107 protein-coding genes, 1 pseudogene and 1 riboswitch (2 of these 109 only partly in view) are annotated in these 112,798 nt (G+C 61.6%); of the genes and pseudogenes, 57 read left to right on the top strand and 51 right to left on the bottom strand.

Annotated elements, in window-relative coordinates; genetic code table 11:
* Positions 1-387, bottom strand: partial view of a substrate-binding periplasmic protein gene (locus tag ACU688_RS18880; RefSeq protein ID WP_448185916.1) — the 5' portion only. 351 nt of this gene lie to the left of the window's left edge; the window shows 387 of its 738 coding nt (coding positions 1-387); its start codon is at positions 385-387; its stop codon lies off the left edge, out of view.
* Positions 388-564: 177 nt separating this feature from the next.
* Here ACU688_RS18880 and ACU688_RS18875 point away from each other — a divergent pair, with 177 nt between their 5' ends.
* Entirely contained in the window at positions 565-1,017 is a 453-nt protein-coding gene (locus tag ACU688_RS18875) for a GNAT family N-acetyltransferase (RefSeq protein ID WP_448185915.1), read from the top strand.
* A 115-nt stretch (positions 1,018-1,132) separates the two neighbouring features.
* Here the strand turns inward: ACU688_RS18875 and ACU688_RS18870 are convergent, their stop codons facing one another.
* From ACU688_RS18870 to ACU688_RS18860, 3 genes are read right to left on the bottom strand one after another with little or no spacing between them, the layout of a single operon-like run.
* Complete coding sequence (locus tag ACU688_RS18870) at positions 1,133-1,429, bottom strand: winged helix-turn-helix domain-containing protein (RefSeq protein WP_257783891.1); 297 nt, start codon at positions 1,427-1,429, stop codon at positions 1,133-1,135.
* Positions 1,430-1,448: 19 nt separating this feature from the next.
* A complete protein-coding gene (locus ACU688_RS18865; RefSeq protein ID WP_017735682.1) occupies positions 1,449-1,949 on the bottom strand; it encodes a M48 metallopeptidase family protein in 501 nt (166 codons plus the stop codon).
* 42 nt (positions 1,950-1,991) lie between these two features.
* Complete coding sequence (locus ACU688_RS18860) at positions 1,992-4,097, bottom strand: putative bifunctional diguanylate cyclase/phosphodiesterase (protein WP_448185914.1); 2,106 nt, start codon at positions 4,095-4,097, stop codon at positions 1,992-1,994.
* 310 nt (positions 4,098-4,407) lie between these two features.
* On the opposite strand from ACU688_RS18860, the gene ACU688_RS18855 reads away from it, so the two are divergent.
* Positions 4,408-5,073, top strand: coding sequence for a polysaccharide lyase family 7 protein (locus ACU688_RS18855; protein ID WP_448185913.1), 666 nt, complete (start codon positions 4,408-4,410; stop codon positions 5,071-5,073).
* A 231-nt stretch (positions 5,074-5,304) separates the two neighbouring features.
* Here the strand turns inward: ACU688_RS18855 and ACU688_RS18850 are convergent, their stop codons facing one another.
* On the bottom strand, positions 5,305-5,778 hold the full coding sequence (locus tag ACU688_RS18850) for a hypothetical protein (RefSeq protein ID WP_448185912.1): 474 nt from the start codon (positions 5,776-5,778) through the stop codon (positions 5,305-5,307).
* 302 nt (positions 5,779-6,080) lie between these two features.
* On the opposite strand from ACU688_RS18850, the gene ACU688_RS18845 reads away from it, so the two are divergent.
* The 5 genes and pseudogenes from ACU688_RS18845 (at position 6,081) to ACU688_RS18825 (ending at position 9,005) form a co-directional block, all read left to right on the top strand.
* Positions 6,081-6,527, top strand: coding sequence for a hypothetical protein (locus ACU688_RS18845; RefSeq protein WP_448185911.1), 447 nt, complete (start codon positions 6,081-6,083; stop codon positions 6,525-6,527).
* A gap of 121 nt (positions 6,528-6,648) precedes the next feature.
* Positions 6,649-6,777, top strand: a pseudogene (locus ACU688_RS18840) (polysaccharide lyase family 7 protein); the annotation flags it as partial.
* Between the two features lie 492 nt (positions 6,778-7,269).
* Positions 7,270-7,563, top strand: coding sequence for a fructose-bisphosphate aldolase (locus tag ACU688_RS18835; RefSeq protein ID WP_448185910.1), 294 nt, complete (start codon positions 7,270-7,272; stop codon positions 7,561-7,563).
* Between the two features lie 427 nt (positions 7,564-7,990).
* Positions 7,991-8,419, top strand: a complete 429-nt coding sequence (locus tag ACU688_RS18830) for a hypothetical protein (protein WP_448185909.1) — start codon at positions 7,991-7,993, stop codon at positions 8,417-8,419.
* 235 nt (positions 8,420-8,654) lie between these two features.
* Positions 8,655-9,005, top strand: a complete 351-nt coding sequence (locus tag ACU688_RS18825) for a hypothetical protein (protein WP_448185908.1) — start codon at positions 8,655-8,657, stop codon at positions 9,003-9,005.
* A gap of 201 nt (positions 9,006-9,206) precedes the next feature.
* On the opposite strand, the gene fba is transcribed toward ACU688_RS18825, so the two are convergent.
* From fba to tkt, 6 genes are all read right to left on the bottom strand, one after another.
* Entirely contained in the window at positions 9,207-10,271 is a 1,065-nt protein-coding gene (gene fba, locus ACU688_RS18820) for a class II fructose-bisphosphate aldolase (RefSeq protein WP_099585785.1), read from the bottom strand.
* Positions 10,272-10,574: 303 nt separating this feature from the next.
* A complete protein-coding gene (locus ACU688_RS18815) occupies positions 10,575-10,910 on the bottom strand; it encodes an MliC family protein (protein WP_448185907.1) in 336 nt (111 codons plus the stop codon).
* 47 nt (positions 10,911-10,957) lie between these two features.
* Positions 10,958-11,185, bottom strand: a complete 228-nt coding sequence (locus tag ACU688_RS18810) for a hypothetical protein (protein WP_124527234.1) — start codon at positions 11,183-11,185, stop codon at positions 10,958-10,960.
* Positions 11,186-11,214: 29 nt separating this feature from the next.
* On the bottom strand, positions 11,215-12,378 hold the full coding sequence (locus ACU688_RS18805) for a phosphoglycerate kinase (RefSeq protein ID WP_448185906.1): 1,164 nt from the start codon (positions 12,376-12,378) through the stop codon (positions 11,215-11,217).
* Positions 12,379-12,395: 17 nt separating this feature from the next.
* A complete protein-coding gene (gene epd, locus ACU688_RS18800; RefSeq protein ID WP_448185905.1) occupies positions 12,396-13,451 on the bottom strand; it encodes an erythrose-4-phosphate dehydrogenase in 1,056 nt (351 codons plus the stop codon).
* Positions 13,452-13,614: 163 nt separating this feature from the next.
* The gene (gene tkt, locus ACU688_RS18795; protein WP_124527237.1) at positions 13,615-15,612 is read right to left on the bottom strand and encodes a transketolase; all 1,998 of its coding nucleotides are present in this window, start codon (positions 15,610-15,612) and stop codon (positions 13,615-13,617) included.
* Between the two features lie 260 nt (positions 15,613-15,872).
* On the opposite strand from tkt, the gene ACU688_RS18790 reads away from it, so the two are divergent.
* The 5 genes from ACU688_RS18790 (at position 15,873) to ACU688_RS18770 (ending at position 20,846) form a co-directional block, all read left to right on the top strand.
* Positions 15,873-16,868 carry an ArsR/SmtB family transcription factor gene (locus ACU688_RS18790; RefSeq protein ID WP_448185904.1) on the top strand — a complete coding sequence of 332 codons (996 nt, stop codon included), beginning with the start codon at positions 15,873-15,875 and terminating at the stop codon, positions 16,866-16,868.
* A 19-nt stretch (positions 16,869-16,887) separates the two neighbouring features.
* Positions 16,888-18,078: a methionine adenosyltransferase gene (gene metK, locus ACU688_RS18785; RefSeq protein WP_017735693.1), complete on the top strand. Its 1,191-nt coding sequence runs from the start codon at positions 16,888-16,890 to the stop codon at positions 18,076-18,078.
* 219 nt (positions 18,079-18,297) lie between these two features.
* Positions 18,298-18,648 carry a hypothetical protein gene (locus tag ACU688_RS18780; RefSeq protein ID WP_017735694.1) on the top strand — a complete coding sequence of 117 codons (351 nt, stop codon included), beginning with the start codon at positions 18,298-18,300 and terminating at the stop codon, positions 18,646-18,648.
* A gap of 95 nt (positions 18,649-18,743) precedes the next feature.
* Positions 18,744-20,408, top strand: a complete 1,665-nt coding sequence (ligB, locus tag ACU688_RS18775; protein ID WP_448185903.1) for an NAD-dependent DNA ligase LigB — start codon at positions 18,744-18,746, stop codon at positions 20,406-20,408.
* A gap of 42 nt (positions 20,409-20,450) precedes the next feature.
* Entirely contained in the window at positions 20,451-20,846 is a 396-nt protein-coding gene (locus ACU688_RS18770; RefSeq protein WP_207040500.1) for a DUF1090 domain-containing protein, read from the top strand.
* Between the two features lie 6 nt (positions 20,847-20,852).
* Here ACU688_RS18770 and ACU688_RS18765 read toward each other — a convergent pair whose 3' ends face one another.
* Complete coding sequence (locus ACU688_RS18765; RefSeq protein ID WP_207040499.1) at positions 20,853-21,302, bottom strand: c-type cytochrome; 450 nt, start codon at positions 21,300-21,302, stop codon at positions 20,853-20,855.
* 129 nt (positions 21,303-21,431) lie between these two features.
* On the opposite strand from ACU688_RS18765, the gene mltA reads away from it, so the two are divergent.
* Positions 21,432-22,607, top strand: coding sequence for a murein transglycosylase A (mltA, locus tag ACU688_RS18760; protein ID WP_448185902.1), 1,176 nt, complete (start codon positions 21,432-21,434; stop codon positions 22,605-22,607).
* A 77-nt stretch (positions 22,608-22,684) separates the two neighbouring features.
* On the opposite strand, the gene ACU688_RS18755 is transcribed toward mltA, so the two are convergent.
* Positions 22,685-23,071 (bottom strand): MAPEG family protein, encoded by a 387-nt coding sequence (locus tag ACU688_RS18755; RefSeq protein WP_448185901.1) that lies wholly within the window; start codon positions 23,069-23,071, stop codon positions 22,685-22,687.
* 194 nt (positions 23,072-23,265) lie between these two features.
* Between ACU688_RS18755 and ACU688_RS18750 the strand changes: the two genes are divergently transcribed.
* The gene (locus ACU688_RS18750) at positions 23,266-24,525 is read left to right on the top strand and encodes a cation:proton antiporter (RefSeq protein WP_448185900.1); all 1,260 of its coding nucleotides are present in this window, start codon (positions 23,266-23,268) and stop codon (positions 24,523-24,525) included.
* Here the strand turns inward: ACU688_RS18750 and ACU688_RS18745 are convergent.
* The 5 genes from ACU688_RS18745 to ACU688_RS18725 all read right to left on the bottom strand — a co-directional run bounded on the left by ACU688_RS18745 (position 24,519) and on the right by ACU688_RS18725 (position 32,587).
* Positions 24,519-26,564 carry a hypothetical protein gene (locus ACU688_RS18745; RefSeq protein WP_448185899.1) on the bottom strand — a complete coding sequence of 682 codons (2,046 nt, stop codon included), beginning with the start codon at positions 26,562-26,564 and terminating at the stop codon, positions 24,519-24,521. The genes ACU688_RS18750 and ACU688_RS18745 overlap by 7 nt on opposite strands.
* A gap of 159 nt (positions 26,565-26,723) precedes the next feature.
* The gene (locus tag ACU688_RS18740; RefSeq protein WP_448185898.1) at positions 26,724-29,144 is read right to left on the bottom strand and encodes a dermonecrotic toxin domain-containing protein; all 2,421 of its coding nucleotides are present in this window, start codon (positions 29,142-29,144) and stop codon (positions 26,724-26,726) included.
* Between the two features lie 131 nt (positions 29,145-29,275).
* Complete coding sequence (locus ACU688_RS18735; RefSeq protein WP_448185897.1) at positions 29,276-30,124, bottom strand: formate/nitrite transporter family protein; 849 nt, start codon at positions 30,122-30,124, stop codon at positions 29,276-29,278.
* Between the two features lie 59 nt (positions 30,125-30,183).
* Positions 30,184-32,094, bottom strand: a complete 1,911-nt coding sequence (locus tag ACU688_RS18730; protein WP_448185896.1) for a patatin-like phospholipase family protein — start codon at positions 32,092-32,094, stop codon at positions 30,184-30,186.
* Positions 32,095-32,194: 100 nt separating this feature from the next.
* Positions 32,195-32,587, bottom strand: a complete 393-nt coding sequence (locus ACU688_RS18725; RefSeq protein ID WP_016977737.1) for an acyl-CoA thioesterase — start codon at positions 32,585-32,587, stop codon at positions 32,195-32,197.
* Positions 32,588-32,785: 198 nt separating this feature from the next.
* Positions 32,786-32,892, top strand: a riboswitch (S-adenosyl-L-homocysteine riboswitch).
* Between the two features lie 21 nt (positions 32,893-32,913).
* On the opposite strand from ACU688_RS18725, the gene ahcY reads away from it, so the two are divergent.
* The 5 genes from ahcY to rhlE2 all read left to right on the top strand — a co-directional run bounded on the left by ahcY (position 32,914) and on the right by rhlE2 (position 39,509).
* Positions 32,914-34,323, top strand: a complete 1,410-nt coding sequence (ahcY, locus tag ACU688_RS18720) for an adenosylhomocysteinase (RefSeq protein WP_017735703.1) — start codon at positions 32,914-32,916, stop codon at positions 34,321-34,323.
* Between the two features lie 206 nt (positions 34,324-34,529).
* Positions 34,530-35,375 carry a methylenetetrahydrofolate reductase [NAD(P)H] gene (gene metF, locus ACU688_RS18715; RefSeq protein ID WP_124527283.1) on the top strand — a complete coding sequence of 282 codons (846 nt, stop codon included), beginning with the start codon at positions 34,530-34,532 and terminating at the stop codon, positions 35,373-35,375.
* A gap of 84 nt (positions 35,376-35,459) precedes the next feature.
* Entirely contained in the window at positions 35,460-36,542 is a 1,083-nt protein-coding gene (locus ACU688_RS18710; RefSeq protein WP_448185895.1) for a hypothetical protein, read from the top strand.
* A 63-nt stretch (positions 36,543-36,605) separates the two neighbouring features.
* Complete coding sequence (locus ACU688_RS18705; RefSeq protein ID WP_448185894.1) at positions 36,606-37,397, top strand: substrate-binding periplasmic protein; 792 nt, start codon at positions 36,606-36,608, stop codon at positions 37,395-37,397.
* 222 nt (positions 37,398-37,619) lie between these two features.
* Positions 37,620-39,509, top strand: a complete 1,890-nt coding sequence (gene rhlE2 / locus ACU688_RS18700; protein WP_017735707.1) for an RNA helicase RhlE2 — start codon at positions 37,620-37,622, stop codon at positions 39,507-39,509.
* Between the two features lie 250 nt (positions 39,510-39,759).
* Here rhlE2 and ACU688_RS18695 read toward each other — a convergent pair whose 3' ends face one another.
* Both ACU688_RS18695 and ACU688_RS18690 read right to left on the bottom strand, forming a co-directional pair.
* Positions 39,760-40,338 (bottom strand): YceI family protein, encoded by a 579-nt coding sequence (locus tag ACU688_RS18695; RefSeq protein WP_159958029.1) that lies wholly within the window; start codon positions 40,336-40,338, stop codon positions 39,760-39,762.
* A 32-nt stretch (positions 40,339-40,370) separates the two neighbouring features.
* Entirely contained in the window at positions 40,371-40,922 is a 552-nt protein-coding gene (locus ACU688_RS18690) for a cytochrome b (RefSeq protein ID WP_448185893.1), read from the bottom strand.
* Between the two features lie 250 nt (positions 40,923-41,172).
* Here ACU688_RS18690 and ACU688_RS18685 point away from each other — a divergent pair, with 250 nt between their 5' ends.
* Both ACU688_RS18685 and ACU688_RS18680 read left to right on the top strand, forming a co-directional pair.
* A complete protein-coding gene (locus ACU688_RS18685; protein WP_448185892.1) occupies positions 41,173-42,579 on the top strand; it encodes an adenosylmethionine--8-amino-7-oxononanoate transaminase in 1,407 nt (468 codons plus the stop codon).
* 135 nt (positions 42,580-42,714) lie between these two features.
* Positions 42,715-43,434, top strand: coding sequence for a 16S rRNA (uracil(1498)-N(3))-methyltransferase (locus ACU688_RS18680; protein WP_448185891.1), 720 nt, complete (start codon positions 42,715-42,717; stop codon positions 43,432-43,434).
* A 143-nt stretch (positions 43,435-43,577) separates the two neighbouring features.
* Here ACU688_RS18680 and ACU688_RS18675 read toward each other — a convergent pair whose 3' ends face one another.
* From ACU688_RS18675 to ACU688_RS18665, 3 genes are read right to left on the bottom strand one after another with little or no spacing between them, the layout of a single operon-like run.
* Positions 43,578-44,480 carry a transporter substrate-binding domain-containing protein gene (locus ACU688_RS18675; RefSeq protein WP_448185890.1) on the bottom strand — a complete coding sequence of 301 codons (903 nt, stop codon included), beginning with the start codon at positions 44,478-44,480 and terminating at the stop codon, positions 43,578-43,580.
* A gap of 24 nt (positions 44,481-44,504) precedes the next feature.
* Positions 44,505-44,855 carry a RidA family protein gene (locus tag ACU688_RS18670; RefSeq protein ID WP_124527291.1) on the bottom strand — a complete coding sequence of 117 codons (351 nt, stop codon included), beginning with the start codon at positions 44,853-44,855 and terminating at the stop codon, positions 44,505-44,507.
* Positions 44,856-44,865: 10 nt separating this feature from the next.
* Entirely contained in the window at positions 44,866-46,098 is a 1,233-nt protein-coding gene (locus ACU688_RS18665; RefSeq protein WP_448185889.1) for a D-amino acid dehydrogenase, read from the bottom strand.
* A 108-nt stretch (positions 46,099-46,206) separates the two neighbouring features.
* Here ACU688_RS18665 and ACU688_RS18660 point away from each other — a divergent pair, with 108 nt between their 5' ends.
* Positions 46,207-47,109 carry a LysR family transcriptional regulator gene (locus ACU688_RS18660; protein WP_448185888.1) on the top strand — a complete coding sequence of 301 codons (903 nt, stop codon included), beginning with the start codon at positions 46,207-46,209 and terminating at the stop codon, positions 47,107-47,109.
* Between the two features lie 140 nt (positions 47,110-47,249).
* Here the strand turns inward: ACU688_RS18660 and trhA are convergent, their stop codons facing one another.
* Both trhA and ACU688_RS18650 read right to left on the bottom strand, forming a co-directional pair.
* Complete coding sequence (gene trhA / locus ACU688_RS18655) at positions 47,250-47,867, bottom strand: PAQR family membrane homeostasis protein TrhA (protein WP_017736386.1); 618 nt, start codon at positions 47,865-47,867, stop codon at positions 47,250-47,252.
* Between the two features lie 129 nt (positions 47,868-47,996).
* Complete coding sequence (locus ACU688_RS18650) at positions 47,997-48,242, bottom strand: DUF6124 family protein (RefSeq protein WP_448185887.1); 246 nt, start codon at positions 48,240-48,242, stop codon at positions 47,997-47,999.
* Positions 48,243-49,002: 760 nt separating this feature from the next.
* Between ACU688_RS18650 and ACU688_RS18645 the strand changes: the two genes are divergently transcribed.
* Both ACU688_RS18645 and ACU688_RS18640 read left to right on the top strand, forming a co-directional pair.
* Positions 49,003-49,281 (top strand): type II toxin-antitoxin system RelE/ParE family toxin, encoded by a 279-nt coding sequence (locus ACU688_RS18645; RefSeq protein ID WP_448186033.1) that lies wholly within the window; start codon positions 49,003-49,005, stop codon positions 49,279-49,281.
* A gap of 14 nt (positions 49,282-49,295) precedes the next feature.
* Complete coding sequence (locus tag ACU688_RS18640; RefSeq protein ID WP_448185886.1) at positions 49,296-49,583, top strand: HigA family addiction module antitoxin; 288 nt, start codon at positions 49,296-49,298, stop codon at positions 49,581-49,583.
* A gap of 145 nt (positions 49,584-49,728) precedes the next feature.
* Here the strand turns inward: ACU688_RS18640 and ACU688_RS18635 are convergent, their stop codons facing one another.
* The 6 genes from ACU688_RS18635 to pilG all read right to left on the bottom strand — a co-directional run bounded on the left by ACU688_RS18635 (position 49,729) and on the right by pilG (position 59,586).
* Entirely contained in the window at positions 49,729-50,184 is a 456-nt protein-coding gene (locus ACU688_RS18635) for a chemotaxis protein CheW (protein ID WP_124527297.1), read from the bottom strand.
* Complete coding sequence (locus ACU688_RS18630) at positions 50,177-55,996, bottom strand: Hpt domain-containing protein (protein ID WP_448185885.1); 5,820 nt, start codon at positions 55,994-55,996, stop codon at positions 50,177-50,179. The genes ACU688_RS18635 and ACU688_RS18630 overlap by 8 nt, the downstream gene beginning before the upstream one ends.
* 185 nt (positions 55,997-56,181) lie before the next feature.
* Positions 56,182-58,233, bottom strand: coding sequence for a methyl-accepting chemotaxis protein (locus ACU688_RS18625; protein ID WP_124527299.1), 2,052 nt, complete (start codon positions 58,231-58,233; stop codon positions 56,182-56,184).
* Positions 58,230-58,754, bottom strand: a complete 525-nt coding sequence (locus tag ACU688_RS18620; RefSeq protein WP_017739428.1) for a chemotaxis protein CheW — start codon at positions 58,752-58,754, stop codon at positions 58,230-58,232. Before ACU688_RS18620 ends, ACU688_RS18625 begins: the two co-directional genes overlap by 4 nt.
* Before the next feature lie 12 nt (positions 58,755-58,766).
* Entirely contained in the window at positions 58,767-59,132 is a 366-nt protein-coding gene (pilH, locus tag ACU688_RS18615) for a twitching motility response regulator PilH (RefSeq protein WP_124527300.1), read from the bottom strand.
* A gap of 46 nt (positions 59,133-59,178) precedes the next feature.
* On the bottom strand, positions 59,179-59,586 hold the full coding sequence (gene pilG, locus ACU688_RS18610) for a twitching motility response regulator PilG (RefSeq protein ID WP_026137140.1): 408 nt from the start codon (positions 59,584-59,586) through the stop codon (positions 59,179-59,181).
* 239 nt (positions 59,587-59,825) lie between these two features.
* On the opposite strand from pilG, the gene gshB reads away from it, so the two are divergent.
* From gshB to ACU688_RS18575, 7 genes are all read left to right on the top strand, one after another.
* Complete coding sequence (gene gshB, locus ACU688_RS18605; protein ID WP_448185884.1) at positions 59,826-60,779, top strand: glutathione synthase; 954 nt, start codon at positions 59,826-59,828, stop codon at positions 60,777-60,779.
* Between the two features lie 77 nt (positions 60,780-60,856).
* Complete coding sequence (locus tag ACU688_RS18600; RefSeq protein WP_448185883.1) at positions 60,857-61,762, top strand: energy transducer TonB; 906 nt, start codon at positions 60,857-60,859, stop codon at positions 61,760-61,762.
* Between the two features lie 164 nt (positions 61,763-61,926).
* The gene (locus tag ACU688_RS18595) at positions 61,927-62,496 is read left to right on the top strand and encodes a YqgE/AlgH family protein (protein WP_448185882.1); all 570 of its coding nucleotides are present in this window, start codon (positions 61,927-61,929) and stop codon (positions 62,494-62,496) included.
* Complete coding sequence (gene ruvX / locus ACU688_RS18590) at positions 62,496-62,933, top strand: Holliday junction resolvase RuvX (RefSeq protein ID WP_005792259.1); 438 nt, start codon at positions 62,496-62,498, stop codon at positions 62,931-62,933. The genes ACU688_RS18595 and ruvX overlap by 1 nt, the downstream gene beginning before the upstream one ends.
* Positions 62,934-63,006: 73 nt before the next feature.
* Positions 63,007-63,513, top strand: a complete 507-nt coding sequence (gene pyrR / locus ACU688_RS18585; RefSeq protein WP_448185881.1) for a bifunctional pyr operon transcriptional regulator/uracil phosphoribosyltransferase PyrR — start codon at positions 63,007-63,009, stop codon at positions 63,511-63,513.
* Between the two features lie 23 nt (positions 63,514-63,536).
* A complete protein-coding gene (locus ACU688_RS18580; protein ID WP_124527306.1) occupies positions 63,537-64,541 on the top strand; it encodes an aspartate carbamoyltransferase catalytic subunit in 1,005 nt (334 codons plus the stop codon).
* The gene (locus ACU688_RS18575; RefSeq protein WP_448185880.1) at positions 64,538-65,809 is read left to right on the top strand and encodes a dihydroorotase; all 1,272 of its coding nucleotides are present in this window, start codon (positions 64,538-64,540) and stop codon (positions 65,807-65,809) included. The genes ACU688_RS18580 and ACU688_RS18575 overlap by 4 nt, the downstream gene beginning before the upstream one ends.
* A 162-nt stretch (positions 65,810-65,971) precedes the next feature.
* Here ACU688_RS18575 and ACU688_RS18570 read toward each other — a convergent pair whose 3' ends face one another.
* Positions 65,972-66,400 (bottom strand): NINE protein, encoded by a 429-nt coding sequence (locus tag ACU688_RS18570; protein WP_448185879.1) that lies wholly within the window; start codon positions 66,398-66,400, stop codon positions 65,972-65,974.
* Between the two features lie 249 nt (positions 66,401-66,649).
* Here ACU688_RS18570 and ACU688_RS18565 point away from each other — a divergent pair, with 249 nt between their 5' ends.
* Complete coding sequence (locus ACU688_RS18565; protein ID WP_448185878.1) at positions 66,650-67,276, top strand: C40 family peptidase; 627 nt, start codon at positions 66,650-66,652, stop codon at positions 67,274-67,276.
* A gap of 159 nt (positions 67,277-67,435) precedes the next feature.
* Here ACU688_RS18565 and ACU688_RS18560 read toward each other — a convergent pair whose 3' ends face one another.
* Positions 67,436-68,470: a type IV pilus twitching motility protein PilT gene (locus ACU688_RS18560; RefSeq protein ID WP_448185877.1), complete on the bottom strand. Its 1,035-nt coding sequence runs from the start codon at positions 68,468-68,470 to the stop codon at positions 67,436-67,438.
* Between the two features lie 57 nt (positions 68,471-68,527).
* On the opposite strand from ACU688_RS18560, the gene ACU688_RS18555 reads away from it, so the two are divergent.
* The 9 genes from ACU688_RS18555 (at position 68,528) to ACU688_RS18515 (ending at position 75,285) form a co-directional block, all read left to right on the top strand.
* Positions 68,528-69,214, top strand: coding sequence for a YggS family pyridoxal phosphate-dependent enzyme (locus tag ACU688_RS18555; RefSeq protein WP_448185876.1), 687 nt, complete (start codon positions 68,528-68,530; stop codon positions 69,212-69,214).
* A gap of 33 nt (positions 69,215-69,247) precedes the next feature.
* A complete protein-coding gene (gene proC / locus ACU688_RS18550) occupies positions 69,248-70,066 on the top strand; it encodes a pyrroline-5-carboxylate reductase (RefSeq protein WP_448185875.1) in 819 nt (272 codons plus the stop codon).
* A gap of 27 nt (positions 70,067-70,093) precedes the next feature.
* Complete coding sequence (locus ACU688_RS18545) at positions 70,094-70,681, top strand: YggT family protein (protein ID WP_448185874.1); 588 nt, start codon at positions 70,094-70,096, stop codon at positions 70,679-70,681.
* 246 nt (positions 70,682-70,927) lie between these two features.
* Positions 70,928-72,067, top strand: coding sequence for a homoserine O-succinyltransferase MetX (metX, locus tag ACU688_RS18540; protein WP_448185873.1), 1,140 nt, complete (start codon positions 70,928-70,930; stop codon positions 72,065-72,067).
* A 7-nt stretch (positions 72,068-72,074) separates the two neighbouring features.
* Positions 72,075-72,695: a methionine biosynthesis protein MetW gene (metW, locus tag ACU688_RS18535; protein ID WP_017735309.1), complete on the top strand. Its 621-nt coding sequence runs from the start codon at positions 72,075-72,077 to the stop codon at positions 72,693-72,695.
* 21 nt (positions 72,696-72,716) lie between these two features.
* Positions 72,717-73,151 (top strand): DUF4426 domain-containing protein, encoded by a 435-nt coding sequence (locus ACU688_RS18530; RefSeq protein WP_017735310.1) that lies wholly within the window; start codon positions 72,717-72,719, stop codon positions 73,149-73,151.
* Positions 73,148-73,744, top strand: a complete 597-nt coding sequence (gene rdgB / locus ACU688_RS18525) for an RdgB/HAM1 family non-canonical purine NTP pyrophosphatase (protein ID WP_017735311.1) — start codon at positions 73,148-73,150, stop codon at positions 73,742-73,744. Before ACU688_RS18530 ends, rdgB begins: the two co-directional genes overlap by 4 nt.
* Positions 73,741-74,943 (top strand): radical SAM family heme chaperone HemW, encoded by a 1,203-nt coding sequence (gene hemW, locus ACU688_RS18520; RefSeq protein ID WP_448185872.1) that lies wholly within the window; start codon positions 73,741-73,743, stop codon positions 74,941-74,943. Before rdgB ends, hemW begins: the two co-directional genes overlap by 4 nt.
* Before the next feature lie 18 nt (positions 74,944-74,961).
* Positions 74,962-75,285 (top strand): DUF3392 domain-containing protein, encoded by a 324-nt coding sequence (locus ACU688_RS18515; RefSeq protein WP_010207241.1) that lies wholly within the window; start codon positions 74,962-74,964, stop codon positions 75,283-75,285.
* Between the two features lie 128 nt (positions 75,286-75,413).
* Here the strand turns inward: ACU688_RS18515 and trmB are convergent, their stop codons facing one another.
* The 4 genes from trmB to ACU688_RS18495 all read right to left on the bottom strand — a co-directional run bounded on the left by trmB (position 75,414) and on the right by ACU688_RS18495 (position 77,644).
* Complete coding sequence (gene trmB / locus ACU688_RS18510) at positions 75,414-76,139, bottom strand: tRNA (guanosine(46)-N7)-methyltransferase TrmB (protein ID WP_017737956.1); 726 nt, start codon at positions 76,137-76,139, stop codon at positions 75,414-75,416.
* Positions 76,140-76,147: 8 nt separating this feature from the next.
* Positions 76,148-76,942 carry a thiazole synthase gene (locus ACU688_RS18505; protein ID WP_181282511.1) on the bottom strand — a complete coding sequence of 265 codons (795 nt, stop codon included), beginning with the start codon at positions 76,940-76,942 and terminating at the stop codon, positions 76,148-76,150.
* Between the two features lie 52 nt (positions 76,943-76,994).
* Positions 76,995-77,195, bottom strand: a complete 201-nt coding sequence (thiS, locus tag ACU688_RS18500; protein WP_448185871.1) for a sulfur carrier protein ThiS — start codon at positions 77,193-77,195, stop codon at positions 76,995-76,997.
* Positions 77,196-77,266: 71 nt separating this feature from the next.
* On the bottom strand, positions 77,267-77,644 hold the full coding sequence (locus ACU688_RS18495; protein ID WP_207040463.1) for a DUF423 domain-containing protein: 378 nt from the start codon (positions 77,642-77,644) through the stop codon (positions 77,267-77,269).
* Positions 77,645-77,714: 70 nt separating this feature from the next.
* Here ACU688_RS18495 and mtgA point away from each other — a divergent pair, with 70 nt between their 5' ends.
* Positions 77,715-78,437: a monofunctional biosynthetic peptidoglycan transglycosylase gene (mtgA, locus tag ACU688_RS18490; protein WP_305431703.1), complete on the top strand. Its 723-nt coding sequence runs from the start codon at positions 77,715-77,717 to the stop codon at positions 78,435-78,437.
* Between the two features lie 115 nt (positions 78,438-78,552).
* On the opposite strand, the gene rpoH is transcribed toward mtgA, so the two are convergent.
* The 4 genes from rpoH to ftsY all read right to left on the bottom strand — a co-directional run bounded on the left by rpoH (position 78,553) and on the right by ftsY (position 82,597).
* On the bottom strand, positions 78,553-79,407 hold the full coding sequence (gene rpoH, locus ACU688_RS18485) for an RNA polymerase sigma factor RpoH (RefSeq protein WP_016972967.1): 855 nt from the start codon (positions 79,405-79,407) through the stop codon (positions 78,553-78,555).
* A gap of 126 nt (positions 79,408-79,533) precedes the next feature.
* Entirely contained in the window at positions 79,534-80,559 is a 1,026-nt protein-coding gene (gene ftsX / locus ACU688_RS18480; RefSeq protein ID WP_017737951.1) for a permease-like cell division protein FtsX, read from the bottom strand.
* Entirely contained in the window at positions 80,556-81,227 is a 672-nt protein-coding gene (gene ftsE, locus ACU688_RS18475; RefSeq protein WP_017737950.1) for a cell division ATP-binding protein FtsE, read from the bottom strand. The genes ftsX and ftsE overlap by 4 nt, the downstream gene beginning before the upstream one ends.
* Positions 81,224-82,597: a signal recognition particle-docking protein FtsY gene (gene ftsY, locus ACU688_RS18470; protein WP_448185870.1), complete on the bottom strand. Its 1,374-nt coding sequence runs from the start codon at positions 82,595-82,597 to the stop codon at positions 81,224-81,226. Before ftsY ends, ftsE begins: the two co-directional genes overlap by 4 nt.
* A 232-nt stretch (positions 82,598-82,829) precedes the next feature.
* On the opposite strand from ftsY, the gene ACU688_RS18465 reads away from it, so the two are divergent.
* The 4 genes from ACU688_RS18465 to ACU688_RS18450 all read left to right on the top strand — a co-directional run bounded on the left by ACU688_RS18465 (position 82,830) and on the right by ACU688_RS18450 (position 87,430).
* Positions 82,830-84,185 (top strand): M16 family metallopeptidase, encoded by a 1,356-nt coding sequence (locus ACU688_RS18465; protein ID WP_448185869.1) that lies wholly within the window; start codon positions 82,830-82,832, stop codon positions 84,183-84,185.
* A complete protein-coding gene (locus ACU688_RS18460) occupies positions 84,178-85,668 on the top strand; it encodes a M16 family metallopeptidase (RefSeq protein WP_448185868.1) in 1,491 nt (496 codons plus the stop codon). The genes ACU688_RS18465 and ACU688_RS18460 overlap by 8 nt, the downstream gene beginning before the upstream one ends.
* A complete protein-coding gene (gene rsmD / locus ACU688_RS18455; RefSeq protein WP_124526771.1) occupies positions 85,668-86,285 on the top strand; it encodes a 16S rRNA (guanine(966)-N(2))-methyltransferase RsmD in 618 nt (205 codons plus the stop codon). Before ACU688_RS18460 ends, rsmD begins: the two co-directional genes overlap by 1 nt.
* Before the next feature lie 149 nt (positions 86,286-86,434).
* A complete protein-coding gene (locus tag ACU688_RS18450) occupies positions 86,435-87,430 on the top strand; it encodes a hydrolase (protein ID WP_448185867.1) in 996 nt (331 codons plus the stop codon).
* Between the two features lie 120 nt (positions 87,431-87,550).
* Here ACU688_RS18450 and ACU688_RS18445 read toward each other — a convergent pair whose 3' ends face one another.
* Both ACU688_RS18445 and ACU688_RS18440 read right to left on the bottom strand, forming a co-directional pair.
* Complete coding sequence (locus ACU688_RS18445; protein ID WP_448185866.1) at positions 87,551-88,405, bottom strand: sulfurtransferase; 855 nt, start codon at positions 88,403-88,405, stop codon at positions 87,551-87,553.
* Positions 88,406-88,438: 33 nt separating this feature from the next.
* On the bottom strand, positions 88,439-89,110 hold the full coding sequence (locus ACU688_RS18440; protein WP_448185865.1) for a TetR/AcrR family transcriptional regulator: 672 nt from the start codon (positions 89,108-89,110) through the stop codon (positions 88,439-88,441).
* Between the two features lie 147 nt (positions 89,111-89,257).
* On the opposite strand from ACU688_RS18440, the gene ACU688_RS18435 reads away from it, so the two are divergent.
* From ACU688_RS18435 to ACU688_RS18415, 5 genes are all read left to right on the top strand, one after another.
* Positions 89,258-90,685 carry a coniferyl aldehyde dehydrogenase gene (locus tag ACU688_RS18435; protein ID WP_448185864.1) on the top strand — a complete coding sequence of 476 codons (1,428 nt, stop codon included), beginning with the start codon at positions 89,258-89,260 and terminating at the stop codon, positions 90,683-90,685.
* A 28-nt stretch (positions 90,686-90,713) separates the two neighbouring features.
* A complete protein-coding gene (locus tag ACU688_RS18430) occupies positions 90,714-91,259 on the top strand; it encodes a twin-arginine translocation pathway signal protein (protein WP_448185863.1) in 546 nt (181 codons plus the stop codon).
* Between the two features lie 165 nt (positions 91,260-91,424).
* Positions 91,425-93,020, top strand: coding sequence for a GMC family oxidoreductase (locus ACU688_RS18425; protein WP_448185862.1), 1,596 nt, complete (start codon positions 91,425-91,427; stop codon positions 93,018-93,020).
* Positions 93,021-93,123: 103 nt separating this feature from the next.
* Complete coding sequence (gene coaD / locus ACU688_RS18420; RefSeq protein WP_003176711.1) at positions 93,124-93,603, top strand: pantetheine-phosphate adenylyltransferase; 480 nt, start codon at positions 93,124-93,126, stop codon at positions 93,601-93,603.
* A 216-nt stretch (positions 93,604-93,819) separates the two neighbouring features.
* Positions 93,820-94,071 (top strand): YfhL family 4Fe-4S dicluster ferredoxin, encoded by a 252-nt coding sequence (locus ACU688_RS18415; protein WP_003234652.1) that lies wholly within the window; start codon positions 93,820-93,822, stop codon positions 94,069-94,071.
* Positions 94,072-94,191: 120 nt separating this feature from the next.
* Here the strand turns inward: ACU688_RS18415 and mutM are convergent, their stop codons facing one another.
* The gene (gene mutM / locus ACU688_RS18410) at positions 94,192-95,004 is read right to left on the bottom strand and encodes a bifunctional DNA-formamidopyrimidine glycosylase/DNA-(apurinic or apyrimidinic site) lyase (protein WP_448185861.1); all 813 of its coding nucleotides are present in this window, start codon (positions 95,002-95,004) and stop codon (positions 94,192-94,194) included.
* A gap of 22 nt (positions 95,005-95,026) precedes the next feature.
* Positions 95,027-95,839 carry an HDOD domain-containing protein gene (locus ACU688_RS18405; RefSeq protein ID WP_257784091.1) on the bottom strand — a complete coding sequence of 271 codons (813 nt, stop codon included), beginning with the start codon at positions 95,837-95,839 and terminating at the stop codon, positions 95,027-95,029.
* Between the two features lie 279 nt (positions 95,840-96,118).
* Between ACU688_RS18405 and ACU688_RS18400 the strand changes: the two genes are divergently transcribed.
* Positions 96,119-97,315 (top strand): class I SAM-dependent rRNA methyltransferase, encoded by a 1,197-nt coding sequence (locus ACU688_RS18400; protein ID WP_003213799.1) that lies wholly within the window; start codon positions 96,119-96,121, stop codon positions 97,313-97,315.
* Between the two features lie 213 nt (positions 97,316-97,528).
* Positions 97,529-98,704 (top strand): MFS transporter, encoded by a 1,176-nt coding sequence (locus tag ACU688_RS18395; RefSeq protein ID WP_448185860.1) that lies wholly within the window; start codon positions 97,529-97,531, stop codon positions 98,702-98,704.
* Here the strand turns inward: ACU688_RS18395 and ACU688_RS18390 are convergent.
* Positions 98,679-100,412 carry a DUF4153 domain-containing protein gene (locus ACU688_RS18390; RefSeq protein WP_448185859.1) on the bottom strand — a complete coding sequence of 578 codons (1,734 nt, stop codon included), beginning with the start codon at positions 100,410-100,412 and terminating at the stop codon, positions 98,679-98,681. The genes ACU688_RS18395 and ACU688_RS18390 overlap by 26 nt on opposite strands.
* 277 nt (positions 100,413-100,689) lie before the next feature.
* Between ACU688_RS18390 and ilvD the strand changes: the two genes are divergently transcribed.
* Positions 100,690-102,531 carry a dihydroxy-acid dehydratase gene (gene ilvD / locus ACU688_RS18385; protein WP_448185858.1) on the top strand — a complete coding sequence of 614 codons (1,842 nt, stop codon included), beginning with the start codon at positions 100,690-100,692 and terminating at the stop codon, positions 102,529-102,531.
* Positions 102,532-102,737: 206 nt separating this feature from the next.
* On the opposite strand, the gene ACU688_RS18380 is transcribed toward ilvD, so the two are convergent.
* The 4 genes from ACU688_RS18380 to ACU688_RS18365 all read right to left on the bottom strand — a co-directional run bounded on the left by ACU688_RS18380 (position 102,738) and on the right by ACU688_RS18365 (position 108,079).
* Positions 102,738-105,203 carry a TonB-dependent siderophore receptor gene (locus tag ACU688_RS18380; protein WP_448185857.1) on the bottom strand — a complete coding sequence of 822 codons (2,466 nt, stop codon included), beginning with the start codon at positions 105,201-105,203 and terminating at the stop codon, positions 102,738-102,740.
* A 133-nt stretch (positions 105,204-105,336) separates the two neighbouring features.
* Complete coding sequence (locus ACU688_RS18375; RefSeq protein WP_448185856.1) at positions 105,337-106,284, bottom strand: FecR family protein; 948 nt, start codon at positions 106,282-106,284, stop codon at positions 105,337-105,339.
* Positions 106,281-106,814, bottom strand: a complete 534-nt coding sequence (locus tag ACU688_RS18370; protein WP_305431719.1) for an RNA polymerase sigma factor — start codon at positions 106,812-106,814, stop codon at positions 106,281-106,283. Before ACU688_RS18370 ends, ACU688_RS18375 begins: the two co-directional genes overlap by 4 nt.
* Positions 106,815-107,020: 206 nt before the next feature.
* Entirely contained in the window at positions 107,021-108,079 is a 1,059-nt protein-coding gene (locus ACU688_RS18365) for an HAD family hydrolase (RefSeq protein ID WP_448185855.1), read from the bottom strand.
* 239 nt (positions 108,080-108,318) lie between these two features.
* Here ACU688_RS18365 and ACU688_RS18360 point away from each other — a divergent pair, with 239 nt between their 5' ends.
* Complete coding sequence (locus ACU688_RS18360) at positions 108,319-109,710, top strand: L-cystine transporter (protein ID WP_448185854.1); 1,392 nt, start codon at positions 108,319-108,321, stop codon at positions 109,708-109,710.
* A gap of 107 nt (positions 109,711-109,817) precedes the next feature.
* Here the strand turns inward: ACU688_RS18360 and ACU688_RS18355 are convergent, their stop codons facing one another.
* Entirely contained in the window at positions 109,818-110,330 is a 513-nt protein-coding gene (locus ACU688_RS18355) for a dihydrofolate reductase (protein WP_448185853.1), read from the bottom strand.
* A 69-nt stretch (positions 110,331-110,399) separates the two neighbouring features.
* On the opposite strand from ACU688_RS18355, the gene ACU688_RS18350 reads away from it, so the two are divergent.
* Both ACU688_RS18350 and ACU688_RS18345 read left to right on the top strand, forming a co-directional pair.
* Positions 110,400-111,779: a DUF2868 domain-containing protein gene (locus ACU688_RS18350; protein WP_448185852.1), complete on the top strand. Its 1,380-nt coding sequence runs from the start codon at positions 110,400-110,402 to the stop codon at positions 111,777-111,779.
* On the top strand, positions 111,772-112,798 hold the 5' portion of the coding sequence (locus ACU688_RS18345) for a DUF3482 domain-containing protein (protein WP_448185851.1). 341 nt of this gene lie beyond the right edge of the window; only the first 1,027 of its 1,368 coding nucleotides appear in the window; its start codon is at positions 111,772-111,774; the stop codon falls past the right edge of the window. Before ACU688_RS18350 ends, ACU688_RS18345 begins: the two co-directional genes overlap by 8 nt.

The following is a 112,798-nucleotide window of genomic DNA, read 5'->3' as shown; positions in this document are numbered from 1 at the left end:
CGGGTAGTCGTGCAGCTGCGCCAGGTCTTTGAATTCGATGGGATCTTCGCGGCGCTTGATAAAGCGCACGCGGTTGAGCAGGTATTCGCCGGAAAACTGCCCAAGGTGCGTGCGGGCATCGTCGTACCAAGCGTTGATCAGCACGTCATAACGCCCGTCGCCCACGCCCATCAGCGCCCGGGCCCAGGGCACCTGTTCGAAATCGCTGGCATAACCCGCACGGGCCAGGGCGGTGCTGACGATGTCGGTGGCCAGGCCGCCATTGATCAAGGTGGCATCGGTAAAGGGTGGCCAGGCATCCGCCACCAAACGTAAACGCTGGGCAAACGCCGGCTGGGCCAGCAACAACACTCCAATCAAAGCAACGGCACGAAACAATCGCGGCATGCTCAACGTCCTTGGCGGGCCCAGAGGTTCTAACAGTAGCTCAAGATTACACAAAGAAACGGGCGGCGAATGCACTCAATGATGGCAAATTGATTTCACTCACAAAAAATAGCGAATTTAGACACAAACGGCTGCCGCGCTTACTATCCAGAACACCTACTGATAAGAGATTTCGCCATGACAGTCGATTGGGTCTGCAAACATCACACTGACCTGGGCAAGGAGCAGCTGTACGCCATCCTGCGCCTGCGCGGCGAGGTGTTCGTCGTTGAGCAAAAGTGCGTCTACCAAGACATCGACGGGCAGGACCTGGACGGCGACACCCACCACCTGATGGCCTGGCAGGATGACCAGTTGGTGGCCTACCTGCGCCTGCTGGACCCGGAGTCCCAGGGCGGTGACGTGGTGATTGGTCGGGTGATCGTAGCGCCCGAGGCGCGGGGTACCGGGCTGGGGCATCTGATGATGGAAGAGACGCTCAAGCGGATTGCAGATATCTGGCCCGAGACGCCGATTTTTCTCTCGGCCCAGGCGCATTTGCAGGGGTATTACGGGCGGTATGGGTTTGTGGTGGCGGGGGAGGAATATCTGGAGGATGACATTCCACATATAGGTATGCGGCGCTCTTGAGGGCCTCTTCGCGAGCAAGCCCGCTCCCACATTTAACCGCGTACATCAGTTGGAATGCGGTCGAATGTGGGAGCGGGCTTGCTCGCGAAGGCGTCAGACGATTCGCCACCGACCTTCAGGGATACCCCAACACCTGCTTCACCGAAGCCAGATTCCCCTCAATCCACCCCCGATCAATCGCCCCCCAGCTGCGAATCCGATACTGCCCCGCATGGTTGCGCGCGCCATCTTCCTGCTCGAATTCACACACGATGTCCAAGTCCGCCAACGCCGCAATCGTGTCCTGCGCTGTGCGCCGGGGCATGCCCGTCACGTCGGTCAGCGCCGGCACGTTGCTGGCCAGGCCGCTGTCGATCAGGTACGCCACATACAGGCGGCGGTAGAAGCTGCTCTTGGTCTTGCTCACATCCATGGTCAATCGCCTTGTGCGCTCAGGGTTTGCCTTGCAGGTCGCGATACGTGAGGTACACCCGCAGGTCGAATTCCACCTGATGGTAGCCCGGCATCATGTAGTCGCAGAGTTTATAGAATGCCTTGTTGTGGTCCGATTCCTTGAAGTGCGCCAGTTCGTGGACCACGATCATGCGCAGGAACTCCGGCGCGGCGTCCTTGAACAGCGCGGCAATGCGGATCTCTTTCTTCGATTTGAGGTTGCCGCCCTGCACCCGTGAAATCGTGGTGTGCAGGCCGAGGGCGCGGTGGGTCAGGTCGAGGCGGTTATCGAACAGCACTTTGTCGATGGCCGGCGCGTTGCGCAGGTGTTCCTGCTTCAAGGCCAACGCGTAGGCGTACAGGGCCTTGTCACTTTGCACGGCGTGCCGCTCGGGGTAACGCTGCTCCAGGTAGGCGCCCAACTGGTCTTTGGCGATCAATTGGCGCACTTGCTCCTGGAGAGCGGCGGGATAGGCCTGGAGGTATTTCAGCGCGGTCATGGGGTCTGCAACAGGGTTCAAATGGCCGCCAGTGTAGCGAATTCAGCCCAGGCGAGGGGGCGTCCAGGCCACGATCTCTTGCGCCATCAACGGCTGCGCCACCCACGGGCCCTGGATAAACGGGCAACCATTGGCCTTGAGCCACTCGGCTTGGGCCTGGGTGGCCACGCCTTCGGCGACCACCAGCACATCAAAATGCCCGCACAGCTCGATGATGCTGCGCGCCATCGCCGCATCCCGCGGCGAACCCGGCAGGCGCGAGACCAACTGCGGGTCGAGCTTGAGGGTATCGAAATCCAGGTCACGCAGATGGGCCAGGGAACAGTGGCCCATGCCGAAGTCATCCAGGGCGATGCGCACCCCGACCTGGCGCAGCAGCTTGAGCTGCTTGGCGGACTCTTCCAGGTTGCTGGTCAAGCTGTCCTCGCCAATCTCCACCTCCAACTGGCGCCCCTGCAAACCATGTCGCTCCAGCACCTGCTGCAGCTGCGCCGCGAGGTTGGGCATATTGAACTGGTTGCTGCTCAGGCTCACGCTCAGCACCAGTTCAGGATCGAAGACCGATTGCCACGCCTGGCGCTGGGCCGCGACTTGCAGGTAGATCCAGGCGCTCAACTGGCTGATCAACCGCGCCTCTTCCAACAGCGGCAAAAACAGCCCCGGCGGCACATCGCCGACGCTGGGGTGCTGCCAGCGCAACAACGCTTCGACGCCACGCAAGCGCCCATCCTCGACCGAGACCTGGGGCTGATACACCAAGGTGAAGTCCTTGTTCTCGATGGCCGTGCGCACACTGTCTTCGAGCATCAGGCGTGAGCGGGCGCGGCCGTTCATTTCCTGGTCGTAATAACGATATTGCTGACGCCCGGCGCGCTTGGCTTCGTACATGGCGATGTCCGCTGCCCGCAGCAGGCCGCTCAAGTCCGCGCCGCAATCAGGGAAGGTGGCGATGCCGATACTCACCCCGAGCATCACATCCAGGCCCTCGATCTGTTGGCAGATCGACACGCGTTCGATCAATTTTTCCGCAATCTTCGCCGCTTGTTCGGCGAACTCCAGCTCCAGCAACGCGGTGAATTCATCCCCCCCCATGCGCCCCAGGATGTCACCGGAACGCAGGCACGCCTGCATTTGCTCCGACACCCAGCGCAGCACCCGGTCCCCGGCGTCATGCCCCAACGAGTCGTTGACCCGTTTAAAACCGTCGAGGTCCAGGTACAGCAACACCAGCGCGTGGTCGTTACGCTCGCTGCGCAGCAAGGTGCTCTCCACGGCCTGGTGGAAGCCGCGCCGGTTGAGCAAGCCGGTCAACGGGTCGGTGACCGCCTGGAACTCCAGTTGCTGGTGCAGATGGCGCACTTCGGACATGTCCAGCACCGTCACCACCATGGCCTTCTGCTCACTGGGCAACGGCGCGCTGGACAAGGCCACCGGCACTTGCTGGCCGCGACTGGTGCGCAAAATCGCGTCGTGCTGGCGCCAGGTCTCGCCGTTGCAATACGCCTCGTACATCGGAAAGCTCAGCCAGGCGGGCACATGGGGTTTTTGCAGGAAACTCAAGAAACTCTCACCCTGCAACTCGGCCATCGTCGCATTCAGCAGCCGCGAAATCGCCGGATTGGCGTACTGGATCACGCTGCCCTCGCCCACCACCAGGATGCCCTCGGCGGCGTTGTCCAGCACCGACGCATTGAAGGCGCGGGCCGACTCCAGGTCATGGCTCAAGCGCTGCAAGGCCCGGCGGTTGCGCTGGTGCTCCAGCAATGCCTGGACCTTGGGCTTGAGGATATGCGGATCGAAGGGCTTGAACAGGTAGTCGATCGCACCACTGGCATAGCCTTCCAGCACGGCGGCGGGCGATTGGGCGTGAGCGGTGAGGAAGATAATCGGCGTCATGCGTGTGCGTTGGCTGCCGCGCATCAGCCGCGCCACTTCAAACCCGTCCATGCCGGGCATACGTACATCAAGCAAAACCAGGTCGACTTCGTGGGCCAGCAACAATTCCAACGCTTCCAGCCCAGACGCGGCGGTCATTACCCGCCAGTCCTCACGCTGCAAAAGCGCACGCATGCTGATGAGGTTTTCCGGGTAGTCATCGACCACCAGAAGAACCGAACTGCCATCGCCGTTGTGTGGAGCGCAATCCATGCTACGTCTCTTCCTTAAGGAGCCATTCCGGTCATTTTTGAGAGAAAACCCGGACAAACCCTGAGGGCTCACTCTAGACCCGGTTCCTACAAAGCAGAAGTGACGTGGGTGCCATCATTGACTCAAAGCTCAGGAAGCCGACTAACGGTCAACCCCTACAGGCCACGGATCATGGGAAACATGGCTTTTTGGCATTCCTTTGGCGCCAATAAATCGTCAGAAAATGTTTAACAACCGTAGGAGCACCGCCTATAAAGAACCCGTCTGGCCCACGGGCCAAAGCCTTCACCTTCTGTAAAAGGCCTACACCATGATCGATCTTTCCACCTGGAACCTCAGCATCCCGGTCGGCTCGCCCCCCGCCACCATCGACACCCCAAAGCTGCTCAGCGGCTTCAAGGATCAATACTTCCAGGCAGAAGGCAGCAACGTGCAATTCTGGACCCCCGTCACCGGCACCCGCACGGAAAACGCCATTTACCCACGCAGCGAACTGCGTGAGACATACGCCGACGGGCGATTGCGCAACTGGACCTACCCGGACGCGAACAACTTCCTGCGGGCCACGTTGGAGGTCAACCAGGTGCCGTCCTCCGGCAAAGTCGTGATCGGGCAGATTCATGCCTATGACAGCCAGAAACCGCTGATCAAGTTGGAATATCAATTCAAGGAGAAAACCCAGACCGGCAATATCGTCGCCAAGGTGAGGATGCGGCCGGATGATGGTGAAGGGCGGGTGATAACGGTGGCGTCCAATGTGCCGTTGGAGAAAAGCTTTACCTATGTCATTAATTTGAATAAAGCCGGGCTGCTCAGTGTGTATGCCGCTGATGGGCAATGGAATGAGCGCATTGGTGCTGCTTGGGGCGCCAAGCCGCTGTATTTCAAGGCGGGGGTGTATGTGCAGGACAACAGCGGCAACAGCAAGGAAGGCGCAAGGGTGACGTTTGCCAAGCTGGATATTGATCACGACTGAGCATTGCTCACTATCGTGTAGGCCTTGTCCTGACGAGCCAGCGATCAATCACCTTTTTGAACACGCCAATGATCCCTGTGGGAGCCGGGCTTGCCCGCGATGGCGGTGTATCAGGCAACATCTTCGGTGACTGGTCTCTACGCCAGACAGTTTTTAATCTTTACCTTTAGCGAAACCCGCAATAAGTGGGTTTCGCTTATCTGTATTAGGAGGAGTACAACACACACAATGTTAGTGCGGACTAATTACAGAGGTCTCTGATTTACTTATCTCTCCTCCCAAACACCCACACGTGCAAACGCCACCGCTTTTATGCATCCATACCTCCAGAATCTCGCTCCATGCTGGAGGAACCTTCCCTGAGGATACTGGAAGTGCTGGGGGTGCGTGGAGTGCTAAGAGAATATCAGGGTCCCTCTCATCTATAAGACTGTTAAAGTCGATCATACCAAATTCTAATTTACTGAGAGCGCTCTCAAAAGAATCCTCATAAAGAATTGCACGGACTATGCTCGTCCTCGCAACCGCCTCTACTTCATGAGCACCAGGTCCGGCTTTGATAATCACGCTGCCTGCTTCTGTAGCCTCTATTGTTCCAGCAATCCCCTCACCGCTATCGAGCAGTAGACATGTAACATCGCCAGGCCCAAGCCTTATTTCCATATCAAAATCCTCATACGATTGATTGAGCATCCAGCCTGGCATTTATGCCCAGCCGGCTCCATTGTCAGAATTAACAGGCATCAATATCAATTAGAAATACTAATGCCATTTCTTATACCAAGCTTATTAAATAAGCTAAGACCCATTCGCTTTCACTTATACAGCTTCACTGACGGAGGAAAAGCTGGGGCAATGGTTTACTTACGCTCATTCCATATAAACATTCCTCATGCCTTCTCAAGCAAAATATTATAAACACCTGGCAACATTGACAGTAGCTTCGGGCTTACAAGGCAATCAAGCTATACATGGCATGAATACAAACCCTAAAAAGGCGTAAACCGATGGCCAGATCCTTTACACCCTCAAGCCCACAGACGCCCCTGAGCACAGCTACGCCTATCACCTTAACGTCTATAAACGGTGCGCCTGTCAATACCATCAACGTCGGCGGCGCACCTCAGCTGAGGTTTACCAGCACCGTTAACTATTTAGATTATTTCGATTTTACGTACATACTTCATCGAAACACGAGATCAGACGACCAGCTGATAATTTCGGTTAAAGGGATAGGCAACACCCCACCCATCGCCCGTGACCTGATGACTATCACCTTGAACGCGAGTTACTTCACGGGCTGCTTCACCCCTTCAACAGGAATCGCTATTTGGAGAGGGATTGTGTTTCCTGACGACCTTGCCAGCGGCACTTATAAGATTTATTACATACAGAAAAACAAAGCGAATACTTGGGTAGTGTCATCCTTGCCGCTCAACGGCACATTGATATGAAACACAAAAGCAAAAGGGACAGATCTATTTGTTGAATTGCCTGATGCGTATTAGCCAATTTAATCACAGCTGTTTTGCACACCTACTCTATTGAGGAATAAAAAGATCCGCCCCCATGCACGTTAAAGTACGCATGCGGCCACATGATGGTGAAGAACGTGTGATTATGGTGGCGTCCAATGCGCCACTGGAGGAAAGCTTCACCTGCGTGATCAACCTCAACAAGGCCGGGTTGCTCAGTGTGTGTGCCAAGTTGGTTATTGATCACGACTGACCATCGCTCAGTATCGTGTAGGCCTTGTCCTAACGAGCCAGAGATCAATCACCTTTTTGAACACGCCAATAATCCCTGTGGGAGCCGGGCTTGCCCGCGATGGCGGTGTATCAGGCAACATTTTCGGTGACTGGCCCACCGCCATCGCGGGCAAGCCCGGCTCCCACAAGGGTTCTGTGTCCTACAGGGTCGTTGCGGTGAATCAGGGCCACGCTTATAGTTCGCCCCGTCGCCGGCATTGAATGGCGATAGGGTTTCGCAGCCCTAACGATACGTGTGTAACCAAGCATCATGAATACAACGATGAGCGCTTCGGCGCCCGTCGTCTGTTTTATGGTGGCTGTGTGTGGGAGATCTTCGGATCTGCCGGGTTCCTCGTATCCTCGGTCTGCGAACCCGCACACAGCTACCACCCATTCGTTTCGCAGCGAACGGCGGTAGTCCTTCTAGATACGAGGAGTATTTGCCATGACGCAACAGTGTCCACCCCGCCGCTTCTACCCCTGCACCGAAAACGCTACCGACAACCCCGTGCTACTGATCGACAGAGACGCCCCACTGCCGGACCTCCACGCCTGCCTGCGCGAACGCCTCAACGCCGCCCTCGAACACCTCAACCTGATGGCCTGCACCAGCCTGCCGGATTTCGCCGAGCGTGATCTGAACAATGTGACGAACACGGCGCGCATTCTGGTGCAGGACGTCAGTGATGTGTTTCGCGTAATTGAACATCGGGGTTTTGATACGCCTAACGCAGCCTGATCAAACCCAATGCGAAAAGAAGCCCGCATCGCTGCGGGCTCCTGTTCAAACACCTAAGGCTCAATTCACCTTTCAAATACCGCTGATACATCGCTTCCAACGAGATCGACTTGCCGGGTGACGCGCACTTAACTATAAGCTTTTAAAAGCTTCAATACCAATTCGAAATACGCACGTGCCTTCTTATAGCAACACCACAGCCGAGCCCCCATCAAAGCGACAGATCTATTCACTGGCTTGACTGACACGACCCCCAACCTCGCTCACACCAACTTCATTATTACGCAACCAATACAACTACGCCGAAACTTATCCCGATCCAATCTAAATACCTGTTAGAACTCACAGGCCCCTCTGATGCAAACCCCTATTACACTAACTAACTCCAGCGATGGCCCGATCAAAAAAACTCAAGAAGAGATGAATCATGAATACCATAACCCCGACAACTCCAATCATCCCCTTCCCTACAACGCCCTCTGTTTCTCTTTTTCTGCCATACAAAACCCCATATGTCGGCGTCGCCATAGTCGCTCAAAGGCCAAGCATAAAGATAACTGGAGGAAACTGGATCGAGGCCAGTTCATATTTCCCCCGTTGCATCAGAGTGAATGACGACATCCAGTACAGATTTAGAAATATTGTCACCAACCAAACGATATTTCTACCGAAAAAAACAATCACCGATCAAATATTATTCCATATCATGGAATTCGCCAACGGAATATACAAGACAGAGTTTGATTTAACAGCCACCCCAATTCCACCCGCCACATATGACGTCTCGTTTATAGAAACTGATGCGACCGGCGCGACTCGTAGCATCTCATTTTCGCAACGTTATGCAGTGACATGAGAGGGCGTGTGGAGGGATTAAATATCAAACAAAAAATAGAAATATGCATCGTTCGCTCGGCACGAGAACTAGTCAATATCAATGCGCCAAACGCAGCAGCTAAAAACCAACTCAGAAAAATATAAAGACAGAAATTTAAATTGCAAAAAAAAATAATCAACTGTCAATTTTGACAGGTTCCATGCACTCCATTTCGAGCAATAATTAAACCTCATACATTAAAGAGGATTCCACAATGGACGCGATAATATTTTTGGAAGAAGGCGACCACCTACGCTTACAAATGAAAGACAAGCAAGAAACACAAGCTATCTTTTGTGGCTACGACTTTGGCATGAATGCCCTGATGGTATCCATTGATAGCAACATAGAAGCGTTTGAATTCGACGACATAGAGGGCGTCACACTTGAAGAACCAATAAGATCCGCTCAGATGATCAGTCCCAAGCGAGCGATCCCGCAAGCAGTGATCGACAAGTTTCTGAGACCCATTGGCGGTGTAAGCGCCAAGGCTGTTGTAAATCTACCCGTTGGCGATGGGGTATTACTAGCGAGCGTGAAATCCTCTATTGCCGCCGGCAAATAACCTTAATGCACACAGCCGACAGCAGGCGATGGCGGCACTTACTCTTCAATTGAACTGTGCTGTTGCGTATGCCAGAGAGGGAACATCAAATATGACTCATTCGATCAACCCAACATGCGATAATTTCCCTTGAGCATTTTCCCTGAGCTAACTGAAATAAAAAGCCCGCATATCTGCGGGCTTCTTTTCAAACACTGAGGCTCAATTCACCTTAGCGTTCAACTCACCTTTCAAATACCGCTGATACATCGCTTCCAACGAAACCGGCTTGATCTTCGAAGCATTACCGGCAGTACCAAACGCCTCATAACGCGCAATACACACATCCCGCATCGCCGTCACCGTCGCACCAAAGAACTTACGCGGGTCAAACTCGCTCGGATTAGTAGCCATCAGGCGACGCATCGCGCCGGTGGACGCCAAACGCAGGTCGGTGTCGATGTTGACCTTGCGCACGCCGTGCTTGATGCCTTCGACGATTTCTTCAACCGGTACGCCGTAGGTTTCTTTGATGTCGCCGCCGTACTGGTTGATGATCGCCAGCCATTCTTGCGGTACCGAGGAAGAACCGTGCATCACCAGGTGGGTGTTGGGGATGCGCTTGTGGATTTCCTTGATGCGGTCGATGGCCAGCACGTCGCCGGTAGGTGGCTTGGTGAACTTGTAGGCGCCGTGGCTGGTGCCGATGGCGATGGCCAGGGCGTCAACTTGGGTCTTCTTGACGAAGTCGGCGGCTTCTTCCGGGTCGGTCAGCATTTGGCTGTGATCCAGCACGCCTTCGGCGCCGATGCCGTCTTCTTCGCCGGCCATGCCGGTTTCCAGGGAACCCAGGCAGCCCAGCTCGCCTTCAACCGATACGCCGCAGGCGTGGGCCAGGGCGACGGTTTGTTGGGTGACGCGTACGTTGTACTCGTAGTCGGTCGGGGTCTTGCCGTCTTCGCCGAGGGAGCCGTCCATCATCACCGAGCTGAAGCCCAGTTGGATGGAGCGCTGGCACACGTCAGGGCTGGTGCCGTGGTCCTGGTGCATGCACACCGGGATGTGCGGGAATTCTTCGATGGCCGCGAGGATCAGGTGACGCAGGAACGGGGCGCCGGCGTATTTGCGGGCACCGGCCGAAGCCTGGACGATCACGGGGGAGTCAGTCTTGTCAGCGGCTTCCATGATGGCGCGCATCTGCTCAAGGTTGTTGACGTTAAAGGCTGGGACGCCGTAGCCGAACTCGGCTGCGTGGTCCAGCATTTGACGCATGCTGATAAGTGCCATTGTGTTGTCTCTCCCGGTCGAGGGTCGTTAATCGTGCAAGCCTGCCGTAGCGGCGGCTGCTATTCAAGTTATTGCAGGCCAGGGTTTGCATGCCTGGCTTGCTGAATCGTTATTGCTGATTGGATTCAACCCATCTCAATTTGAAACGGGGTCAATGTGGGAGCTGGTTTGCTGTGGCGAGGGAGCTTGCTCCCGCTGGGCTGCGTAGCGGCCCCAAGATCTTGGGAGCGCTTCGCACTCCAGCGGGAGCAAGCTCCCTCGCCACAGCAAACCAGCTCCCACATTTAATCTTCAGTGATCTCACTACTGGGCCTTGCAGCCACGGCCAATCAAATCGTCGGTGGCCACCCAGTAAACCAGGCCTTCCTCACCTTTTGTGTGAAACGCCAATTGGTCGTTGGCGTACAGCACACCCGAGGCGGCCACGTCTTGTTTCAGGCGGTAAACCTGGTCGGAACCGCCGAGGCGAACATCCACCTCGGATTTAGCCGCATTGGCAAAGCGCCAGTTGACCTCGGCCTTGCTGTCGCAGGTCCAGGTGGTCCACTTGTCGGCAGTTTCTGCCTTGCCGTTGAACATGTTCATGCTGCTGCAGCCGGCCAACAGGGCCAGGGCTGCGAGGGCGAAAACGCCTTTCATTGCCAATCCTCGTGAGGCGACCGTCGGCCGCCAGTTGATCAGACCCGTCAAGGACAACCCTGTTCCTGACCGTTGGGCGCGGCGTCATATTTCTCTAGCCGCTCGTTGCCGATGCGCTTGTTGATCACCGGCATGGTCTCGGCTTGCCAGTCAGCCTGGTAGCAGCTTTTTTTCGCCTGCACCCCAGGCGTTCCGGCCTCGGGCGCCGCATTTGGCGTGCTGCCGCAGCCGGCCAACAGGCCCGCTGCAATCACCAGTGCCAACGACTTGATCATGGGAAGGCTCCTTTTCCGCATCACCCGCTTTAGCCTTTGGCCCGGGTTTCCAGCACTTCAACGGCCGGCAGCACTTTGCCTTCGACGAATTCGAGGAACGCGCCGCCACCGGTAGAAATGTAGGAGATCTGCTCAGCAACGCCATATTTATCGATGGCCGCCAGGGTATCGCCGCCACCGGCAATCGAGAACGCCGAGCTTTCAGCAATGGCCTTGGCCAGCACTTTGGTGCCGTTGCCGAACTGGTCGAACTCGAACACGCCGACCGGACCGTTCCACAGGATGGTCTGGGAGGCTTTCAGCAGTTCGGCGAAGTTGGCCGCGGTTTGCGGGCCGATGTCCAGGATCATGTCGTCGTCGGCCACGTCAGCGATCAGCTTGACGGTGGCGGCGGCGCTTTCGGCGAATTCCTTGGCGACGACCACGTCGACCGGCAATGGCACGCTGACTTTAGCGGCGATGGCGCGGGCGGTGTCCAGCAGGTCCGGCTCGTACAGGGACTTGCCCACCGGGTGACCGGCGGCGGCCAGGAAGGTGTTGGCAATGCCGCCGCCAACGATCAGTTGGTTGCAGATCTGGCTCAGGCTGTTGAGCACGTCCAGCTTGGTGGAGACTTTGGAACCGGCAACGATGGCGGCCATCGGTTGTGCCGGCGCGCCCAGGGCCTTGCCCAGTGCATCCAGTTCAGCGGCCAGCAACGGGCCAGCAGCCGCGACCTTGGCAAACTTGGCCACGCCGTGGGTCGAACCCTCGGCGCGGTGCGCGGTGCCGAACGCGTCCATCACAAACACGTCGCACAGCGCCGCGTATTGCTGGGCCAGTTCGTCGCTGTTCTTTTTCTCGCCTTTGTTGAAGCGCACGTTTTCGAACAGCACGATGTCGCCGGCCGCAACGGATACGCCAGCCAGGTAGTCAGCCACCAGCGGCACATCGCGGCCCAGGGCTTTGCTGAGGTAATCGGCTACAGGCTTGAGGCTGTTTTCGGCGGAGAACTCACCTTCGGTCGGACGACCCAAGTGGGAGCAGACCATCACGGCCGCACCTTTTTCCAGGGCCAGCTTGATGGTCGGCAGCGAGGCCAGGATTCGCGCATCGCTGGTGACAACACCGTCCTTGACTGGGACGTTGAGGTCTTCGCGGATCAGTACGCGCTTACCTTGCAGATCGAGGTCGGTCATCTTCAACACGGTCATGGGTCGCAGTTCCTGAATTACTGTTGAGGTTGTTTAGAGGCGATGTGCAGATAATGTTCCGCAACATCCAGCATGCGGTTGGCAAAACCCCATTCGTTGTCGAACCAGGCCAGGATGTTCACCAGCCGTGGGCCGGAAACGCGGGTCTGGCTGGCATCGACAATCGCCGAATGCGGGTCATGGTTGAAATCACAACTGGCGTGGGGCAACTCGGTGTAGGCCAAAAGGCCTTTGAGCGGGCCGCTGGTGGCGGCGGCGCGCAGGATCCGGTTGACCTCCACGGCATCGGTGTCGCTGACGGTCTGCATGGTGATGTCCAGGCAAGACACGTTCACCGTCGGCACCCGTACGGCTTTGGCCTGGATTCGCCCGGCAAGTTCCGGCAGCAGTCGCTCGATGCCACGCGCCAGGCCGGTGGACACCGGAATCACCGACTGGAACGCCGAGCGCGTGCGGCGCAGGTCTTCGTGGTGGTAGGCGTCGATCACCGGCTGGTCGTTCATCGCCGAGTGAATCGTGGTGATCGACACGTAGTCCAGGCCGATCGCCTGATCCAGCAGGCGCAACAGCGGCACGCTGCAATTGGTGGTGCAGGACGCGTTGGACACCAGCAGCTCGGCGCCGGTCAGGCAATCCTGATTGATGCCGTAGACGATGGTGGCGTCGACATCTGCCTCGCTGGCCATCGGCTGGGAAAACAGCACACGCGGCGCGCCGGCGTCGAGAAAACGCTGGCCATCGGCACGGGTGTGATAGACACCGGAACATTCCAGCACCAGGTCCACGCCCAGTGCTTTCCAGTCGATGCCTTCGGGGGTGGCACTGCGCAGGACCTGCACGCAGTTGCCATTAATATGCAGACAATCGCCCTCGACCCGCACTTCGCCGGGGAAGCGGCCGTGGGTGGAGTCAAAGCGTGTCAGGTATTCGATGCTGGCCATGTCGGCCAAATCATTGATCGCGACAATTTCAAACCCGGCTGCCGCCCCTCGCTCGAACAGAGCACGCAAGACGCAACGACCAATGCGGCCGTAGCCGTTGAGTGCAACTTTGTAGGGACGCGGTTGAGGCATGGGGTTCTCGATCAAGGTTAGTTCGGTGTTGCGTGTACTGACGCCATCGCGGGCAAGCCCGCTCCCACACTTGAATGGGTTCACAATTCCAACTGTGTGAACCCGATCCACTGTGGGAGCGGGCTTGCCCGCGATAGCGCCAGTCCAGACAACGCAGACTGACTTAGTCTTCCAGCAGCTCTTCAGCCTGACCCAGGATGTTGTCCAGGGTGAAGCCGAACTCTTCGAACAACGCTGGCGCCGGCGCCGACTCACCGTAGGTGGTCATGCCGATCACGCGGCCTTCCAGGCCCACGTACTTGTACCAGTAGTCGGCGTGAGCCGCTTCGATGGCGATACGCGCGCTGACCTGCAACGGCAGAACCGATTGCTTGTAGCCGGCGTCCTGGGCGTCGAACACGCTGGTGCACGGGATCGACACCACGCGAACCTTGCGGCCTTGCTCGGTCAGCTTGTCGTACGCCTGAACGGTCAGGCCCACTTCGGAACCGGTGGAGATCAGGATCAGCTCCGGCTCGCCAGCGCAGTCTTTCAGCACATAACCGCCACGGGCGATGTCGGCGATCTGCGCGTCGGTACGCACCTGGTGTTGCAGGTTCTGACGGGAGAAGATCAGCGCCGAAGGGCCGTCCTTACGCTCGATGGCGTGCTTCCAGGCCACGGCGGATTCCACCGCGTCGGCTGGGCGCCAGGTGTCCAGGTTCGGCGTGGTACGCAGGCTGGTCAGTTGCTCGACCGGCTGGTGCGTCGGGCCGTCTTCGCCCAGGCCGATGGAGTCGTGGGTGTAGACATGGATCACGCGCTTCTTCATCAGCGCAGCCATACGCACGGCGTTGCGCGCGTATTCCATGAACATCAGGAACGTCGCGCCGTAAGGCACCAGGCCGCCGTGCAGGGACACGCCGTTCATGATGGCGCTCATGCCGAACTCACGTACGCCGTAGTACATGTAGTTGCCGCTGGCGTCTTCAGCCGATACGCCTTTGCAGCCTTTCCACAGGGTCAGGTTGGAACCGGCCAGGTCAGCCGAACCGCCGAGGATCTCAGGCAGCAACGGGCCAAAGGCGTTCAGGGTGTTCTGGCTGGCTTTACGGCTGGCGATGGTCTCGCCCTTGGCCGCGACTTCGGCGATGTAGGCCGAGGCTTTTTCCGAGAAGTCGGCAGGCAGGTCACCGGCAAGGCGGCGCACCAGTTCGTTGGCCAACTCAGGGAATTCGGCGGAGTAGGCAGCAAAACGCTGGTCCCACTCGGCTTCGGTGGCCAGGCCTTTTTCTTTCGCGTCCCATTCGGCGTAGATATCAGCCGGGATTTCGAACGGGCCGTGGTTCCACTTCAGCGCAGCACGGGTCAGGGCGATTTCCGCGTCACCCAATGGGGCGCCGTGGCAGTCTTCTTTACCTTGCTTGTTCGGCGAACCGAAACCGATGGTGGTCTTGCAGCAGATCAGGGTCGGCTGCGCGCTCTTGCGAGCGGTGTCGATGGCGGTCTTGATCTCTTCCGGGTCGTGACCGTCGACGTTGCGGATCACCTGCCAGTTGTAGGCTTCGAAACGCTTCGGGGTGTCATCGGTGAACCAGCCTTCGACTTCGCCGTCGATGGAGATGCCGTTGTCATCGTAGAAGGCAATCAGCTTGCCCAGGCCCAGGGTACCGGCCAGGGAAGCGACTTCGTGGGAAATGCCTTCCATCATGCAGCCATCACCCAGGAACACATAGGTGTGGTGGTCGACGATGTCGTGGCCAGGGCGGTTGAACTGCGCGCCCAGGACTTTTTCTGCCAGCGCGAAACCAACGGCGTTGGCCAGGCCTTGGCCCAGGGGACCGGTGGTGGTCTCGACGCCTGGGGTGTAGCCGAATTCCGGGTGACCCGGGGTGCGGCTGTGCAGCTGGCGGAAGCTTTTCAGATCGTCGATGGTGACGTCGTAGCCGGTCAGGTGCAGCAGCGAATAGATCAACATCGAGCCATGGCCGTTGGACAGCACGAAGCGGTCACGGTCGGCGAACGATGGATTGGTCGGGTTGTGCTTCAGGTAGTCACGCCAAAGTACCTCGGCGATATCCGCCATGCCCATCGGGGCACCGGGATGGCCGCTGTTGGCTTTTTGCACGGCATCCATGCTGAGGGCACGAATGGCGTTGGCACGCTCACGACGGCTGGGCATCGCTGATCTCCTGGGGGCTTGTATAAAAGAAACGGAAAAAAGGACCGGCATTTTCCCTCAGCCACCGCCTGCGGGCAATGACAGATAGTCACTTGAGCGGTTTTTCCTGTGCTTGGGGCGCCATTCCCTTGCAGAAACCGGTCACCCGTTCGTCTAAAGGTTATCGCGGTCGCTTATAACCGCCACTTATCGATCAATATCAAAACTTTTTGATATTGGCCTTGCGAGGATTACCCCCCGTCTCTAGACTGCTGGCCATTATGAATCTACCCGTGCCCTCCCTGCGTCCCGACGACGGCGATGAACTGGCTGCCTTGTGCAAGGCCGCTGGCGACCCGTTGCGTCTGAACGTGCTGCGCGCACTGGCAAACGACTCGTTTGGCGTACTGGAATTGGCGCAGATCTTCGCCATCGGCCAGTCGGGCATGAGCCACCACTTGAAGGTGCTGGCCCAGGCCGACCTGGTGGCCACCCGCCGCGAGGGCAATGCGATTTTCTACCGTCGCGCCCTGCCCCACACCGAACTGCTGGGCGGCAAGCTGCACGCTGCCCTGCTCGACGAAGTGGACGGCCTGGACCTTCCCGGCGATGTGCAAGCCCGCATCGGCCAGGTCCACGGGCAACGCGCGGCGGCCAGCCAGGACTTTTTCTCACGGGTCGCCGAGAAGTTTCGCGCTCAGCAGGATCTGATCGCCGGCCTGGCCCAATACCGCGAAAGCGTACTGGCGCTACTGGACAAGCTGAGCTTCAGTGATGAGGCCACGGCGCTGGAAGTCGGCCCTGGCGATGGCGGCTTTTTGCCGGAGCTGGCGCGACGCTTCCAGCAAGTCACCGCGCTGGACAACAGCCCGGCAATGCTCGAACTGGCGCGCCAGCTGTGCGAGCGCGAAGCGTTGGGCAATGTCACGCTGCAACTGGCGGATGCGCTCAATAGCGTATCGATCAAGGCCGACTGCGTGGTGCTGAACATGGTCTTGCACCATTTCGCCGCCCCCGCCGACGCCCTCAAGCAAATGGCCGGGCTGCTGCACCCCGGCGGTAGCCTGCTGGTTACGGATTTATGCAGCCACAACCAGAATTGGGCCAGGGAGGCCTGCGGTGATCTCTGGTTGGGTTTTGAACAGGACGATCTGGCCCGTTGGGCCACCGCTGCGGGACTCGTTCCCGGGGAAAGCCTCTATGTAGGTTTACGTAATGGTTTCCAGATCCAGGTCCGCCATTTTCAGCGACCGGCTGGCGACACTCACCATCGGTAAATATCAGGAAAACATCGAGATGAGCGAATACTCCCTTTTCACCTCCGAGTCCGTGTCTGAAGGGCATCCGGACAAAATCGCCGACCAGATTTCTGACGCGGTGCTGGACGCCATCATTGCTGAAGACAAGTTCGCCCGTGTGGCGTGCGAGACTCTGGTGAAAACCGGTGTAGCGATCATCGCTGGCGAAGTGACCACCACCGCCTGGGTTGACCTGGAGCAGATCGTCCGTGATGTGATCACCGACATCGGCTACAACAGCTCCGACGTCGGTTTCGACGGTGCCACTTGCGGCGTGATGAACATCATCGGCAAGCAGTCCCCCGACATCAACCAGGGTGTGGACCGCGCCAAGCCTGAAGATCAGGGCGCCGGCGACCAGGGCCTGATGTTCGGCTACGCCAGCAACGAGACCGACGTGCTGATGCCAGCACCGATCACCTTCTCGCACCAGCTGGTACAGCGCCAGGCCGAAGCCCGCAAAAGCGGCCTGCTGCCATGGCTGCGCCCGGACGCCAAGTCCCAGGTGACCTGTCGCTACGAAGGCGGCAAGGTTGTCGGTATCGACGCCGTGGTCCTGTCGACCCAGCACAACCCGGATGTGTCCTACGCCGACCTGCGCGAAGGCGTGATGGAACTGATCGTCAAGCACGTGCTGCCGGCCGAACTGCTGAGCAAGGACACCCAGTTCCACATCAACCCGACTGGCCAGTTCATCATCGGCGGCCCGGTGGGCGACTGCGGCCTGACCGGTCGCAAGATCATCGTCGACAGCTACGGCGGCATGGCCCGTCACGGCGGCGGCGCGTTCTCCGGTAAAGACCCGTCCAAGGTTGACCGTTCGGCCGCCTACGCCGGTCGCTACGTGGCCAAGAACATCGTCGCGGCCGGCCTGGCCGAGCGTTGCGAGATTCAGGTTTCCTACGCTATCGGCGTGGCCCAGCCTACGTCGATCTCGCTGAATACCTTCGGTACCGGCAAGATCAGTGATGACAAGATCGTCAAGCTGGTGCGTGAGATCTTCGACCTGCGCCCGTACGCCATCACCACCATGCTCGACCTGCTGCACCCGATGTACCAGGAAACCGCAGCCTACGGCCACTTCGGTCGCACGCCTGCACAGAAGACCGTCGGCGACGACACCTTCACCACGTTCACCTGGGAAAAAACCGACCGCGCCGACGACCTGCGCGTCGCTGCCGGCCTGTAAGCACTCGCGGCACCCAAAACCCTGCCGGGTTCGCCCGGCAGGGTTTTTTATTGCCGGGTGATTCGCGGCGATTGTCACATTTTTTGGATCCAAACCTTGCAGGCCAAATAATGGCCCTCTAGAATCCGCGCCCTCTCGGGCCCTTCACCTTATTTGGATATTGCCTTGCGCCAGCCCGGGATTCACCAGCGCGCAAGCAATCGAACATTGAGGTTTTTCATGCGCATCTCCACGCTCGCCCCTGCTGCCCTTCTGCTCAGCCTGTTCGCCCTGCCAGCTCACGCCGGCACCGACCTGAGCGCACTGGGCGGTGCCCTCAGCTCCCAACTGAGCGGCAAAACCGGCGACTGCCAGCAACACGCCAAAGACCTGCAAGCCAAGATCGATGCCGCAGAAGCCAAGAACGACACGCTGTCGGTCAAGGCCTATAAAGCTGCGCAGGATCAGGTCAGCAAAGGCTGTGACAAACTCGCCGAAGGCCAAGCCAAGGTCGATGCCAAGCAGCAAACCACCGAAGCCAAGGCCGACAAGAACGACGCCGTGAAAGCCCTGGGCGGTCTGTTCAAGTAAGCAGAAACACCCGGTAAAAAGCCCCGCCTCGTCGGGGCTTTTTTGTGGGTAGGTGGATCATTTAGGCTGGGCACCCCTTCCGAGCAAGGATGCTCATGATGCGACGATTGATGGTTTTTCTACTCAGCGCGCTGGCCTGTTCAGCATGGGCCGAAGACTGCCCTGAAGACGCCCGCACGCAGGCCACGACCCTGGCCGAACAGATACGCCTGTGGGATGACAGCTATCACCGGCTCGGCCAATCCCCCGTCAACGATGAACTCTACGACCAGGCCCGCCAGCGCCTGGCCCACTGGCACAGGTGCTTCCCGCAAACCGTGGCGGCGGCCGGCAAGCCGTTGGCCAGTTCACGGGGCACCCTGCCTCACCCGGTCGCCCACACCGGCCTGGAAAAACTCCCCGATGAACCAGCGGTCAGTGCCTGGCTGGCCACGCGCCAGGACGTATGGATCCAGCCCAAGGTCGATGGCGTTGCCGTGACCCTGGTGTATCGCCAGGGCCGCCTGAACAGAGTGATAAGCCGGGGCGACGGCATGCTGGGCCACGATTGGTCAGCCTCCGCGCGAAAAATCCCCGGCATCGCCCAGCAACTGCCGGAACCCATCGACCTGGTGCTGCAAGGCGAGCTGTATTGGCGCCTCGACGACCATGTGCAGTCACAACACGGCGGTCTGAACGCGCGCAGCAAGGTGGCCGGCTTGATGAACCGCCAACACCTGAGCGATGCGGATGCTGCCGGTATCGGCCTGTTCGTCTGGGCGTGGCCCGACGGCCCGGCGTCGTTCACCGAACGTATCAACGGCCTGGCGCGCCTGGGCTTCACCGACAGCCAACGCTACAGCCACCCGATCCAACACATCAGCGAAGCCGCACACTGGCGCACCTATTGGCATACCCACCCACTGCCCTTTGCCAGCGACGGAGTGGTGTTGCACCAGGCCGTCCGTGCACCGGCCAAGCGCTGGCAGGCCAGCGCACCTTATTGGGCGGTCGCATGGAAGTACCCGGCGGCCAAGGCCCTGGCATTGGTGCGCAAAGTGAAGTTCAAGATCGGCCGCACCGGGCGCATCACCCCGATCCTGGAACTGGAGCCGGTGCAACTGGACGATCGCCGGATCAGCCGCGTCAGCGTCGGCTCATTGCAGCGCTGGCAAACACTGGACATACGTCCCGGCGACCAAGTGTCCATCAGCCTGGCAGGCCAGGTGATCTCCCGGTTGGACCAGGTGATTCTGCGCAACACCACACGGGTCGACCTGCCAGTACCGGATCCCTCGGCCTTTCACGCCCTGAGCTGCTGGCAACTGGACCCAGGCTGCGAAGAGCAACTGCTGGCCCGCCTCACCTGGCTCAGCGGCAACCAGGGCTTGTCGTTGCCCCATTTGGGCAGCGAGACCTGGAACGTATTGATCCAGGCCGGTCTAATCGCAGGCTTTCTTGATTGGTTGACCCTGGATGCGGCAGAGCTTGCTAACATTGATGGCTTCGGTGATCGCAGTCGTGCACGGGTGCTCGACAGCCTCCACAGCGCACGGCAACGGCCCTTTGCACAATGGCTGAAAGCCCTCGGCGTACCGCCTGCGGCACGTAACAACCTGGAAGGCGGCTGGCAAACGCTGGTCGCCAGAGACACCCAGGCCTGGCTGGCCATCGACGGCATCGGCCCGGGTCGCGCGGCGCAATTGAGCGCTTTTTTTAGCGACCCGCAAGTACAGGCCTTGGCTGAAACATTACGCGTGGCGGGAATAGATGGCTTTTGAGCCCTCTGCCCCCGTCATCAGATTGCGACCTTGGAGCCCCACATGAAATTTCTCGCCCCTTTTGCCCTGCTGACCGTCGCAACCTTCATGGCCACGCCGCTGTTGGCGGCCCAGGAAGCGCCACAACTCACCGGCTGCGCCGCCAAGCGCCAGGCCATCAGCGCCCAGATCGAACAGGCCAAGGCCCACGGCAACAGCGCCCAGCAAGCCGGCCTGGAAAAAGCCCTGAGCGAAGTCACCGCCAATTGCACCGACGCGTCCTTGAAGAAAGAGCGTGAAAACAAGGTGCTCGATGCCAAGCACGAAGTCAGCCGCCGTCAGGCCGACCTCGACAAGGCCATGAAAAAAGGCGATGCCGAGAAGATCAACAAGCGTAAGGACAAGCTCGCTCAGTCGCGCAAGGAACTGCAGGACGCAGTGGAAGACCTCGACAAGTAATACCGGTCAGTGGTCCCGGAACTGTTTATGGCAGGCGCTGCAGGCATCTTCGACTTTCTGCACCGCCGGCCCCAGGTTGCTGGCCTTGTAAGGCTGCACTTGGCTGGCGGTCACCAATTCACCGGTGGCCGCTTCAAGGTCACGGGCCAGTTGCTGGAATTGCGCCTGCTTCTGCCAAACATCATCTTTGGCGCTGCTATGGTCTTCTTCGCGCACGCTCGGAAAATGCTTCCATGGTTCATGGGACAACGCATCCAGCTTGACCGCACCCTCGGCGAATTTTGCACCGTCGAAGGGGATGCGCCCACGCAACATGCCGCCCAGGTCTTCGCCGGTCTTGAGCATCTGCTTGAAGATCGCCTTGCGCTGGCCCAAGGGCGAATTCGGATCAACGCCGCCACAGGCGGACAGTGTCAGGCAGGCCAGCAATACAACGGTCAGTCTTTTAAAAGTCATGGTGGCTTCGAGGTCACGGGAAACGGCGGCCAGTATCCTCGCCCCGTCCGTAAAGACCAATAGCCCTATTAATAATAAGGGTTGCTCGCCGAGGTTGTTGCGCGGGCAATCGCTTCAGGAATTGCGTGTATGAATGTCACCTCAAAACGTTGGAGCCGCCAGCTGGCGTGGGCTCTGCCGATGATCGCGCTGCTGGCCGGTTGCGATGCGGGTAAAGAGCCAGCCAAAGATGAAACCTCAAAACCCCACGCCGTCGCCACCTATGTGAGCGCACCGTGGGATGCACTGCCGGCGGTGTCCGACAGCGACTTGCTGGCCGGTTTTGAATCCTGGCGGAGCGCCTGCCAACGCCTCAAGGCCGACCCGATCTGGGGCACCACCTGCGCGGCGGCGGCCAGCGTGCCAGCGAATGCCGTGGCCGTGCGCGGTTTTCTCAAGGAACGCCTGGATGTGTTTGGCCTGCGTTCGGCAGACAACACGCCGAACGGCTTGATCACCGGGTACTACGAACCGGTCTACCCCGGCAGCCTGACCCAGACCGCCACGGCCCATGTGCCGGTATACGGCGTGCCCGATGACCTGATCATCGTCAACCTGGAAAGCATCTACCCCGAACTCAAGGGCAAGCGTCTGCGCGGTCGCCTGGAAGGTCGCGTGCTCAAGCCTTACGACGATGCCAGCGCGATCAACGGCCAAGGCTCGACCGCCAAGCCGATTGCCTGGCTGACCGACCCGATGGACCTGCAATTCCTGCAGATCCAGGGCTCGGGCCGCATCCAACTGGCCGGCGGGCGCCAACTACGTGTGGGCTATGGCGACCAGAACGGCTACCCCTACCGCCCTATCGGTCGCTGGCTGGTAGAACAAGGCGAGCTGAAGAAAGAAGACGTGACCATGGGTGCCATCAGCGCCTGGGCCAAGGCCCATCCGCAGCGCATCCCGGAGCTGTTGGCGAGCAACCCCAGCTACGTGTTCTTCAGCGCCCGCCCCGACAGCAACGAAGGCCCACGCGGCTCGCTCAACGTGCCGCTGACCGCCGGCTACAGCGTGGCGGTGGATCGCAAGGTGATTCCGTTGGGCAGCCTGTTGTGGCTATCGACCACCAAGCCGGATGGCTCGCCCATCGCCAGGCCCGTGGCCGCGCAGGACACGGGCGGTGCCATTACCGGCGAAGTGCGTGCGGACTTGTTCTGGGGCACAGGTGCAGCAGCGGGTGAGCTGGCGGGGAATATGAAGCAGCAGGGGCAGATCTGGATGTTGTGGCCAAAGGGCGCGACGTTGCCGCAGGTGCCGGAAACACTCTAAGCGCGGGCTTGACGTGGCGAGGGAGCTTGCTCCCTCGCCACAGATGATCCCCTTTTACAGAGGAGTTATGTCGGCTGTTAGATCGAGATAAAGAAGAAGCTCGCAATCAACGCCATCCCCACGAACCACACCAGCGACCGCAAGATCGCCCAGTCCGCCACATAACAAATGATGTACAGCAGGCGGCTGGTGATAAACAGCACTGCCAGCACATTGATCGTCACCAACTCCGCCGTACCGGCCAGGTGCGCGATGATCACCGCCGCCGCAAACGCCGGGGTGACTTCAAAGCTGTTGAGCTGAGCGTTATGGGCGCGTTTGGCGAACCCATCGAGGGTTTCCAGGAACGCGCGCGGGTCATGGTTCTGCCGAGGCCCGAACTTGCCGCCGCTGAACTTGGCCACACCCGTGCACAGGTAAGGCAGGAAAATTGCGATCAACACACACCAGAAGGCCACCGTCATCACTGATTCCTTTTTTGTTTTCAAACAGAAATTAGAGTTTTAGCACTAAACATCGCAAGCCGCACTCCCCCGCTATGAACCGCTACGCCATCAAAGGTTCTATCCGCCATTTCGCGTTTGCCTTGCAACATCGCGCCGCTGCTGCGGTCCATCCACCCATTGATTAACCCACACCCAACTTCCAAGGACCCCGGATGCTTGAACTTGTCGCCGCCTTTATTTGCCTCACCACGCTGCTCACCTATGTGAACTTCCGTTTTATCGGCCTGCCGCCCACCATCGGTGTGATGGTCACGGCCCTGCTGTTTTCCCTGATCCTGCAAGGCCTGAGCTTTATCGGTTACCCCGGCCTGGAAGAGCGCATCCAGCAATTGATCGGCCAGATCGACTTCGGCGACCTGCTGATGAACTGGATGCTCTCGTTCCTGCTGTTCGCCGGCGCGTTGCACGTCAACCTGAGCGACCTGCGCAGCTACCGCTGGCCCATCGGCCTGCTGGCGACCTTTGGCGTGTTGATCGCCACCGTGGTGATCGGCAGCCTGGCGTATTACATCTTTGCCCTGTTTGGCTGGCACGTCAGCTTCCTGTACTGCCTGCTGTTTGGCGCGCTGATCTCGCCCACCGACCCGATTGCCGTGCTCGGTGTGTTGCGTACCGCCAACGCCTCGAAACCTTTGAAAACCACGATCGTCGGTGAATCGTTGTTCAACGACGGTACGGCGGTGGTGGTGTTTACCGTGCTACTGGGCATCGCGCAGCTGGGCGAGACGCCAACCGTGGGCGCCACGGCCATGCTGTTCGCCCATGAAGCGCTGGGCGGCGTGGTGTTCGGCGGCCTGATCGGCTACCTGGTGTACCTGATGATCAAGAGCATCGAGCAGCACCAGATCGAAGTGATGCTGACTCTCGCCCTGGTGATCGGCGGCTCGGCAATGGCCACCGAACTGCACGTCTCCGCACCGATTGCGATGGTGGTCGCGGGCCTGATCATCGGCAACCTGGGCCGCAAGCTGGCGATGAACGACATGACGCGCCGCTACCTCGACGGCTTCTGGGAATTGCTCGATGACATGCTCAACGCCCTGCTGTTCGCACTGATCGGTATGGAATTGCTGCTGTTGCCGTTCAATTGGCTGCATGTGTTTGCGGCCAGCTTGCTGGCCGTCGCCATCCTGCTCTCGCGCCTGCTGACGGTGGCCCCGGCGATCCTGCTGCTACGGCGCTGGCGCACGGTACCGCGCGGCACCATCCGCATCCTCACCTGGGGCGGTTTGCGTGGCGGGGTCTCGGTTGCCCTGGCCTTGGCACTGCCGTTGGGGCCGGAGCGTGACCTGCTGCTGAGCATCACTTACATCGTGGTGCTGTCGTCGATCCTGTTGCAGGGGTTGAGCATCGGCAAGCTGGTCAAGCGCGTGACCCGTGATGAGCCCGCGCAGGACAGCCCGGCTCATTGAGCCGGGGTCACCTCGTCGCTGAAGAAGAGCGTTTGCGCAGCCTCTCGTTCGATCGTCGTGCGAGAAATCGACAGTAACCGCTCGTTGTTACCCCCGGCCATCTGCAGTCGCTGCTTAAAGCCAGCAACGGCTGTGGTGCCGGACTTGAGATGAGCGAAGCTGAAATCCAATGGCCCTCCCGTGTGCCCGCTCGGGTAGTGAAAGTGCGCAAACCAAAGCACCTCTGGCGTCTCGTGACTCGCTTTGGCCTTCTGGATATAGAAACTGCGAAACAACGGAGGCGTACCGACGCCCGGCACACGCTTGGTGTCGGGCACTTCCTTGATTTCGACGATGCCTTCGGCCAACAGGTCGGCAATCCCGGTTGTCGTCGGCTCGCGGGCCAGGATCATGCGCTGTTGCGTGCCGCGAGCGGCGCTGATGAGCGTGTTTGCCTTATTCCTCAGGTTCACCTCCAGGGCCGCCATTAACGGATCACTGTGCTCCGCCTCTTTGCGAGCTTCGCTGGAACGCTGCAAATCCTCCAACAGCTCTTGCGCCAGCAACTCCGCATCCGCCCGCACCGCGCGTGGGGCAACCAGGGTATTGCGCTCCAGGCTGGGTAACCGCCCCAACGCGGCATCGGCCCGCTGAATCATTTGCCAGCTGTTGATATAGTTCTGAGGCTTCCACAGGATGACCTGGGCGGCTTCGACAGGCTGGTACACCCAATCGTTTTCGCCATTCACTTGCGCCTTGATAAACCGTGCGAAAGCGACTCGGGTATAGGGATCGATAAACGCCACGACGTCAGCTGAAGACCGCCCGGCAGAGCTTGCGCCAGAGGGCTCCGACTGGGTTGGGAGCAAACTTCCGTAGTGGCGGCTTTGGAGAATCCGCCCCGACACAACGGCCCCGGAGGTTTTGCCCTGCCACAGATCCACATCATGTTGCAGGACGTCTCGCACGACCTCATCACGCAGCCCTCTGAGGTACTCCCGGTAGTCGCTCAGGGCCGCCAGATCGAGAAAGTCGTTGGGAATGCCGGCGGCGCGCTCAAGCTGGATATCCTGCCAAGCCAGTTCATCGACCGTCTCGTTCAGTACCTGGCTGATCTCGGAGGTGCTGTATGCCGGCCCGGCAAACAATTGCCGATAGCTGGAGAGTTTCAGGCGGCACCGCAGGTGGGCGTTTTGCAATATGCTCAGCGCCTCCATCCCCGGCGCAGCGGCCTTTTCCTTCAGGCAACGCAGCAGCATCGGCCGTAACCCCGCTTCCAGCCAGGCCAGGATCGGCGCCTTGCCGCGCCATTCGGGCGCATCCAATGCACTGACCTGTTCATACCCCGGCCGCGCAGAGTCGAGCATTGCCTCATAGGCGGTGCGTTGTTCGCGACAGAGCTGCACCGCTTCGCCATGCAGCCTGGCAATCGCACGCAGACCTTCGCGCATCGAGCTGGAAAGCAGATGCTTGGCCACTTCATGAAACGTCAGCAAGTAGGCGTTCGAGGGGTCGCTCATCTGTTGGTACAGCGCGGTACGCCGTACCTCCATCAAGCGGATATGAAAACGCAGGCACTTCACTTGGGCCGCCAGGAAGCGATGACGCAAGGCCGTATAATCGTGCACGATCTCGGCACGGCGACGTTGCTCCAGGAGATCCGACAACAGCTTGGCGCGCTGGTACAGCAGCACCACGCTGTCGATCTCCCGCGTGATGCTCGCAAGGCGCGTCGGCAGGTTCACCTCGGCGTTCAATTGCACGATCAGTCGCGCTTCAGGCATCTGCACGGTGGAGAACTGCGCATAGTGTGTGTCGTAGCGTTCCTGAAGCGCGCGGACCTGGGCGGCGGCAGCCGACTCCTGACCAGGCGCGCCGCCGAGCAAACGCAAACGCAGGTCCAGGGACCATGCCCCCTTGCCATCCGATTTGAGCCACGGCCCACGGCGGCCATTGCCAGCAACCACCCGCACCCCGTTGCCCTCGACGCTCACATTAAAACAGTAGGCGTCAACTTCGGCGTACCACTGGCCTTCGCGGCTCAACAGGCCCGCTGTCACGCCACCAGCCGCCTGGGTTGCGTCTGCGGGCTTGGGCACACTAAAGGTTTGCAAGTCGGCCAGTTGGGAAGGTGTCAACCGGCTGGACGCCGATATCCAGCCATACTCGATCGAGGTACGCGCAGGGCCGGTGTCTCGCGCTGCGTCCATGGCCGGCAGCTAGACAGCCGGGAGTTGCACGTTCGGCACCGGCGTATCGGGTTCGTCTGGCACTTCAGGGCGCTGCACTTGCGTGTCGTCCTCATCACTGGCGGCGTTGGCTTGCTCTCCGATAGCATCATTTGAGTAATGCATCAGCACCAACGCCATGCTCAGGAAGAAGCCAACCAGGCCACTGTCCTGGTCGCCGCTGTCGCCCTGGTTCACTTCGACAATCTGCTGGTGAACGGTCCAAGCGACCTGCAGCCAGCCGATCACCGCCAGTGGGCCCGTCACCAACGGCATGACACTGTTCAGCCCCAGCGACACCCCTTCCATCCGACGCGCCCACAGGTTTTCGCGGTTGGAGACCGACTGCCGGTCGGCTTGTTCGAGTATGGCCTGCACCTGGCTTTTGTAGAGATGCTGCCCATAGTCCCCTTGCACCTCCTCACTGGCCAATATTGCCGGGGCGCTGGTCAGCGCATCGATCAGTAACGCCAGCCCGTCCAGGGTGTTGAAATGAGGCGCACTGAAACCGTTGCCGCAATAGGTGGCACGCGCATCGGCACTCATCCAGGCCAGCACCTGCTGTTGCAACGCACCGGGCTGGTCGATAGCCTCCAACAAGTCCTGCCGACTGGCAAACTCCATCAGTTTGGGCTGTGCCATCGGCCGATACAGCACCACCGGCCCAGCATCGAGCGCCCGTGGGCCGATGACGAACATGTTCATGACCACGTCAGCCGTGGCAGAGGCCGTGGCCTTGAACGCCAGGGGCCTGAGCACGATGACCTGGCTGCCCTGGTAGCGCTCGGCCGCCTGCACCTGCATCACGGCAGCCACGGTGTCATAACCCTGGCGACTGAACCCCCATTGGCCGCGACTGTAGAACTCCAGCGCCAGCATCGGTAATTCAAGACGCAGCTGCTCGATAAAACTGCGGCTGCGCCACAGCACTTGCGCGGGTGAATCCTTGAGCGCCGCCGCCACCTGCCTGGGGTAGTTTTCGCCAATATCGACTGTGCTCACCAAAGCCTTGACGGCACTTGCCGTAAGCCACTGGGGAGGCGCGGCGCCGTTGCGCAGGGTGACCTCAATGGCGTCCCCCGGCAAACTCGCCAGGTTCTCCAACGCAACATCGAGCAGCGTGCTGATGACCTTGACCGGAAAGCCGCCGGCAGCCGATACCCCTCTGACGGTGTGGACCGTGAGAATCACGTCCTTCGGCTCAAGGGTCGAGGGCCTGGGATACGCGGCCATCAGTTTCTGCCGGGTATAGTCCAGCAACGACGGCACGCCGTCGTCGAAAAACCGCCAGTTGGCTTGTTTGAACAGCATCCCCAAGGCCTGCAAGTGCACGGAAAACAACCCGCGCACTTCGCGGCTGAGCTTTTTTATCCATGCCGGCTGGGCACTGTAAAGCCTGGACAGTTCCGGGTTGGCGTCGAGGCGCATGCTGTCGAAATCCCCGGTGACCAACCAGTGCACGGTGCTCAGCAAGGTGCCGCTCCAGTAGGACGTACGTCGGCCCAACTCAACCTCCCACTGCAAGTCGCTCAGTTGCTTGACCAGGAAGGTCAGGGCAAAAGCGTCGAAAATGTTCGAACGCGGCGCGTACAGCCGCCACTGCATTTTCCGCTCCGGCGCCAGGCCTGTCAGACGCTTGCGCAATGCCTGAGCCAAATCGTTGCTGGACGTAAAGGTTTCGATGCCGTCACTCAGGGTAAAGAGAATGAAGTGTTCACCGGTGCTTGCAGGGCCGGTCAGCACGATGCCGCGCAACAACTCCAGATGCTCGCTGCCGGCCTCACCCCACTGGTCCACCAGATAGGCCCGGGTGGTGCCGGTTCGCAGGTTATTGTCAGGGGTTTGCAGGACATCGTTGAGCATCTGGCGCTGGGCCGCATCCGTCACAAGGGTCGGTACGCTGAGTTTCTTCAAGGTCTTTTTCAACAACTCGGACAACATCTCGAGGCGACTGCGGGCCTCGATGGACAGCTCGGTCCAGTCATCGATCAAGGCCTGCTGGCAACACTCAAGCAGCAGGGGACCACGACGGTTGACGCACGCTTGGGCATCCAGGTTTTTCAGGGGGGAGACAGTGACTGGATCGCCATCCGGCTGCGCCACGAGCAACTGGCCTTGGGTGTAGTCGACCCAAACGCCGTCGACAAAGCGGTTTATCAACGCATCAACCAGCGTAGAGCGCTCGTAGCCTGCGCTGCTGATCGCCCGATCCTGATAGCGATAGCGCGGCGTCAGCAACCCCGGGGACGTGTTCGTGACGGGCAGCGTGGGGTACGTTGCCCGCAGGGCGCGTTGCAGCTCCCGTGCGACGATCACCGGCAGGGACGCGCGGGCAGAAAACAGGCCTTGGATATGCCAGGCGGTGCGCCGCAAGGGCGTCAGGTGGTAAAGCGAGTGAGGCGTCTTGGTCATGAACACGTCCTTGAAAAGACGCGGGCCCTGTACGCCAGGAGGATGAAACAAGGCCAGTCAGCCCGCCCTGGCAGCGTGGCGGGCCGCATAGGCCGCAGGGTGGCAAGCACATACCACCCCTGGATCGGGACTTACCGCTTGCTGACCGGGGGGCGGCTGTCACTGCGAATCTGCGCATGGCTGATCAGCGCAAAGATAAAGCTGCCACCAATGATATTGCCCGCCAACGTGGGCCCGGCGAATACCAGCCAAAAATCCTTCCACGGCAACTCGCCAGCAAACACCAGGTAGGACACCTCCGCCGAGCCCACCACGATGTGGGTAAAGTCGCCCAAGGCCATGAGGTAGGTGATCAGGATGATGATCCACAGCTTGGCGCTTTCCATCGACGGGATCATCCACACCATGGTGGCGATCATCCAGCCGGAAACGATGCCCTTGGCAAACATCTGCCCGGGGGCGTTTTCCATGACCTTGCGCCCGATTTCGAGGAAGGCCAGGTCGGTCTTGGTGTCGAAAATCGGCAGATGCAGCATCACGTAGGCCACCAACAAAGTGCCGCACAGATTCCCCACCAGCACCACGGTCCACAAACGCAACAGGCGCCCGGCGTTGGCCAGGGTGGGTTTGCTCATCACCGGCAGCACGGCGGTCAGGGTGTTTTCGGTAAACAGTTGCTGGCGCGCAAGAATCACCGCGAGGAAGCCGGCGCAGTAGCCGAAGCTGGCGATCACCTTGAATGCTTCACCGTCCGGCAGGCGCGAGTTGAGCAGGCCCATGCCCATCAGCGACAACCCCATGGTCAGGCCGGCGGCCAGCGCCGACCACCACAACGCCGCCACATTGCGCTCCAGCTCCTGGTCGCCCTGGGTGCGGATGATTTCATGCAGAACCGCCGCGCGGGGCGGCTGGTTCTTGTCCACATCCGCCTGTTCTTCCTGCGACAGGTTGGGAGTCTTGCCGTCTGCTTGAGTGGCCATGATCACGTGCGTCCAAGGGGTGCCTGTAGCTACGACACGCCGCGACGGTAGCTGTTCATTTAAAGCGGGATACGCCAGGCCTTGGCCATTTCCACGGCGGTGGATTTAAACGGTTTGCTCCAGGGTTTATTGCGCGCCTGATAGTTCTGGACGATGTCTTCCAGCGCGGCGTTGAACTCGCCCGGCGTGGTGGCCTTGGCCAGCTTGCCGGCCACGCGGTGCAACAGTTCAACGTTGGACGCCGGCTGGCCCGGGCGGTAAAGCGACGGGTAGATGACCTCCCGCGTGAAGTTGTCGGCTTTCACCGCGAGATCGCGTCTTTTCATTTGCGCGACAGCACTGGCCAACACCTTGGACATCGGCGTGCCCGACGCCGCCTTCGCCGCCACCTGCATCAACTGCTGGAAACGGTGCTGGCCCGGCGCATTCAGGCGCTGCGCCAACCACTCGACGTGTTCAGGCCGCTGGGCGAGTGCGTCCAGGTTACGCAGGGCTGCCGCGATTTTCGGTGTGATCGTCAAGACGTCGCTGGCACGATTGGCCTCGTTGATGGCGCTGTCCAAGGCTTGCAACGCCTGCCGTGCATTCTTTCGAAACATCAGCGCTTGCGCAGCGGCCGGGTCATTTTTCAACTGATCCTCCACGCTGGCCAGCACGGCGTCATCCATCGCCAATATTGCGTCCTCCATGGACGCGAACGAATGATGCTCGCGCGCCTTTTCCCGTGTTTCCAGATGAGTCGTTACCACCTGACGGGCCTTTGCCTGCAGATGTTGTTTCTGCTCGGGGGTCATGGTGAAGTTGACGGTGCCGTTGAGCATGCCGCGAAAGTCGCCTTTGTCCGTGTTCAGCGGCAAGATCACCGTCTGGTCGGCATACGCCTTGAGGCGCTCTTTTTGATAAGCCCCGGCAGCGGCGTGTGGCGTGCCGGTAACGGTATCGACAATACTGCCGAAAAAACCGCCGCTTTGTTTCGGCGTGGTCTGCTCGGACTCAAAATTGACGACCAGCGCCTCCGGCTGGTTCAGCGGGCCTTGCGGCTGCGCCTGCCCGAGCACGCCAGGCGCGGGTGTATTGGCGAGCAGCCCACCGTCCTGAAAAGCCGTGACCTCAGCCACTTGCTGGAACCCATGGCCTTGCTCCTGCGGGCTCTTGAACAACCCCGGCAGCGAGCCGGAAATGTGCGCGGCGCGAGCGATATCCATGTCCGGCGTCAGGCTGGCGTTGAACACCACCAATTGCGGGCGGCCGTCGAACATACCGGTGCCGGTGATGTTGAGTTGCTTGATCGCCGGAATATGGCGGCTCAACACCTCAAGGTCACGAAAGGTCGGCGCGCCACCGGCGCTCAGTCTTTCGGCAATTTTCATGACTTCGGCGGGCCGGGTTTCCCTGGGCATGTCAGCGATATGGGCCAGGATCGCTTTGCGCGACTCATTGCGCATCATCTCTTCAAGGGGCGACGCATCGGTTTGCAGGCGCGGCAGCATGGTCAGCAACAATTGGGAAATGTTGCCGGCCGCGCCAGGCAGACGCCCGGCAAGTTGGCCAAGCTTGCTGCCGATCGTTTGCAACCAGGCGGTCACCGGGTCCTTGCTGTTGAGCAGGCTGGGCAGGTCGATGCTGTTCGACAGCGCGCCGAACGCCTTGGCACCCATGCCACTGGCGAGCAATGTGGCGGAAATCGCGCCGGCGGATGATCCGGAAATCACCTTCACCCCTTGCAGCTTCTTGCCGTCCTCCAGCGCCTGCACCATCCCCGGAAAGGCGATGCCCTTGGCGCCGCCGCCACTGAGCACCAGGTGGCTGGGCGGCGGCGGTGACACTGCCACCTCCACTCGCCCATCGCTATGACGATAAAGGCTCAACTTGCGTGGGCCTACGCCTTCGACCAGAGGCGTCTTCACGTCCTGGTCGATTTTTCGAGGTGACGAGGGTTGGATCTGGACAGGCGAACTGGACACTTTCATACACAGGCTCTCTCTTCAGGGTGTAGCCCTGAGTGATGAGAGAGCCTGGGAAAGATCCACGCGGAATGATCTGGTAAAGCAAATCAAGCCGCCGCCGGGATTACTCGTCCTGGAACTGATCCTTCACGTACTTGATCTCGGTACGCCCGTGGGGGGCTGGCAAGCCATCTTCGCCGAGGTTGACGAAGACCATTTTTTCCACGGTGAGGATGCTTTTGCGCGTGATCTTGTTACGCACTTCGCAGGTCAGGGTGATGGAGGTGCGGCCAAACTCGGTGGCGGTGATGCCCAGTTCGATGATGTCGCCCTGGCGCGAGGCGCTGACAAAGTTGATTTCGGAGATGTACTTGGTCACCACGCGCTGGTTGCCCAGTTGGACAATGGCGTAGATGGCCGCTTCTTCGTCGATCCAGCGCAGCAGGCTGCCGCCGAACAGGGTGCCGTTGGGGTTGAGGTCTTCGGGTTTTACCCATTTGCGGGTGTGGAAGTTCATGGTCACTCCAAAGCGTCTTGCCGAATGATGGGCGACATCATGGCAGAGGCCGCGCCAGAGCTCTATGAGGCATTGCCTATCAAGCCCATGAGGGATCTTCATGTGTCCGACAGAAAGGCTTGGGAAGTCTGACGCACACGGCTATAATCGGCGCCGTTTCAAAACGGTCATATCCACTTGTTACCGTTTTCCCGCCACCTGTCCGAGGGGCGCTGCAGCAGGTTCAACCTGTCAGGCTCGGATGGGGCGTTGTCCGGCCTGGTTTATCGGGCCTGATACTAAACGCACAACGGCGCCCATTCGCACACTACGAATGGAGGCTCTCTATGAGCGCTGTCAACACGCCTGCAGATTTCACCGACTACAAAGTCGCCGACATGTCCCTCGCTGCCTGGGGCCGTCGCGAAACCTTCATCGCCGAATCCGAAATGCCAGCCCTGATGGGTCTGCGCCGCAAATACGCCGGCGAGCAACCGCTCAAGGGCGCGAAGATCCTCGGCTGCATCCACATGACCATCCAGACTGCCGTGCTGATCGAAACCCTGGTTGCCCTGGGTGCCGAAGTGCGTTGGTCGTCCTGCAACATTTTCTCGACTCAAGACCAGGCCGCCGCTGCTATCGCTGCTGCCGGTATCGCGGTTTATGCCTGGAAAGGCGAGACCGAAGAAGAGTACGAGTGGTGCCTGGAGCAAACCATCCTGAAAGATGGCGCGCCTTGGGATGCCAACATGATCCTCGACGACGGCGGCGACCTGACCGAGCTGCTGCACAAGAAATACCCGGCCATCCTCGACCGCGTCCACGGCGTGACCGAAGAAACCACCACCGGCGTACACCGCCTGCTGGACATGCTGGCCAAGGGCGAGCTGAAAATCCCGGCCATCAACGTCAACGACTCGGTGACCAAGAGCAAGAACGACAACAAGTACGGCTGCCGTCATAGCCTGAACGATGCCATCAAGCGCGGCACCGACCACCTGCTGTCGGGCAAGCAAGCCCTGGTGATCGGCTACGGTGACGTGGGCAAGGGTTCGTCCCAGTCCCTGCGTCAGGAAGGCATGATCGTCAAGGTCTCCGAAGTTGACCCGATCTGCGCCATGCAAGCCTGCATGGATGGTTTCGAAGTGGTTTCGCCGTTCATCGACGGCCAGAACGACGGCACCGAAGCGAGCATCGACAAAGCCCTGCTGGGCAAGATCGACCTGATCGTGACCACCACCGGCAACGTCAATGTTTGCGACGCGAACATGCTCAAAGCCCTGAAGAAGCGTGCTGTTGTCTGCAACATCGGCCACTTCGACAACGAGATCGACACCGCTTTCATGCGCAAGAACTGGGCATGGGAAGAAGTGAAGCCACAGGTACACAAGGTTCACCGTACCGGCGCCGGCGATTTCGACCCACAGAACGACGACTACCTGATCCTGCTGGCCGAAGGCCGCCTGGTTAACCTGGGCAACGCCACTGGCCACCCAAGCCGCATCATGGATGGCTCGTTCGCCAACCAGGTACTGGCGCAGATCTTCCTGTTCGGCCAGAAATACGCCGACCTGTCGCCAGCCCAGAAAGCCGAGCGCCTGACCGTGGAAGTGTTGCCGAAGAAACTCGACGAAGAAGTGGCCCTGGAAATGGTCCGCGGCTTCGGCGGCGTGGTGACTCAACTGACCAAGACCCAGGCCGACTACATCGGCGTGACCGTTGAAGGTCCGTTCAAGCCGCACGCTTACCGCTACTGATTTGCCTGCGGCCCGCTCCCTTTCAAGGGGAGCGGGCTTTATGTGAGAGCGGGCTTGTTGTGGCGAGGGAGCTTGCTCCCGCTGGGCTGCGAAGCGGCCCCAAGATTTTGGGAGCGCTGCGCGCTCCAGCGGGAGCAAGCTCCCTCGCCACATGCAAGCCCGCTCCCACACAAGCCTTCCAGTTTCGAGTTTCCAAGGATACGACCATGTCCCAAGACCGTCGCTACAGCTTCGAGTTCTTCCCGACCAAGACCGATGCTGGGCATGAAAAACTGATGGCGACTGCCAAGCAGTTGGCCAGCTACAACCCCGACTTCTTTTCCTGCACCTACGGCGCCGGCGGCTCGACCCGTGACCGCACGATCAACACCGTGTTGCAGCTGGAAAGCGAAGTCAAAGTTCCCGCCGCTCCGCACTTGTCGTGCGTGGGCGACAGCAAGGCCGACCTGCGCGGTCTGCTGACCCAATACAAGCAAGCCGGCATCAAGCGCATTGTCGCCCTGCGCGGCGACCTGCCGTCCGGCATGGGCATCGCCAGCGGCGAGCTGCGCTACGCCAATGACCTGGTGAGCTTCATCCGCGAAGAAAGCGGCGATCACTTCCATATCGAAGTGGCGGCTTACCCGGAGATGCACCCCCAGGCGCGCAATTTCGAAGACGATCTGCAGAACTTCGTACGCAAGGCCAACGCCGGCGCCGACAGCGCGATCACCCAGTACTTCTTCAACGCCGACAGCTACTTCTACTTCGTCGAGCGTGTCCGGGCCATGGGTGTGAACATTCCGATCGTGCCGGGCATCATGCCGATCACCAACTACAGCAAGCTCGCGCGCTTCTCCGATGCGTGCGGCGCCGAGATCCCACGCTGGGTCCGCAAGCAACTGGAAGCCTACGGCGACGACGTCAAAAGCATCCAGGCGTTCGGCGAGCAGGTCATCAGCGAAATGTGTGAACGTTTGTTGCAAGGTGGCGCACCCGGCCTGCACTTCTATACCCTCAACCAGGCTGACCCTAGCCTGGCAATCTGGAACAACCTCAAGCTGCCCCGCTAAGGTCTGTTCGCAGTTGCACCCGGGCCCTCGTTACCGCGAGGGCCTTTGTCGTTTAAATACTCCCGGAATGGAAGCCAGCAGTACATGAATACAGCATCCCCGACTCCCCGCCCGCAGCTGGTTTATCTGGTATTCGGCGCCGAGACCTACCATCAGGAAGCGGTATTCAGCATCGCCAGTGCCCTGTCCCACCTGGGCGGCACCCATGATTTGCCCCTGGACATCCAGGTGTTCAGCGACAACCCCGCGCCGTATCGCGACCTGCCGGTGCACGTCCACACCCTGGACGACGCCACCCGCCAACGCTGGTGTGAGCCCCACGGCTACCATTTCCGCACCAAGCACGTGCTGTTGCGCCAGGTCCTCGAGACCGCGGAACGTGCGCTGCTGATCGATACCGATACGTTTTTCCACGACTCGCCCATGGCCCTGTTCGAACGCGTCGCGCCCGGCACCGTGTTGTGCAACGCGTTCCACGCCAAGTACGGCGATAACCGCGAAAGCGTGCTGTACGAAGCCCTGGCCCAGCTGTTGGCCGACAAAGGCCTGGCCGATGACGACATGCCGCTGCTCAATTCCGGCGTGATGGGGCTGGCGCAACAGGACGCGCATTTGCTGGACAGCTCCATCGCCTTGATGGACGAGCTGTTCCCCCTGGCCAACGGCGCCTACACCCTGGAAGAGTTCTGCCTGTCGGTGGTCGCCTATCGCACGGTCAACGTGCGCCAGTGCCCCGACCTGATCCACCACTACTGGAGCCGCAAGCAGCTGTTCCGCGCCAAGGTCAGGGCGTGGATCGCCAAGCACGCCGCCGCCCCCACCAGCGCCCACGCCCTGGCCGACACGCGCAAGGTCTCTGCCCACCTGCCACGTCCACCGCGCCTGCAACGCCTGATGTACAAGCTGATCACCCTGGCCCTGCCCAAGCGCAAGCAGCAGTTCATCCGCGAAATCCTCTACGGCTGCTACGAGCACGAAAACGAGTTCGACCAGGCGTGCGGCCCGGTTTGGTGGGACAAGGCCAAGCAAAACCAGGCCGAGCGGCAGAAGTGCCCGGTGGATGCCCATCAACTGGAGCACTGGTTCGCCAACCCCTTGGTGCGCCTGATTCTGGGCGAGCGCCGCGCGGCGATCTATGAACACCTGATGACCTCGCCGACAAAATAGCGCGGTCCGCAGATGCTTGTGCCAGAGCTTTTCTTTAAGGCTTGGGCGTCGTAACCTCAGGGCATGCCCGTCATTCTGAAGTTGTTGACCGCTGCCCTTTTCACTTGCCTGAGCCTGGCGGCTTATGGCGAGAAACTGCGCATTGTCACCGAACCCTGGGCGCCCTATGTCTACGACGACCAGGGCAGCATGCGCGGGTTGGACTACGAAACCACGGTGATCGTCTTCCAACGTCTGGGGGTCGATGTCGATTGGCAATTCCTACCCTGGAAGCGCTGCCTGGCGATGCTCGACCAAGGCCACGCCGATGGCGCGCTGGATATTTTCCACAGCCACGAGCGCGACACGCAGCTGCTCTACCCCAGTGAACCGCTGTCGGAAGTCGAGTTCGTGCTGTTCTATGCCAACGAACACCCTCACCCCGCCAACAGCCTCGACGACCTGCGCGGCCTGACCGTCGGCACTTCGCCGGGCTATCTGTATGGCGACGCGTTCAGTGGCTCCAGCCTGTTCAACCGCGAACCGGCCCCCAGCCATGAAGCGAACTTCGGCAAATTGCTGCTGGGGCGCATCGATCTGGTGATTACCGACCGCCGCGTCGGCCAGCATGTGATCAAGGCATTGGGCCTGGAAGGCAAGGTCAGCCAGGCGCCGCTGGTGGTCAGCCGCCAGCAGCAATTCCTCGCAGTGCGCCGTGGCGCCGGCATGGACCTGCTGGTGCAACGCTTTGCCGCCGAGCTCAAGCGCTTCAAGCAGGAGCCGGCGTACATCGCCTTGAGCGCCAAATACGGTGGATTCCAAGCCATTACGGCCTCTGAACACGCCGTTGAGCAGCAGGAAAGCAGCGCGCCGTGATTGCTCTGTTATACTCCGGCCTTTCCGCCAGGCTTACGCCCGGCCGCTGAGGTCTTGAAAAAGGCACCCAACCCCGCTACTGCGCAGCTTTCAGCCCCGCGCGAGCCGGTGGAGTGCCCGCCAGACGCAGCAGGACCGGACGGGATTACGCTCCCCTAAGCGTCATTCACGCCCGGCAAGATTATCCCTTTGGGCCAAGCCCTAACTAAAACAGGATTACTCATGTCCTTTGCTTCCCTCGGTCTCTCCGAGGCTTTAGTCCGCGCCATCGAGGCAGCGGGCTATACCGAGCCTACTCCGGTGCAACAGCGGGCCATTCCCGCCGTGTTGCAAGGTCGCGACCTGATGGTTGCGGCTCAGACAGGTACTGGTAAAACCGGCGGCTTCGCCCTCCCGATTCTGGAGCGGTTGTTTCCCAACGGTCACCCGGACAAATCCCAGCGTCACGGCCCGCGCCAACCGCGCGTACTGGTCCTGACCCCAACCCGCGAACTCGCAGCCCAGGTGCACGACAGCTTCAAGCTGTATGCCCGCGACTTGAAGTTCGTCAGTGCCTGCATCTTCGGCGGCGTTGGCATGAACCCACAGGTTCAGGCCATGTCCCGTGGTGTGGACGTACTGGTTGCCTGCCCGGGTCGTTTGCTCGACCTGTGCGGCCAAGGCAGCGTCGATCTGTCCCACGTGGAAATCCTCGTGCTGGACGAAGCCGACCGCATGCTCGACATGGGCTTTGTCCATGACGTGAAAAAGGTCCTCGCCCGCCTGCCGGCCAAACGTCAGAACCTGCTGTTCTCGGCCACGTTCTCCAACGACATCACCGCCCTGGCCGGCAAGCTGCTGCACAACCCGGAACGCATCGAAGTCACGCCACCGAACACCACGGTCGAGCGTATCGAGCAACGCGTGTTCCGCCTGCCTGCCAGCCACAAGCGTGCGCTGCTGGCGCACCTGATCACCGCCGGCGCGTGGGAACAGGTGCTGGTGTTCACCCGCACCAAGCACGGCGCCAACCGCCTGGCCGAGTACCTGGACAAGCACGGCCTCACCGCCGTCGCCATCCACGGCAACAAGAGCCAGAACGCGCGCACCAAAGCCCTGGCCGACTTCAAGGCCGGCAGCGTGCGCATCCTGGTCGCCACCGATATCGCCGCCCGCGGCCTGGATATCGACCAACTGCCACACGTGGTCAACTTCGAGCTGCCAAACGTCGATGAAGACTACGTGCACCGTATCGGCCGTACCGGCCGTGCCGGTCGTTCGGGCGAGGCCATCTCCCTGGTTGCCCCGGACGAAGAAAAACTGCTGAAAAGCATCGAGCGCATGACCAAGCAGAAAATCGCCGACGGCGACCTGATGGGCTTCGATGCCAGCGCCGTAGAGGCCGAAAAGCCAGAAGTGCGCGAGCGTCCAGACGTGCGTAACCCACGCAACCCACGCGGTCCGAAGGGCGATGGCCCGAACGGCGGCGGTGGTGGCGGTGGTCGTCGCGACAAGGGCAAGGACAAGGGCGGCAAAGACAAAGCGCCAACCAACGGCCGTGGCGAACGCCCAGCCCGCGAGCAGAAGCCCCGTGAAGGCACCCCGGCCCGCGAACAGCGCCAGCCGAGCCAACAGCCACCACGCGCCGCCGCTGACCGCGCCCCGGACGAGTTCCTCGACGATGACGTGGACAACTTCGGCAACCGCGTTGACTACGTGCCCCAGGCCAAACCGGCCCAGGGCCGTGGCCGTCGTCCAGGTGCCCCGGCACAGGGCGCAGGCGCGGGTGCGCCACGCAGCGGCCAGCCGCAGGGCGGTCGTCAGAACGCACCGCGCAACAGCAGCGGCGGCACCACCGGTACGCCACCGGCCAAGCGCAGCGGCCCACGCAGCGGTGCGCCACGTGATGGCCAGGCCCGTCGCGAAGACTCGCGCAGCAACAACCGCCGCCCGGCCCGTGACGACCAGCCTCGTTCGTCCGAGCCAGCGGTGCAGAACCCGCGCGGTGGCCCGGCGCCAAAGATCATCCACAAGGAGTCGAAGGCTGATCGCTTCCCGACACCTGAGCAGTTGGATCAACTGCCAGGCCGCCCTCGTGGTGAGAAACCAGCGCTGCTGACTCGCAACCGCTGAGTTTCAACGCCGCATAAAAATGCCCCGCTTCTCACGATGCGGGGCATTTTTTTTGCCTCTGCAAAAGCGATCAGGCTCTTCTGTGGGAGCTGGCTTGCCTGCGATGCGGGCACCTCGGTGTGTCAGTAGCACCTAGGTGATGCTATCGCAGGCAAGCCAGCTCCCACACAAACCTGCTCCCACAGTGACCGCATTCCAGACATAAAAAAACCGGATCTCAGGATCCGGTTTTTTCGTGTAACAACAGAAATTACTTCTGCTTCACGCCTTCCAGCGAGATGTCCAGGTCAACGGTCTGCGAAGAAGGACCTGGGCCCTTGATGCCGAAGTCGTTCAGGTTGACCGTGGTTTTCGCGTTGAAGCCAGCACGTTCGCCGCCCCACGGGTCCTTGCCTTCGCCGTTGAACGTGGCCTTGAAGGTCACAGGCTTGGTCACGCCGTGGAAGGTCAGGTCGCCGGTCACGTCAGCCGTCTTGTCGCCGGTGGATTTAACCGCGGTAGACACGAACTTGGCGTCGGCGAACTTGGCAACGTCCAGGAAGTCTTTGCTGGCGATGTGCTTGTCACGCTCAGCGTGGTTGGACCACAGGCTGGCGGTTTTCACATCGACGGCGATCTTGCTGGCTTCAGGCTTGGCGGCATCCCAGCTGAACGTGCCATCCCAATCCTTGAAGGTACCGTGAATGAAGCTGTAGCCCAGGTGGCTGATTTTCCAATCGATGAAGGCGTGTTGGCCTTCCTTGTCGATCTTGTAGTCAGCGGCCATCGCCGAACCTGCGGACAACAGCGCAGAACCAAGTGCCAGAGCGGCGAGAGTCTTTTTCAACATGCTTTCTATTCCTTGTGAGTCGAGGTTGAACATCAGGCTTTGCGCCCCAGCATTCGCGTCAGGGTCACATCACGGTCAATGAAGTGGTGTTTCAGTGCGGCCACGCCGTGCAAGCCGGCGAAGACCACCAATACCCAGGCGAGGTACAAGTGCACCACGCCCGCTGTGTCTGCCTGGTCCGGTAGCCCGGAAACCACGGCAGGAATCTCAAACAGGCCAAACACCGGGATACCGACACCGTCTGCGGTGGAAATCAGGTAACCGGCGATCATCACGGCAAACAGCCCGAGATACAGGAACCCGTGGCCAAACGCGGCACCCAGGCGGGTCATGCGGCTGTAGCTGGCCAGCGGTGGTGGCGGCGGGCTGACCAGGCGCCAGACGATGCGCACCAGCATGATGGCGAACAGCGTGATGCCAATGCTCTTGTGCAGGTCCGGTGCGTCTTTGCGCCAGGCGCTGTAGTAGTCGAGGCCGACCATCCACAAACCCAACGCGAACAAGCCAAACACCACCAGGGCCACGCCCCAGTGCAAAACCATGCTGACCCAGCCGTAGCGGGCCGGTGAATTGCGTAACTGCATGTACTTAATCCCGTAAGAGCTGCGCCCAAGACTAGCGCGTTACCTATCGAATTAAAGCGGAAAATTTCGCTTTGAAATATCGAGAAATGCGATCTTGAGGGTATGAAGCCTAAATTAACCTCGGATTAAGGACTATCCCGAAGAAACGTGACAGACCGTCCTGCGTTTACTGCCAATTCATCCGTAATGGGTTGTGACACAGCCGCCCATTGCATAGGCTTGCGCGATTGTGGCTTCGAGGAGATGAACGATGGGCTTGAATAACCAGTGGATGCAACGCGACCTCGCGGTGCTGTGGCATCCCTGCACCCAGATGAAAGACCACCAGCAACTGCCGCTGATCCCGATCAAACGGGGCGAAGGCGTGTGGTTGGAAGACTTCGAAGGCAAGCGCTACCTCGACGCCGTCAGTTCCTGGTGGGTCAACGTCTTCGGTCATGCCAACCCGCGCATCAACCAGCGCATCAAGGACCAAGTCGACCAACTGGAACACGTGATCCTTGCCGGTTTCAGCCACCAGCCGGTGATCGAGTTGTCCGAGCGCCTGGTCAAGATGACGCCCGAGGGCCTGACCCGGTGCTTTTACGCCGATAACGGTTCATCGTGCATCGAAGTCGCGCTGAAAATGAGCTTTCACTACTGGCTCAACCGTGGCCAGCCGAACAAAAAGCGCTTCGTCACCCTGACCAACAGCTACCACGGCGAAACCATCGCCGCGATGTCGGTGGGCGACGTGCCGCTGTTTACCGAGACCTACAAGGCGCTGCTGCTCGACACCATCAAGGTGCCAAGCCCGGATTGCTACCTGCGCCCTGAAGGCGTGAGCTGGGAAGACCACTCGCGCACGATGGCCCAGGTGATGGAACAGACCCTGGCCGAGCACCATGCCACCGTCGCCGCCGTGATCATCGAGCCACTGATCCAGGGCGCCGGCGGCATGCGCATGTACCATCCGGTGTACCTCAAGCTGCTGCGCGAAGCCTGCGACCGCTATGGCGTGCACCTGATCCACGACGAAATCGCCGTGGGCTTCGGCCGCACCGGCAGCATGTTCGCCTGTGAACAGGCGGGCATCCGCCCGGACTTCCTGTGCCTGTCCAAGGCCCTCACCGGCGGCTACCTGCCGCTGGCGGCCGTGGTCACCACCGATGACGTGTACGACGCCTTCTACGACGACTACCCGACCCTGCGCGCCTTCCTGCATTCCCACAGCTACACCGGCAACCCGCTGGCGTGCGCGGCGGCGTTGGCGACGCTGGATATCTTCGAAGAAGACAACGTCATCGAAAACAACAAGGCCCTGGCCCAGCGCATGGCCAGCGCCACCGCGCACCTGGTGGACCACCCCCACGTCTCGGAAGTACGCCAGACCGGCATGGTATTGGCCATCGAAATGGTCCAGGACAAAGCCACCAAGACCGCCTACCCGTGGCAGGAACGCCGTGGCTTGAAGGTGTTCGAACACGCCCTGGAACGCGGCGCGCTGTTGCGGCCGTTGGGCAGCGTGGTGTACTTCCTGCCGCCGTATGTGATTACGCCGGAGCAGATCGACTTCCTGGCCGAGGTGGCCAGTGAAGGGATCGATATCGCCACTAACAGCAGTGTCAGTGTTGCGGTGCCAAAAGATTTCCACCCAGGCTTCCGCGACCCCGGTTGATGTGTGGCGAGGGAGCTTGCTCCCGCTGGAGTGCGAAGCGCTCCCAAAATCTGGGGGCCGCTACGCAGCCCAGCGGGAGCAAGCTCCCTCGCCACAGTGACCTCGCTCCTACACAGAATTTTGCAGAGAACAGAAATGAGACTGTCCCGTTTTTTCACCGACACCCCGCTGAGCCTCGGTGACGTTGAGCTGCCCGAAGCCCAGGCGCACTACATCAGCCGCGTACTGCGCATGGTCGAAGGCGACGCCGTGCAACTGTTCGACGGTTCCGGCCAGGAATTCCTCGGCAGCCTGCTGGAAGTCGGCAAAAAGCGCGTCACCGTGCAACTCACCGAACACTTCGACGGCCAGACCGAATCCCCCCTGCACATCCACCTCGGCCAGGGCCTGTCCCGTGGCGAGCGGATGGATTGGGCGATTCAAAAAGCCACCGAGCTGGGCGTCAACGCGATCACGCCGATTTTCAGCGAGCGCTGTGAAGTACGCCTCAAGGACGAACGCGCCGACAAACGCCTGCTGCACTGGCGCCAGGTGGCGATCAGCGCCTGCGAGCAATGCGGGCGTTCGACAGTGCCGGTGATTCACCCGCCGCTGCTGCTGGCGGACTGGTTGAAGCAGACCGAAGCGGATTTGAAGCTGGTGCTGCACCCGGTGGCGGAGCCGATGGTCAGCCATGCCAAGCCGTCGAGCCTGGCGTTTTTGATCGGGCCGGAGGGTGGGTTGACCGATGGCGAAGTCGAAGTTGCCCAAGCCGCCGGTTACCACGCCGCGCGCCTTGGGCCGCGGGTGTTGCGTACCGAGACGGCGCCCGTCGTTGCATTGGCCGTAGCCCAACAACTGTGGGGCGACTTCTAAACCAAACTTTGCAAACCCAATCAGAACTGTGGGAGCTGGCTTGCCTGCGATAGCGGTGTATCAGTAAAAGATGTGCTGACTGAACCACCGCTATCGCAGGCAAGCCAGCTCCCACAGTTGGATTGGGTTACCAAATCACCCCATCACTCCACCGGATCACTCACCGGCTTGGCAATAATCGCCTTCAACTCACTGGTCATCGGGAACTCCAGGTTCAAGCCCTTCGGCGGAATCGGCTGTTCAAACCAGCGCTGGTAAATCCCATTGATCTCCCCGCTCCGATACAAATCACCCAGCGTCTCGTTGACCACCGCGAGAAACTGCGGGTCATCCTTGCGCACCATGCAGCTGTAGATTTCCCGGGATTGCTCCTCGCCCACCACCACCCAATTGTGCGGATCGCGGGCCTTGGCGCGCTCGCCGTAGAGCAACGCGTCATCCATGTAGAACGCCGCTGCGCGGCCCGTCTCCAGCATCTTGAAGGCCTCGCCGTGGTCCTTGGCGCTGATCACGAACATATTGGCTTTGTGCTCGGCGTTATAGCTCTTGAGAAACCGCTCGTTGGTAGTGCCAGCCGTAGTGACCACGTTCTTGCCCGCCAAGTCTGCAAAGCCTTTGATCCCGCTGTCCTTGCCGGTCAGCAACTGGCCCTTCACATAGATAAACCCGTAGGAAAACGCCACCTGCTTCTGCCGCTCGGCGGTCACCCCGGTGGAGCCGCACTCCAGGTCCACCGTGCCGTTTTGCACCAGCGGGATGCGGGTTTGCGAGGTCACCAGGTTGTACTTCACCTTCAGGTCGGCCACCCCGGTTTTCTGCTGGACACGCTCGACAATCTTGTTCGCCAGCTCCACTGAATACCCCATGGGCTTACCGCTGTGATCACCCACGTAGGAAAACGGCACCGACGCATCGCGATAACCCAAGGTGATGGACTTGGCGCTGGCGATCTTGGCCAGCGCGCCGTCCAGCGGTGCCTGGTTCGCCTGGGCCTGTGCGCCCAACAACAGCCCCAGGGTGCAGCCGGTCAACAGGATCTTTTTCATTGTTATTCTCCGTTGGTCTTTGAGTTAGTTACGTACAGCGATCACGCTGATTTCCACCAGCACACTCGGGCGGGCCAGTTCGGCTTGCAGGGTGGTGCGCGTCGGCGCCATGCCCGGCGACAGCCATGCACTCCACACCTCGTTCATCGGTGCAAAACCACTGCCGATGTCTTTCAAGTAAATCGTCGCATTCAGCAGATGGTCCTTGTCGCTGCCGGCCTGGGCCAACAGCGCGTCGATCTTGGCCAACACTTCGCGGGTTTGCGTGGCCACGTCCAGGCCGTCACCCGGCACCTGGCCCGAAAGGAACACCAGGTCCTTGAAGGTGACGGCACCGGACAGTCGGTCGTTGCTGCTGATTCGGTTGATGGTCATGGCTGCATCCTTAAGCGGCGCGGGGCGCCAGGCCCTGCATATCGATGGAAGGGACGTGTTGGCCGATCAATTCGGCGAGCAGCTGGCCACTGCCGCAGGCCAGGGTGAAACCCAGCGCACCATGGCCGAGGTTCAGCCACAGGTTGCGGTACTGGCTGGCGCCAATCAGCGGCACGCCGGTGGGGGTTGCCGGGCGCATGCCGGCCCATTCCACAGCCTGGGCGTAGTCGCCGGCCAGCGGAAAAGTCTCCAGTGCCTGGCGTTTCATCAGCGCCAGGCGCTTGGGTTCAAGGCTGGCATCAAAACCGACGATATCCACCATGGCCGCCACCCGCAATTGCTCGCCGATGCGTGCGTAGACGATCTTGCGGTCATAGTCGGTGATGCTCACATTCGGCGCCCGGTGCTGCGCGCCAATCGGCACGCTGAGGCTGTAGCCTTTCAACGGATACAGCGGCAGCGACACGCCCAAATCGGCGCTGCGATACCCGGCGGCCAACACCAGTTGCTCAACCGGCATCACCTCATCACCCAGCTCGATGGCCTGCACCGCGCCGTCCGCATGACGCAGCCCAGTGACCTTGCGCCCCAGCAAAAACCGGCAGCGCCCGGACGCTTCCAGCCGCGCCGCCAAGCGCTGGCAGAAGGCGTGACAGTCGGCGACTTCTTCGTTCGGCGTATAGATCCCGCCGACAAAACCGCCCCCCGCCAACGCCGGCTCCAGGCTCGCGCAATCGGCGGCCGACAGCACTTGCTGTTGCAGGATATCGGCGACCTTGCTGCGCGCGTGTTCAAAGGAGTGGGCGTTACGGAAGGTCACCAACTTGCCATTGCGCCGCCAGTCGAAACCGTCCAGGCGATCGTCTTCACGCCATTGCTGCAACGTCGTCTGGCTCAAGGACGCCAGGCGCAGCAAGTGCGCGGCATTGCGCAGGTTCACCGTGCCGCGGCAGGCGCCGAGAAACGCGGCCATCCAGCGCCATTGCTGCGGGTCGAGGCGCGGGCGCAGCTTCAGCGGCGAGTCACCGCGCAGCAACCAACCGATGGCTTGCAGCGGCACACCGGCATCGGCCAGCGGCGCGACATAGCGATAGGACAATTGCCCACCGTTGGCGAAGCTGGTCTCGCTGCCCAGGCTGTCGCGGGCGTCGATCACCGTCACTTCATGGCCGGCGCGCACCAGCGCATAGGCGCTCGCCAAGCCGATAACCCCGCCACCGATGATGCAAACCTGCCTGCCCATCCCCGCCACCCGTCGTTGAATTAAGAGGGCTCAAGACTAGGGGCAGGTGACAGGCCACCGACAATGAATAAAGATGGGCCACCTATAAACAAAGGTTATGGACTTGCCATGCGCCTGCGTCATATCGAAATCTTCCAGGCCATCCGCCAGACCGGCTCCGTCAGCGCCGCCGCGCAGTTGCTGCACGTGTCGCAACCGGCGGTGACCAAGGTGTTGCAGCACGCCGAGTTGCAGCTGGGTTTCCCGCTGTTCCTGCGGGTGCGCGGCAAATTGCAGCCCACCCCGGAAGCCCTGGCACTGGAACGCGAAGTCGAGAAAGTCACCGAAAGCCTGCAAGGCGTGCGGCGCCTGGCCAAAAGCTTGCGCCGCGCACCGGGCCAGAGCGTGCGCATCGGCGCCATCCCCGCGCTGGCGCTGTCGTTGCTGCCGCCGGCGATCCTGGAGTGGAAACGCGACTACCCGGACATGGCCTGCGAGCTGTCCAGCGACCATAGCCGCGAGCTGGTGCAGAAGCTGCTGATGCGTGAGATCGATCTGGCGCTGACCCTCAACTTCTCCGGGCATCCGGGGTTGACCACCCAAGTGCTGGCCAACGGCGTGCTGGTGGCGTTGGCGTCCAAAGGCTATTGGTCTGACGCTGAGTTGAGCGCGCCGCTGCCCTTGGCGGACCTGGCGGGTACACCCCTGATTGGTCTCTCCAGCGCCGACCCGCTGGCGGCAAAACTCGACAGCTACCTGGAAAACGTCGACCCACCGCCACGGGTGACGATCTCGGTGCAAACCTATTCACTGGCGCGCGCCATGGTGGAATCCGGCGCCGGCCTCACGGTGATCGACCCCTTCACCGCCCTCGGCGCCTCGACGGCCACTACCTGCATCCGCACGCTTACACCGCCGTTGCCAATCACGCTGTACGCGCTGACCCGCGCGGATGAGCCGCCGCCGCATATGTTGGCGAAGCTATTAGAGATATTTGGCCAGAGTGCCCAAGAACTGCTGCAACGCCTGTAGGAACACCATTCAAAAATCCAAAGAAGATCCAATGTGGGAGCTGGCTTGCCTGCGATAGCGGTGGGTCAGCGAAAAATGTATCAACTGGAAGACCGCTATCGCAGGCAAGCCAGCTCCCACATTTGGATTTTTGTCGGCTGTTAGAGCACGTACCGCATGATCGCCACGAAGTGCAGCAAACTCCCGCCAATCACAAACAAATGCCAGATCCCATGGGAATGCCGCAGCCGGTCCTCCAGGGCAAAAAAGATAATGCCGACGGTATACAACACTCCACCCGCCGCCAGCCAGGTAAACCCCGCCACCCCCAGCGCAGCGATCAACGGCTTGACCGCCACCAGCACGATCCAGCCCATCACCGCGTAGATCACGATGGACAGGATGCGCGCCTCGGAACGCGGCTTGATCTCTTGCAGGATGCCAATCACCGCCAGCCCCCACACAATCCCGAACAGCGTCCAACCCCACGGACCGCGCAGCGTCACCAGGCAAAACGGCGTGTAACTGCCGGCGATCAACAGGTAGATCGAAAAGTGATCGACCTTCTGCATGATCTCTTTTCTCCGCCCACGCACGCTGTGGTAAACGGTGGACGCGCTGTACAGCACCAGCAACGTGACGCCATAGATCGCCACGCTGACAATCTTCCAGGGGCTGCCATCCAGGCTCGCCACCACCAACATCCACACCGCCCCCGCAAAGGCCGCGACCGCGCCGAGCAAGTGGCTCCAGGCGTTGAATCGTTCACCGTGATACATGCGCCACTGACCTCCAAATCCCGTTAGCGATGAGGGGCAAGGGTCTAGCGTTGTGAGGGAGAGTGCAAGGGGCTAGCCAAAGAGTCCCAAAAAGGGACCGATGAGTCCCTTTTTGGGAACGCTCAAGTGTTAAGCCGCAGAGGAAGGGGAAATCTGTTCCAGTGCTCGATCCACCAACAACTGCCCAAGCTCTGCCATTTGCTGGATCCCGAGCATGATTGCGCGCTGGGAGGTGTCCAGGTCGAAGGCAAGGTTGCAGGTCATGGCGTTGAGGGAAGACAGGGTTTCGCTGGCGTTGACCAGCAGCGCTTCGGTGTCTTGGTGAGGGTTGACGGTGAAGAGGTGGGTGGGGGGATTGGGGGTCGGTTTGATCATGATTTACAGCTCCGATACGTGATGGAGACTGCCCTCTGCCGCTTGCACGCGAACAAAGGTGGCAGCCGTGCGCAGGTGTGCAAGACCGGGCATATCGGACCCCGGCAGATCCCGAAGGATCTCCCACGCACAGCCGCCATAACACATACAGCAGGCATGAAAAACGCCCGTTGAAAGGCTATGGGCGTTAGTGCGCCGACATGAAACCGGACTTGCACGTCCGTGTCACCGTTTTTTGCGATGACGGGACGAAGACTAGGCGCGCTAGCTGCATGCGACAAGTTCATGCCTGGCCCAAAATCTTGCAGGAAAAATCCGAGGCATCGCCCAACGTCGCACAGCACTCAAGCCTTGTGAAGATCCCTTGTGGGAGCTGGCTTGCCTGCGATGGCAGTGTGTCAGTCACTGCATCAACATCTGATACACCGCTATCGCAGGCAAGCCAGCTCCCACATTCGATCTCCACAGGGCTTCAGATCAGGCCAGGCCGGACTCCACCAACAGCGCTTCCAGCGCCAACAAGTCCGGCACCTTATGATCGTTCCCACGCTCTGCGTGGGAACGATCAAGAGCCCTCCTCACACTGATCGCCCTGACAAACTGCAAGGAATGCTCCGACAGGACTTTCAGGTTGTTGCTAGGAACCCGTCTCTCTAGCCTTTTCGGTCCGAATCGTGCCATGGAAATCCATCATGAAACCGACCGACCAAACCGATACGCGGCAATTGCAGAGCGTGATGTATCACATCACAATCACGCCATGATTGTCAGTTGGAGGCATAAAGGCCTCAAAGACTTTTATCAGACCGGCTCAACCAGTGGCATCAACGCAAATCATGCCAAGCGCTTGCGCCGCGTTCTGTTCATTCTGGACAAAGCCGAGCACCCCGTTGCGCTGAACTTGCCGGGATGGCGCTTCCATCGGTTGAAAGGCGACATGATCGACTATTGGTCCGTCAGTATTAGTGGTAACTGGCGCATCATTTTTCGGATGTTCGACGACCAAGTCGAACTGGTTGATTATCTTGATTACCACTGAGGAGAGGTATCTATATGGGCATGCACAACCCCCCTCACCCAGGCGAAATCCTGCTTGAAGACGTGATCCCTGCCCTAGGCATCACCATCACCGAAATGGCCCGGCGTCTGGGGTTTGCTCGTGAGACGTTTTCCAGGATTTTGCACGGGCGTGCGCCGGTCAGCCCGGATTTGGCGGTGCGGCTGGAACGGGCAGGCGTGAGCACTGGGCAGCTGTGGCTGTCGATGCAGAGTGCTTATGATTTGTGGCAGGCCGAGCATCGGGAACAGCCGGTGATTGAGCGGTTTGCGCGGATTGAGTAACGGGCACAGCACTCAAGCCTTGTGAAGATCCACTGTGGGAGCTGGCTTGCCTGCGATGGCGGCATGTCAGCCAGTGCATCAACATCTGATACACCGCTATCGCAGGCAAGCCAGCTCCCACATTCGATCTTCACAGGGCTTGCGATCAGGCCAGGCCGGACTCCACCAACAGCGCTTCCAACCCCAGCAAATCCGGCACCTTCGCCACATGCTCCCCCACCTGCACCGCCGCCAGCTCCAGCGCACACAACGGCACATCCACATAGCTCAACTGGCTATCGAGCTTGTACGAACGCGGAATCCCTTGGATCACCAGCGCAATAAACTTCAACGTCGGCCGCCCACCCAAGGTGTTCAACACCACGATCCGCGACCGCTCCCCCGTCATCACCGCCTCACCACACACCGCCTCAAAACTGATCAACGGCAATTGCTGGTCACGCCAGGTCACTTGCCGCAGGTACCACGGCGGCGCGTCGCTGGCGGGTTCGCCGCGCTGGTAGTCGATCAGTTCGGCGATGGCGACGTTGGGCAGCACCAAATGACGGTCGGCCAATGGCAGCAGCAGGCCGGTAAGTTGGCTGGTGCGGTGGTCAAGCATGGGACTTGCTCCAGTAGGCGATGCTTTCCAGCAGCACCGACTCTTGGTACGGCTTGCCGAGGTAGTCGTTGACGCCAATGGCCATGGCGCGGTCGCGGTGTTTCTGGCCGGTGCGCGAGGTGATCATGATGATCGGCAGGCGCATCAGGCGCGGGTCGTTGCGTACCTGGATGGCCACTTCGAAGCCGTCCATGCGCGGCATTTCGATGTCGAGCAGCATCAGGTCCGGGGTGTGTTCTTCGAGCACGGCGATGGCGTCGATGCCGTCCTTGGCGGTGAGCACGTTCATGCCGTTGCGTTCCAGCAGGCGGCTGGTGACTTTGCGCACGGTCACCGAGTCGTCCACCACCAACACCAGCAGCGGGCGTTTTTTCAGCGGGTCGTTGAGCACCAGCGGCGCATCCACCGCCTGCGCCGGCAAGGCCGGTTGGCGCGCGCGGATGTGCGCGAGCAGGTCGATGATCAGCACCACGCGGCCATCGCCGAGGATGGTCGCGCCGGACAAGCCCTGCACCCCGGCAAACTGCGGGCCCAGGCCCTTGACCACAATCTCCCGCGTGCCCGCCATGGCATCCACATGCACCGCCACCCGCCGCTCGTTGCACTGCACCAACAGCACCGGCACCGGCTGGTACTGGCCGAGCAGTTTCGGGCGGCCGACGGTGTGCAGCAGGTCGCCCAGGTAGAACAATTCGTAGCGCTGGCCGGCGTATTCATAACGCGGCGGGTCTTGCTGATAGTGCCCGGCCAGTTCATGGGGCATGACCCGCACCAGGCCTTCGATGGTGTTGAGCGGGATCGCGTATTGATCGTCCGCGCACTGCACCATCAACGCGCGGTTGACCGACACGGTGAACGGCAGGCGAATGCGAAAATGCACGCCCACGCCCGGCGTCGACTCAATAAACATCGAGCCACCGAGTTGGCGCACCTCTTCATGCACCACGTCCATGCCCACGCCGCGCCCGGAAATCTGCGTGATCTTTTCCGCCGTGGAAAACCCCGGCTGCAGGATGAACTGCAACACATCGCGGTCGCTGATCTCTTGGTCCGGCGCGAGCAAGCCGCGCTTGATCGCCTTGCGTCGCACCGCTTCCAACGGCACACCGGCGCCGTCGTCGCGCATGTCGAAGACGATGTCGCCACCTTCGTGAGTCAGGTCCAGGGTGATACGGCCCTTCTCCGGTTTACCCGCCAGCAGGCGCGCATCGCGGGATTCCAGGCCATGGTCCACCGCATTGCGCAGCATGTGTTCCAGCGGCGCCGCCATGCGTTCCAGCACGTTGCGGTCCATCTCGCCTTCGGCGTTACCGACGATGAATTCCACGTCCTTGCCCAACTCCCCCGCCACCTGGCGCACGATGCGCTTGAGGCGCGGCAGCATGCGTTCGAACGGCACCATGCGCGTGCGCATCAGGCCTTCCTGCAACTCGGTGTTGATGCGCGCCTGTTGCTGCAGCAGGTCGTGTGCATCGCTGTTGCGCCGGTCGAGGGTGTCCTTGAGGTCGAGCAAGTCGGAAGCGGATTCGGACAGCGCCCGGGACAGTTGCTGCAACTGTGAATGGCGGTCCATTTCCAGCGGGTCGAATTCTTCATACCCCAGGCGCTCGGCCTCGGCCTGCTGGCGGCTGAGGATGCGGCCCTGGGTTTCCGTGTCGAGGCGGCGCAGTTGGTCGCGCATGCGCTCGATGGTGGTTTCCACCTCGCTCAGGGCAATGCGTGCATCGTTGACCTGCTGCTCGATACGGCCACGGAAGATCGAGGTTTCGCCGGCCAGATTGACCAGGTCATCCAGCAGGTCGGCGGAGATCTTCACCATGTCCGCCGCCGGATCCACCACCGCCTCCGCCTTGTTCGCCGGCAGCGCCACCGGCACCACCGGCTCGGTGCTCGGGTGTACCAGGCTTTTGATGCGCTCGATGAGTTTGTCCACCGAGCCCACCGGCAAGCCATCCGCCACCGCGTCGATCATCTGCGCCAGACGGTCGTGGCAGCCTTGCAGCAGGGCGAACAATTCCGCCGACGGCGCCAGCAAGCCGGCCGACAAGCCTTCGTAGAGAAATTCCAGCTCATGGGCCAGATCGCCAATCGGCCCGATCTCGACCATGCGCGCGCCGCCCTTGAGGGTGTGCAGGTCACGCAGCAGTGTTTCGACTTCCTGGCGGTTGCCCGGCTCAGCCTGCCAGCGCAGCAGGGCGCTGCCGGAGCTGTCGAGGATATCGGCGGCTTCTTCGAGGAAAATATCCAGCAGCTCGGGGTCGGCGCCAGGGCTTTCCACGGCCTGCACCGCAGCGGCCGGCGGCGTGCTCTGGCGCAATGCCCGCACCTTGGCCACCAGCTCCGCGCTGTCGCTCAGGGGCTGCTGCTGTTGCAGTTCGTCCAGTTGCAAGGCCAGGCGTTCATGGCAGGCCATCAGTACCTGGGACAACTCGGCAGAGTAGCTGTAGCGACGGTCCACCAAGCCTTCGTAAAGGTTTTCCAGCTCATGGGCCAGCTCGGCCACCGGGGCGATTTCGGCCATGCGCGCGCCGCCCTTGAGGGTGTGCATGTCCCGTTGCAGCGACGACAGCGGCGCGACGCTGTCGGGCTCCAGCAGCCAGCGCTTGAGGGACTGCCCGGCGCTGTCGAGGATGTCCACGGCTTCTTCGAGGAAGATCTCGACGATTTCGTCGTCCACCGCCGTGTCCTGCTCCAGCTGCGCCGTGGCGGCGCCCAGTTCGGCGATGCTCAGCGCACGGCTGCCGTCGCTTTTGACCAGACCGGTGGCGGACGGGTCGAGGGCTTCGTCCAGCAGCTCGCGCAGGGCTTGCAGGCGGGCGGGCACCGGGCTGATCTCCTGGCCGGCGGCGAGCTGGTCGAGCATGTTGATCAGCGCTTCATGGGCCAGTTCGGCCTCATGGAAAAAGCGCTCGCTGACCGCCAGGCTGCTCTCTTCCACAGCGCCGTACAGGTCGAGCAAGGCTTCGCACAGTTCGTCGATGGCGTGCAGGTCGGCAATGTGCGCGCCCTCCCCCAGCGTGGTCAGCTCGTCGAGCAGCGCGGTGAGTTCCTGGCGCTCGCCGGGGTGCTGTTGCCAGCGGCGCAGCAGGGTTTCGGCGTCGAGCAGGATGTCCATGCCCTGGGCCAGGAAGTTGGCGATCAACTGCGGGTCGCGCTTGATCCGCAGGCCAGTGTTGGGCGCGTCGAGCAAGGCGGCCAGTTGCTGATCCAGCAGGGCCTGGATGCGCTCGATCAGGTCCGGCGCGCCTTTGATCGGCGCCAGCGGGTCGCGGTCCAAGTGGCGCAGGCCGCGCTGGAACAGGCCTTCGGCCTCCAGCAACAGCTCCACTTCATCCAGGTCCAGCGGCAGGCGGTGCGCCTTGTATTCGCGGGTCAGGTGATCCAGCGGCCGCGCCAGTTCGGCGATGGGCAACACGCCAGCCATGTACGCACTGCCCTTGAGGGTGTGAAGGGCGCGTTGCAGTTCATCGCTGACTTGCAGCGGCAGGTGTTCGGTGGCTTGTTGCAGGAAGTGGTTGAGGCTGTCCAGATGGCTCTGGGCTTCGTTGCGGAAGATCTCCAGCAGCATCGGGTCATGGGGTTCGGCGGCCGGCACGGGGGTGCCACTGGCCAACGCGTGGGCGCGGGCGGCCAGGGCGTCGACTTCATCGCGCTGGTGTTGGTCGTCGGTGGCAAAGTCGGCGATCAATTCCGGCAGCAGGGCCACCGCTTCATCCAGTACCTGCTGCACCTCGGGGCCAAGGGCCACGCTGCGCTCCAGCACGCGGTTGAGCAGGTTTTCCACAGCCCAGGCCAGCTCGGCCAAGACCAGCGCGCGCACCATGCGGCCGCTGCCTTTCAAGGTGTGGAAGGCACGGCGCATCTCGCCCAGGGCAGCTTTATCGGCCGCGCTCGCCAAGTGGCGGTGCAACACTTCAAGGACTTCATCGGTCTCTTCGAGGAACACTTCGCGCAGTTCATCGTCGATGGGTTCTTCGTCGGCCGGTGGCGGCAGCAGGCTACCCGGGCGTTGCAGCGCGGGCGGGTTGAGGCGCGACGTCGGGTTGGCCAGCGCGTCGAACTGCGACTGGCTCGGCGCAGCCTCGGTGGACAACGCACCGTCCGGCGCCATCAGCGCTTGGCGCCAGGGTTTTTCCGCCGGCAGGTAACCCAGCGCCGCAAGGGCCTGGGTGGCGGTTTCCAGGACCCGTTCGCCGTCGGCGTCGGGGTCCTGGAGCATGCGTTCGAGGTAGTACTCCAGGCTGCTGATCACGTCGGCGAAATGCGCCAGGTCGTCGGCGGACGGCGCCATATCATTGAGCATCAACTCTTCATCGACGTAATCGGTGCAACCGCGCATCAGGCTCGCCGCCCGTGGCAGCGGGATCATCGCCAACGCGCCGCGCACCTGGCTAAGCAGTTCCGGCAGGGATTCCAGGCGCTGGCGGTCCCAATCGGCTTCCAGGCAGTCGATCACCAATTCTTTGGCCTGGCGCAGGCACTGGCAGGATTCGCGGATCACCAACTGGTGGATCTGCGTCAGGTCGGTGGTAGGCAAGCGGCTTTCTTCGCGGCTTTCCGGCTCGACGGTGCCGACCATTCCCGCCAACGTGGCTTCGACGTAAAGCAACGCGCCCGCGACGTCCATCAACACGGCGTCGTTGGGTTCGCGTTGGCCCTGGGCCAGGCTCAGCACCACGGCGAGTTGGTCGATGATGACTTTGCGCGGCTGGCCGAAACCCAATACGGCGAGGGTGTCGGCGATCTGCCGCAGCGGCGCGAGCAGCGCATCGAGGTCGCTGGTGTGCTGGCGGTCACTGCGCACGAACAGGTCGAGGCGTTCCTTGACCCGCACCAGCTCTTCGCACAAGGCGCCGAGCACCGAGCCCATGGCATTGCGATCCGGCCCGGCCAGCCGCGCGCGCTCGGCGTCCACCACCGCGCTGTCGGGCAAGGCTTCATCCAGGCCGTAACGTTCCTTGAGGCTTTGCATGCGCGGCGTCGGCCGGGTGACTTTGGCCACATAGAACAACAGGCTCTTGAGCAAATCATCCGGCGCCGGCTGGTTGATGCCAGCAATGCCTTGGGCCAGCAGACGCTTGAGTTGTTTGTCACTGGCCTTGAGCAGGCTGCGCAGCGCCGGGCTGTTGGCGATCACCCCGGTGAGCATGCCTTCGACCAGCGCCGAGGTGACTTGCCACAGCGGCAACAGCGGCGCGCCCTGGCACAGCGCTTCGAGGCGGGCGAAGACCCGCGCCATGTCTTCCAGGTTGCTGGGGCCATGGTCTTCGCGCAGCAACCCGGCGAGGGCTTGTTGCAGCAGTTGGTGCCACTGGCGCAGTTGCGTTTGCAGGTCGGGCGGCGCGCGTTGGGCCAGGGCTTCATCGGAGAGCGGTGCGATCGACAGCAGCTGCGGGCTGAACAGGCTAGTTTCCGACAACAGGCTTTCACCCCGCGCACTGCGCAGGTCGTTGAGCAGCGGCAGCACCACCAGCGGCAAGTCGCGGCGGGCGCTGTGGACGCGGTCGAGGTACAGCGGCAGTTGGCTGAGGGCCTGTTGCAGGAGGCGGATGCTTTCGTCGCGCTGGCTGACCTGCCCGGCCTGGAACGCCAGGGCCAGGTGTTCGATCTCTTCGGCCAGCAACGCCGCGCCGTAGAACTCGACCATTTGCAGCGCGCCATGCACCTGGTGGATGCCGGCCAGGCACTGGGCGATGACGGCGCTGTCGCCGGTTTCGACAAACGCGTCCAGCGCCGAACGGGCCTGTTTCAGGGTTTCGGCAATGTCGCCCTTGACCCATTCGAGGGCCACGTAGTCGTGCCGATCAACCATAACTGCTCCGCTTAGAATTCGTGGGTTGCTGGTGGTGCATAGATCTCGGCATCAATGGAGATCAACTGTGGGAGCTGGCTTGCCTGCGATAGCGGTCTTCCAGTCGATATCTGCTCAGCTGACCCACCGCTATCGCAGGCAAGCCAGCTCCCACAGGGGTTACAGGGTGTTCTTGAGAGCGCATTTCAATGGTCGGCCTGCTTGGCCGGCGGCAAGGTGAAACCCGACACCGACCTGCGCAACTGGCTGGCCATCTTCGCCAGGTTGCCGATGCTCTCGGCGGTAGCCGTCGAGCCCGACGACGTCTGGCTGGTGATCTGCTGGATCACGTTCATGGTCAGGGAAATCTGCCCCGCCGACGAGGTCTGTTGCTGCGCCGCATTGGAGATGCTCTGGATCAGCGCCGCCAGGGTTTTCGATACGCCTTCGATCTCTTCCAGGGCCACGCCGGCGTCTTGCGCCAGCCGTGCGCCGCGCACCACTTCGGTGGTGGTCTGTTCCATGGAGATGACCGCTTCGTTGGTGTCGGCCTGGATCGCGCGCACCAGGGTTTCGATCTGCCGCGTGGCCGCGGATGAGCGTTCGGCCAGGCGCTGTACTTCGTCGGCAACCACGGCAAAACCGCGCCCGGCATCACCGGCCATGCTGGCCTGGATCGCGGCGTTGAGGGCAAGGATGTTGGTCTGGTCGGCGATGTCGTCGATCAGGCTGACGATGTCGCCAATCTCCTGGGACGACTCGCCCAGGCGCTTGATGCGCTTGGCGGTGTCCTGGATCTGCTCGCGAATGTTGTCCATGCCGTGGATGGTGTTGTGCACCACCTCGTTGCCCTTGTTGGCGATCTCCACCGAACGCTCCGCCACCGCCGAGGATTCGGCGGCGTTGGCCGAGACCTGGTCGATGGACTGGGCCATCTGGTTGATCGCCGTGGACGCTTCGGCAATCTGCTGGGCCTGATGCTCCGAGGCCTGCGCCAGGTGCATGGCGGTGGCCTGGGTGTCCTGCACCGCGCCGGCAACCTGGCCGGCGGTGAGGTTGATGGTGGCGACCAGGTCACGCAGTTGGTCCACGGAATAGTTGATCGAATCGGCGATGGTGCCGGTGAAGTCTTCGGTCACCGAAGCGGTCACGGTGAGGTCGCCGTCGGCGAGGTCTTCGATTTCATCCAGCAGGCGCATGATCGCGTTCTGATTGCGCTCGTTCTTCTCGGCGGTTTCGTGCAGCTGGCGGTTGGTTTCACGCACCATCACCAGGCCGATCAGGATGATCGAGGCCAGCGCCAGCAAGCCCAGAACGTAGCCGCCGATGGTGTCGAAGGTGCGCCCGCTGGCGAGGTTTTCAAACCCGGTGGCCAGGTGCGAGGCTTCATCGAGCAGGGTTTGCGAGAGGTTGAAGATATTGCTCGCCGAGGCGCGCACCTGGAACAGCTGCGGCGAAGTTTCGAGGATCTCATCCACGGAGCCGGAGACAAACTCGAACAGCTCCGAGATCTCCGCCAACCGCGCGCGGGCGTCGCGGTCTTCGACCTGGGTGATGCGCAGCCCGGCGTTGCCCTGGAGCATGCCGTTGAGCACCTGGCCGAAGCGGTTGGCGTCGCGGCCAAAGGCGTCGGCGGCCTGCACGGCGGTTTCGTCGCCGGCCAGCACGGTGTTGACCGCGCCGAGGATGCGCTCGGCGAGCAACGATTGGCGCTGGGCCAACGCCACCTGGCTGGCCGGGGCGCCACGTTGCAGGAGGATATCGACGACCTTCTCCGACTCCATCTGCAATTGCGGCACGGTTTCGGCGAGGGTCGCGGCCACCTGGTGCAGGGACAGCACGGTCTGTTCGCTGGCGAGGATCGCGTCGGTGTTTTTCAGCAGCGCTTCCCAGTCGGTCTGCACCGCGCGCATCTCGGCGCGTACCGCACTGGGTGCGGCGGGCAGGCCGGTTTCCGGGTCGCCTTTTTTCAGGTAGCCCCAGCGCTGGGCGAAGTCGTTGCGCGCCTCGCCGAGCAGTTTGAACGCGGCCGCTTTGCCGGCCGCCGCTTCGGTGGCGTTCTTGGCGATGCGTTGGGACAACACGCGCAATTCACCGGCGTGGCCGATGTACTGCTTGTCGTAGGTCGACTGGGTGTTGAGGTAGGCGAAGTTGGCGAACAGCAGCATGATGAACACGATCAGCGCGATAAACAGCACGATGATCTGTGAGCGGCTGCGCGAGCCGGCCTGGGGTTTGGGCGTGGTAGCGGTGGTCATGCGGCGACATCCATGAAGCCTGGGGCCTGGGCCAGAGCGAAGGGGCTGAAGACCTGCCACAGCTGGTCGCCGTCGAACTGGCCCTGGATAAACGGCGCGCCGGCGCTGGCGTTCGCCAACAGCGCGTCTTGTGCGAAATGCTGCATACCCACCACCTCGTCCACCAACAGCCCGACAAACAGGTCGTTGTATTCCACCACCAGCACACGCCGTTGCTTGCGTGCCTTGGACAACGCCTGGCCGAGGAACCCACCCAGGTCCATCACCGGCAACAAACGCCCACGCAGGTTAGCCACGCCCTTGACCCAGGCCTTGACCCCGGGCATTAAAGTGCAACGCGGCTCATGCAGCACTTCGGCCACTTCGCCCATCGGCGCGACAAACCAATGTGCACCCACGCGAAACCCGATCCCGCTCCAACCCTGCTGGCGGGTTTCCTGGGACGGCAGGTCGGCGGCCAGCAAGCGGCAGCGGCGGTCGATGTCCAGCAACAGCTCGAAGGCGGTTTGCGACTCGGTCATGATCCCCTGCCGTCAGCCGGCCAGCACCGAGTTCAGGGTCTTGATCAGGGTCTCTTCTTCGACCGGCTTGGTCAGGTAGTCCCGAGCGCCCTGGCGGGTGCCCCAGACCTTGTCGGTTTCCTGGTCCTTGGTGGTGATGATAATCACCGGGATGTGGCTGGTTTCGGCATCCTTGGTCAGCTGGCGCGTGGCCTGGAAGCCGTTCAGCCCTGGCATCACGATATCCATCAGCACCGCGTCGGGCTTCTGGTCACGGGCCAGGGCCACGCCATCGGCGCCGTTCTCGGCCTTGAGGACCTGGTGGCCATGCTTTTCCAGCATGCTGGTCAGTTTGTACATTTCGGTCGGCGAATCGTCGACGATCAGAACACGTGCCATGTTTTTCCCCACTACATTGGTGGACGCCGGCCCTTGTGGGGCGGTGTCAGTGTGCTTGTTCTACTGCGGCGAAGGCAGGCACATAGGCCTTGATCGCACCCAGCAGTTCTTCCTTGCTGAACGGCTTGGTCAAAAACTGATCGACACCGACGATACGCCCCTTGGCCTTGTCGAACAGGCCGTCCTTGGAGGACAGCATGATCACCGGGATCGACTTGAACGCCGGGTTGTTCTTCACCAGGGCGCAGGTCTGATAGCCATCCAGGCGCGGCATCATGATGTCGACAAAGATAATGTGCGGGTGATGATCAACAATCCGCGCCAGGGCATCGAAACCGTCGATGGCCGTGATGACTTCGCACCCTGCGTTCTTCAACAGGGTTTCGGCGGTGCGGCGGATCGTCTTTGAATCGTCGATCACCATCACTCTCAAGGCGTTGGAATGCTGTTCCATATCTGCTCTACCATCGCCACAGCGAATCGGTTTTCGGTGTGTACTGCCTGATGTTGCACAGGATGAGCGCCGCAAGCCTCGGATTTCAAGGGCTGCTGCGCCGTGGCAGTCTTTTTAGCACAGTCTCCGGGCGCAATCTATCGAGCAACCGGCCAGGTGGTTTTTCCTTGACCCACAACAGCCGCAGCGCCACTCTGACGCCACTTTTATGCGCCCTAATTTGCTAGAGGAAATCCCCCATGAGCGTTCGCGTCGGCATTGTCATGGACCCTATCGCCAGCATTTCCTATAAAAAGGACAGCTCGCTGGCCATGCTCCTGGCCGCCCAGGCCCGTGGCTGGACCCTGTTCTATATGGAACAGCGCGACCTGTACCAGGGCGACGGCGAGGCGCGTGCACGCATGCGCCCGCTGCAGGTGTTCGCCAACCCTGAGAAGTGGTTTGAACTGCAGGACGAAGTCGACAGCCCGCTGAGCGACCTCGACGTGATCCTGATGCGCAAGGACCCGCCGTTCGACATGGAGTTCGTCTACTCCACCTACCTGCTGGAGCAGGCCGAACGCGCCGGCGTGCTGATCGTCAACAAGCCGCAAAGCCTGCGCGACTGCAATGAAAAGCTGTTCGCCACCCTGTTCCCACAGTGCACGCCGCCGACCGTGGTCAGCCGCCGCGCCGACGTGCTGCGTGAATTTGCCGCCAAGCACGGTGATGTGATCCTCAAGCCGCTGGACGGCATGGGCGGCACCTCGATCTTCCGTCACCGCGCCGGCGACCCGAACCTGTCGGTGATCCTCGAAACCCTGACTGCCCTGGGCACCCAGCAGATCATGGGCCAGGCCTACCTGCCGGCGATCAAGGACGGCGACAAGCGCATCCTGATGATCGACGGCGAGCCGGTGGATTACTGCCTGGCGCGCATCCCGGCAGCCGGCGAGACCCGGGGCAACCTGGCGGCCGGTGGCCGTGGTGAAGCGCGGCCGTTGTCGGACAAGGATCGCTGGATTGCTGCGCAAGTGGGCCCAACCCTGCGGGAAAAGGGACTGCTGTTTGTAGGCCTGGACGTGATCGGTGAGCACCTGACCGAAATCAACGTCACCAGCCCGACCTGCATCCGTGAGATCGACAACGCGTTCGGCACCAATATCGGCGAAATGCTGATGGCCGCCATCGAGCGCAAGCTACAAGCCAAGTGACATAGAACAGCCGGACACTAACCAACATTGCGTTATCATGCGCCACCTGTGAAACGCGCGATGTTGGTTCCTTTGTCATGACACTCCCGTCCGATCTACCCCCCGAACTCTCCCACAGCGGCGTGCGCCCGGCTGATCGGCTCGGATTTACCCTCTTCCTCGCGGCGTTGATTCACCTGGCCCTGATCCTCGGCATCGGCTTCACCATGGTCGAGCCCAAGCAGATCACCCGCACCCTGGAAATCACCCTCGCCACGTTCAAAAGCGAAAAAGCGCCCGAAAAGGCCGACTTTCTCGCCCAGGACAACCAGCAGGGCAGCGGCACCCTGGACAAGAAAGCGGTGCCCAAGACCACCGAAGTGGCGCCGTTCCAGGACAACAAGGTCAATAAGGTCACCCCGCCACCGACGCCCAAGCCAGAGGTCCAGCAGGCTGCACCCAAGGCCACTGTGACCACCGTGGCCCCCAAGCCGCAAAAAGCCCCGACCCAGCCGGAAAAAGCCAAGACCGAGCCAAAACCCGAGCCCGCCAAACCGGCGCCGACTTTCGACAGCTCGCAGTTGTCCGACCAGATCTCCAGCCTCGAAGCCGAACTGGCCAACGAACAACAACTCTATGCCAAGCGCCCGCGCATCTACCGCCTGAACGCGGCCTCGACCATGCGCGACAAGGGCGCCTGGTATAAGGATGAATGGCGCAAGAAGGTCGAGCGCATCGGCAACCTCAACTACCCGGACGAAGCCCGGCGCCAGCAGATCTATGGCAATTTGCGCTTGCTGGTGTCGATCAACCGCGATGGTTCGTTATATGAAGTGCAGGTGCTGGAATCGTCCGGCCAACCGCTGCTGGACCAGGCCGCCCAACGCATCGTGCGCCTGGCCGCACCGTTTGCGCCGTTTACCGGCGACTTGAACGACATCGACCGCCTGGAAATCATCCGCACCTGGAAGTTCGCCAAGGGCGACCGCCTCTCCAGCAACTGACGGAACAGGCCCTGTGGCGAGGGAGCTTGCTCCCGCTGGGGCGCGTAGCCCCCCAAAACCGGGCCTGCTGCGCAGTCCAGCGGGAGCAAGCTCCCTCGCCACAGGCGGGTGCCCACCGATGATCAGGCTTGTCAGTTCGCCCCTCCAACGCCACACTAGCGGACATGAAAAACGTCAGCCCGACCTACCTCAAGCACCAATTCCTGATCGCCATGCCCCACATGGCCGACCCGAACTTTGCGCAAACCTTGACCTACATCGTCGAGCACACGGCCAATGGTGCCATGGGGTTGGTGGTGAACCGCCCGCAAGACCTGAGCCTGGCGGATATCCTTGAGCAACTGCGCCCCGAGATCGACCCGCCGGCCCGTTGCCAGGGCGTGCCGATCTACATCGGTGGGCCGGTGCAGACCGATCGCGGTTTTGTCCTGCACCCCACCGGGCCGAAGTTCCAGGCCACGGTCGACCTTGACGGCGTGTCGCTGTCCACGTCCCAGGACGTGCTGTTCGCCATCGCCGATGGCGTGGGCCCTGAGCAAAGCGTGATCACCCTCGGTTATGCCGGCTGGGAAGCGGGGCAACTGGAAGCGGAACTGGCCAGCAACGCCTGGCTGAGCTGCCCGTTCGACGCCGACATCCTGTTCAACACCCCCGTCGAACTGCGCCTGGAGGCGGCCGCCGCCAAGCTGCGAGTCAACCTCAACCTGCTGACCAGCCAGGCGGGGCACGCCTGATGGCTTTGCGTTTGATCCTCGGGTTTGACTACGGCACCAAACAGATCGGCGTAGCGGTCGGCCAGGTCATCACCGGCCAGGCTCGCGAGCTGTGCACCTTGAAAGCCCAGAACGGCATACCCGACTGGAACCAGGTTGAAGCCCTCATTAAAGAGTGGAAGCCCGACGCCGTAGTGGTCGGCCTGCCCCTGAACATGGACGGCACCCCCAGCGACATGTGCCTGCGTGCCGAAAAATTCGCCCGCCGCCTCAATGGCCGCTACAACCTGCCCTTCTATACCCACGACGAACGCCTCACCACCTTTGAAGCCAAGGGTGAACGCCGCGACCGTGGCGGCCAGAAGGGCAGCTACCGCGACAACCCCGTGGACGCCATCGCCGCCGCCTTGCTGTTGCAGGGTTGGCTGGATGAAAACACCGCTTTATTTGAATCCTGACTGACGCGGCTTGCCGCGTCTTTTTACGTTTGAGCCCGGACCTTGCCTGCGCCAAGGCCTTGAAGGAGCCACCATGAGCTTGCCGAACCCTGCCGAACTGATCAGCCAGATGGCCAAAAGCCTCACGGCCCATCTGCAACACCGCGCCATCAGCGAGCCGCGCTTTATCGGCATTCGCACCGGTGGCGTGTGGGTCGCCCAGGCCTTGCTGGAAGAGTTGGGCAGCGATTCGCCGCTCGGGACACTGGATGTGTCCTTCTACCGCGACGACTTCAGCCAGAACGGCCTGCACCCGCAAGTACGCCCGTCGGCTCTGCCGTTCGAGATCGAAGGCCAGCACCTGGTGCTGATCGACGACGTGCTGATGAGCGGGCGCACCATCCGCGCCGCCATGAACGAACTGTTCGACTACGGCCGCCCGGCCAGCGTGACGCTGGTGTGCCTGCTGGACCTGGACGCTGGCGAATTGCCAATCAGCCCGGATGTGGTCGGCGCCACGCTGTCGCTTGCACCCCACCAGCGGGTAAAATTGTCCGGTCCCACGCCGCTCGAACTCGAACTGCAAGACCTCGCCCTTTAAACCCCTTGTAAAGAGTCCCCGCGATGACGCCTCTAGATGCCAAGCGCCCGCTGCAGCTCAATGCTCAGGGTCAGTTGCAACACTTCTTGTCCCTCGACGGTTTGCCCCGCGAACTGCTCACCGAAATCCTCGACACCGCCGACTCGTTCCTCGAAGTCGGTGGCCGCGCGGTGAAGAAGGTCCCGCTGCTGCGCGGCAAGACCATCTGCAATGTGTTCTTCGAGAACTCCACCCGCACCCGCACCACCTTTGAGCTGGCGGCCCAACGGCTGTCGGCCGACGTGATCACGCTGAACGTGTCCACCTCGTCGGCCAGCAAGGGCGAAACCCTGCTCGACACCCTGCGCAACCTCGAAGCCATGGCCGCCGACATGTTCGTGGTACGCCACGGTGACTCGGGTGCCGCGCACTTCATCGCCGAGCACGTGTGCCCGCAGGTGGCAATCATCAACGGCGGCGATGGCCGTCACGCCCACCCGACCCAGGGCATGCTCGACATGCTCACCATCCGTCGGCACAAGGGCAGTTTTGAAAACCTCTCGGTGGCCATCGTCGGCGACATCCTGCACTCGCGGGTCGCACGCTCGAACATGCTCGCCCTGAAGACCCTGGGTTGCCCGGACATCCGTGTGATCGCGCCAAAAACCCTGCTGCCGGTGGGTATCGAGCAGTACGGCGTGAAGGTCTACACCGACATGGCCGAAGGCCTCAAGGATGTGGACGTGGTGATCATGCTGCGCCTGCAACGCGAACGCATGTCCGGCGGCCTGCTGCCAAGCGAAGGCGAGTTCTACCGCCTGTTCGGCCTGACCACCGCACGTTTGGCCGGCGCCAAGCCGGATGCCATCGTGATGCACCCGGGCCCGATCAACCGTGGCGTGGAGATTGAGTCGGCGGTGGCCGACGGTCCGCAATCGGTGATCTTGAACCAGGTCACCTACGGCATCGCCATCCGCATGGCCGTGCTGTCCATGGCCATGAGCGGGCAAACCGCGCAACGTCAATTCGAGCAGGAGAACGCCCAGTGAAGCTCAGCATCCTCGGCGCCCGCGTCATCGATCCGGCCAGTGGCCTGGATCAAGTTACCGATCTGCACCTGGAAGCCGGCAAGATCATTGCCATCGGCGCTGCGCCTGCCGGTTTCAGCCCGGTGGAAACCATCGACGCCAAAGGCCTGGTGGCCGCGCCTGGCCTGGTGGACCTGAACGTCGCCCTGCGCGAACCGGGCTACAGCCGCAAAGGCAGCATCATCAGCGAAACCCGCGCGGCGGCAGCCGGTGGCGTGACCAGCCTGTGCTGCCCGCCGCACACCAAGCCGATCCTCGACACCTCGGCGGTGACCGAGCTGATCCTCGACCGCGCCCGTGAGGCCGGCAATTGCAAAGTGTTCCCCATCGGTGCCCTTAGCAAAGGCCTGGAAGGCGAACAACTCGCCGAACTGATCGCCCTGCGCGACGCCGGTTGCGTGGCCTTCGGCAATGGCCTGGAAAGCTTTCGCAGCACCCGCACCCTGTGCCGCGCCCTGGAATACGCGGCCACCTTCGACCTGACGGTGATCTTCCACTCCCAGGACCGCGATCTGGCCGAAGGCGGCCTCGCCCATGAAGGCGCCGTGGCCAGCTTCCTCGGCCTGCCGGGCATCCCCGAGACCGCCGAGACCGTGGCCCTGGCCCGCGACCTGCTGCTGGTGGAACAAAGCGGCGTGCGCGCCCACTTCAGCCAACTGACCAGCGCCCGCGGTGTCGCCCTGATCGCCCAGGCCCAGGCCCGTGGCTTGCCGGTGACGGCGGATGTGGCGTTGTATCAGCTGATTCTGACGGATGAGGCGCTGATCGACTTCTCCAGCCTGTACCACGTGCAGCCACCGCTGCGCACCCGAGCCGACCGTGACGGTTTGCGGGCGGCGGTTAAGTCCGGTGTGGTTTCGGCGATTTCCAGCCACCACCAGCCCCATGAACGTGATGCCAAGCTGGCGCCGTTTGGCGCGACAGAGCCGGGGATCAGCAGTGTCGAGCTGTTGTTGCCGTTGGCGATGACATTGGTGGAAGAAGGTCTGCTGGACTTGCCGACGCTACTGGCACGCCTGAGTGTTGGCCCGGCCGAGGCGTTGCGCCTGCCGGCAGGCAAGTTGGCAGTGGGTGCGGCTGCGGACGTGGTGCTGTTTGACCCGGCCAGCTCCACCGTGGCGGGCGAGCATTGGTTGTCGAAGGGTGAGAATTGCCCGTTCATGGGCCATAGCCTGCCGGCGGCGGTGCGTTACACCTTGGTCGACGGCCGGATCACCTACCAGGCCTGACAAGTCCCACATTCAAATGTGGGCACGGTCAATGTGGGAGCTGGCTTGCCTGCGATAGCATCACCTCGGTTTAACTGACACACCGAGGTGCCTGTATCGCAGGCAAGCCAGCTCCCACAAAAACCAGCTCCCACAGTTGGTTTTGCATAAGCCTCTAGAGACTTAGCGGCCGCCATTGCGCTCGGCATTGCGAATCGAAATCTGCGTATTCAACGTCCAGAAGTCATACAGCACCCCCACCAGGAACAAACCGCCGGTCAGCAGGTAGATCAAGCCGGTGATCCATTTGCCCTGGTACATGCGGTGCACACCGAACACCCCCAGGAACGTCAACAGAATCCAGGCCACGCTGTATTCGGTCGGTCCGGCGGTAAACCGCAGGTCGGCTTCACGGTCCATGGCAGGGATCAGGAACAGGTCGATCAGCCAGCCAATGCCCAGCAGGCCGAAGGTGAAAAACCAGATCGTGCCGGTCACGGGTTTGCCGTAATAGAAGCGGTGCGCGCCGGTAAATCCGAAAATCCAGAGCAGGTAACCGATCACCTTACTGTGCGTGTCCTGCTGCGAAACATCTTGCCGATAGGTGTTCATGGCGTACCTCTTTTGCCTCGATAGATAAATATTTTCATTTTCTTTGTGACTTTTTTACGGGCGCCCGACGTGTGGCCGATGGTATCTTCCCTCCCGCAAAGCCTTATGCCACCTGACTTGTGTAGGACAATTGCGGCGATTCGTCGCGTTTTTGCTGACTTTGACCCCAAGGTTCAATCGACAAACGGCCTTATAACGACACAAAAAGCTGTTATAAAGTTGCGCGCAAACCAAAAAGAGCCACGCCTAATGCGACCATTTTTCAAGACATGGCTAACCATTTGCCTATTAATGCCACTGGCCGCCCACGCCACCAATCGTGAGCAACGACTTCCGAACGTTAATGGTTTCACCCCTAAAGTTCACAGCACACCCGGCACCAGCAAAGCGGTCAAACTGACCGTCAACCGCCCGACTCAACTGAGCAAGGCCCACGCTAACGGCCTGGTCGGCGTCAACACCAAGCAAAGCAGCAATGTCCTCAGCCGCGCCGTCAACGTGCTCGGTACCCCTTATCGTTGGGGCGGCAGCAGCCCAAGTAAAGGGTTCGACTGCAGTGGCTTGGTGAAATATGCGTTTAACGACGTTGCCGCCGTGGATCTGCCGCGTACTTCCAATGCCATGGCCGCCGGTCACGGGCAGAAGGTTGATCGCAAGGACTTGAAGCCGGGCGACCTGTTGTTCTTCAAACTGAAGAGCCGCCAGGTCAACCACGTTGCCATCTACTTGGGCAACGACCGCTTTATCCACGCACCGCGTCGCGGCAAGTCGGTGAGCATCGACACGCTGAAGAAGCCGTTCTGGGACAAGAACTACGTGATTGCCAAGCGCGTTTTGCCGAAAGAGCAGAACAACCTGCGGGTTGTACAGCGCTGATCTTATAGACCCTTGGCTCCCCATCTGGAATGCAATCCAATGTGGGAGCTGGCTTGCCTGCCATAGCATCACCTCGGTCTAACTGATACACCGAGGTGCCCGCATCGCAGGCAAGCCAGCTCCCACACAAGCCAGCTCCCACATTGATCCCACTGTTTGCTAGATGTCTGCTGGCACCCTCGCCTTCTCCCGCGCATCCTCCCGACTGACCAGCCCCTCGCCCACCAGCGCCTTCAAGCTCATATCCAGCGTCTTCATCCCCAACGCCCCGCCGGTCTGGATCGCCGAAACCAGCTGCGCCACCTTGTCCTCGCGAATCAAATTGCGAACCGCCGGTGTGCCCAGCATGATCTCGTGAGCCGCCACGCGCCCGCCGCCGAGTTTTTTCACCAGCACCTGGGACACCACCGCCTGCAACGACTCCGCCAGCATCGAGCGGACCATGGCCTTTTCCCCCGCCGGGAACACGTCCACCAGCCGGTCCACGGTCTTTGCCGCCGATGCGGTGTGCAGGGTGCCAAACACCAGGTGCCCGGTCTCAGCGGCCGTGAGGGCCAGGCGGATGGTTTCCAGATCGCGCAGCTCGCCCAGCAGAATCACATCCGGGTCTTCCCGCAGTGCCGAGCGCAACGCCGCCGAAAAGCTGTGGGTGTCCCGGTGCACCTGGCGCTGGTTGATCAGCGCGGTTTTTGGCCTGTGGATAAATTCGATGGGGTCTTCGAGGGTGAGGATGTGCTGGCGTCGGTGCTGATTGAGGTAGTCGATCATCGCCGCCAGGGTGGTGGACTTGCCCGAACCGGTCGGCCCGGTGACAAACACCAGGCCACGGGGCAATTGGGCGATACGCTGGAAGACGTCCCCCAGGCCAAGGCTTTGCAGGCTCTGGACCTCATGGGGAATGGTGCGAAACACCGCGCCCATGCCGCGATCCTGCTGGAACACATTCGCTCGGAACCGCGCCACGCCGGGCAGTTCGAAGGCAAAGTCCGTTTCAAGAGATGTTTCGAAATCCTTTTGCTGGTGTTGATTGAGCAAAGGGCTGAGCAAATCCGCCACTTGGGACGCCGACAGCACCGGCCAATCCAGCGGCCAGATCTCACCATCCACACGCAGCATCGGCGCCAGGCCGGCCGACAAATGCAGGTCGGACGCGCCACGGCGCACGCCTGCCGTCAGCAGTTCAGTGATATCCATAGGGCTTTCCATTTCCAGTAGAATGCCGCGGACTCCATGTCCACGGGCGCATCTTGAATGTCCACGATAGCAGACAACATCGAGCTGGTTAGCCAGCGTATCCGCGCCGCCGCCGACGCTGCCCAGCGTGACGCAAGCAGCATCCACCTGCTGGCCGTGAGCAAGACCAAACCCGCCCAGGCCGTGCGTGAAGCCTATGCCGCCGGGATGCGCGATTTTGGCGAGAACTACCTGCAAGAGGCCTTGGGCAAACAGGCCGAATTAACCGACCTGCCCTTGAGTTGGCACTTCATCGGCCCCATTCAATCGAACAAGACGCGTGCTATCGCCGAGAACTTCGCTTGGGTGCATTCCGTGGAACGCCTGAAAATCGCACAACGCCTGTCCGAACAACGCCCGGCGGACCTGCCACCGCTGAACATCTGCATCCAGGTCAACGTCAGTGGCGAAGCCAGCAAGTCCGGCTGTACACCCGCCGACCTGCCGGCCCTGGCCCAGGCGATCAGCGCCCTGCCGCGCTTGAAGTTGCGGGGTTTGATGGCGATTCCCGAGCCGACTGACGATCGTGCCGCGCAAGATGCAGCCTTCGCCACGGTGCGCGAGCTGCAAGCCGGTTTGAATCTGCCGCTCGACACACTTTCCATGGGCATGAGCCACGACCTTGAGTCAGCCATCGCCCAAGGCGCCACCTGGGTGCGGATCGGTACTGCACTGTTTGGTGCCCGCGACTACGGCCAGCCGTGAAATGGCTGACTTTTCACTGAATAAGGACCTGTCATGAGCAACACGCGTATTGCCTTTATCGGCGCCGGTAACATGGCGGCCAGCCTGATCGGTGGCCTGCGGGCCAAGGGCCTGGATGCCGCGCAGATCCGCGCCAGCGACCCGGGCGCCGACACCCGTGCCCGCGTCAACGCCGAGCACGGTATCGCCACCTTCGCCGACAACGCCGAGGCCATCCAAGGCGTCGATGTGATCGTCCTGGCGGTCAAGCCGCAGGCCATGAAAGCCGTGTGCGAAAGCCTGCGCCCGAGCCTGCAACCACAGCAGTTGGTGGTGTCCATCGCCGCCGGCATTACCTGCGCCAGCATGAACAACTGGCTCGGTGCCCAGCCGATCGTGCGCTGCATGCCCAATACCCCGTCGCTGCTGCGCCAGGGCGTGAGTGGCCTGTACGCCACCGCTGAAGTCAGCGCCGCGCAACGCGATCAGGCGCAAGAACTGCTGTCCGCCGTGGGCATCGCCCTGTGGCTGGAAACCGAGCAGCAACTGGATGCGGTCACCGCCGTGTCCGGCAGTGGCCCGGCGTATTTCTTCCTGCTGATCGAAGCCATGACCGCCGCCGGCGTGAAGCTGGGCCTGCCAGCGGAAATCGCCAAACAGCTGTCGGAACAAACCGCACTGGGCGCAGCAAAAATGGCCGTGACCAGCGACGTCGACGCCGCCGAACTGCGCCGCCGCGTGACCTCGCCGGGCGGCACCACGCAAGCCGCCATCGAATCCTTCCAGGCCGGGGGCTTTGAAGCCCTGGTGGAAACAGCACTGGGTGCCGCAGCACATCGTTCGGCGGAAATGGCCGAGCAGCTGGGCAAATAAATAGTCGTCCCAATCAAGGAATCAAACATGCTTGGCCTTAATGACGCGCTTATTTTCATCATCCAGACTCTGGGCAGCCTGTACCTGCTGATCGTGCTGATGCGTTTTATCCTGCAACTGGTGCGGGCGAACTTCTACAACCCGCTGTGCCAATTCGTGGTCAAGGCCACCCAGCCGCTGCTCAAGCCGCTGCGCCGGATCGTGCCAAGCATGTTCGGCCTGGACATGTCGTCGCTGGTGTTGGCGCTGCTGCTGCAGATCCTGCTGTTTGCCGTGGTGCTGTTGCTCAAAGGCTTCCTGCCCTACACCGTGCTGCTGTTGCCATGGGCACTGATCGGCGTGTTCTCGCTGTTTTTGAAGATCATCTTCTGGTCGATGATCATCAGCGTGATCCTCTCGTGGGTCGCACCGGGCAGCCGCAGCCCTGGCGCCGAGTTGGTGTTCCAGATCACCGAGCCAGTGCTGGCGCCGTTCCGTCGCTGGATCCCGAACCTGGGCGGCCTGGACATCTCGCCGATCTTCGCGTTTATCGCGATCCAGCTGATCCAGGGCTGGGTTATCCCGTACCTGGCTGAATTTGCAGCCATGCCCAAGATGCTGTTCGGGCTGATCTGACACGTAGTGGGAGCAGGCTTGTGTAGGAGAAGGCTTGCTGTGGCGAGGGAGCTTGCTCCCGCTGGAGTGCGAAGCGCTCCCAAGATCTTGGGGCCGCCGCGCAGCCCAGCGGGAGCAAGCTCCCTCGCCACAGGGGCCACACAAGCAGCTCCCCTATTTTGTATCTGCGCACGAGTGCAGGCCTTTGCTTGCCGCTAGGGTCCCCGCTCTTTAGACTTACGCCTCATTTAAACGAGAGCAGGGTCGATGCCAGCTGCCTTCCCCCCCGATTCTGTTGGACTGGTCGTGCCCCAAGTGGCGCACTTCAGCGAACCGCTGGCCTTGGCCTGCGGCCGCTCGCTGCCTGCCTATGACCTGATCTACGAGACCTACGGCCAACTGAACGCCACGGCAAGCAACGCCGTGCTGATCTGCCACGCCCTGTCCGGCCATCATCACGCCGCCGGTTTCCATTCTGCCGACGACCGTAAACCCGGTTGGTGGGACAGTTGCATCGGTCCCGGCAAGCCCATCGACACCAACAAATTCTTTGTGGTCAGCCTGAACAACCTCGGCGGCTGCAACGGCTCCACCGGCCCTAGCAGCCTCAACCCGGAAACCGGCAAGCCGTTCGGCGCCGACTTCCCGGTGCTCACCGTGGAAGACTGGGTGCACAGCCAGGCGCGCCTCGCCGACCTGCTGGGCATCAACCAGTGGGCGGCAGTGATCGGTGGCAGCCTGGGCGGCATGCAGGCCCTGCAATGGACCATCACCTACCCGGATCGCGTCCGCCATTGCCTGGCCATCGCCTCGGCACCGAAGTTGTCGGCGCAGAACATCGCCTTCAACGAAGTGGCGCGCCAGGCCATCCTCACCGACCCCGAGTTCCACGGCGGTTCGTTCCAGGAAGCCGGGGTGATCCCCAAGCGTGGCCTGATGCTGGCGCGGATGGTCGGGCACATCACCTACCTGTCCGATGACTCCATGGGCGAGAAATTCGGCCGGGGCCTCAAGAGCGAGAAGCTCAACTACGACTTCCACAGCGTCGAGTTCCAGGTGGAAAGCTACCTGCGTTATCAGGGCGAGGAGTTCTCCGGGCGTTTCGACGCCAACACCTACCTGCTGATGACCAAGGCCCTGGACTACTTCGACCCGGCGGCCAACCATGACGACGACCTGGCCAAAACCTTCGAACACGCCACGGCCAAGTTCTGCGTGATGTCGTTCACCACCGACTGGCGCTTTTCGCCGGCACGCTCCCGTGAGCTGGTGGATGCGCTGATGGCCGCGCGCAAAGACGTCTGCTACCTGGAGATCGACGCTCCGCAAGGCCACGACGCCTTCCTGATCCCGATCCCGCGCTACCTGCAAGCGTTCAGCAACTACATGAACCGAATCGTATTGTGAGAAAGCCATGAGAGCCGACCTGGACATCATCCAAGACTGGATCCCCGCCGGCAGCCGCGTGCTCGACCTGGGCTGCGGCGATGGCGAACTGCTGAGCTGGCTGCGGGACAACAAGCAAGTCACCGGCTACGGCCTGGAAAACGACCCGGACAACATCGCCCAGTGCGTGGCCAAGGGCATCAACGTAATCGAGCAGGACCTGGACAAGGGCCTGGGCAACTTTGCCAGCAACAGCTTCGATATCGTGGTGATGACCCAGGCCCTGCAAGCGGTGCACTACCCGGATCGCATCCTCGACGAAATGCTGCGCGTCGGCCGCCAGTGCATCATCACCTTCCCCAATTTCGGGCACTGGCGCTGCCGCTGGTACCTGGCCACCAAGGGCCGCATGCCGGTCTCGGATTTCCTGCCGTACACGTGGTACAACACGCCCAACATCCACTTCTGCACCTTCGAAGACTTCGAAGCCCTGTGTGGCGAGCGTGAAGCCAAGGTGATCAACCGCCTTGCCGTCGATCAACAGCACCGCCACGGCTGGGCGAGTAAACTATGGCCCAACCTGTTGGGCGAAATTGGTATCTACCGGGTCAGCAGCCCTGGCCTGACCGACCACAAGATTGCCGTCTAATCATTTTCAAGAGGGATGATCATGAGTCGCTTGGCTATTTTTCTATTGACCGCCTGCCTGGGCGCCAGCGCCATCGCAGCGGACTCTATCGACGCTAATCGCAAGAAAGACTTCGGTGACATCACCGTTCACTACAACACCTTCACCTCCAGCTTCCTGCCACCGGAAACCGCCCAGAAGATCGGCGTGGTGCGCAGCAAGGAGAAGGGCCTGATCAACGTGACCGTGATCAAGGGCGTTGCCCCGGTAGCGGCGCAAGTGACCGGCACCATCAAGGACCTGGGCGGCAAGAGCGAGGTCCTGACCTTCAAGCAGATTACCGAGAAGAGCGGCGTCAGTTACCTCGCGCCCTACTCCGTCACGCAGCGTGAATACAAGACGTTTACCATCAACGTTGAAACCGGCGGCAAAGCCCATAGCTTCCAATTCAACCAAGAACAGTTCCCGGCCGAATGATGAAACTCACCCAACTCGTACTGGCCAGCCATAACGCCGGCAAACTCAAGGAACTGCAGGCCATGCTCGGCGAATCGGTGCACTTGCGCTCGATTGGCGAGTTCAGCCAGGTAGAGCCGGAAGAAACCGGCCTGTCGTTCGTCGAGAACGCCATCCTCAAGGCGCGCAATGCCGCACGCATCTCCGGCCTGCCGGCATTGGCCGATGACTCGGGTTTGGCGGTGGACTTCCTCGGCGGCGCCCCGGGCATCTATTCGGCGCGTTATGCCGATGGCAAGGGCGACGCGGCCAACAACGCCAAGCTGCTGGACGCCCTCAAGGACGTACCGGACGCCGAGCGCGGCGCGCAGTTCGTCTGCGTGCTGGCCCTGGTGCGCCACGCCGATGACCCGCTGCCGATCCTCTGCGAAGGCCTGTGGCACGGGCGCATCCTGCATGCCGCCAGCGGCGAGCATGGCTTTGGCTACGACCCGCTGTTCTGGGTGCCGGAGCGCAATGTCTCCAGCGCCGAACTGAGCCCGGCCGACAAGAACCAGATCAGCCACCGCGCCCGCGCAATGGATTTGCTGCGCCAACGCCTGAGCCTGAAATGACCCAAAACACCTCTGCGCAGCCGCTGATCCACGGCGGCGCGCAAACTCCACGGGCGGCCCTGCCCCTGCTGCCGCCCCTGGCGCTGTACATCCACATTCCGTGGTGCGTGCGCAAATGCCCTTACTGCGACTTCAACTCCCACACCGCCAGCAACGTGCTGCCGGAAGAGGAGTATGTGGACGCGCTGCTGGCCGACCTCGATCAAGACCTGCACGCCGTCTACGGCCGCGAGCTGAGTTCGATCTTCTTTGGTGGCGGCACGCCGAGCCTGTTCAGTGCGGCGGCGCTGGGCCGCTTGCTCAAAGGCGTGGAAGCGCGCATCCCGTTTGCCGGCGACATCGAGATCACCCTGGAAGCCAACCCCGGCACCTTCGAACAAGAGAAGTTCGTGGCGTACCGCAAGCTGGGGATCAATCGGCTGTCCATCGGTATCCAGAGTTTCCAGCAGGAAAAACTTGAGGCCCTCGGCCGCATCCACAATGGCGACGAAGCCATCCGCGCGGCGGGCATGGCGCGCCAGGCCGGGTTCGACAACTTCAACCTGGACCTGATGCACGGTTTGCCCGATCAATCCCTGGACGACGCCCTGAGCGACCTGCGCCAGGCCATCGCGCTTAAGCCCACGCATTTGTCCTGGTATCAGCTGACCCTGGAACCCAACACCGTGTTCTGGAACCAGCCGCCGGCGCTGCCCGAAGACGACACGTTGTGGGATATCCAGGAAGCCGGCCAGGCGCTGCTCGCCGAGCACGGTTACGCGCAATACGAAGTGTCGGCCTATGCCCAACCGGGTCGTCCGGCGCGGCACAACCTGAACTACTGGAGCTTTGGCGACTTTATCGGCATCGGCGCCGGCGCCCACGGCAAGCTCAGCCACCCGGACGGGCGCATCGTGCGCACCTGGAAGACCCGCGCACCGAAGGACTACCTCAACCCGGCGAAAAACTTCCAGGCCGGCGCGAAGGAACTGACCAACGAAGAGCTGCCGTTCGAGTTCCTGATGAACGCCTTGCGTCTTACCGAAGGTGTCGAAGCCAAGCTGTACGCCGAGCGCACTGGCCTGGAGCTGGCCAGCTTGGATGAAGCCCGTCGCGAAGCCGAACAAAGTGGCTTAATGCAGGTCGAACCGTCACGCCTGGCGGCGACCGACCGCGGGCAACTCTTTCTCAATGACCTGTTGCAGAAGTTTTTGAGCTGATCGCTCTAAGGAAATCGAATGGATTTGGTACTCGACCTGCTCGCCACCGTATCCCGCTGGAGCCGTAGCAACCTGTCGGAAATCTCCCTGGCCCTGGTGGGCTGCTTGCTGGTGCTGTTTGGCGCCGACATCAAGGGCTGGGTCGAAGCCCGCCTGGGCAGCGTCGCCGGTGCGTTGCGCGTACCGTTGATGGCGTTGCTGTGCATGATTGGCAGCGGTGCTGCGTTGATCTACGCCACGCCGTGGATTGTGCGGGGGTTGAGCCAGTTCAATAACTACAGCCTGGCGCCGGTGTTGGTGGTCGTGTTGGTGTTGATCGGCGTAGTCGCCGACCGCCGCTAATCCCGAGCACACCGAGAAACAAATGTGGGAGCTGGCTTGCCTGCGATGCAGACACCTCGGTGTATCAGTGATACCCAGGTGATGCTATCGCAGGCAAGCCAGCTCCCACAGTTTTGACCGCGCTCTACTCAGTCGACTTTCTCGAACTTCAAATCCCAAACGCCATGCCCGAGTCGCTCACCGCGACGTTCGAACTTGGTGATCGGCCGCTCGGCCGGGCGCGGCACGCATTTGCCGTCTTCGGCCAGGTTGCGGTAGCCAGGCGCGACATCCATCACTTCCAGCATGTATTCCGCATACGGTTCCCAGTCGGTGGCCATGTGCAGGATACCGCCCACTTTCAGCTTGCTGCGCACCAGTTCCGCGAAAGAGGCCTGGACGATGCGGCGCTTGTGGTGACGGGATTTGTGCCATGGGTCCGGGAAGAACAGCATCAGGCGGTCGAGGCTGTTGTCGGCGATGCAGCGGTTGAGCACTTCAATCGCATCGCAGTCGTAGACCCGCAGGTTGGTCAGGCCTTGCGTCAGCACGCCATTGAGCAGCGCGCCCACACCGGGGCGGTGCACTTCAACGCCGATGAAGTCCTGCTCCGGCGAGGCGGCGGCCATTTCCAGCAGGGAGTGACCCATGCCGAAGCCGATTTCCAGGGAACGCGGGGCCGAACGGCCGAACACCTGGTCGTAGTCCACCGGCGCATCCGCCAGGGGCAGCACGAACAGCGGCGTACCTTGCTCCAGGCCCTTTTGCTGGCCTTCGGTCATGCGACCGGCGCGCATCACAAAACTCTTGATGCGGCGGTGCTTGGACTCGTCGCCTTCTTCCACGGTGTTCGGCGTTTCGTTTGATTCAGTCATCATGGCTCTTACTTGATCAGACCATCCAGCGGCGAAGAGGCGCTGGCGTAGAGTTTTTTCGGCATGCGCCCGGCGAGGTAGGCCAGGCGGCCCGCGACGATCGCATGTTGCATGGCTTGGGCCATCATGATCGGTTGCTGGGCGTGGGCGATGGCCGAGTTCATCAGCACCGCGTCACAACCCAGCTCCATGGCAATGGTTGCGTCGGAGGCAGTGCCCACGCCCGCATCCACCAGCACCGGGATCTTGGCTTCTTCGAGGATGATCTGCAGGTTGTACGGGTTGCAGATCCCCAGGCCGGAACCGATCAGACCGGCCAGCGGCATCACGGCGATGCAGCCGATTTCTGCCAGTTGGCGGGCGATGATCGGGTCGTCGCTGGTGTAGACCATCACGTCGAAGCCTTCCTTGACCAGGGTCTCGGCGGCCTTGAGGGTTTCGATCACGTTGGGGAACAGGGTTTTCTGGTCGGCCAGCACTTCCAGCTTCACCAGGTTGTGGCCGTCGAGCAGCTCACGGGCCAGGCGGCAGGTGCGCACGGCTTCGATGGCGTCGTAGCAGCCGGCAGTGTTCGGCAGGAAGGTGTAGCGATCCGGCGACAGCACTTCGAGCAGGTTCGGCTCGCCTTCGATCTGGCCCAGGTTGGTGCGGCGCACGGCGAAGGTGACGATCTCGGCGCCCGAGGCTTCGATGGCCAGGCGGGTTTCTTCCATGTCGCGGTACTTGCCGGTGCCGACCAGCAGACGGGACTGGTAGGTACGACCGGCCAGGACGAAGGGCTTGTCGCTACGAACGATGCTCATGGGAAATCCTCGGAATGGGGTGAGGTTCTGCAGAATTCAGGAAGCTGCGCGACTAGCCGCCGCCGATGGCGTGGACCACTTCGATCTGGTCACCTTCGCTGAGCGCGGTCGCGGCGTGCAGGCTGCGCGGGACGATATCCAGGTTGAGCTCCACTGCGACGCGACGCCCGGTCAGGTCCAGGCGGGTCAGCAGGGCTGCAACGGTTTCGCCGTCGGGCAGTTCAAAGGGTTCGCCGTTCAACTGAATGCGCATGCCGCGGGCCGCCATCGTTTTTAGGGGCCAGCATTCTAGCCCGATCAACGTGGCTGACCCAAGTCCCTTGGTCAGGCGGCTTGCAAGCGGAACGCCGCCAGGCCCAACAGGAACCAACCGAGCAGGAACGCCAGGCCACCAAACGGGGTGATGATGCCGAGCTTGCTGATGCCGGTCATGGTCAGCACATAGAGACTGCCGGAGAACAGCAGGATGCCGACCACAAACGAGACGCCCGCCCAGGTGACCAGACGCCCCGGCAGGTGCGCCGCCAGCAGCGCCACGCCGAACAGGGCCAGGGTGTGCACCAGTTGGTAGGTGACGCCGGTGTGGAAGATCGCCAGGTACTCGGCGCTCAGGCGGTTTTTCAGGCCATGGGCGGCGAAGGCGCCCAGGGCGACACCGGTGAAGCCGAAAAAGGCCGCCAACATCAGAAAGCCACGCAGCATGAGGAACTCCAGTCACAAGGGGCAGGGTCTGTATAATGGCCCGCTCAACGGGTTCGGCCAAGCCATCTCTATGCTGCGTCTCCTCTTCAGTCGTTTTCTCAAAGTCGTGAAATGGTTTGCCATCGGCAGTGTCCTGCTGGTGCTGCTGTTGCGTGTCGTGCCGCCGCCGTTCACCGCGCTGATGGTGGAGCGCAAGATTGAATCCTGGTTCGATGGCGAGCCCATTGACCTGCAACGCACCTGGGTGCCGTGGGATGAGATCTCCGACGAGCTGAAAGTGGCGGTGATGGCCGGTGAAGACCAACGTTTCCCCCAGCATTGGGGCTTTGACTTCGGTGCGATCCAGGCCGCGATCCTGCACAACGAGCGCGGCGGCTCGATTCGCGGCGCCAGCACCCTGAGCCAGCAAGTGTCGAAGAACCTGTTCCTGTGGGCCGGCCGCAGCTATCTGCGCAAAGGCCTGGAAGCCTGGTTTACCGCACTGACCGAAATCCTGTGGCCCAAGCAGCGGATTCTTGAGGTGTACCTCAACAGCGTGGAATGGGATGAAGGCGTGTTTGGCGCAGAAGCGGCGGCGCGGCATCACTTTGGCGTGAGTGCCAAGGCGCTGTCCCGCCAGCAGGCCAGTTATCTGGCGGCGGTGTTGCCCAACCCAAGGGTGTGGAGTGCCAGCCATCCGACGGCGTATGTGGCTAGGCGCGCGGCGTGGATTCGTCAGCAGATGAGTCAGCTGGGCGGTGATGGCTACCTCCTCGAACTGAACAACACCCGCAAAGCCCCCTGGTCCGACTGACACACTGCAAAACCCTGTGGGAGCTGGCTTGCCTGCTCCCACAAGGACTGCGTGAAGACAAACAAAAATGCCCCGATCTTTCGATCGGGGCATTTTTTTGCCTTATCGCAGTGTTTTAGGCAGCGATCGACAGTTTCAGCTTGTTCATCGCGCTTTTCTCAAGCTGACGAATCCGCTCGGCCGACACGTTGTACTTCTGCGCCAGGTCGTGCAGCGTGGCTTTGTCTTCTGCCAGCCAGCGCTGGTAGAGGATGTCGCGGCTGCGGTCGTCCAGCACTTCCAGCGCTTCGTGCAGGTTGTGGTTGGAGTTGTCGCTCCAGTCCGCATCCTCCAGTTGACGCGCCGGGTCGTAGCGGTGGTCTTCCAGGTAGTTGGCCGGCGATTGGAACGCGCTGTCGTCATCCGCTTCGGCGGCTGGGTCGAAGGCCATGTCATGGCCGGTCAGGCGGCTTTCCATCTCGCGCACTTCACGGGGCTCCACGCCGAGGCTTTCGGCCACACGGTGGACTTCCTCGTTGTTCAGCCACGCCAAGCGTTTTTTCTGGCTGCGCAGGTTGAAGAACAGTTTGCGCTGGGCCTTGGTGGTCGCGACTTTCACGATGCGCCAGTTGCGCAGGATGAACTCGTGGATTTCCGCCTTGATCCAGTGCACGGCAAACGACACCAAACGCACGCCCATTTCCGGGTTGAAGCGTTTCACCGCCTTCATCAGGCCAACGTTGCCTTCCTGGATCAGGTCAGCCTGCGCCAGGCCGTAGCCGCTATAGCTACGGGCGATATGTACGACAAAACGCAGGTGGGCGAGCACCATCTGCCGAGCCGCCCCCAAATCCTGCTCATAGTAGAGACTCTCGGCCAGTTCACGCTCCTGCTCGGGCGTCAGCAATGGAATGCTGTTGACCGTGTGCACATACGCCTCCAGGTTTGCACCTGGGACCAGAGCATAAGCAGGTTGCAAAGAAGTGGTCATACGAAACCTCCGACTTACATAACTCGTGCAGTTCAGCACTGCGAAAATTGACCGGGAACCGTAGGACAAGTTCCCTAAACCGCTGATACGGTCAATACAAACGAAACCACATTAATCTGACATTAACTACTTCGGTGCCAGCTCGCGTAAATGACGAGCGACCGCAATCCAAGCACCGATATACCCCAACAGCACCGCGCCAAGCAAGAGACTCAGACCATCGGCTACCGGCACGCCCGCCAGGGCGAAATCACTGCCGTACAGGCCAGCCAGCCCGACAACCGCGTCGTTCAGCCAGTCCAAGCCAAATGCCAGCACGCCCCAGGACAAAATCCCGGCGCCGAAGCCATAAAGCGCGCCCATGTACAGAAAAGGCCGACGCACATAGCTGTCCGTGCCGCCGACCAGTTTAATCACTTCTATCTCAGTGCGACGGTTTTCAATATGAAGACGAATGGTATTACCTATCACCAAAAGTAATGCAGACACCAACAGCACCGTCAGGCCGAACACAAAGCGGTCACCCAGCTTGAGGATCGCCGCCAGGCGCTCCACCCAGACTAGATCAAGTTGCGCCTGTTGCACCTTGGGCATCTCTGCGAGTTTTTGTCGCAGGGCTTCCAGCGCGGGCTTGTCGACTTCATTCGGCGTCACCAGCACCACGCCCGGCAGCGGGTTCTGCGGCAGCTCCTTGAGCGCCTCGCCCAGGCCGGATTGTTGCTGGAACTCTTCAAGGGCCTGGTCGCGGCTGATGTACTCGGCATCCGCTACGCCCGGCAGGTTCTTGATGTCGTCCCGCAGGCCTTCGCCTTCCTTGGTGCTGGCATCAATGTTGAGGTACAGCGAAATCTGCGCCGCACGCTGCCAGGAACCGCCGAGGCGCTCCACATTATTGAGCAGCAGCGACAAGCCCATTGGCAGGCTCAAGGCCACGGCCATCACCAGGCAGGTGAAAAAGCTGCCGATCGGCTGCTTGCCCAGGCGACGCAGGCTGTCCAGCAGGCTGGCGCGGTGGCTTTCGATCCAGGCGCGCAGCAGCGTGCCGAAGTCCGGGCCGTCGTCTTCGTCGTGTTTTTTCTTTTTCTGCGGTTGCGGGTCGGCCGGTTTCGGCGCCACGCGTTCGGAGACTTTAGGGCTGCGGGTAGCACTCATACGCCAGCCTCCCCGTCACCGATCAGGCGGCCGCGTTGCAGGGTCAGCATGCGGTGGCGCATGCGAGCGATCAGTGCCAGGTCGTGACTGGCGATCAATACGCTGGTGCCCAAACGGTTGATGTCTTCGAACACGCCCATGATCTCGGCCGCCAAACGCGGGTCGAGGTTACCGGTGGGTTCGTCCGCCAGCAGCAAGGCCGGGCGGTGGACGATGGCGCGGGCAATGCCGACGCGCTGTTGCTGGCCGGTGGACAGGTCGCCGGGGTAGAGGTCGGTCTTGTCCGACAGCGCCACGCGCTCCAGGGCCGAATCCACGCGCTTGACGATCTCGGCCTTGGACAGCCCGAGGATCTGCAATGGCAGAGCAATGTTGTTGAACACCGTGCGATCGAACAGCAACTGGTGGTTCTGGAACACCACGCCGATCTGGCGGCGCAGGTACGGAATCTGCGCATTGCTGATGGTGGCCAGGTCTTGGCCGGCCAGCAGCAGCTTGCCGGTGGTCGGGCGTTCCATGGCCAGCAGCAGGCGCAACAAGGTGCTTTTACCGGCGCCAGAGTGGCCGGTGACAAACAAGAATTCGCCGCGACGCACTCGAAAGCTCAGCTCATGCAAGCCCACATGCCCGTTGGCATAGCGTTTACCGACCTGTTCGAATCGAATCATGAACGCTCCCGCTCGGCGAAAAGTGCCTGGACAAAGGGTTCGGCTTCAAAGGTACGCAGGTCGTCGATACCTTCACCGACGCCGATATAACGAATCGGCAGGCCGAACTGCTTGGCCAGGGCGAAGATCACGCCGCCCTTGGCCGTGCCGTCGAGCTTAGTCAATGCCAGGCCGGTCAGTTGCACCGTCTGGTTGAATTGTTTGGCCTGGCTGATGGCGTTCTGCCCGGTGCCGGCGTCGAGCACCAGCAATACTTCGTGCGGGGCGTCTGCGTCGAGCTTGCCGATCACGCGGCGGACTTTCTTCAGCTCTTCCATCAAATTGTCTTTGGTGTGCAGGCGACCGGCGGTATCGGCGATCAGCACATCAATGTTGCGCGCTTTGGCGGCTTGCACGGCATCGAAGATCACCGAAGCGGAATCGGCGCCCGTGTGCTGGGCGATCACCGGGATCTTGTTGCGCTCGCCCCACACTTGCAGCTGTTCTACCGCTGCGGCGCGGAAGGTATCGCCCGCCGCCAGCATGACTTTCTTGCCTTCGGACTGCAGTTTCTTGGCCAGCTTGCCGATGGTAGTGGTCTTGCCGGCGCCGTTGACGCCCACGACCAGGATCACGAACGGCTTGTTCGGGGTGATCACCAGCGGTGCTTCCACCGGCTTGAGCATGGCGGCCAGCTCGGCTTGCAGGGATTTGTAGAGGGCGTCAGCGTCGGTCAGCTGCTTGCGCGCGACCTTCTGCGTCAGGCTCTGGATGATCACGGCGGTGGCTTCGACGCCCACGTCGGCGGTGAGCAGACGGGTTTCGATGTCTTCCAGCAGCTCGTCATCAATGACCTTTTTGCCGAGGAACAGGCTGGCCATGCCTTCGCCGATGCTGGCGCTGGTCTTGCTCAGGCCTTGCTTGAGGCGGGCGAAGAAACCGGTCTTGCTGGTTTCGGCGACAACGGGTTCGGGTTCGACCACAGCAGGAACGGCTGTTTCGACGACTGGCGCGGCTTCAACCACCACGGCCACCGGTTCAACCACGGCAGGGATCGGCGGCGCGACGTGTTCAGCCTGGACGTCTTCAACCAGCGCCACGGGCTCTTCCGCTACCGGCAGCTCAGGCCATGGCTTGTGCTCTGGCTCAACGACTGGCGCTGGCTCGGCCTCAACCACCGGCTGCAACACCGGCTCAACCAGCGGCAACACCACCGGCGCTGGGGTCTCTACGACCGGTTCGGCTTCTACGATGGGCTCTGGGATAGGCTCAGGTTGAACCTGTGGCTGTTCGTCGACGGTTTCCTGCGGCTTTTTGCGCAGCCATCCGAACAGGCCTTTCTTCTCGCCAGCCGCAGCTGGGGTCTTCTTGTCGTCGTTGGAACCAAACATGGAGACGGCTATCTCAAGGTAGCGACGCGCCAGTAGGCGCGTCGGTAAATAAAATTCGATGCGTAACAGACTGTTTTTTAGCCAGCTCGTTCATGCGCAACATCTTGTAAGGCCTAAATCGGGCCTTAACAGGACTGCCGCAGTGGCCGTCCGTAAATCCGACCAGTATCCTAGCACCTCCTCGCCCGCCGACGCTAAGACCAAGCGGGCAGCCCAACAGGTTTAAAAACGAATGAATGCTCTAGCCCGCCGCGCCGCAGGCCTGCTGTTCAGCACAGTTTGTCTGCCTCTTTCAGCCTTGGCTGCCGATCCACAACCCACCCATGAATTCACCCTGGATAACGGCCTCAAGGTCGTCGTACGCGAAGACCATCGCGCGCCAGTGGTGGTTTCCCAGGTCTGGTACAAGGTCGGTTCAAGCTACGAAACCCCAGGCCAGACCGGTTTGTCCCACGCCCTGGAACACATGATGTTCAAGGGCAGCGCCAAGGTCGGCCCCGGCGAAGCCTCGCTGATCCTGCGCGACCTCGGCGCCGAAGAGAACGCCTTCACCAGCGACGACTACACCGCCTACTACCAGGTACTGGCCCGCGACCGCCTGGGCGTCGCCTTCGAACTCGAAGCCGACCGCATGGCCAGCCTGCGCCTGCCGGCCGACGAGTTCAGTCGCGAAATCGAAGTCATTAAAGAAGAACGCCGCCTGCGCACCGACGACAACCCCATGTCCAAGGCCTTCGAGCGTTTCAAGGCCATGGCCTTCCCGGCCAGCGGCTACCACACGCCGACCATCGGCTGGATGGCTGACCTGGAGCGTATGAAGGTCGAAGAACTGCGCCACTGGTATCAAGCCTGGTACGTGCCGAACAACGCCACCTTGGTGGTGGTCGGCGATGTCACCCCGGATGAGGTGAAGACCCTGGCCCAGCGCTACTTCGGCCCGATTCCCAAGCGTGACGTGCCACCGGCCAAGGTGCCGATGGAGCTGGCCGAGCCCGGCGAACGCCTGCTGACCATGAAAGTGCAGACCCAACTGCCCAGCGTGATCCTCGGTTTCAACGTGCCGGGCCTGGTCACCGCCGAAGACAAACGCTCAGTCCAGGCCCTGCGCCTGATCTCCGCCCTGCTGGACGGCGGCTACAGTGCACGCATTTCCGAGCAGTTGGAGCGCGGTGAAGAGCTGGTCTCCGCCGCCTCCACCAGCTACGACGCCTACACCCGTGGCGACAGCCTGTTCACTCTCTCGGCCACGCCGAACCAGCAGAAGAAAAAGACCATCGCCCAAGCCGAAGCCGGCCTGTGGCGCCTGCTGGATGAACTCAAGGCCAAGCCACCCACCGCCGCCGAGCTGGAACGCATCCGCGCCCAGGTCATCGCCGGTCTGGTCTACCAGCGTGACTCCATCACCAGCCAGGCCACGGCCATTGGTTCGCTGGAAACCGTCGGCCTGTCCTGGAAGCTGATGGACACCGAGCTGGCCGACCTGCAAAGCGTGACCCCGGAAGATATCCAGAAAGCCGCGCGCACCTACTTCACCCGCGAACGCCTCAGCGTCGCCCATGTCCTGCCTGAGGAGACCGCTCATGAGTGATCGCAAAAGCAGCCGCCTGATCTTCCCCGGCCTGATCGCCGTCACCCTGATCGCCGCCGGCGCCGTGTACTTCCTGCGCCCGAGCGAATCCATCGCCAGCCCGGCGCTGGAAAAGGCCCAGTCGAGCAACAAACTGCAATCTTTGTCCGAGCTGGACGGCAAGGCGCCGACCAACCGCAAGCTCGACGTGCAAACCTGGACCACCGCCGAAGGCGCCAAGGTGTTGTTTGTCGAAGCCCATGAACTGCCAATGTTCGATATGCGCATCCTGTTCGCCGCCGGCAGCAGCCAGGACGGCAACGTGCCGGGCCTGGCGCTGATGACCAACGCCATGCTCAACGAAGGCGTGCCGGGCAAGGACGTGAGCCAGATCGCCCGCGACTTCGAAGGCCTGGGCGCCGACTTTGGCAATGGTGCCTACCGCGACATGGCGTTGGTGTCCCTGCGCAGCCTGAGCGCCGGCGACAAGCGCGACGCGGCCCTGTCGCTGTTTGACGAGGTGATCGGCAAGCCGACCTTCCCGGCCGACTCCCTGGCGCGCATCAAGAACCAGATCCTCGCCGGCTTCGAATACCAGAAGCAAAACCCGGCCAAGCTGGCCAGCCTGGAGCTGTTCAAGCGCCTGTACGGCGACCACCCTTACGCGCACCCGAGCGAAGGCACACCGGAAAGCGTGCCGAAGATCAGCCTCGCGCAGTTGCAGGGCTTCCATGCCAAGGCGTATGCCGCTGGCAATGCGGTGATTGCGGTGGTCGGCGACCTGACCCGCGCCGAAGCCGAAGCCATGACGGCCAAGGTGTCGGCATCGCTGCCCAAAGGCCCGGCGCTGGCGAAGATCGCCCAGCCCACCGAGCCTAAAGCCGGCCTGAGCCATATCGAGTTTCCGTCCAAGCAGACGCACTTGCTGTTCGCCCAACTCGGCATCGACCGCGCCGACCCGGACTACGCGGCCTTGTCCCTGGGCAACCAGATCCTTGGCGGCGGTGGCTTCGGTACGCGCTTGATGAGTGAAGTGCGCGAGAAGCGCGGCCTGACCTACGGCGTGTACTCCGGCTTCTCACCGATGCAGGTGCGCGGCCCGTTCATGATCAACCTGCAGACCCGCGCCGAAATGAGCGGCGGCACCCTGCGTCTGGTTGAAGATGTGGTGGCGGACTACCTGAAGACCGGCCCGACCCAAAAAGAACTGGATGATGCCAAGCGCGAGCTGGCCGGCAGCTTCCCGCTGTCGACCGCGAGCAACGCCGATATCGTCGGGCAGCTGGGCGCGATGGGTTTCTACAACCTGCCGCTGAGCTATCTGGAAGATTTCATGAAACAATCCCAGGCCCTGACCGTAGAGCAGGTCAAGGCTGCAATGAACAAACACTTGAGCGCCGACAAGATGGTCATCGTGACCGCCGGCCCGACCACTGCGCAAAAGCCACTACCGCCCCCCACTGATAAACCCGCCGAGCAGCCGCTCGGGGTTCCGGAGCATTAATGGCCAGTTCATCTCGCCCGAAAAAACCCGTCCACAACGTACACAACGGTGTGGGCCAACTGCGCATCATTGGCGGTGAATGGGGCAGCCGCAAGCTGAGCTTCCCCGACGTCGTGGGTCTGCGCCCAACGCCAGACCGCGTGCGTGAAACCCTGTTCAACTGGCTCGCGCCGTACATCGGCGGAGCCAAGGTGCTGGACCCGTTCGCGGGCAGCGGCGCGCTGTTCCTCGAGGCGCTGTCCCGTGGCGCCGCCCAGGCCCAGGCGCTGGATGCCAGCAACGTTGCGGTGTCCAGCCTCAAGGAACACTTGGGCACCCTGCGCTGCACCAACGGCCAGGTGCAAACCGCCGATGCCCTGCGCTACCTGGAAACCCAGCCGGCCAGCGAGTACGACGTGGTGTTCCTCGACCCGCCGTTCAACCAGAACCTGCTGCCGACCGTGTGTGCGCTGCTGGAAGAACGCCAATGGCTGGCGCCGGATGCGTGGATCTACACTGAAAGCGAGACCGCGCCGTCCACCCTGGGCCTGCCGGGCGCGTGGCGCCTGCACCGGGAACAGAAATCCGGTCGGGTGTACTACGCGCTATGGCACCGTTTAGTCGAAAGCGCCGCCTAACCCTGTGGCGAGGGAGCTTGCTCCCGCTGGGGTGCGAAGCAGCCCCAAAACCGGCAACCGTGTTCTGACTGAATACATGCGGTGTTCTTGATGGGGCTGCTGCGCAGCCCAGCGGGAGCAAGCTCCCTCGCCACAACACCGGGAAACCCATGGAACCTTCTAACCACTCATTCACCCCCGCCTTCGGCCTCGGCAACCCCCACCTGCAAACGCTGTGGGGGCCGCTGTGGCGCCCCACCACCCACATCGAACGTCAACGCGAGCGCTTGTGGCTGGACGACGGTGACTTTCTCGACCTCGACTGGCACGGCCCCCACGACGCCCAAGCGCCGTTGGTGCTGGTGCTGCACGGACTCACCGGTTCATCCAACTCGCCCTACGTCGCCGGCCTGCAAAAAGCCCTCGCCAGTCACGGCTGGGCCAGCGCAGCGCTGAACTGGCGTGGGTGTTCGGGGGAGCCGAACCTGTTGGCCCGCAGCTATCACTCCGGCGCCAGCGAAGACCTGGCATCGGCGATTGCCCATCTGCGCGCCAAACGACCGTTGGCGCCGCTGTATGCGGTGGGCTACTCGCTGGGGGGCAATGTGCTGCTCAAGCACCTGGGTGAAACCGGCGCGGCATCGGGTTTGCAGGGTGCAGCGGCGGTGTCGGTGCCGTTTCGCCTGGATCAATGCGCGGACCGTATCGGCCTGGGCTTTTCGCGGGTTTACCAGAAGCACTTCATGCGTGAAATGCTCGCGTATATCCGCGTCAAACAGCGCCAATTCCTGCAGGACGGCCGCGCGGACGGGCTGAAAACCCTGGAGGCCTTGGGCTCACTGGAGAAGATGCGCACGTTCTGGGATTTCGATGGGCGGGTGACGGCGCCGTTGCATGGTTTCCTCAGTGCCGAGGATTACTATCGCCGCGCATCGAGTCGCTATTACCTGGGTGAGATTCGTACGCCGACGCTGATCATTCATGCGGCGGATGATCCGTTTGTGTTTGCCCACAGCTTGCCGGAGGCTGGTGAGCTGTCGGATTGCACGGAGTTTGAATTGACGGCCAAAGGTGGGCATGTCGGATTTGTCGACGGCTCGCTCAAGCATCCAAGCTACTACCTCGAACGCCGCATCCCCCAATGGCTACTGACCCAACACGGTTAAACCTGTGGGAGCTGGCTTGCCTGCGATAGCAGACTGTCAGTTGATACATGTGTAGCTGACACACCGCTATCGCAGGCAAGCCAGCTCCCACATTTCGACCGTGTTTACAGGTCGAAAAACTCAGTCGCCAGTGGCAATCGCCCGCTGTGGATCAGTAATCCACTCACTCCAAGACCCCGCATACAACTTACCCAACGGATACCCCGCCAGGCTCAGGGCAAACAGGTTATGACACGCCGTCACCCCCGAACCGCAATACGCCACCAACTCATCCGGTGAACGGCCTTTCAACTGATCAGCAAACCGCTGCTTGAGCTGCTCAGCCTGCAGGAAACGCCCATCGCTGCCCAGGTTTTCACTGAACGCCGCACACTGCGCCCCCGGAATATGCCCCGCGACCGGATCGATAGGCTCCACCTCACCGCGAAAGCGCGGCTGGGCGCGAGCATCGATCAAGGTCAAACCCGGCTGGCCCAGGCGTTTTTGCAGGTGTTCGGCGTCCAGCAACAAATGGTTATCCGGCGTGCCAGCGAAGGTCCCGGGCTGGATCGCCGGCGCATCCAGGCTCAATGGGAACCCTGCCGCATGCCAGGCCTTGAGGCCGCCATCGAGGATAAACACGCCATCACGCTTGCCCAACCACGCCAGCAACCACCATGCCCGGGCGGCAAATGCGCCGGGGCCGTCGTCGTACAGCACCACGTCGGTGTCGGCATTGATGCCCCAGGCCCGCAGTTGCTGCACCAAGGTATCCGCGACTGGCAACGGGTGACGACCGGTCACGCCCTTGGTCACCGGCCCACTGAGGTGGCGCTCCAGGTCGGCGTATTGCGCCCCTTCGATATGCCCTTCAGCGTAGCTGCAACGCCCGTAATCCGGGTCTTCAAGGGCAAAACGGCAATCAAGGATCACCAGCCCGGGCGACTGCTGGCGCTCGGCCAATTGCTGGGGGCTGATCAGTTGGGCAAGCGGCATGACTGACTCCTGTGGACAGATTCGGGAAAGGTCCTACTTCACTTCTTCCAGTGCCTGACTCAACGGCACGTAAAACTCTTTGAACAACGCGTCGACCGCGTCCTTCGCCTCGGGCGTGACAAACCCGGCTTCCAGCACCAGCACCTGGTACACCCCGCGCTTGATCGCCTCGGCGCTCAGGTGCGCGGAGTTTTCATTGGTGGTGCACAGGAAGCGCACCCACGACGTGAGGATGATCCACGCGTTGAGGGTCAGGGCTTCGGTCTGGATCGGGTCCATATTGAGGATGCCGGCGTCGACAAACCCCCGGTAGATCGCATTGCCCTGGATCAGGCAGCGCTGGGAAAAACGCCGATAGCCGGTGGCCAGTTCCGGGTCGCTTTCCAGCAGGTGTTCAAGGTCGCGGTGCAGGAAACGATAGCGCCACATGCCGGCGAGCAAGGCCTGCAGGTAGAAACGTTTGTCCTGGACGGTGGCGGCGCGCCCCTCGGGCGGACGCAGGAAACTGTCCACCAGGGTTTCGTATTCGCGAAACAGCACGGCGATGATCGCCTGCTTGTTGGGGAAGTGGTAGTACAGGTTGCCCGGGGAAATTTCCATATGGGCAGCAATATGGTTGGTGCTGATGCTGCGCTCGCCCTGCTGGTTAAAAAGCTCCAGGCTGGTTTGCACAATGCGCTCGCTGGTCTTTACTCGTGGTGCCATAGGGGAATCAGCTTCTATACACGTGATGGGGCATCTTACGGCCTATCCCGGCCGGGATAAAACTGCATGTTGCTGCAATGTTATTTGACAATTTAGAGCAATGACTCTAAAAATCCAGGCAGACCTATAACAACCGGGAACTGCGCCATGTCTGCCAACGTTGCCTACCTGCAAGATTCCCAGGCGCTGGAACACCTCCAGGACCTGTTCGACGCCCAACAACGCGCCTACGCGGCCAACCCGATGCCGCCAGCCGGCCAGCGCCAGCAATGGCTCAAGGCCCTGCGTGACCTGCTCAGCGACGAACGCCAGGCGTTGATCAACGCCATCAGCCAGGATTTCAGCCACCGCAGCGCCGACGAAACCCTGTTCGCCGAGCTGATGCCCAGCCTGCATGGCATTCACTACGCCAGCAAACACCTCAAGGGCTGGATGAAACCTTCGCGCCGCGCTGTAGGCATTGCCTTCCAGCCCGCGTCCGCCAAAGTCATCTACCAACCGCTGGGCGTGATCGGGGTGATCGTGCCGTGGAACTACCCGTTGTACCTGGCCATTGGCCCGTTGGTCGGGGCGTTGGCGGCGGGCAACCGGGTGATGCTCAAGCTCAGCGAATCCACCCCGGCCACCGGCGAGCTGCTGAAAAAGCTGCTGGCGAAGATCTTCCCCGAAGACCTGGTGTGCGTGGTGCTCGGTGAAGCCGATATGGGCATCGCGTTTTCCAGGCTGCGCTTCGACCACCTGCTGTTCACCGGCGCCACCAGCATCGGCAAGCATGTGATGCGCGCGGCGGCCGAACACCTCACGCCAGTCACCCTGGAACTGGGTGGCAAGTCGCCGGCCATCGTCTCCGCCGATGTGCCGCTCAAGGACGCCGCCGAACGCATCGCCTTCGGCAAGGCCTTGAACGCCGGGCAAACCTGCGTGGCGCCAGACTATGTGCTGGTGCCGGAAGATCGCGTGGAAAGCTTCATCGAGGCCTACACCCAAGCGATTCGCGGGTTTTATCCGACCTTGGCCGACAACCCGGACTACACCGCCATCATCAATGAACGGCAATTGTCACGGCTCAACGCCTACGCCAAGGACGCCACCGACAAGGGCGCCACCCTGATTCCACTGTACGAACAGGGCCAGGCACGGCGCATGGCCCACAGCCTGTTGTTGAATGTCAGCGATGACATGACGGTGATGCAGGACGAAATCTTCGGCCCGCTGCTGCCGATCGTGCCGTACCGCGGCCTCGACCAGGCCTTTGCCTACATCAACCAGCGCCCTCGCCCGCTAGCCCTGTATTACTTCGGCTACAACAAGGGCGAACAGAACCGCGTACTCCACGAGACCCATTCCGGCGGCGTATGCCTGAACGACACCCTGCTGCACGTGGCCCAGGACGACATGCCGTTCGGCGGCATCGGCCCCTCGGGCATGGGCCATTACCACGGCCACGAAGGTTTCCTCACGTTCAGCAAAGCCAAGGGTGTGTTGGTGAAACAGCGCCTGAACGCGGCGAAGTTGATCTACCCGCCTTATGGCAAGGCGATCCAGAAGTTGATCCAGAAGCTGTTTATCCGCTGATAACGCCACTCTCGGGACAATAAAAACAATGAACCCCAGCCTGACTGAAACACCCGCGCTGTCACGGCGCGGCGTCTTGAAAATCGGCCTGTGCGCCAGCGCCTTCCTGGCCACCGCCGGGCTCGGCGCCAGCCTCAGCGGCTGCTCCAGCAGCACGCCGGCCAGCGGCTTTGTGATGTTGCGCAGCAGTGACCTGCCGTTCCTGCGCGCCGTGATCCCGGTGCTGTTGGAGGGCGTGGCCAGCGCCGAAGCCGTCTCCAGCGGGATCGAAGACACGCTGAAAAAGCTCGATTTCAGCCTGCAACGCCTGTCGCCAGAGATGTTCAAGCTCACCCAGCAACTGTTTGACGTGCTGGGCATGGGTATCACCCGTGGGCCGTTGACCGGGATCTGGGGCAGTTGGGAAAACGCCAGCAGCGAACAGATCCGCAACTTCCTGCATCGCTGGGAGAACAGCTACCTGAACCTGCTGCGCATGGGCCAGGGTTCGTTGCTCAAGCTGGTGATCATGGCGTGGTATTTCCAGCCGGCGTCGTGGGCCCACTGCGGCTACCCCGGGCCACCCAAGATCTAGCCTTTGATAACCCAATCAAAACTGTGGGAGCTGGCTTGCCTGCGATAGCGGTACATCAGTGAAGGTTGTAGTGGCTGACACACCGCCATCGCGGGCAAGCCCGCTCCCACATTTAGATTGCAACTTCGTAGCGACCGACACCTATAACAACAAGAGTGCATTCCTATGCCCGTACCCGATCTGTTCCGTGATGGCCTCGCCCGTGGCTGGAAAACCCACAACGGCGCCGCCCTCGACAGCGACCTGACCCTGGAAGCCGATGTCGCCATCATCGGCAGTGGCGCAGGCGGCGGGACCACCGCCGAGATCCTCAGCGCCGCCGGCTACAAAGTACTGCTGATCGAAGAAGGCCCGCTCAAGACCAGCAGCGATTTCAAGCTGCTGGAAGACGAGGCCTACACCAGCCTGTACCAGGAAGGCATCGGCCGTATGAGCAAGGACGGCGCGATCACCATCCTGCAAGGCCGCGCCGTGGGCGGCACGACGTTGATCAACTGGACGTCGAGCTTTCGCACGCCGGATGCCACCCTTTCCCACTGGGCCAGTGAATACGCGGTGAAGGGCCACAGCAGCGCCGAGATGGCGCCGTGGTTCGAAAAAATGGAGCAACGCCTGGGCATCGCGCCGTGGGCCATGCCGCCCAACCCCAATAACGACGTGATCCGCAAAGGCTGCGAAAAGCTTGGCTACAGCTGGCATGTGATCCCGCGCAATGTGCGTGGCTGCTTCAACCTGGGGTATTGCGGGATGGGTTGCCCGGTCAACGCCAAGCAGTCGATGCTGGTGACCACCATCCCGTCCACCCTGGAAAACGGCGGCGAGCTGCTCTACCTGGCCCGCGCCGAACGCCTCAAATACAGCGGCGACACCATCAGCAGCCTGGAATGCGTGGCCATGGACGCGCTGTGCGTGGCGCCGACCGGCCGCAAGATCACGGTGAAGGCCAAGCACTACGTGCTCTCCGGCGGCGGCATCAACAGCCCGGCCTTGCTGATGCGCTCGGACGCCCCCGATCCGCATTCGCGGGTGGGCAAGCGCACCTTCTTGCACTTGGTGAATTTCTCTGCGGGGCTGTTCGACGAAGTGATCAACCCGTTCTACGGCGCGCCGCAGTCGATCTATTCCGACCATTTCCAATGGCAGGACGGCACCACCGGCAAAATGTCGTACAAGCTCGAAGCGCCGCCCCTACATCCGGCGTTGGCCAGCACCCTGCTGGGCGGCTACGGCGAACAGAACGCCCTGGACATGAGCCAGTTGCCCAATACCCACGCCATGCTCGCGTTGCTGCGGGACGGTTTTCACCCCGACAGCCCCGGCGGCACCGTGGATCTGCGCGGTGACGGCACGCCGGTGCTCGACTATCAGGTCTCGGACTACGCCTGGGACGGCCTGCGCCGGGCCTTTCACAGCATGGCCGAGATCCAGTTCGCGGCGGGCGCCAAGTCGGTCAAGCCGCTGCACCACGATGCGCGCTACGTGAAAACCCTGGGCGAAGCACGCGCAATGATCGACGACCTCAACCTGGAACTGCACCGCACCTGCCTGGGCAGCGCCCATGTGATGGGCGGTTGCGCCATGGGCGAAGACCCGAAAAATGCGGTGGCCGACAGCCTCGGCCGCCATCATCAATTGCGCAACCTGTCGATCCATGACGGCTCGCTGTTCCCCACCAGCATTGGGGCCAACCCGCAATTGTCGGTGTATGGATTGACCGCGCAACTGGCGACAGCGTTGGCCGAACGTCTGAAAACGGCGTGAAAAAACACGGTCTATCGTGGTTTCTTCTACATAAGTTGACTTGGCCGACCGGGATGGCTGCGATACCATCCGGTTCCCCAACGGACTCCGCCAGGACGACGCGATGAACCGAGTGTTGTACCCAGGTACCTTCGACCCGATTACCAAAGGCCATGGCGATCTGGTCGAACGCGCCTCGCGCTTGTTCGACCATGTGATCATCGCGGTCGCAGCCAGCCCCAAGAAAAACCCGCTGTTTCCCCTGGAGCAGCGCGTGGAACTGGCGCGTGAGGTCACCAAGCACCTGCCCAACGTGGAAGTGGTGGGCTTTTCCACGCTGCTTGCGCACTTCGCCAAAGAGCAGAACGCCAATGTGTTCCTGCGCGGCCTGCGCGCGGTGTCGGACTTCGAATACGAATTCCAGCTGGCCAACATGAACCGCCAACTGGCGCCGGACGTGGAAAGCCTGTTCCTCACGCCATCGGAACGTTATTCGTTCATTTCCTCGACGTTGGTCCGTGAAATCGCCGCTTTGGGCGGAGATATCACCAAGTTCGTCCACCCAGCCGTGGCCGATGCGCTGACGTTGCGCTTCAAGAAGTAAGACCCACTGTGGCGAGGGAGCTTGCTCCCGCTGGAGTGCGCAGCGCTCCCAAGATTTTGGGGCCGCTGCGCAGCCCAGCGGGAGCAAGCTCCCTCGCCACAGAGGCAGCGCTCGTCGCTAGGGTTTGCCACAGGCTCGCACTGCGGGCGCCAATGCGGCACAATTGCGCGCATTAGTTTTCAGATGCCCTGGCTGACAGCCCTGGCAGGAGTTTCCATGTCCCTGATCATCACCGACGATTGCATCAATTGCGACGTCTGCGAACCCGAGTGCCCGAACGCCGCCATTTCCCAAGGTGAAGAGATCTACGTGATCGACCCGAACCTGTGCACGCAGTGTGTCGGCCACTATGACGAACCTCAGTGCCAGCAGGTCTGCCCGGTGGATTGCATTCCCTTGGATGAAGCGCATCCAGAGACGGAAGAGCAGTTGATGGATAAGTATCGGTTGATTACCGGCAAGGCTTGAGGGCCTCATCGCAGCGATGCGGCGACCCGACAAGCCAGCTCCCACATTTTGACCGTGTGAACCCGATCAAGTGTGGGAGCTGGCTTGCCTGCGATAGCAATATCAGCCCTCACACAGCAATCAGCTCTGGCACCTTGGGCAAAACACACTCGCCCGCTGCCCCAGCATCACATTGCGCAACTCAGTCCCGCAGACCTTACACGCCTCGTTCCCCCGGCCATAAACGAACAGCTCCTGCTGGAAGTACCCCGGCTGCCCATCCCCACCGATAAAGTCGCGCAATGTCGTCCCGCCCCGCTCGATCGCGGCGGCCAGGATGCGCTTGATCTCGATCGCCAGCTTCAAATAACGCCCACGGGAAATACCGCCCGCCTCACGACGCGGATCAATCCCCGCCGCAAACAGCGCTTCCGTCGCATAGATATTGCCCACACCCACCACCACCGCGTTGTCCATGATGAACGGCTTCACCGCCATCGAACGCCCACGGGACAGTTTGAACAAGCGCTCGCCATCAAACAGGTCGGTCAACGGCTCCGGCCCCAGGCGGATCAGCAGTTCGTGGTTGTGCGGGTCCTGGCTCCAAAGCATCGCGCCAAAACGCCGTGGGTCGGTGTAGCGCAGGGCCAGACCGGATTCGAGTTCGATATCCACATGTTCATGCTTGAGCGCCGGCAGCCCGACTTCCACCAGCCGCAAGTTGCCCGACATGCCCAAATGGCTGATCAGCGTACCCACTTCGGCGTTGATCAACAGGTACTTGGCCCGTCGCTCCACCAACACGATGCGCTGCCCGGACAGGCGCACATCCAAATCTTCCGGAATCGGCCAGCGCAGGCGCCGCTCGCGCACGATCACGCGGCTGACGCGCTGGCCTTCCAGGTGCGGTGCAATCCCACGCCGGGTGGTTTCGACTTCGGGCAACTCGGGCATAGGTACCTCGTAAACGGAAGGGTCAGTGTGCGCCCAGTTCGCGGATCGACAACTTCATGCTTTCGAAGTCGTAGTCCGACAGGCCCACGTAGTCCAGCACCAGGTGGCTGATGGCATTCCACTCATGGTCCACCGCCTGGTTGCCCAGCACGCGGTAGGACGAGCAGATGTGCTCCGCCATTTTCAGGATCGCCAGCAGGTTTTTCAGCTGCGGGTTGCGCGACGATTCATCGCTGAAAATCGCCAGGGCATTGTGGTGATTGGCGATGGCATCGGTCACGTGCTGCGGCAGGCGCCAGGATTTGGCGGTGTAGTAGCCGACCACGGCATGGTTGGTGTTGAACGCGTTGTTCTCGGTATCCACCACGCGGCAGTCCGGGCCGGCGTTGGCGTAGGCCTCTTCGAGCACCGCCATGTAATTGGGGAAACGCTTGAGCATCAGCGGCACGCCGCAATCGTGGAACAGGCCGAGGGCGTAGGCTTCGTCCACCGCCTGGGCGCCGGTGCGCTTGGCCAGGGTCAGGCAGGTCATGGCCACGTCCTGAGCGGTGTCCCAAAAGCGGTTGAGGGTGACGATGGTGTCATCGCTCATCTCGCCCTTGATCGACAGCGCGTTGATCAGGTTGATGATCGAACGGCTGCCCAGCAGGTTCACCGCGCGCTGGATCGAGGCGATCTTGTTGCTCAGGCCGAAATACGACGAGTTGACGATCTTCAGCAACGCGCCGGACAGGCCCGGGTCCTGGGCGATCAGCCGGGCGATCACTTCCAGGTCCGGGTCGGGCATGTACTGCTCCATCTGCAAATCCACCATGATTTGCGGCTGGGGCGGCACACTGATGCCTTGCAGGGCCTGTTGGATCTGTTCGGCGGATAGCTCTTGGGACATAAGTACTTACTCTGGACTAGGCGGGGATTCTAACCTCTAAGCAAACCTGACCGACACCTCAATAACCTGAACTGAAACCCGATCCAATGTGGGAGCTGGCTTGCCTGCGATAGCCTCACCACCGTACGTCAGATACACCGCACCGTCCGCATCGCAGGCAAGCCAGCTCCCACATGAAACAGCGTGCAACAGGTATACTCCCGCTCTTTTTTCCGGAGCGACGTCATGTCCCTGCCAAGCCTGCGTCTCAAAGCCAACGCCGATCGTCGTTTGCGCAACGGCCACCTGTGGGTCTACAGCAACGAAATCGACGTGGCCGCCACCCCACTCCACGGCTTCCAGGCAGGCGACCAGGCTATCCTGGAAGCGGCCGGCGGCAAGACCCTGGGCATCGTGGCCATGAGCCCGAACAACCTGATCTGTGCGCGCCTGCTGTCGCGCGACATCAAGTTGCCGCTGGACAAGTCGCTGCTGGTGCACCGCATCAACGTCGCCCTGTCCCTGCGTGACCGCCTGTTCGACAAGCCGTTCTACCGCCTGGTCTACGGCGACTCCGACCTGTTGCCAGGCCTGGTGGTCGACCGTTTCGGCGACATCCTCGTGGTGCAGATCGCTTCGGCGACCATGGAAGCCCATAAAGAAGACGTGATCGCCGCACTGACCCAAGTGCTCAAGCCAAGCGGCATCCTGTTCAAGAACGACTCCGCCGCGCGCGACGCCGAAGGCCTCAACCGCTACGTCGAAACCGTGTTCGGCCTGGTGCCGGAGTGGGTGGCGCTGGAAGAAAACGGCGTGAAATTCGAAGCCCCGGTGATCCAGGGCCAGAAAACCGGCTGGTTCTACGACCACCGCATGAACCGCGCCCGCCTGGCCCCGTATGCCAAAGGCAAACGCGTGCTCGACCTGTACAGCTACATCGGCGGCTGGGGCGTGCAAGCAGCAGCCTTCGGCGCCAGTGAAGTGTTCTGCGTCGACGCCTCCGCCTTCGCCCTCGACGGCGTCGAGCGCAACGCAGCACTGAACGGCGTTGCCGAGAAGATGACCTGCATCGAAGGTGACGTGTTTGAAGCGTTGAAAGAACTGAAAGCCAGCGAAGAACGCTTCGACGTGATCGTCGCCGACCCACCGGCCTTCATCAAACGCAAAAAAGACATGAAGAACGGCGAAGGCGCCTACCGCCGCCTGAACGAGCAAGCTATGCGCCTGCTCAGCAAGGACGGCATCCTCGTCAGCGCTTCGTGCTCCATGCACTTGCCCGAAGACGACCTGCAAAACATCCTGCTGACCAGCGCCCGCCACCTGGACCGCAATATCCAGATGCTGGAACGCGGCGGCCAGGGCCCGGATCATCCGGTGCACCCGGCGATTGCCGAGACCCGTTACATCAAAAGCATTACGTGCCGTTTGCTGCCTAATAGCTAAGTAAAGCTAAAGCACAGTTCCAAATGCTGGCAGGATCAATGTGGGAGCTGGCTTGCCTGCGATAGCGGTGTAACAGATACACCGCTATCGCAGCGATGCGGCGACCCGACAAGCCAGCTCCCACACTTTTTTGTGGTGTGTCTGGAATTTGATTGAATTCCACTTTCCGCAGACTAGTATCGGTTTCTGGTTCTACTCCGGAAAACAAAAACAATGTCTGGGCCCACCCTCTCGCGCTTCATCCTCATCACCTGCATCTCCCTGATCAGCTTCTTCCCGATCAATATCCTGCTGCCCTCCTTCCCCGCCCTGTCCGCCCATTTCGATACGCCCACCGCCGACGTCGCGCTGTCCATCAGCCTGTTCACGCTGGTCTTTGCGATTTCCCAACTGGTCGCCGGCCCACTGTCGGATAAATGGGGGCGCAAGGAAGTGCTGATCGGCTGCATCAGCCTGTCGATCCTCGGCGCCATCGGTTGTGCATGGGCGCCGGACTACCTGAGCTTCCTCCTGTTTCGCAGCGTGCAGGCCATGGGCTGTGGATTTTTCGTCCTGGGCCACGCGCTGGTGGAAGACCTGTTCGACGAACACGACCGCGCCCGCATACGCCTGTATTACATGACCTTGAGCGGCTCGTTTGTCGCGCTGTCGCCGCTGATCGGCTCCTGGCTGCAAACCACCTTCGACTGGCAAGGCAGCTTCTATGGGTTCGCGCTGATGGCGCTGGGCATGTTGATCCACGCGGCCTGCATCCTGCCGTCGAAGGCCGCCAGCCCGCACCGCGCCGCCGTTTCCATCATCGGCACGCTGAAAGCCGTCGGCAAAAATCGTGATTTCCTACGCTACTGGTGGATCGCCGCGCTGGTGTTCGCCTGCTACTTCGCGCTGATCAGCGTGACACCGCTGATCTTCATGGACACGCTGAAGCTCTCCGAATACCAATACGCGCTGGTGCTGATGGTGTACGGCGTGGCCTACCTGCTCGGCGGGGTCGCGGCGTCGTATTTGCAGAAGCGCATCACGCTGTCGCGGCAGATCAACATCGGCCTGGGCTTGCTGAGCGTCGCCAGGGGGCTGCTGACATTGATTGTCAGCCTGCACGCCATCACCACGGTGACCTTGCTGATCCCGATGCTGATCAGCGCGCTGGCCGTGACCCTGGTGCGGCCCGCGGCGATCTCTGCGGCGATGCTGTTGTTCTCCAGCAGCGCGGGCACGGCGGCATCGGCGGGCAACAGCATCATGTTCCTCACCGCCGCCGTCAGCAGCGCGGCGCTGGCCCAGGCCGGCGAGCATCTGCTGCTGACCATCGCCCTCAGTTTCATCGTGCTCAGCCTCTGGGGGCTGGTGACCAACCGGCAGACTACGGCTCGCGCATTACCGGCGTGAGCAGCATGTCACTGGTCTGCAACTGCCGGTAACGCGGCTTGACCAGCTCGATCCGGCCGATGCGGATATCGTGGATCAGCGTCTCAGTATCCACATAACCGTCCGGCAGTTGCGTCCAGACCAGCGGGCCGCGATCGTCCCACTTGCCCTTCTCATCCAGGGCAAAAATGCGCGGTGGCTTGAAGTCGTGGCGGTAGCCGGTATTCGGAATCGCCAGCACTTCGGGCTGGCCATCCAGGTCGAGATCCACGGCCCACAACACACACTTGGTCTCACACGGTGAGTCGGTGTCCAGGCTCAGTTCGGCGAACTGTTCGCTGCCCTTGGGCTTGGGGCCGATCCATTCCAGTTCGGCCTTGGGCCGCTGGGCGCGTTCCTTGGCGTATTGCTCGCTGAAACTCAGCGCCGTGTCGTCCATCCGCTCGCGCAGGACGCGGCGCGAGTCCGCGTCGAGAATGCGCTCTTTATCCAGATCCTCCTGCAACTGGGCGTAAGCCTCTTCACCGGCCTTCTCCAGGCCGAAACGCAGGTAGTGCGCATCAAAGGCCTCGGCCTTGGTGCGCCCGTCGAGCAAGCGTTGCACCTGATCATTCACACTGATCTGTACCGGGTTGAGCAGCGGCGTGTTGATCAACACCACCAGCGCGCAAAACAGCAACGCCAGTGCCGGGTTGGTCACACGCAAGTTGCCCAACCACACAGGCTTACGCAGCACCACCGCCCACACCGTCGCCAGGCCGTACAAACCACAGAGCAACGCCGCCGCCAACGCAATGAAGCGCTGCGGCGACAAGGCATATTGCTCGACCCGCAACCAGCTCGAATAAAACGCCAGCGCCGCGAGCACCGGCAGACATAACAGGCTCAACTCGATAAACCGCGTCAGCCACTGAGGATAGGGCCGAGGCTGCCGGCCATCCTGGAACACGCCATTGAGCAGGAACAACTGCGCACCGGCCAACACCAGCAAAATCGGCGTGGAGTAGCCCGTGGCCCAGATCCGCCCGAGCCCGGTGAACGGCAGGGCCAAGGTAAACAGCACACTGATCAACGCGATCAACGGCAGCAACAAAGCACAGGCGCTGAGCAGCATGCTGCGCATCTGGCCGATGACCTTTTCGCTGCGCGCCGCCAAGTACATGCCCAGCGCGAACACCAGCGGCAGGGCGAAACACAGGAACAACTCACTCCAGAAATGCTGCTCGAAAAACCCGATGCCCAGCATCAGGAACAGGCGGCTCCACAGCTTGAGCAACGCCATGAACAGCCCCACCAGGATCAGCGCGTAGAGCACGATAAACACGCTGTTCCAGGCTTGCTGGAACAGGTCTTCATAACGCCAGCGCTGGCCTTTGGCGCTAGGCCAGGCAAACAGGAAGCTGGCGCAGACGTAGCTCAGCACCACCACGCTGATAAACCACGAGTTGATCGCCCAACGCTTGTCGCCGATATGCTCGACGCCATAACACACCCACAGCGTCATGCCGCCCATCAGCAGGGTGAACACCAGCGTCGGCAGCAACGAACGCCAGTGTCGGACTTTTTCCCCGAGCAACTGCAAGGTGGTGCCGCCTACCAGGACCAGGGTGTAGGTGACAAAAAACAGCGCTTCGTTTACGCGATAAAGCTGGTCGGAGTAATAGAAGGCGATTCCCTGGACCAGGCCGATCAGCAGATAGAACCCAAGAAAACGATTGATACCGGGCATTCCAGTTCCTTTGGAGTGGGGAGGGACAAAAAAGGCCGCCAGTCTAAACAAAGCCGTAGGCCCTGTATTGCCCCGTTCCCTCCAGCCGCCAGCGGTGTAGAATCGGCCCTATTCATCGCCAGTCATCCCCCGGCGGGTTTATGAGCTCAAGGCCAATGCGCACGGCGATCCCGTAACGTTTGCGGCAACTTCCGGACACACGGCCATTTTTCGGGTGTTCCTGACGTCAATAGAAGCTCACTCCCCTTTGATACCGATTAGCCGCCCGGAGTGCTCCATGCCAGATTACCGCTCGAAAACATCCACCCACGGCCGCAACATGGCCGGCGCCCGCGCACTGTGGCGTGCCACGGGGATGAAGGATGACGACTTCAAGAAGCCGATCATCGCGATTGCCAACTCGTTCACCCAATTCGTACCGGGCCACGTCCACCTCAAGGACCTCGGCCAACTGGTTGCCCGCGAGATCGAACGCGCTGGCGGTGTAGCCAAGGAATTCAACACCATCGCCGTGGACGACGGCATCGCCATGGGCCATGACGGCATGCTGTATTCCCTGCCGAGCCGCGAGATCATCGCCGACTCCGTGGAATACATGGTCAACGCCCACTGCGCCGACGCCATCGTCTGCATCTCCAACTGCGACAAGATCACCCCCGGCATGCTGATGGCCTCCCTGCGCCTGAACATCCCGGTGATCTTCGTGTCCGGCGGCCCGATGGAAGCCGGCAAGACCAAACTGGCCTCCCACGGCCTCGACCTGGTGGACGCTATGGTCATCGCCGCCGATTCCAGCGCTTCTGACGAGAAGGTCGCGGAATACGAGCGCAGCGCGTGCCCAACCTGCGGTTCGTGCTCCGGCATGTTCACCGCCAACTCGATGAACTGCCTGGTGGAAGCCCTGGGCCTGGCCTTGCCGGGCAACGGTTCCACCCTCGCCACCCACAGCGACCGCGAGCAGCTGTTCCTGCAGGCCGGCCGCACCATCGTCGAGCTGTGCAAGCGTTACTACACCGAGAACGATGAGTCGGTGTTGCCGCGCAACATCGCCAACTTCAAGGCGTTCGAAAACGCCATGACCCTGGACATCGCCATGGGCGGTTCCACCAACACCATCCTGCACTTGCTGGCTGCGGCCCAGGAAGCCGAGATCGATTTCGACCTGCGCGACATCGACCGCCTGTCCCGCCACGTGCCGCAACTGTGCAAAGTCGCGCCGAACATCCAGAAGTACCACATGGAAGACGTGCACCGCGCCGGCGGGATCTTCTCGATCCTCGGCTCGCTCGCCCGTGGCGGCCTGCTGCACACCGACCTGCCGACCGTGCACAGCAAGACCCTTGCTGAAGGCATCGCCAAATGGGACATCACCCAGACTGACGATGAAGCCGTGCATCACTTCTTCAAGGCCGGCCCAGCAGGCATCCCGACGCAAACCGCGTTCAGCCAGTCGACCCGTTGGGACACCCTCGACGACGACCGTGAAAACGGCTGCATCCGCAGCGTCGAGCACGCCTACTCGCAAGAAGGCGGCCTGGCCGTGCTGTACGGCAACATCGCCCTCGACGGCTGCGTGGTGAAAACCGCCGGTGTGGATGAATCCATCCACGTCTTCGAAGGTCGCGCCAAGATCTACGAAAGCCAGGACAGCTCGGTTCGCGGCATCCTCGCCGACGAAGTGAAAGAAGGCGACATCGTGATCATCCGCTACGAAGGCCCGAAAGGCGGCCCGGGTATGCAGGAGATGCTGTACCCGACGTCGTACCTGAAGTCTAAAGGCCTGGGCAAAGCCTGCGCTTTGCTGACCGACGGCCGTTTCTCCGGCGGCACCTCGGGTCTGTCCATCGGCCACGCTTCGCCAGAAGCCGCTGCCGGTGGTGCGATTGGCCTGGTGCAGGATGGCGACAAGGTGCTGATCGACATTCCGAACCGCTCGATCAACCTGTTGGTCAGCGATGAAGAACTGGCGGCACGCCGGGTCGAGCAGGACAAGAAAGGCTGGAAGCCGGTGGAGAAGCGTCCGCGCAAAGTCACCACCGCGCTGAAGGCCTACGCCCTGCTGGCCACCAGCGCCGACAAGGGCGCTGTGCGCAACAAGGCGATGCTTGACGGCCTGTAAGCCCCGCCCATAAAAAATGCCCCGCCAAGTGCGGGGCATTTTTTTGCCTGGCCAAACCCTCCAGAACACAGGCGATCAAACTGTGGGAGCTGGCTTGCCTGCGATAGCGGTGGACCAGCCAACACATGTATCGCCTGACACTCCGCCATCGCAGGCAAGCCAGCTCCCACACAAACCGGTTACCACAGGTGGTTTTGTGGGGAGGCTTAGAACTGTGGCTTGTAGGTCACGCTGAACATCATGTTGCGCGGGTCACCAAAGTAGTTGTTGCCCACCAACTGGCTGTAGGACGGGATGTAGTAACGCTTGTCCAAAATGTTGTTCACGTTCACCGCCAGAGTCACTTCATCACTGGCCGCATACGCCACCCGCGAATTGAAGATGGCAAAACCCGCCTGGCCAAAGTTGCGGTCAAAACTGGTGGTAGCGGTCTGTGCGTTGACACCCGCACCGACGCTCACCCGATCAAAGTCACCCGGCAATGTGTAATCCGCCCAGATGCGCAGCAGGTGCTTGGGCACCGAGGTGCTGAAGACCTTGCCCTTGAGCTGCGTGTCTTCCAGAAACACGGTGGTGTTGTAGGTATAACTGCTGCTGACTTGTAGGCCGCGGGCCAACTCACCGCTGATCTCGGCCTCAATCCCTTGGCTACGCACCTTGCCCGAGGCATTTGAGCAATACCAACCGCCGCAGGTTACCGCCTCCTCGTCGTCAATCTGCGTACTCAGGTCATCCACCGCGCGGTTCTCATGGATGTAGCGGAACATCGCCAAGGACGTGTTGAGGCGCCCGTCCATCAACTCGCCCTTGATCCCGACTTCATAGTTTTGGCCTTCGATAGGCGGCAAGCCCGTTTGCTGCAAGGTCAACTGGGTCTGTGGGATGAACACCTCGGCGTAGCTGCCATAGACCGACCACTGCTCATCCAGTGCATAGACCAACCCGGCAAACGGCGTGACCTTGCCGCTGCTCTTGACCGAGTTCTTCTCGCCCCCCGCCACAAGCTTGCGCGCTTGGTAGTTGTCCTGGTCGAACTTGAAGTCATACCAACTGGTGCGGGCGCCGAGGATCAAGGTCAGGGGCTCGGTCAGGTTGATCCGCCAAGTGCCGTAAAGGCCCTTTTGATAGATGTCGTATGTGCTCAAGGCCAGGCTCGCGCGGTCGGCGATACCGTTGTAGGACGGCTGCGGGCGATGATGGTCGATAGCACCAATATCAGCACCCGGCGTGAAGGCGCGGGCATAACCATCATCGGTGTTGTACTTGGAATAGTTGCCGCCCACTATCAGGCTTTGCTTGAACGACAGCGCCTCGAAATCACCGCTGACATAGGCGTCCAGCCCACGGCTTTTGCCGGAAAAGTCAGTGGAAAAATCAGCGTAGTTACCGCTCTTGGTACTCCCCACCGGCACTGCACCAACGATGAACTGATACGTCGCCTCATTGGATTCATTCATCGCCAGCGCCGAAGCCTTGAACTTCCACTGATCATTAAAGCGATGCTCAAGATCCAGATACACCGCCGTCTGATCATTAAACGAGCGGTTCCAGGTCGCCCCGGTATACGTCGAACGCGACACATCCAGCGGGCTGCCATCGGTGTGGCGCGGCAAGGCGATCAGGTACGGGCGTCCGTGGCTCTTCTTGTTGCTGAAACCGACGCCCAGGGTGGTGTCGTCGTCCAGGTCAAAGTCCAGCGCACCGTAGACGGTCTGTTCCCAGTTCCACACGTAGTCGGTGAAGGAGTGGCCTTTCTCGTAGTTGACCACCGCCCGCCCACGAACCGTGCCGGCTTCGTTCAACGGGCCGCCGACGTCCGCCTGGGATGCATAACGGTCCCAGCTGCCGGCCTTGGCGCTCAAGGTCACGGTGGGCGCGGCCTGCGGGCGCTTGCGCACCAGGTTGACCGCGCCGCCCGGGCTGTTCGCGCCTTGCAGCAGGCCTGCGGCGCCGCGCATGACTTCCATACGGTCGTAGATCACCATGTTTTCGGTGATGTAGCTGCCCAGCGCATACACGTTGCGCGGCACCGGCACGCCGTCGTATTGCAGCGATTCGATCTCGAAACCCCGCGCAAACATGAACATCCCCGGCCCCGGCGACTTGACCGAGGCCATGCCCGGCACCGCTTCAATCGCCTGGGTCAGGGTGCTGATGTTCTGGTCATCCATGGCCTTGCGGGTCAGCACGCTGACGGACTGCGGGATGTCCTTGAGCTTTTGCGTACCCTTGCCGATGGTCACGGCGCCGGTGGTGTAGGAACCGCTACCTTCGGTGGTCGTCCCCAGGTGGTCCGCGCTGATGGTGGTGGCGCCGACTTCAAGGGCGCCGCCCGTGTCCACGTGCTTTTCCAGGGTTACAGTGTCGGCATTGATAAACGCCGCGTTCAACCCCGTGCCGCCCAGTAACAGCCCCAATGCTTCGCGCTGGCCCAGGTTGCCTTTCACCCCCGGCGACACCACACCTTGCGTCAACTCGCCGGACACCAGCACCTGAATCCGCGTAACCGCCGAAAACGCCGCCAACGCGCCGTCCAGGCTTTGCCCTGGAATATCAAAGCGGTAAGTCTGCGCCTGCGTGGTCTCGGCGGCCTGCAAGTACAGCGGTGCAGTGCCGCTGGCCATGGAAATGGCCAGTGCCAGCAAGGGCCGTGCGGCGTATCGGTGTGCCATGGATGGTGCTCCCCGGTGCAAAAAAAGTCGGTGATCGGCGCCGCACTACTTGAGAGTGCTTACTATTTGCGCCTCAGTGATCAAGGACGATGGCTCACGGAGAAACCCTGAAAATATTTTGAAAAAGTTGCCGTCAGGACGCGTTGCCTTCGCGCAACACCAGCAAATACGGGGTGTAATGCTCGGCGCGCAGGTTGAGGGTGTATTCCAGCGCCTTGATCACCGCATCCGGTTTGTCGATTTCAAACACACCGGAGACCACGCGATTGCGCAGCGCATCGCCGAGCACCAGGGTCTTGCCGGGCCAGTAGCGGTTCAGCTCACTGACCACTTCCGACAACGGCTGCTGGCGGAATACCAACTGCCGCTGGCGCCAGGCAAAGCCGCTGGCCGGGTCGAAGCCATGGACCTCGGCAAGGTGCTGGCCTTGATACTCCACTGCCCGCCCCGGCTCCAGATAGACCGGTTCACCACCGCCCGCGCTGACTTGCACCTTGCCCTGGGCCACTTGCACCCGCGTCTGCGCATCGCGCCGCGCCACGCTGAACTGGGTGCCGACCACCTTGATCCAACCCTCACCGGACTGCACCACGAACGGCCGCGCCGGGTCCTTGGTCACGCTGAAAAAGCCTTCGCCCCTCAGCAGACGAATCTGACGCTCACCCGCGCTCATGCGCACTTGAATCGCGCTGTCGGTGTTGAGTTGCAGTTGGGAGCCATCGGCCAATTCGACGGTGCGCGACTCGCCGGTGCCGGTGGCGTAGTCCGCGCGCAGGCGGTCGAGCCAGGGGGTGTTTTGCACGGTCAAACCGACCGCCAGTAGCACGGCGGCGGCACACGCCCAACGCCGCAGCGGTTTGCGCCAGGCGGCCTGTTCGGCGCGGCGGATCACCCGGGCCGGCTCACGCAGGCCGCCGAGCAGCGCTTGCACTTCCTGCCAGGCGTCATCCTGGGCTTGGCCTTGGCCGAGCCAGGCGGCGAAGGCGTCCATTTCAGCCGGCGTCACGTCCTCGGCCTGCAAGCGGAAATACCAGCCGGACGCTTGTTCAAACAGCGCGTCGGCAGTGGGTGTGGCGGTCATGGCCGACGTCCTTGTGCATCGCAGGCAAGCCGCGTCTTGATGTAGGCGCGGCATTCAATCAAGGCGCGACGCAATTGGTATTCCACACTGCGCGGGGTGATCGACAGACGTTCGCCAATCTCGCGGTAGGAAAGTTCGTCGACATGATAGAGCAGGAAGATCTGCCGAGTCGCTTCGGGCAACGCCAGGATCGCGTCCTGCATCAGCTGTTCCTGTTGGTAGGCGGCCAATTGCTCGTCGGCGCCTGGGTTGGTGCAGGGCAGCTCTTCGCTGGGCTCGCCGGCGTCCAGGCGCTCACGGCGGATGGCCTGGCGCTGGTGATCGCGCACCAGGTTGCTGGCGATGGTGAAGAGAAAGGCTGGGAGGTTGTCGATCTTCTCGCCGGAGTCCAGGCGTGCCAGGCGCAGGAACGATTCCTGGGTCAGGTCGGCGGCCACTTGGGCGCTGCCGGTGCGGCGGGTGACGAAGGCTTCGAGGGCTTTCTTCTGCTCCGCGAACAGGCGCGCGATCTGCGAATTCCAGGAGAGCACGGCACTACCTTGAGAAGAACGAGAGGTTCAGGAGGTGCGCACGCTAGCAGAGGATGAGATTGGTTCGCAATTGATATCTATTTTTTGCTGTGGGTTTTGGGGTGTTCTTGAGGGAGCCATCGCAGGCAAGCCAGCTCCCACACTTGATCGGGTTCACACGGTCAAAATGTGGGAGCTGGCTTGCCTGCGATAGGGGCGCCTCGGTGTTACTGAATGTCGTCAGGCTTCACAATCACCCAATTCTTGTCCGCCGTCACCGCCAACCCTTCCTTGGCCTGCGCCGCCGCGTGCTTGGCGATCATGCCATTAAGTTGGGTCATGTATTTGTCCTTGCGATTGATCCACAAGTGCACGCCACCCTTGGCTACGTCCACATCGTGGAACAGCATGTAGCCATCGCTCGTTGGCGTGTCGCCGCCCACCAGCACCGGTTTTTTCCATTCGTCGATGTAGGTGAGGATCGCCGCGTGCTTGCCGGCCATCCAGGTTGCCGGAGTCCACAAGTAAGGCGTGAGCTCCAGGCCAAGGTTGGCCTTCTCGTCATATTTGCCGGCGCTGATCTGTTTGCGTGCCGTGGTCAACTCGCCGGTCTTGCGGTCCTTGAGCAGGGTGGTCACGCCGATGACGTTCTCGGGTTTGACGTTGTAGCCGTACTTCGGATCGGCCGCGACCATGCGCACCAGCTCTTCCGAGGCGGCGGTCATCACGTACACGTCGATGCCGTTTTCCATCAGCTTGTTGTACAGCTCCTGCTGGCCGGTGAAGATCTTCGGCGGCTGCACTTCGGATTTTTTCACCACCTCGCCTTCGAAATAGCTGACCGGCACCGGCTTGCCGGACGCCATCAGCTCATCCACCTGGACCTTGAGTTCCTTGAGGGTGAAACCGGAAAACACCTGGGCCACCCACGGGTAGCAGACCATGTCGTCCACTTCGCAGAGGCGATAGTAGTAACTGAACAGGCTCTCTTTGTGCTCGGCGGTGTCTTTGAACGGCATCAGCTTGAGCGACGGGTCGAGGCTGTCGCGGGTGATCAGGCCCTTGTTTTCCATGTAGGGCAGCAGGGATTCTTCGAGGTCGTAGCGGTAACTGGTGTTGTCCATGTCGAACACCGCGAAGTTACCCTTGTTGGCGTTGGCGGCGATCATCTCGTTCAGTTGCTTGGCCGCCGGGGCAGGCCAGTGTTTCAACTCGGTGGCGGCCATGGCGTGGCCGGCAAGGCCCAGGCACAGCGCGGCGGCAAACAGTCTCGAAGCGAGCTTCATATGCGTTTTCTCCCTGAGTGAAAGATATCGACGCTAACAAATCCCTGTGACAGTTACCGCCCGAGCGCGACCGCTTGCGTCCTGATCCCGCCAACCGCATACGCCTGAGCGTCAAATGCTTATTCCAAAAACGACAGTCACCATTCCATATCGGTATTAAATCAATATATTTCAAGCTGTTAGGCTTTCCGGTTCGCAATCGCAGGCTCACGCGATTGGCAGCCTCTGACGGAGCTTCAATGAATCTGCCCCTGATTCTCAACTTACTGGTGTTCGTGGCCCTGTTACTGGGCCTGGCACAAACCCGCCGCACAAACTGGAGCCTCGCCAAGAAGGTGTTGTTCGCCCTGGCCCTGGGCGTGGCGTTTGGTGTGGCGCTGCACAGCATCTATGGCGCCGGCAACCCGGTGCTCAAGGCGTCCATCGGCTGGTTCGACCTGGTCGGCAATGGCTACGTGCAATTGCTGCAAATGATCGTGATCCCGCTGGTATTTGCCTCGATCCTCAGCGCCGTGGCCCGCCTGCACAACGCCGCGTCCCTGGGCAAGATCAGCTTCCTGACCATCGGCACCCTGCTGTTCACCACCGCGATTGCGGCGTTGATCGGCATCGGCCTGACCAACCTGTTCGGCCTCACCGCCGAGGGTTTGGTAGCCGGCACCCAGGAAATGGCGCGCCTGCAAGTGATCCAGAGCGATTACGCAGGCAAGGTCGCCGACCTGAATATCCCGCAGTTGCTGCTGTCGTTCGTGCCGTCCAACCCGTTCGCCGACCTGGCGCGGGCCAAGCCGACGTCGATCATCAGCGTGGTGATCTTCGCCGCATTCCTCGGGGTTGCCGCGCTGCAACTGCTCAAGGATGACGTGGAAAAAGGCCAGAAAGTCCTCAACGCCATCGACACCCTGCAAGCCTGGGTGATGCGTCTGGTGCGCCTGGTGATGAAGCTCACGCCGTACGGCGTATTGGCGTTGATGACCAAAGTAGTCGCCGGCTCCAACCTGCAAGACATCATCAAGCTCGGCAGTTTCGTCGTGGTGTCGTACCTGGCCCTGGGCCTGATGTTTGTGGTGCACGGCCTGCTGCTGTCCCTGGCCGGGGTCAACCCGCTGCGCTTCTTCCGTAAAGTGTGGCCGGTGCTGACCTTTGCCTTCACCAGCCGCTCCAGCGCGGCAGCGATCCCGTTGAGCATCGAGGCGCAGACCCGTCGCCTGGGTATCCCGCAGTCGATTGCCGGCTTCGCCGCCTCGTTTGGCGCGACCATCGGCCAGAACGGTTGCGCGGGTCTTTACCCGGCCATGTTGGCGGTGATGGTAGCGCCAACCGTCGGCATCAACCCGCTGGACCCGCTGTGGATCGCGACCCTGGTGGCGATTGTGACCTTGAGTTCGGCCGGTGTGGCCGGCGTGGGTGGCGGTGCGACGTTTGCCGCGCTGATCGTGCTGCCGGCGATGGGCTTGCCGGTGTCACTGGTGGCGTTGCTGATTTCCGTGGAGCCGCTGATCGACATGGGCCGCACGGCGCTGAACGTGAACGGTTCGATGACGGCGGGGGCGATTACCAGCCAGATCATGGGGCAGACGGATAAGGCGTTGTTGGATGCGGATGAGCATGCTGAGTTAGCGCAGGCCTGACGACTCACCTCTGTGGCGAGGGAGCTTGCTCCCGCTGGGCTGCGTAGCGGCCCCAAAAATCTTGGGAGCGCTTCGCACTCCAGCGGGAGCAAGCTCCCTCGCCACAATCAGGCTTTTTCCCAGACTTCAAAGTTGTAAGCAGGCTTATCACCTTCCGCCGGGTTCTCAACATTCGACACCAGCTTCCACTGGCCCTGATCAAACTCCGGAAACCAAGCATCCCCTTCCGGGCTCAACGCCACCCGCGTCAAATACAGGCGATCCGCCTGCTCCAGCCCCTGCGCATACAACTGTGCACCGCCAATCAGCATCAGCTCATCCACGCCCTGGGCCAACGCCCACGCTTCGGCGCGCTCCACTGCAGCGTCCAGCGACGGAAAAACTTCCGCACCTTCAAGCGCCAGATCGGTCTGACGGCTGACCACAATGTTCAAGCGTCCCGGCAACGGTCGACCGAGGGAATCCCAGGTCTTGCGCCCCATGATGATCGGCTTGCCGAGGGTCGTGGCCTTGAAATATTTGAAATCCCCCGGCAAATGCCAGGGCATGCTGTTGTCGACGCCGATCACACGGTTTTCACCGAGGGCTGCGATCAGGCTTAAAGGGAGAGTTTTTTTCATGGCGACGAGAATACCAGAGCACCAGGCCAGGGGTTATGCTCCAGGCTCACAAACACAACAGGACGGCGCGTGACTGCACTGACTCCCCTGCACAAACTCTGGCTGACAGAAACCGTGCGCCTGCGTGAAGAACACGCCGGCCCCCTGGAAGACCAGGAAGCCAACCGCCTGGCCCGCACGGCCGGGGGCGACTTGCCGACGCGCATCCAGCACCGCGCCCTGCACCTGGCCGAGCGCGACGGCCTGACCGTCGCCCTGACCCGCTGGCTGCAAGGCGCGCGCCTGGCGCTGGTGCTGCTGGCGGTCGTCGCCGTAATCAGCGGCGCGGGCCTGGCCTTCGCCGCGCTGGGTAACGGCCAGACCCCAGTGAATGTGTTCTGGGCGCTGGGCAGCTTGCTCGGTTTGAATCTGATCTTGCTGATCAGCTGGGCCTTGGGCCTGCTGTTTGCCGGCGAACACGGCGCCAGCCTCGGACGCTTGTGGTTGTGGCTCAGCGAAAAGCTCGCCCGCGACGCCAAGGCCGCGCAATTGGCACCGGCGCTGCTGTTGCTGCTGCAACGCCAGAAACTCAATCGCTGGGCCGTGGGTGTGCTGGTCAACAGCCTGTGGCTGCTGGCATTGCTCTGTGCGCTGGTGATTCTGCTGACGCTGCTCGCCACCCGCCGCTACGGTTTCGTGTGGGAAACCACCATTCTCAGCGCCGACACCTTCGTCGCCGCGACCCAGGCCCTGGGCAGCCTGCCCGCCCTGCTCGGCTTCAACGTGCCCACTGTCGAGATGATCCGCGCCAGCGGCGATTCCGCGCTGAACATCGAAAGCGCCCGCCAAGCCTGGGCCGCGTGGCTGGTCGGCGTGTTGCTGGTGTACGGCCTGCTGCCGCGCCTGATCCTCGCCCTGCTCTGCCTGTGGCGCTGGAAGCGCGGGCGCGCCACCCTGCGCCTGGACCTCAACCTGCCCGGCTACAGCCAACTGCGCGAACGCCTGATGCCCAGCAGCGAACGCCTCGGCGTCAACGATGCCGCGCCGGACCAACTGCACCACGTCAGCGGCGGCGTCAGTGAACTGGAAAGCGACGGCGCCCTGCTGGTGGCCATCGAACTGGACGATCAACACCCGTGGCCGCCCAAGCTGCCGGCCAACGTCAAAGACGCCGGCATCCTCGACAGTCGCGAATCACGCCAAAAACTGCTGGAGCAACTCACGCGCTTCCCGCCCGCGCGCCTGGCCATCGCCTGCGACCCACGGCGCTCGCCGGATCGCGGCAGCCTGGCGTTGATCGCCGAGCTTGCGCGCAGCGCCAGCGCAACCCGCGTGTGGCTGCTGCAAGCGCCCCCCGGCCAGGCGCTGGACGCCGAACGCCTGGGCGACTGGCACACCGCACTGCAACAGCTGGAACTGCCCTTCGCCGATTGCGCGCCGCTGAGCTGGCTGGAGACCGGTCATGACTAAACCGCTGAAACTCGCCGTGGTCGGCCACACCAATGTCGGCAAGACCTCGCTGCTGCGCACGCTGACCCGTGACGTGGGCTTTGGCGAGGTGTCCCATCGCCCCAGTACCACGCGGCATGTCGAAGGTGCGCGCCTGTCGGTGGATGGTGAAGCGTTGCTGGAGTTGTACGACACACCGGGCCTGGAAGATGCCATCGCCTTGCTCGACTACCTGGAACGCCTGGATCGCCCGGGCGAACGTCTCGACGGCCCGGCGCGCCTGGCGCGATTCCTGGAAGGCAGCGAAGCGCGCCAGCGGTTCGAACAGGAAGCCAAGGTGCTGCGCCAACTGCTGGCCTCGGACGCCGGCCTGTATGTGATCGACGCCCGCGAGCCGGTGCTGGCCAAGTACCGCGACGAGCTGCAAGTGCTGGCCAGTTGCGGCAAGCCGTTGCTGCCGGTGCTCAATTTTGTCAGCAGCAGCGACCACCGCGAGCCGGATTGGCGCGAAGCCCTGGCCCGCCTGGGCCTGCATGCGCTGGTGCGTTTCGACAGCGTCGCGCCGCCGGAAGACGGTGAACGGCGCTTGTATGAAAGCCTCGCCCTGCTGCTGGAAAGCGCCCGGCCACAATTGGAGCGGCTGATTCTTGATCAAGAAGCCCAACGCCAGGCCCGCCAGCAAAGCGCTGCACGCTTGATCGCCGAGCTGCTGATCGACTGTGCCGCGTGCCGGCGCAGCGTGGTGCCCGCAGATGAGCCGCAAGCCATCAACGACCTGCGCAAAGCCGTGCGCCAACGCGAACAGAAGTGTGTGGAAGCCCTGCTCAAACTGTTCGGTTTCCGCCCGCAGGACGCCGCCGCCAGCGACTTGCCGCTGCTGGACGGCCGCTGGGGCGATGACCTGTTCAACCCGGAAACCCTCAAGCAACTCGGCGTGCGCGTTGGCGGCGGGATCGCCGCAGGCGCGGCGGCCGGGGCCGGTGTGGATCTACTGGTCGGCGGCCTGACCCTGGGCGCCGCCGCCCTGGCCGGCGCGATTG

The sequence above is a fragment of the Pseudomonas acericola (SeqCode) genome, assembly GCF_053456465.1.
This window is presented reverse-complemented; position numbering and strand designations above follow the sequence as displayed.

Coding starts and splice junctions, on each gene's coding strand:
- ACU688_RS18415 (WP_003234652.1), top strand. CDS start 93,820: ATGTCCCTGATCATCACCGACGATTGCATCAATTGCGACGTCTGCGAA.
- ACU688_RS18625 (WP_124527299.1), bottom strand. CDS start 58,233: ATGACCACCGCTACCACGCCCAAACCCCAGGCCGGCTCGCGCAGCCGC.
- ACU688_RS18545 (WP_448185874.1), top strand. CDS start 70,094: ATGCTTGGCCTTAATGACGCGCTTATTTTCATCATCCAGACTCTGGGC.
- metF (WP_124527283.1), top strand. CDS start 34,530: ATGTCCCAAGACCGTCGCTACAGCTTCGAGTTCTTCCCGACCAAGACC.
- tkt (WP_124527237.1), bottom strand. CDS start 15,612: ATGCCCAGCCGTCGTGAGCGTGCCAACGCCATTCGTGCCCTCAGCATG.
- ACU688_RS18640 (WP_448185886.1), top strand. CDS start 49,296: ATGGGCATGCACAACCCCCCTCACCCAGGCGAAATCCTGCTTGAAGAC.
- ACU688_RS18360 (WP_448185854.1), top strand. CDS start 108,319: ATGAATCTGCCCCTGATTCTCAACTTACTGGTGTTCGTGGCCCTGTTA.
- ACU688_RS18680 (WP_448185891.1), top strand. CDS start 42,715: ATGAGACTGTCCCGTTTTTTCACCGACACCCCGCTGAGCCTCGGTGAC.
- ACU688_RS18580 (WP_124527306.1), top strand. CDS start 63,537: ATGACGCCTCTAGATGCCAAGCGCCCGCTGCAGCTCAATGCTCAGGGT.
- ftsX (WP_017737951.1), bottom strand. CDS start 80,559: ATGAGTGCTACCCGCAGCCCTAAAGTCTCCGAACGCGTGGCGCCGAAA.
- ACU688_RS18425 (WP_448185862.1), top strand. CDS start 91,425: ATGCCCGTACCCGATCTGTTCCGTGATGGCCTCGCCCGTGGCTGGAAA.
- ACU688_RS18815 (WP_448185907.1), bottom strand. CDS start 10,910: ATGAAAGGCGTTTTCGCCCTCGCAGCCCTGGCCCTGTTGGCCGGCTGC.
- ACU688_RS18635 (WP_124527297.1), bottom strand. CDS start 50,184: ATGCTTGACCACCGCACCAGCCAACTTACCGGCCTGCTGCTGCCATTG.
- ACU688_RS18430 (WP_448185863.1), top strand. CDS start 90,714: ATGAACCCCAGCCTGACTGAAACACCCGCGCTGTCACGGCGCGGCGTC.
- ACU688_RS18660 (WP_448185888.1), top strand. CDS start 46,207: ATGCGCCTGCGTCATATCGAAATCTTCCAGGCCATCCGCCAGACCGGC.
- ACU688_RS18770 (WP_207040500.1), top strand. CDS start 20,451: ATGAAATTTCTCGCCCCTTTTGCCCTGCTGACCGTCGCAACCTTCATG.
- ACU688_RS18870 (WP_257783891.1), bottom strand. CDS start 1,429: ATGGATGTGAGCAAGACCAAGAGCAGCTTCTACCGCCGCCTGTATGTG.
- mtgA (WP_305431703.1), top strand. CDS start 77,715: ATGCTGCGTCTCCTCTTCAGTCGTTTTCTCAAAGTCGTGAAATGGTTT.
- rpoH (WP_016972967.1), bottom strand. CDS start 79,407: ATGACCACTTCTTTGCAACCTGCTTATGCTCTGGTCCCAGGTGCAAAC.
- ruvX (WP_005792259.1), top strand. CDS start 62,496: ATGGCTTTGCGTTTGATCCTCGGGTTTGACTACGGCACCAAACAGATC.
- gshB (WP_448185884.1), top strand. CDS start 59,826: ATGAGCGTTCGCGTCGGCATTGTCATGGACCCTATCGCCAGCATTTCC.
- ACU688_RS18620 (WP_017739428.1), bottom strand. CDS start 58,754: ATGACCGAGTCGCAAACCGCCTTCGAGCTGTTGCTGGACATCGACCGC.
- ACU688_RS18675 (WP_448185890.1), bottom strand. CDS start 44,480: ATGAAAAAGATCCTGTTGACCGGCTGCACCCTGGGGCTGTTGTTGGGC.
- ACU688_RS18740 (WP_448185898.1), bottom strand. CDS start 29,144: ATGACCAAGACGCCTCACTCGCTTTACCACCTGACGCCCTTGCGGCGC.
- mltA (WP_448185902.1), top strand. CDS start 21,432: ATGAATGTCACCTCAAAACGTTGGAGCCGCCAGCTGGCGTGGGCTCTG.
- ACU688_RS18725 (WP_016977737.1), bottom strand. CDS start 32,587: ATGAACTTCCACACCCGCAAATGGGTAAAACCCGAAGACCTCAACCCC.
- ACU688_RS18810 (WP_124527234.1), bottom strand. CDS start 11,185: ATGATCAAGTCGTTGGCACTGGTGATTGCAGCGGGCCTGTTGGCCGGC.
- ACU688_RS18670 (WP_124527291.1), bottom strand. CDS start 44,855: ATGACCATCAACCGAATCAGCAGCAACGACCGACTGTCCGGTGCCGTC.
- ACU688_RS18495 (WP_207040463.1), bottom strand. CDS start 77,644: ATGCTGCGTGGCTTTCTGATGTTGGCGGCCTTTTTCGGCTTCACCGGT.
- ACU688_RS18505 (WP_181282511.1), bottom strand. CDS start 76,942: ATGAGCATCGTTCGTAGCGACAAGCCCTTCGTCCTGGCCGGTCGTACC.
- ACU688_RS18790 (WP_448185904.1), top strand. CDS start 15,873: ATGAATCTACCCGTGCCCTCCCTGCGTCCCGACGACGGCGATGAACTG.
- ACU688_RS18465 (WP_448185869.1), top strand. CDS start 82,830: ATGAATGCTCTAGCCCGCCGCGCCGCAGGCCTGCTGTTCAGCACAGTT.
- ACU688_RS18730 (WP_448185896.1), bottom strand. CDS start 32,094: ATGAAAGTGTCCAGTTCGCCTGTCCAGATCCAACCCTCGTCACCTCGA.
- ACU688_RS18750 (WP_448185900.1), top strand. CDS start 23,266: ATGCTTGAACTTGTCGCCGCCTTTATTTGCCTCACCACGCTGCTCACC.
- ACU688_RS18860 (WP_448185914.1), bottom strand. CDS start 4,097: ATGGATTGCGCTCCACACAACGGCGATGGCAGTTCGGTTCTTCTGGTG.
- ACU688_RS18570 (WP_448185879.1), bottom strand. CDS start 66,400: ATGAACACCTATCGGCAAGATGTTTCGCAGCAGGACACGCACAGTAAG.
- ACU688_RS18375 (WP_448185856.1), bottom strand. CDS start 106,284: ATGACCGCCACACCCACTGCCGACGCGCTGTTTGAACAAGCGTCCGGC.
- metX (WP_448185873.1), top strand. CDS start 70,928: ATGCCAGCTGCCTTCCCCCCCGATTCTGTTGGACTGGTCGTGCCCCAA.
- ACU688_RS18865 (WP_017735682.1), bottom strand. CDS start 1,949: ATGACCGCGCTGAAATACCTCCAGGCCTATCCCGCCGCTCTCCAGGAG.
- ACU688_RS18515 (WP_010207241.1), top strand. CDS start 74,962: ATGGATTTGGTACTCGACCTGCTCGCCACCGTATCCCGCTGGAGCCGT.
- ACU688_RS18460 (WP_448185868.1), top strand. CDS start 84,178: ATGAGTGATCGCAAAAGCAGCCGCCTGATCTTCCCCGGCCTGATCGCC.
- ACU688_RS18835 (WP_448185910.1), top strand. CDS start 7,270: ATGACGCAACAGTGTCCACCCCGCCGCTTCTACCCCTGCACCGAAAAC.
- ACU688_RS18380 (WP_448185857.1), bottom strand. CDS start 105,203: ATGGCACACCGATACGCCGCACGGCCCTTGCTGGCACTGGCCATTTCC.
- rdgB (WP_017735311.1), top strand. CDS start 73,148: ATGATGAAACTCACCCAACTCGTACTGGCCAGCCATAACGCCGGCAAA.
- pilH (WP_124527300.1), bottom strand. CDS start 59,132: ATGGCACGTGTTCTGATCGTCGACGATTCGCCGACCGAAATGTACAAA.
- ACU688_RS18855 (WP_448185913.1), top strand. CDS start 4,408: ATGATCGATCTTTCCACCTGGAACCTCAGCATCCCGGTCGGCTCGCCC.
- ACU688_RS18755 (WP_448185901.1), bottom strand. CDS start 23,071: ATGACGGTGGCCTTCTGGTGTGTGTTGATCGCAATTTTCCTGCCTTAC.
- ligB (WP_448185903.1), top strand. CDS start 18,744: ATGATGCGACGATTGATGGTTTTTCTACTCAGCGCGCTGGCCTGTTCA.
- ACU688_RS18395 (WP_448185860.1), top strand. CDS start 97,529: ATGTCTGGGCCCACCCTCTCGCGCTTCATCCTCATCACCTGCATCTCC.
- ACU688_RS18555 (WP_448185876.1), top strand. CDS start 68,528: ATGTCCACGATAGCAGACAACATCGAGCTGGTTAGCCAGCGTATCCGC.
- ACU688_RS18450 (WP_448185867.1), top strand. CDS start 86,435: ATGGAACCTTCTAACCACTCATTCACCCCCGCCTTCGGCCTCGGCAAC.
- ACU688_RS18600 (WP_448185883.1), top strand. CDS start 60,857: ATGACACTCCCGTCCGATCTACCCCCCGAACTCTCCCACAGCGGCGTG.
- rhlE2 (WP_017735707.1), top strand. CDS start 37,620: ATGTCCTTTGCTTCCCTCGGTCTCTCCGAGGCTTTAGTCCGCGCCATC.
- ACU688_RS18875 (WP_448185915.1), top strand. CDS start 565: ATGACAGTCGATTGGGTCTGCAAACATCACACTGACCTGGGCAAGGAG.
- ACU688_RS18400 (WP_003213799.1), top strand. CDS start 96,119: ATGTCCCTGCCAAGCCTGCGTCTCAAAGCCAACGCCGATCGTCGTTTG.
- ACU688_RS18850 (WP_448185912.1), bottom strand. CDS start 5,778: ATGCCAGGCTGGATGCTCAATCAATCGTATGAGGATTTTGATATGGAA.
- ACU688_RS18435 (WP_448185864.1), top strand. CDS start 89,258: ATGTCTGCCAACGTTGCCTACCTGCAAGATTCCCAGGCGCTGGAACAC.
- pilG (WP_026137140.1), bottom strand. CDS start 59,586: ATGGAACAGCATTCCAACGCCTTGAGAGTGATGGTGATCGACGATTCA.
- ilvD (WP_448185858.1), top strand. CDS start 100,690: ATGCCAGATTACCGCTCGAAAACATCCACCCACGGCCGCAACATGGCC.
- ACU688_RS18530 (WP_017735310.1), top strand. CDS start 72,717: ATGAGTCGCTTGGCTATTTTTCTATTGACCGCCTGCCTGGGCGCCAGC.
- proC (WP_448185875.1), top strand. CDS start 69,248: ATGAGCAACACGCGTATTGCCTTTATCGGCGCCGGTAACATGGCGGCC.
- ftsE (WP_017737950.1), bottom strand. CDS start 81,227: ATGATTCGATTCGAACAGGTCGGTAAACGCTATGCCAACGGGCATGTG.
- ACU688_RS18735 (WP_448185897.1), bottom strand. CDS start 30,124: ATGGCCACTCAAGCAGACGGCAAGACTCCCAACCTGTCGCAGGAAGAA.
- ACU688_RS18825 (WP_448185908.1), top strand. CDS start 8,655: ATGGACGCGATAATATTTTTGGAAGAAGGCGACCACCTACGCTTACAA.
- ACU688_RS18355 (WP_448185853.1), bottom strand. CDS start 110,330: ATGAAAAAAACTCTCCCTTTAAGCCTGATCGCAGCCCTCGGTGAAAAC.
- fba (WP_099585785.1), bottom strand. CDS start 10,271: ATGGCACTTATCAGCATGCGTCAAATGCTGGACCACGCAGCCGAGTTC.
- ahcY (WP_017735703.1), top strand. CDS start 32,914: ATGAGCGCTGTCAACACGCCTGCAGATTTCACCGACTACAAAGTCGCC.
- ACU688_RS18710 (WP_448185895.1), top strand. CDS start 35,460: ATGAATACAGCATCCCCGACTCCCCGCCCGCAGCTGGTTTATCTGGTA.
- ACU688_RS18560 (WP_448185877.1), bottom strand. CDS start 68,470: ATGGATATCACTGAACTGCTGACGGCAGGCGTGCGCCGTGGCGCGTCC.
- ACU688_RS18390 (WP_448185859.1), bottom strand. CDS start 100,412: ATGCCCGGTATCAATCGTTTTCTTGGGTTCTATCTGCTGATCGGCCTG.
- metK (WP_017735693.1), top strand. CDS start 16,888: ATGAGCGAATACTCCCTTTTCACCTCCGAGTCCGTGTCTGAAGGGCAT.
- ACU688_RS18595 (WP_448185882.1), top strand. CDS start 61,927: ATGAAAAACGTCAGCCCGACCTACCTCAAGCACCAATTCCTGATCGCC.
- metW (WP_017735309.1), top strand. CDS start 72,075: ATGAGAGCCGACCTGGACATCATCCAAGACTGGATCCCCGCCGGCAGC.
- thiS (WP_448185871.1), bottom strand. CDS start 77,195: ATGCGCATTCAGTTGAACGGCGAACCCTTTGAACTGCCCGACGGCGAA.
- ACU688_RS18445 (WP_448185866.1), bottom strand. CDS start 88,405: ATGCCGCTTGCCCAACTGATCAGCCCCCAGCAATTGGCCGAGCGCCAG.
- ACU688_RS18645 (WP_448186033.1), top strand. CDS start 49,003: ATGATTGTCAGTTGGAGGCATAAAGGCCTCAAAGACTTTTATCAGACC.
- ACU688_RS18780 (WP_017735694.1), top strand. CDS start 18,298: ATGCGCATCTCCACGCTCGCCCCTGCTGCCCTTCTGCTCAGCCTGTTC.
- trmB (WP_017737956.1), bottom strand. CDS start 76,139: ATGACTGAATCAAACGAAACGCCGAACACCGTGGAAGAAGGCGACGAG.
- coaD (WP_003176711.1), top strand. CDS start 93,124: ATGAACCGAGTGTTGTACCCAGGTACCTTCGACCCGATTACCAAAGGC.
- pyrR (WP_448185881.1), top strand. CDS start 63,007: ATGAGCTTGCCGAACCCTGCCGAACTGATCAGCCAGATGGCCAAAAGC.
- hemW (WP_448185872.1), top strand. CDS start 73,741: ATGACCCAAAACACCTCTGCGCAGCCGCTGATCCACGGCGGCGCGCAA.
- mutM (WP_448185861.1), bottom strand. CDS start 95,004: ATGCCCGAGTTGCCCGAAGTCGAAACCACCCGGCGTGGGATTGCACCG.
- trhA (WP_017736386.1), bottom strand. CDS start 47,867: ATGTATCACGGTGAACGATTCAACGCCTGGAGCCACTTGCTCGGCGCG.
- ACU688_RS18805 (WP_448185906.1), bottom strand. CDS start 12,378: ATGACCGTGTTGAAGATGACCGACCTCGATCTGCAAGGTAAGCGCGTA.
- ftsY (WP_448185870.1), bottom strand. CDS start 82,597: ATGTTTGGTTCCAACGACGACAAGAAGACCCCAGCTGCGGCTGGCGAG.
- ACU688_RS18690 (WP_448185893.1), bottom strand. CDS start 40,922: ATGCAGTTACGCAATTCACCGGCCCGCTACGGCTGGGTCAGCATGGTT.
- rsmD (WP_124526771.1), top strand. CDS start 85,668: ATGGCCAGTTCATCTCGCCCGAAAAAACCCGTCCACAACGTACACAAC.
- ACU688_RS18830 (WP_448185909.1), top strand. CDS start 7,991: ATGAATACCATAACCCCGACAACTCCAATCATCCCCTTCCCTACAACG.
- ACU688_RS18685 (WP_448185892.1), top strand. CDS start 41,173: ATGGGCTTGAATAACCAGTGGATGCAACGCGACCTCGCGGTGCTGTGG.
- ACU688_RS18845 (WP_448185911.1), top strand. CDS start 6,081: ATGGCCAGATCCTTTACACCCTCAAGCCCACAGACGCCCCTGAGCACA.
- epd (WP_448185905.1), bottom strand. CDS start 13,451: ATGCCTCAACCGCGTCCCTACAAAGTTGCACTCAACGGCTACGGCCGC.
- ACU688_RS18695 (WP_159958029.1), bottom strand. CDS start 40,338: ATGTTGAAAAAGACTCTCGCCGCTCTGGCACTTGGTTCTGCGCTGTTG.
- ACU688_RS18705 (WP_448185894.1), top strand. CDS start 36,606: ATGCCCGTCATTCTGAAGTTGTTGACCGCTGCCCTTTTCACTTGCCTG.
- ACU688_RS18650 (WP_448185887.1), bottom strand. CDS start 48,242: ATGATCAAACCGACCCCCAATCCCCCCACCCACCTCTTCACCGTCAAC.
- ACU688_RS18630 (WP_448185885.1), bottom strand. CDS start 55,996: ATGGTTGATCGGCACGACTACGTGGCCCTCGAATGGGTCAAGGGCGAC.
- ACU688_RS18665 (WP_448185889.1), bottom strand. CDS start 46,098: ATGGGCAGGCAGGTTTGCATCATCGGTGGCGGGGTTATCGGCTTGGCG.
- ACU688_RS18365 (WP_448185855.1), bottom strand. CDS start 108,079: ATGAAGCTCGCTTCGAGACTGTTTGCCGCCGCGCTGTGCCTGGGCCTT.
- ACU688_RS18765 (WP_207040499.1), bottom strand. CDS start 21,302: ATGACTTTTAAAAGACTGACCGTTGTATTGCTGGCCTGCCTGACACTG.
- ACU688_RS18440 (WP_448185865.1), bottom strand. CDS start 89,110: ATGGCACCACGAGTAAAGACCAGCGAGCGCATTGTGCAAACCAGCCTG.
- ACU688_RS18565 (WP_448185878.1), top strand. CDS start 66,650: ATGCGACCATTTTTCAAGACATGGCTAACCATTTGCCTATTAATGCCA.